The sequence below is a fragment of the Vibrio kasasachensis genome, from assembly GCF_050337565.1.
GTDB classification, from domain to species: domain Bacteria; phylum Pseudomonadota; class Gammaproteobacteria; order Enterobacterales; family Vibrionaceae; genus Vibrio; species Vibrio kasasachensis.
Map to the genome: position 1 here is coordinate 57,672 of NZ_JAKJTB010000013.1, position 115,343 is coordinate 173,014.

Consider the following 115,343-nt stretch of genomic DNA (forward strand, 5'->3'; position numbering starts at 1 on the left):
CCTTAATTCAATTGGCAATATCATGGGACCGGCGATGATTAGCCAGCTTTTGCCTCCGCTATCTTCTATGTTAGCCACCAAACTATTAGCCGGTTATGGTACCACTGCGGTTGCTGCATGGGCATTGGGTTCTCGCTATGAGTTCTTCGCCATTGTCTCTGTGTTAGCGTTAACCATGTCAATGCCACCAATGGTGGGCAGATTACTCGGCGCGAACAAACTTGATGACATTCGTCAGTTAGTAGTGATCGCTTGTAAATATATACTGGCATCCCAGTTAGCCATCGCTCTAATCACATGGTTGAGTAGTGATTTACTCGCTCAATTGATGACAAGCGAAGTCCAAGTCGAACAAATCTTAACGTGGCATTTGATGATTGTACCTTTTAGCTTAGGTCCACTCGGTATTTGCATGCTGATGGTGTCTATCAATAACGCCCTAGGCAAATCCTATATTGCGTTAACCATCTCCGCATTGCGCTTGTTTGCCTTTTTTCTTCCTTGCTTGTGGATCGGCTCAATGATTGGGGGGATTGAGGGGATCTTTTGGGGAGCGATGCTCGGTAACATCGCAGCGGGAATCTGCGCTTGGCTTATGTACCAAAACGCCATACGCCAGTTAACGCAACGAATTGAACTCAAATAGGTTGCATTAAATTTAACCAACCGTTAACCTGAAATTTCACTGATACGGAATTCAAATTATGCATTCAATGTTTACTTACCTTTGGCTTCTTCTCCTTAATACCTGTAGCCGGTAGGTAAACTTACGCCTGGCTACGAGTATGTAGCCAGTTTGCATTAACTCGTAGCCCTAAAAAACAAGGAACGAGTTAATGAATCAACCATCGCAAGCTATACCCTCTTCGCGCTTTTCGTCGCAACACCAACTAGGTTTGCTGTACGCATTTATCGGTTGTTTACTGTTCTCTCTCAAGCCTGTTTTAGTTAAGCTCGCGTACCAAGCAGGGGGAGATGCCACTTCCATCATGGCGCTACGCGCATTGAGCTCACTTCCTCTGTATCTCATTACCTTGCTGTATCTATGTAGATATTCAGAAACACGCCGAAAAATACAACAGTTTGGTTTACCTGCTGCCAGTATTGGCGTTATGGGCTATTACCTTGCTAGTTTTCTCGATATTTCCGCACTTGCGTTTATTTCAGCACAACTAGAGCGATTGCTTATTTTCTTATTTCCATCGTTTGTGGTTTTGATCAGTTGGATAGTACACAAACAGCCACCAAGCAAACGCGTCATCCTAGCAACCTTTGTTGGTTATGCTGGTACCGCACTGATTTTGGTGCACGACTTTCAAACCCTAGGCAACTCTGTCACCCTCGGAGCAATTTTGGCTATTGCGTCAGCATTCGTCTTCGCCATTTATTTGGTGGCTAGCAAACCTCTCATTGGCAAACTAGGTAGCTCTTTATTTACCAGTATCGGCATGGGAAGTGCTGGCGGCGCGATTTTGATCCATCTGTTTTTTAGTGGTGCCAATATTCAACAATGGTCAACTGAACTGATCACGATAGGCGTAACTCTTGGCATTGTTTGTACCGTATTGCCATCTTATTTTGTCGCCGCAGGTATGGCGAGACTTTCGCCAACTCAACTTAGCCTAACCAACAATGTTGGACCTGCTATCACCGCAGTATTTGCCGTACTAATATTAGGGGAATTATTCACAATTTGGCATGCTATCGGCATGATTTTAGTTATATTTTCCGTTGTACTAATAAATCGTTCAAAAAACTAAGGTAACGTAAGCCATTAAGTCGTATGATCCAAAAACACTTAATAAATTTCAGTTTTTATGAGCAATAATCATCACCCAATTCAAGGCGCAAGCTGGATGCTAACCGCTGGCTTGGCCTTCGCTATCGTAAATAGCTTGGCGCAAGTAGCCAGTATTAACTTCGGACTGTCCTCTACTACCGTCGCTCTGGTTCAATATGCCATTGCTCTTGTTGTTATCTTGCCGTATTTAAAGACACTTGGGATTCGTCAATCACTAAGAACAGAAAAACTTGGCTGGCACGTATTTCGAGTTTTCTTATCTGTCATAGGCATACAAATGTGGCTGTGGGCGCTCGCTTACCCAGTGCCTATTTGGCAAGGCATTGCGCTATTAATGACATCACCACTTTTTGCCACCATTGGCTCAGGCTTATTTTTAAAAGAAAAAGTGGGGATGGCACGCTGGGGAGCAACCTTAACTGGCTTTGTCGGCGCAATGATTATTTTAGAGCCCTGGGGTGATACTTTTAATTGGGCTACTTTGTTACCAGTTGGTGCCGCTTTTTTTTGGGCGTGCTACTCGCTCATGGTAAAAAAACTTTCTTCAGATGATTCACCATCAACCATGGTGGTTTATCTACTAGTTCTCATTACACCGTTTAATATCTTATTGGCATTACCTGAATGGGAAATGCCAACAGGAATGTCAGTTTGGTTGATATTGATCGCAGCAGGCGCAGCTACAGCTCTTGCACAATGGGCGATAGTAAAAGCCTACTCAGTGGCAGATGCTTCATTTGTACAACCTTTCGACCACGCCAAGCTACCACTTAACGTTCTCGCCGGTTGGTTGGTATTTGGTTGGATTCCACCGGGTCGTTTATGGCTTGGTGCTGCCTTCATCATTGCGTCCGTCGCCTTCATTACTAAGTGGGAATCAAGAAAAGCACGCATTACTCCCTAAGTTTTTGAAAGAAAACCTGAACAAGTACGTTCTTATTACATAACATCTCATTTGGATTAGACAGCGATTTGGAATAAAAAAAACACTGTACTAAATCCAACAGATGCGCTGTTTATAGAAAATCGATTTTGCTAAGGCGCTACTATTGCAAAGCAACATTCACCTAGCCAATTTGCTTTCAGGGGAAACAACCATGACACAACCAATCAAAATAACACTTTATCGCTGGGCAGGTAGTTGGGGACCGTTTAAGGTCAACATCCCGTGTGGCGAATGCACGCTCACTAGAGATATTCTACAAGATACTTTTGACAATGAGCTTGCTGGCATTCCTATTGAGCTTGAAGTGAAGGATTGGTTATCACGTTGGTGGGAACCACTAAAACTTGGCTCTTGGCATGCTCCAATCTTGGTTGTAGAAGGAAAAGTGGTTAGCCAAGGTGAAGCATTGAACCGTGGTGTTCTCGTACAATCAGTCATTCAGCAATGGACCACGCGTGATACTTTGAAAGGCAATATAGTGTATGGCAAAGCCACCTGCCCTTACTGTGTGAAAACGAAAAAGATGCTTGATGATGCAGGCATTGAATACCAATATCACGATGTCGTGAAAGACAGCGCTGCGCTATACCGAATGATCCCTGAAGTTAAAGCCATCATCGGCATGAAAACGCCCGTTACCGTCCCGCAGATTTGGCTTGATGGTCACTACATTGGTGGTGCCGACAACCTAGCAGCTTGGATTGAAAAAAAGGGGCTTAATATAGTGCCTGACAATGTTATCAATCTAGAAGCAAACCAAGGCTAATCAACACAAACAATAAAGCCCCAGCGCTAAGCGTGGGGCTTTGTCTATGTCATTAACGATACTACTCGCTACGTTTTGGTTGTTGGTAGGTTTTGCCCGCTGCCTGATAGGTATCTTTGCGTTTCACATCAAACATTACATCAAAGAACCAAGCAACAAAACGAATAACATCATCGCCTTCGTTCATCACATGCTCGACAAACTCTTGCTCTTCACCGTGCTCGTCAACTTGAACAGTTACATGGTAAATACGCTTCTCACCTTCTGCTTCAGCTAACGCAAATTGCCCCACTAGAGACTCAGCTGTTTCTGCGACTTCTTGATCTTCGCTCGCTTTTAAAATCGCCAAAGCTTGTGGCAAGTTCTCTTGTAGGCAAGCTTCTTTCACCAACTCTTCAAATTCTTTATGTTCCATACTATCACCCAAATGGCATTGTTCTTTTTGATGGCGAGCATTGTATACCGAAGCTTTTGGTTTTACGACGTTAAGCTTGTTGCTCTATATAAACTGCTGGCTTTGAAGAGAACAATATTGATGCCATGACCACTGCAATAACCTAGTAAATGCTGGCAAATAAATAGCCCCCTACTTGACCAATTGTAATAATCAGCATAACCATCAGTAGAGGAGTTTTATTGAACGAATAGTTTTGCTTGCTTTTCATGCGGTTGAGTCTAAATTAAATACTAAAAAATGATAATAGGCTCAAATGGAAATTAATTGATTCTTTTTGAGAAGCAATAAGGGAACAAAATGGATTGGTTGCAAAGTGTAAAAAGCTACATCTTGGTTGTGGATGAAGGCAGCTTTAATGGTGCAGCAAGACGAATGAACACCACCAGTTCTGCAATCAGTAAACGTATTCACTGGCTTGAAGAGCGAATTGGTGTACAGCTATTAAAACGCACTACTCGTTCCGTTACCCAAACAGAGGCTGGCGCACTTTTTTATCAACGAGCAAAAGTTCAGCTTGAGGGCTGGCAATCCATCGTAGATGAGACCCGCTCAATTGATCAGTCACCTGCAGGATTATTAAAAATTGGCGCGACACTCGCCGTCGGTTCCAAATTTCTGGTTCAGTATCTGGATGACTTTCTCGCGCTCTATCCTGATATCTGCGTGCAGTTAACCACTACAACACCAGGGCAACTTCCTGCACTCAGCTTAGATTTGTTTATTAGCCGAGAAATTGAACAACTTAACTCATTAAGTTTCAAAGCAACGAGGTTGTTCGAGCACAAAGCTGGCTTTTATGCCTCACCACGCTATTTAGAGAAGCACGGAGAACCGACTGCCGTGTCAGACCTTGAATCACATAATATGCTCAACTGGGGGGAGAGCCCACAAAGAGAAGTTAAGTTATCCAAAGGTCAGCGTGTTTTACTTTGCGGTAACTTTGCCACCACCAACCCAGAAGCATTGTTCTACGCAGCTAAAGCCGGTATGGGTATCCTACTCACCAACGATGTAATGATTAAAGAAGAACTGAAGATCGGCACTCTAAAACGGGTACTCCCCGACATTAGCGCCGACGAAGCAACGGTATACGCATATCATCCTAAACTTGATTATCAGAACACTAGAACTCAACTGTTTCTAAACTATCTTAAGAGCCGATTAGGGTAATATTTCGACTTAGTTTGAAAAAATATGACACCTGTACCATATTTAATGCAAGCAACACACAGACGAAAGTGACAAAGATCACGTATACCAAGGAGATTTCAGGTGGCAGAAAACAATATATCCTCAATCTCGATCGATGTAGAAACGATCAATCGAATCGTGGCACTTGATGGTCATGAGCTTTTGCATCAAGCTACGCTGCTGCTACACAATACATTTGGTAGCCAATGTACTTGTATTGTCGAGCTCGATAAACTGAATTTTTTTGCCCAAACACTTTCTTATGCTTGTGAAAAAGAAATTCAAACGCCATTTTGCTATTCAATGGTTGGCTCGCCTTGTCATGAAGTCAGCAAGTCCAGTCAGCAGTTTTGTCTATTTAGCGAAAACGTCGCTAGAGACTTTCCGCAAGACGTCTTTCTCGCCGAAAATGACATTGATGCGTATCTAGGAGTACCTCTTAGAACCCAAAATGGCGACAACCTTGGAATATTAGTTTCCACCTTCACTTTTCCCATAAGCCAAATGGATGATAAACAAAAAAGTGAACTTATTTATTATCACACTTTTGTCGCTAATATCGTTGTGCACAGCCTACGCGTTAAATGGCTGTCAGCTCGTTCCCAAAGCTTAGTTAGCCAATTGAGCCATGAGATCAGTCATGATGCTCTTACTGGACTGCTCAATCGTAGTCACCTTTCAAACATGCTCGAACGCTATTCTGGCAACGAATCCCTGACTTTGGTGTATATCGATATTGATAACTTTAAGTCAGTCAACAGCCTTTATGGCAACTACATCGGTGACCAAGTCATAAAGTTTGTCGCTATGGCGATTGAAGATCAGCTACCTGAGCAGAATCAAACCTTTCGTATTTCGGGCGATGAATTTGCATTTATCACCTTCTCTAGTGACCCTCTATCAATTTGCCAAAATATCATTACAAAGCTTCACCAAGGCTATTATGATTCCTCTTATAAAATAAAGATTAGCGCCAGCATTGGGCTCGCTTGTCGAACAGATATAAACTTATCTGCTGATCAGCTCATGCTCAATACCTCACTCGCTTTAAAAGATTGTAAGCAATCAAGAAATATCAAAATTCAAAGTTACGATACACACCTAAGTACTCAGTATTACCGTAGAACTAAGGTAATCGATGCCTTAAGAAACGAGTTAGACCAGTCAAGTAGTGAAGACAGTGAAATATATGTCGTTCTTCAACCAATTGTTTCAATCGATCATGATACTTGGGACTATTTTGAAACACTTGCACGCTGGAACTGCAAATCGCTTGGCGCTATATCACCTATGGAGTTCATTGAGGCGGCAGAACAATCTGGGTTAATTGTTGATCTAGGTGAACGAATTGTCGAATTGGCCTGTGCAGCCAAGCAAACGCTCGAAGCCGGTTTAGGGCACAAAGTAAAGCTAAGTTTAAATTGCTCTGCCCATGAGCTTTCTGATTCGGTGCGTTATATGCGCCATTTAAATTCAACTATTCAAAAGCACACATTTAGCCCCGACGAGTTTACTATCGAGTTAACTGAAACCGTGTTACTGTCGCAAACCAACGAAGTTCGCTACATATTAGATAAGCTACGTGAACTGGGATATACCATCGCTCTGGACGACTTTGGTACTGGTTATTCAAGCTTGAACTACATCCACAGTTACCCTATCGACACCATTAAAATCGACGCCACTTTTGTCAGAAACATACTGTTCAATGAAACATCCGAGAGAGTAGTAAACTTGATCATTCAATTGGCTAAACAACTCAAAGTGAATCTTATCGCGGAAGGGGTCGAGCAGGAAAGTGAGCTTAACAAGCTAAAACAAATGGGGTGCACTCAGATTCAGGGCTATTATTTCTCTCGCCCTGAAAAACCCGAGACGCTGATAGAGAATTACATCCAATCACAACAAAGCCAAAATGTTGCTATTAAGAGCGAGTAATTGATACAAAGGGTGCCGTTAAAACGGCACCTCAATCTGCATCATTACGTTGTCTTGTTTTTCATCATGCCACAAATAGTCGAACCTTAACCTAGGTTCACCGACTTTTTTCTCCCCGAAACCGACACTGAACTGTAAGCCATGATTCATCAACCATTCTTGAGTTGAAAGCTCCTCTTCATCTTCTTCAAGTGCATTTGGATCCCAAACACCAATTCCGAAATAGCCGCTTGAGTAATGTTGGCTCAAAAACGGATTAGATTGTGTTTTTAGCACCCAATCAGACCAATAAGTTGAATAGTCAAGCTTAGCAGGTTTGATCATACCAATAGAATTAGGACTGCTAATTAACGGATACTCTACTGATCCCTTATTGGACTCACAATCGCGAAATTTCATATAGGTTTCGGGAATCTCAACCGAAGAGTCAATCGAGTAATTGTTTTTTTCGCAAGCACCGGCATTAGCCGAAAGCAGACCAAAAACAAGCGCAAGGCTCATCTTCGTCATATTTACCTCAATTCAAATATTGAGCTCATTCGCCCAGTTTTTAGTTATATTATTATTTGAAGCCGCAGCATCATCGGCTGCAATCTAACTTATACCCAAGTATAGTTAGTAGTAGTTTTTTTTAGTCAAAATCGCGCAAACTTTTGCCGTAGTTAAGTTTTCTATTGTTCCATTGTTCTGTAGTGCCAATCTGATATCCGTACTGCGTACGAGTACTTTCTCCGGACAAGCCATCACTGTCCAGCGTTTTGCAATCTCTTCAGCATTATAGAATTTGCTAAAGTTGAACAAATTATCCGGTCCTATTACAAAGGTTAACTCCGCTTGTGGGTACTTTTCTTGTAAGGCTAAAAGAACGGCATAAGTCGTTACTGACTGTTGCGTTTGCTTATACAGCTCTTCTTCAATGACACAACGCTCTACATTACTTAACGCGACATCTTCGATAAACGCATCGACTAACTTTGTTCTTAGCGAGTAATCGAGCATCTCTTTACCCCATGCATGGGCAACACTTGGTAGAAGCAACACGCGATCAAAATGACCAAGTGACTCAATAACACTTAAGTGTCCTAGGCTTGGCGGGTTAAAAGCGCTTCCAAATACAGCGATCTTCATCATTTTTTACCCTTGTATGGCACGAAACCCGTGATCTCGGTTTTCTATTCAGTGGTTTTAGGTATGATACTCATTATACCTAAGGAACCTCAAGATATGAGCTTACTTGTACGCAAAGATTTATATAACAATGCAGCAGGAAGAAACTAATGGAACAGTTGATTCGCGATGAAATGCGCGTTCTACCATCGATTGACCCTCATTTTGAAATCACTCGCCGTGTTGATTTCATTAAACGCAAACTCACCGAGTCCGGCTGTAAAGTGCTTGTTCTTGGTATCAGCGGTGGTGTTGACTCAACCACATGTGGTCGCTTGGCACAAGTCGCTGTAGACCAGTTGAATGAAGCCAATGGCAATGGTTACCAATTTGTGGCCGTTCGCCTACCCTATGGCGAGCAAAAAGATGAAGACGAAGCACAGCTGGCTCTACAATTTATCCAACCAACGTACTCTGTTTCCGTCAACATCAAAGCAGGTGTTGATGGCCTGCACGCAGCTTCCCATATTGCGTTGGAAAATACAGGGCTTATTCCTCAAGACAAAGCAAAAATCGACTTTATCAAAGGAAATGTAAAAGCTCGCGCACGCATGACTGCTCAATATGAAATTGCGGGTTACGTGGGTGGTCTCGTTCTTGGTACTGACCATTCAGCAGAAAACATTACTGGCTTCTACACCAAGTTCGGTGATGGCGCATGCGATATGGCGCCACTATTTGGTTTAAGCAAACGTCAGGTTCGCGAGGTAGCTGCGACGCTTGGTGCACCAGAATCATTGGTGAAGAAGGTTCCAACGGCCGATTTAGAAGAATTGGCACCACAGAAAGCTGATGAAGACGCTTTAAATCTAACTTACGAACAAATAGATGATTTTTTGGAAGGTAAGCCCGTCTCTAACGAGGTTTCTGAGCGTTTAGTTAGAATTTACAAAATGACACAACACAAGCGCCAACCGATACCAACAATTTACGACTAATTGTCGAGTAAGGAGAGAAATATCGCTATATTCCTTCTTTACATATCTAAATTGCTGGGCGGAATTCGTTTCTGCCCAGTTATGATAACACTGACTAATAAAACTAAGGTAACCGAATACCTAGTAGCAAATACCCATATTTAAAAACAAACTCAACTGACCTAGTTGCTATCTTCTTTCACTTCCAAGAACATCGCTGTTAGGAAACCCGTTATAATCTATAGTTCGAAGAGTCATTTTCGTGTCTTTTATTCCAAATATAAATTGGCGACATACACGCACAATCGTTACAGATAACGTGCAGTTCGCTGTACTTAGAATCCCAAGAACTATCTCTCATCTCGATCGACAAGTGATAACTCCCACAAAAAGGGCACTGTTCTAACTTCATTAAACACCTCAGACTAAAAATAAAATCTACAGAAAAAAGGCTAGTAACGCTGACAGCACATTAGGCTTCAACATCACAACCCCAATAAGCAATAAATTGAATATCGAATATCTTGACAACATTGAATTGGTAATAAGTACATGTGGGAGTGTTGTTCCTACCGTTTGTTGTCTTGGATATCGATAAATCTTAAGTTGCGCAGTGTTCTCTATTTTTACTGTTTTACAAGTTTTTGCTTCATCAACATCCAGCTCCACAACTGGCGCTATAAGCTCGTAACCCAGCTTGGGGACCGTCTTAATAAAAACCGGAACTCGCGTAGAGTCGTTCATTGCCTTACGTAACGTCGAAACAGATTGAGTGAGGCTCGAATCATCAACAAAAATGTCGCGGTCATTCCAAAGAACAGATATGAGTTCCTTGCGCGAAACCGTTCGACCATTGTTTTCGATCAAAAATAAAAGTAGACGACTCTCATTGGAACCGAGTATCACCACGCCACTTTGTCCACTGTCATCTATTAGCAGGCCAGCTTTGGGAGAGAATGTTAGTTTTCCGCCGATCTTGTACTTTCTATCCATTTCTAATTGCCCTTCACACATACCCAATAGTTATCAAATGTGTATCGCCTTCCTTCCCAAAACTGATTTCATGCATTCCCTGCTAACTCACTAGTAAAGTGACTCATCCAAGCTTTTGGGGACTAAAACGCTTGTTACCAGTTGTACTGGTAACATCATTCGAATGACATTCGAACTTTATTCGAATTTTATTCACTTCTCATCGCATGTCAATTAAATGAAAGCAATTCGCAGTAAAAACAATGGACGAAATGGCATTTATTCTTTCAAAACAATCAGATATCAATGATAAATAAAAATTAAATTCATTATTTGACTATTTAGAAAAACTCGTAACAAAGTAGTGATAAAAATTGACTCCGGAATGCTGATTCACTAGCATAAGTGCGAAGATATATAGAGAGATAGTATATGCCCGCCCCAAAGTACTCCTTCGCTGATGAAGAGCAGTTGATACTCAATGCCACAGCAAATAGCATTTTTGAAACTTCACTAATTGATTTCAAAATGTCCTCTATTGCAAAAAATGCTGGTATCTCTATGGGGTCTGTATACAAGCACATTCAATCAAAAGAAGACGTTCTCGTTGCACTGGCTGTCCAGATAACACAGCAATCTCTCAACGTAATCACAGATGTGCTTAAGCTTCCTTACCCTCTCTCTTCAAAAATCGTGGCATTAAATTTGGTGTCTCACGAGTCCATGTATATTTATCCTTTTGGTTACCAGTTATTTACTATGCTTAATTCATTGAACTTACTGAATAAAGCTTCGCAAACATGGATAGATAAACTCGCCAAAGTATCCGCACAAATTCATGATTGCTTTGAACAGGTACTGTCACATGCGATTGAACAAGGCGAACTCAATTGTGATGAAGGGGAGAGAGACTCTCTCATTGAAGAGTTTATGCTGACTCACTGGATACTCAACGTCGGATTTCCTCTCGTCGCTAGACATTCATGTAACCCAAACATGCTCAAAGCAACATGTAATTTGGATCATCAGATTTCACTTGAGCACCCATTCATCAAAGCAACACTTAGAGTGACTAATAGTTATCCATGGTCAAACCCAGCATCGCGACAAGACTTGAATGAGATTGAGAAAATTCTAATATCGCGTGGGATTCGCTGACACGAGATCGTAAAAAGGGAGCATATTGGCTCCCTTTCCTATTTGTACCTTAGATTTAACGCTTAAACGCGTTCTTCTAAACCAATATTATTGTTAGCCCAAAGCAAGGCTTGTAAGCGGTTTTTAGCATTTATTTTCTTGAAGATATTATGCAGATGAGTTTTCACCGTATTTTCACTAACAAACAGTTCATCTGCAATTTGTAGATTTGATGCCCCGTGACCAAGTAAACGCATGATCTCTTTTTCTCGCTTAGTTAGGTTCGCATACGCTTGAGAAGTCGTCACTGTGTTTGAACAGCGGAAATGTTCTATGTAATCTTGAGCAACTTTACGTGACAACCACATCTCATCTTGCATGATCTTTTTCATGCCTTTCAACAATAAATCAATCTCATCGTCTACATAAAATACACCAACTAAATTGCGCCACTTAAACAATTGTGAAGAGACTACATCTTTAGGACAGTTGATGACTATTTCCTTGGCACCAATATTAGAGGCAAGGCGAACTTGGTTATAAAGTTCAAAATTCTTATCATCAAAATAGTTGTAATCGATCAGGACATAATCGCCAAGAATAGAGTCTTCACTATCGACTACTCGAGCAAGATCTTCTAGCGACGTCAAATGGACATCTAACTCAATTCCTCTTTCTAACGAGTCCTTAAACAGCTTAGACTGCATACTAACATCAGATAGTAAGGTAATTTTATAGTTAGGGTCGGTGGTCATGTTAATTTCTCCAGCTTGACGTGGTTGCTAAATTTAAAACTATCGTTTAGTTTCAAATAGTCAACACATCCCAGATCACACTTCTAAACAAATTGACGTACATTCCTTATAGTTCAATAGGTTAGTTACCATTTCTTAATTTTGAGAACAAAGATGATTACTATTCAAGCAATCATGAGATCGTCGAAAGATCCCGAGATAATGTCGCTTCATAAACAAAAGTCTTACATTTGAGCAGAGTGTTTCAAGTTCGAATTTACATACCTGATGGTGTAATTATAGCGCAGTAAAACGAATGGGTTTCGCTTTGATAAACGAAAAAACCCTTCGTATAGCTACTATCTTAGTATTTAACGAAGGGCTAACTTAGGATTACAAACGTCGATTGGTTCTAATGCCTGATGACGCTAACCACGATGGTACCTTTGTGGTACAAACGGCATTTTTTCAACTGTCATCGCCAGCTTTTTACCGCGAACCTCGGCAAACACCTGCGAACCTATCGCTGAAAGCTCAGTGACAATATAGCCCATTGATACAGGCTTACCCGCATTAGGTCCTGCCGTGCCACTGGTTACAACTCCGATATGGTTGCCGTCGGCATCATACAATTCACAGCCTTCACGCACGGGGGCTTTAGTTTCACCCACTAAACCAACACGTTTACGTGTAACTTGCTTGGTTTCAATTTGTTCAAGAATAATATCAGCGCCAGGGAAGCCGCCTTCGCGTTCACCACCTCTGCGGCGTATTTTCTGAATTCCCCAGAGAAGACTCGCTTCAACCGGTGTTGTCGTCTCATCTAGATCATGACCATATAGACACAATCCACACTCAAGACGAAGGGAATCGCGCGCGCCTAAGCCAATCCATTCAACTTCTTCTTCGGCAATTAAATGTGCGGCAAGCTCGCCTGCTTTCTCATTAGGTACCGAGATTTCATAGCCATCTTCACCAGTGTAGCCACTACGTGACACAACACATTCTACGCCGAGCAACTCAAGCTTAGCTACATCCATGAAAACCATGTCTGCAACCTTTGGTTGAAGACGTGATAGGACCGCTACAGCTTTCGGACCCTGTAAAGCGAGTAGTGCCCGATCATCAATAACCTCTATTTCAACACCTTGAGGTAAGTGTGCTGTTAAGTGATCAATGTCTTGTTTTTTACAGGCAGCATTAACGACTACAAATAGATGATCACCCAAATTGGCAACCATCAAATCATCCATAATCCCACCTTCAGGGTTGGTAAAGAATGCGTAGCGCTGGTTACCTTTTGGCAAATCAACAATATCGACCGGCACCAAGGTTTCCAAGAACTGAGCGGCATCCTTTCCTGTTAAGCGCAGTTGCCCCATATGAGAAACATCAAACAAACCCGCTTGTTCGCGTGTATGCAAATGCTCTTTCTTTACGCCTAGCTTGTATTGCACTGGCATATCATAGCCCGCAAATGGCACCATTTTTGCGCCAGCTTCAATGTGCAAGGCATGAAGTGGTGTACTCAGTAGCGCTTCATTCATGTGATGTCTCCAAATATCCGTTTTGTGTTCTGCTCTAGAAAACGTGTTTCCGATAATAAACACGATAGCGCGAAGTTTGCACGGTTAAAGTTTCAGCAGGCACTGAATTTGTGACATTTAACATTTTAAGAACATCAACGAATGCCAGATAAAGGGAATAAGAGCGAGAGCTAACCTAAGCTAGCTCTTACAATATAATGAGTAGATGGTCTTTTCCAATCGGAAACAGAGCGCTTACTTAGCCGTTACCCACAGAATCAGGGCATCTTCTTCACTGACTGACGTTAGCATGTGCCCCATATTGGCATCATAATAGACGCTATCACCTTCATTCATTTCAACCGGCTCATAGAATTCAGAAAAAAACGTCACCGCTCCTGATATAATCAATAAAAATTCTTCGCCATCGTGCCTAACCCAATCACTATATTCAGCAAAACTGCGCGCTCTCACTCTGCTTTTAAACGGCATCATCTTCTTGTTTAGCATTTGAGTAGCAAGCAGTTCATGCTCATAAGTTTGCGTTGGGTGTGGTTTTCCTTGCCCTGCTAAAGTCATATCCCACCGCCCTGTTGCGACTTTTTTCTTAGGCGGTTCAAAGAGTTGAGGCATGTCAATTTGTAAACCATTGGCTAGTTTCTGCATCGCCTGAAAGGTTGGTGAGATTTGTTCATTTTCTATTTTACTCAGCGTAGAACGAGCCAGCCCTGTGCGTTGACTTGCCTCTTCAAGAGTAATTCCTAATCGACCACGAATAGCTTTTATGCGCTCGCCTAACTTAAGCGGTGCGATGGATTGATCTTGGCTCTCTCTCGCCAAAGTCAAAGATGGGTATTCATCATAAATCTCTTCTGACATGCATCCACCATGTGGTTATCACTTCCTGTATGGCATTCAATTGTGCAACAAGACTCAAGAATAAAAAAGGATAAAAGTTAGCCAATTCGTGTTGCTGTTAACAAAAATTGAAACTAAGTTTCCTATAGGAAATTTTTGGTTGATTGTTTTTACGCCAGCCGCTATGTTACCAACTTGTTAGCTAGCGAGATGCTGTGCCATTGATTCAAGAGTCACATAACCGACCAGTTGATATGGATACCACTTTGGAATGAAATTGGGCGCACTGCCTAGTTGCAGTTGTAAAGTCATTTACAGAAGCAAGGAAAACCTTGCCGACCATTAAGGAAGGTCACTGAATATGAACAACCGTTATCAAAATCATCATCTAGAGAACTTCTTCTCCACTCAGCTTTCCGCAACAGACGACGCCGTATTTGCTGGAATACAAGCGGAGTATGCTCGCCAAAATGAACAGATTGAATTGATCGCTTCAGAGAATATTGTTTCAAAAGCGGTCATGCAGGCACAGGGAACCTGCTTGACCAACAAATACGCAGAAGGCTATCCGGGACGCCGTTACTATGGTGGCTGCGAACATGTTGATACAGTAGAAGCAATCGCCATTGAGCGTGCAAAGAAGCTGTTTGACTGTGGATTTGTTAACGTTCAGCCTCATTCGGGCGCGCAAGCCAACGGCGCTGTAAAACTAGCGCTTTTGCATCCGGGCGATACCATACTTGGCATGTCGCTTGATGCGGGTGGACACCTCACTCATGGTGCTAAACCCGCACTATCGGGAAAATGGTTCAATGCAGTGCAATATGGCGTTGATCGCAATTCACTCGAAATTGACTATGACGCAGTACGTGAACTCGCCATCGAACATAAACCTAAAATGATTATCGCTGGTGGTAGTGCCATCCCACGCACCATCGATTTTGCTAAGTTCCGCAGTATTGCAGATGAAGTGGATGCCATCTTAATGGTTGATATGGCGCATATCGCAGGATTAATCGCCACAGGCGCGCACCCTAGCCCGCTGCCTCATGCACATGTCGTGACGACAACCACACACAAAACCCTTCGCGGTCCCCGCGGCGGAATGATCCTCACCAACGACGAAGCGATCATCAAAAAAATTAACTCAGCGGTATTCCCCGGTTTGCAAGGCGGCCCACTCATGCATGTGATTGCTTCCAAAGCTGTCGCGTTTGGTGAAGCATTGGGGCCTGAGTTTAAGACTTATATTGAATCGGTGATCGATAACGCAAAAGTTCTCGCTGAAGTATTGCAAACTCGCGGTTGCGACATTGTAACTGGCGGTACCGATACACATTTAATGCTGGTTGATCTTCGCCCTAAAGGCTTGAAAGGCAACCAAGCAGAGCAAGCCTTAGAGCGTGCAGGTATCACATGTAATAAAAATGGCATCCCATTTGATACAGAGAAGCCTATGATTACATCGGGGATTCGTTTAGGTACCCCAGCCGGAACAAGCCGAGGCTTTGGCGTAGAAGAATTTAGACTGATCGGTAATTGGATCGGTGATGTGCTAGACGGGTTAGTTGAGAACCCTGAAGGCAATGCAGAGGTGGAACAGCGTGTCCGCAAGCAAGTAAAAGAACTCTGCGCTCACTACCCTATTTACCAATAACAAATTAAATTTGGAGATTTAGCAATGGACAAAACCCTTAAGTTTACTGATAGCCACGAATGGGTCCGTGACAACGGTGACGGCACTGTCACTATCGGTATTTCTGAACATGCACAGCAAATGTTAGGCGACGTGGTTTTCGTTGACCTACCAGAAGTCGAGAACTCTCTTGAAGCGGGTGATAGCTTTTCACTGGTTGAGTCAGTGAAAGCGGCATCTGATATCTACGCACCCGTATCAGGTGAAATCGTAGAAGTGAATGAAGAGTTGGAAGACAGTCCAGAACTGATCAACGAAGAACCCTATGAAGGTGGTTGGATCGCCAAAGTGAAACTCTCAGACCCAACCGAGTTAGAGAATCTAAAAGACGCCGAAGAATACTTAAACTCTATTGAAGAAGAGTAATCAAGGAAACTGCAGAAGCTGCCTATGAAGATGGGTGGCTTTTTTTGAAGGTTCAACTCTGTACTTGATGCTATCCACCAGCCAAAGACAGATACCAACCTTTTTAGAAGGTAAAGCAAATGACAACACTACTTCAAAGCCTCAGCACTCAACATGAGTTTGTTGCTCGCCACAACGGACCAAATAAAGCAGATCAGCAATCAATGCTCGCTGCTATCCATGCCAATAGTTTGGATGACTTAATTACCCAAACCGTTCCGGCGCAAATTCGCCTCGAGCAACCACTAACACTTGCCGAAGCGCAAAGCGAAGCGGATATGCTAACTTCAATGAAGCAGTTCGCGCAGCAAAACCAAATTAAGCGCACGTTTATTGGGCAAGGGTACTACAACACCTTCACGCCAAATGTCATTCTGCGCAACGTGATGGAAAACCCTGGCTGGTATACGGCTTACACACCATACCAACCGGAAATTTCTCAAGGTCGTCTAGAAGCACTGTTGAACTTCCAACAGATGGTGATGGACTTAACCGGAATGGAAATCGCCAACGCATCTCTACTTGATGAAGCGACCGCAGCAGCCGAAGCGATGACGCTATGTAAGCGGGCTGGTAAGAGTAAAAGCAACACCTTCTTTGTTGCATCTGACGTTCACCCTCAAACCATTGAAGTGGTGAAAACACGCGCCAAGTTTATTGGCTTTGAGGTTGTTGTCGATGAAGCCGATTCACTACCAAATCACGATGTATTTGGCGCACTGGTGCAATACCCAACCACAACAGGTGAAGTGCACGACATCAGCGATTTAATTGCAAAAGCACAAGCGAATAAAACCCTTGTGGCTGTGGCTACCGACCTACTCGCCAGCACGCTGATTAAGCCAGCCGGTGAAATGGGCGCAGACGTCGTCATTGGCTCTGCACAACGTTTTGGTGTACCGATGGGCTACGGTGGTCCGCACGCTGCATTTATGGCAACCAAAGATAAACATAAGCGCACTATGCCCGGGCGTGTAATTGGTGTTTCAATTGATACCAATGGCAACCAAGCGCTGCGCATGGCAATGCAAACCCGCGAGCAACACATTCGCCGCGAGAAAGCGACATCGAACATTTGTACCGCGCAGGCATTGCTTGCCAACATGGCCGCATTCTACGCTGTATTCCATGGCGCTGAAGGCTTACGCACCATTGCGCGCCGCACCCATCATATGACGGCAATTTTAGCCGCAGGTGTAACCAAATCAGGCTTTGAGTTAGCGAACAATAGCTTCTTTGACACCATCACAATTAACAGTGGTGCCGCGACTGACGCGCTCTATCAAAAAGCACAAGCCGCAGGCATCAACCTCCGTCTATTTAAAGCAAGCCAACAACTTGGTGTTAGCTTAGATGAAACGACGACGACTGCTGATATTGGCGCGCTGTTTGCGATTTTTGATGTACAAGAAAACGTAGCAAGCCTATCTGCGGATATCGAGAAAAATGAGTTTGCTGCTATTCCTGAATCTTGCCGTCGTAGCACTGAGTTCTTAACTCACCCCGTATTTAATACGCATCACAGCGAAACTCAGATGATGCGTTACCTAAAACAACTAGAAAACAAAGATTTCTCGCTCACTCATGGCATGATCCCTCTGGGCAGTTGTACCATGAAGCTTAACGCTGCCGCAGAGATGATCCCCGTAACTTGGCCAGAGTTTGGCTCATTGCACCCGTTCGTACCCGTTGAACAAGCTGCCGGTTATACTGCGTTAGCAAATGATCTCAAGCAAAAACTTTGCGAGATCACCGGTTATGATGAATTCTCGCTACAGCCTAACTCGGGAGCATCAGGCGAGTACGCAGGTCTTATCGCGATTCAGCGCTACCACGAAAGCCGTGGCGACGCCCATCGTAACGTCTGTTTAATTCCAAGCTCAGCACACGGCACTAACCCAGCGACAGCCTCAATGGTTTCAATGAAAGTTGTGGTAGTGAAGTGTGACAACGAAGGCAACATCGATCTTGTTGACCTCGCGGATAAGATTGAAAAACACCGCGATAACCTTTCAAGCATCATGATCACTTACCCTTCAACACACGGTGTGTACGAAGAACAAGTCATGCAAGTGTGTGAGATGGTACACGAGGCTGGCGGCCAAGTTTACCTTGATGGTGCCAACATGAACGCCCAAGTAGGTTTGACAACGCCGGGGTTAATTGGCTCAGACGTTTCTCACTTAAATTTACACAAAACCTTCTGTATTCCCCATGGCGGTGGTGGCCCAGGTATGGGACCAATTGGTGTGAAATCACACCTTGCGCCATTCCTACCCGGTCATATCGAAAGCGGTGTTGAGGGCGAAGATTTTGCCGTATCAGCGGCGGATATGGGTAGCGCGTCAATTCTACCGATCTCATGGGCATACATCGCCATGATGGGTGAAGTAGGCATAACGGAAGCCACCAAAGTAGCGATACTAAACGCTAACTATGTGATGGAGCGCTTACGCCCGCACTACCCTGTTCTTTACCGTGGCACCAATGGCAGAATTGCGCATGAGTGCATTATTGATATTCGTCCACTGAAAGAAGAGATTGGCATTAGCGAAGAAGATATTGCTAAGCGCCTAATGGACTACGGTTTCCATGCGCCAACCATGTCGTTCCCTGTTGCTGGCACTTTAATGGTTGAACCAACTGAATCAGAAGATTTGGAAGAGTTGAATCGTTTCTGTGAAGCGATGATCGCGATTCGCCATGAGATGGAAAAAGTGAAAAATGGCGAATGGCCATTAGACAATAACCCGCTAGTAAAAGCGCCTCACACTCAAGTTGACCTAGCAGGTGACGAGTGGGACCGCCCATACTCTCGTGAGGTTGGTTGCTTCCCATCACCATCAACAAAGATTTGGAAATACTGGCCAACAGTAAACCGAGTAGATAATGTCTACGGTGACCGTAACCTGATCTGTTCTTGCCCAAGTATTGATAACTATCAGGATTAAGAAAAGTTATTGATCACAGATAACCAAGTTGGGAACCAACTTGAATAACAAAAGGCGAACCGTTTGGTTCGCCTTTTTTCATTCGTAGCAAGAGAGTTGTGTAACTATCGTCATGCCTACCAACTAACTCAAAAATGCGCTTTAACCTAATTGTTCTTTGGCGAACGGTGGCAGCAAAATCACCGTACTTGTCTTCACGGCTTGCGGCTGAAGAGCTCCGTAGAACCGCAAACTGAGACACTTTTTATATATTCAATTGAGAAATAATAACTCCGCACAAATAAAGCGGAGCTATTATTTTGTTTTCAAATTCTGAATTTACTGTCAGGTCAATCCTGAAACAATACAAAAACAAGGTAGGTATTACCTGGCTTCTGGTCGTAGTAGAAAATGTATTTATGGTACTGCTTCCTTTATTCATTGGCTTCGCTATTGATGATCTTCTAACTGGTGAGTTCACCGCTCTCTATTGGCTGGCTATTTTGTTCACCCTGCTTATCTTGGTATCTGTCGTCCGTCGCTTTTATGACACTCGAGTATATGGTGATATCCGTGTTGAGGTAGGTGAAGCAGTAGACAATCAGATGCGTTATCACAGCACATTTGCTGATAATGTGTCAGTACGAAATGCTCGGCTTGATATGTCGCGCGAGTTGGTCGACTTTCTTGAAAATGATGTTCCACCTTTAATGACGGCGATTATTCAACTAGTCGCCTCTGTCATTATCCTTAGCGCTTTCCATATACATCTAGGCATCAGCGCTATCATTGCCGGTATCACAATCCTGCTTATCTATACTCAGTTTCATGGTTACTTTGTTCACCTTAATGGCCTTTTAAATAGTCGCATGGAGCAGCAGGTATCGATTATCTCACAGGTACCATTTAATGGGATTCGGCGTCACCTGGCGCGCATTAAGCGTCGTGAAATATTGATTTCTGATGCTGAGGCCATAGTGTATGGGCTGATTTTTCTGGTTTTGTTTGGATTCGTTGTTGTGAATCTCTGGCTTTCAGGATTCGTCCCTGATCCTACGGCAGGGCAGATTTTTTCTATCGTGACTTATTCACTGGAGTTTATAGAAACAGCCATCCTATTGCCTATTACGCTACAGACTCTATCTCGTCTTACTGAAATCAGTCAGCGCCTAAACAATCAAATCGTTCCAGTAAAGCCTAATCCGGAGAACAACGCATGAAAATGAATAAAATTCTACCCATAGTGTTTAGCCTTGGACTAATGGTATGCGCAGGTGCGCTCGTGATTATTCTCCAGCCTGAACCCGCTAAATCAAAACCCCATCCCGAGTTAAAGCAGCCTGTAACCGTCACCTTAGTTAAGCCACAGTTGTATCGACCCGTTATAAAATTATTAGGCACCACTTACGCCCGATGGCCTGTTGAAATCAAGGCAACCAGCAGCGCTAAATTACACTGGTTAAATGAAAAATTGGAGCCGGGTATGTTGGTCAAACGGGGGGCTATTCTTGCGAAAATTGATACTACACATCTTAAATCGCAGTTGGCTCAGGCGTATAGCGTAATGGAGCAGGCAGAACTCAACCTTCAGCGTGAACAACATGAACGCACAGTCGCACTGAAGATGCTGTCGAAAAAAAATAGCTCTGCCTACGCGCGAAGAGAGCCACAAATAGCGACGGCAAAAGCTGAATTGCACCAAGCAAAAACAGCCTATATCAGCGCACAGCAACACCTTAAAGACGCCACTATTGTCGCCCCATTTGATGCAGTAATTCTGAAACGTATCGTTAGCCCGGGGCAACAGGTTGAAGCAGGAGAGCTCCTGATTAAGCTGGCTTCAAGTTCGAGTTTGGATGTTTATGTCCCTGTTCCGGAGCAACAATGGAACGCCATTACTGAGATACTGGAGCAGCCTCAAATTCAGGTCATCGACAGACAAGAACAGAAACGTACCGCATCTGTACGCTATGTAGCTCCGCAAGTTGATAGTACCAGCCGCCAACGACAGATTGTACTGAAGGTTGAAGCACCTTACCAAGCATTGCCAAAATTACTTCCAAATCAGCAGTTGACCGTTGAAGTAACGCTAACTCAGCGCAGCTCAGTAATGCAAATACCCTTGAGCGCCCTCACCAGAGATGGTCAGGTATGGACGGTTGATAATGACGATAAGCTGCGTTTAGAAAGTATCAGCGTATTAAAAGAAATGCCTCTTTCTGCTTTTGTGGTTTTTAATAACATCCCAGATCAGCAAAGACGAGTCGTGACTTACCCATTGCTCTCTATGATTTCAGGAACTCATATAGCGCCTAATCTCGCAACTGCTAATGATGCGAATATGGAGAATACTCAATGAGCTGGCTAACCAAGTGGTTTATCAACAATCCCGTCGGTGCCAATTTATTAATGTTCGCCATCATTGTCAGTGGTGTGTTGGCTTTTGATCAGTTGCGTGTTGAGTCCTTCCCTCAGATAGCACCATCTAGTTTAGTCATTAAAGTCGCTTATCCTGGAGGAAGTGCACAGCAAATTGATGAAAGCATTACTCAACGGATAGAAGAGTCTATTAGTGGTATCGCGGGAATCAAGCAAATCACCAGCCAGTCTGTAGCTGGGTTAGCAACAGTGCGAGTACGAAAGACGACAGACGCAAAGCTGGATAAATTGCTTGATGATGTAAGGAATCAGGTCAATGCCATTAGTGGTTTCCCGGCGCAGGTCGAACGTCCACAGGTTACCCGTGATGAGTTTACCAATCTGGCTGCGTTTGTGATTGTTTCTGCCCCAAGAATAGACAATCAGTTGCAGCCAATAGCAAGACAAGTCGAATTAGCTCTAAAGAAACACCCTAAGATATCCAATGTAACCAACTGGGGTAGCCGTAAGCCTCTAGTGTTGATAGAGCCTAATATTAATAGTCTTCGCAATGTCGGTCTGAATCTAGAAGAACTTGCACAAGAAATTGAACAATCATCGTTGGAAGCAAGAACCGGAGAGCTGAAAAGTATTAAAGGGCGCATGGTCGTGCGTGGCGATGGGTATGCAGATGACTTGCAAAAGCTCAATGCGCTGGAAATCCTTTCAACTCCAGCAGGAACAGTTCGGCTTGGCGAGTTAGCCAAACTGAGCAGAGACTATCAGGATAGTGGTGCGATTGTTCGTAACAATGGTGAAAACGCAATTGCACTCTTGGTTAGCACCAGACAAACCGACAACCTTATTCATATTAGTCAGGCGATAAAAGAGACGCTAGAAAAAGAGCGCATGCACTTACCTGATGATGTTTCTCTTTCCACTATGGCCGATATGGCGCCCTATATCGAGGACCAGCTTTTCCGCCTAGGTGAAAATGCGTGGCAAGGGTTGCTTATCGTCGTTATTTTGCTCGGGTTGTTCCTTGAGCTTAAGCTAGCTTTCTGGGTAGCGGCAGGTATTCCAATCGCACTGTGCGGTACTCTCAGCGCAATGAACATTATGAACTACAGCATCAACGATATTACCCTGTTTGGTTTTATTCTGGTGCTCGGAATTCTGGTTGATGATGCAGTCGTTGTCGGTGAGGCGATTCACTCAGAGAGAGACAAAACAACAGATAGTAAAGAGGCTGCATGGAAAGGTGTTCACTCAGTATCTGTCGCGACTGTATTTGGTGTTCTGACCACCATAGCGGCTTTTTCTCCAATGCTTTGGATAAACAATGATTTCGCCAAGATACTTGCTGGCTTTTCAGCCGTCGTAATCTTTGCTTTATTTTTCTCGCTAATCGAAAGTAAATTTATTCTGCCATCTCACCTTGCCGAGATGAAAACCAACCACAGTAAAACCGGAATCGTTGCTCGTATTCAATCGACAGCACAAGGCGGATTAGAGACGATTAATCAAAAGCTTTACCGTCCATTACTTAAATACTCTTTGCGTAATAAGATTGCCGCACTGCTTGGGTTTAGTGCTTTTATTATTTTAGCTTATGGAATGTGGTCAAGCGGAAGCATCCGCAGCGCCATATTCCCTGAAATACCGGGACGCTACGTGGCAGCAAAAATAACACTAGAAGATGGTGCGCCCCTTCCACTGCAGACTAAGGCTTTGAATAGGCTTGAGGTAACAGCTCTGCAATTGAACCACTCTTTACAGCAGGATTATCAGCTTAGCGATAAACCATTGCTCAACCTGTTAGCTTGGTCAGATGGATATGGCGTTATCGAGGTGACTGCCGAGCTCAGCAATGAGGCGCTTTCGACTCTGCCTGGCAACCAATTGACCAAGGAATGGCGAAAACTCGCTGGTTCATTTGAAGGAGCCTATTCGGTTCAATTTACCGCTGCTGACGCGCCTGCCGGGGGCACCTTTATTTCTGTCTCGGCATCTAACCGGGATCTTGCCAAACAGGCTGCTAAAGAGCTGGCTGAAGATTTAAAGCAATTGCCGGGAGTCACTGATGTATATGACGATGGAAAAGGAGGGCAGGAGCAAATTCATATCACTCTTAATGTTTTTGGTCGTCAGTTGGGACTAACACAAGACAAGATCGCACAATTGGCGGGAGATGCTTTTGGTCAAAGAGAAATTCACCGTCTGCTTGAGCAGGGGCAGGAAACGAAAGTCATTATTCGTTATCCGGTCAGTGAGAGAATGACTCAATCACAACTGCTTCATACACCAATCATGCTGCCAAATGGGCAAGTGATTCCTCTCGGTGAAGTTGCAACACTAAAAACCGCTCGAGAGCCTGAGATTTTGTATCGCCGCAACAGGGAGCAGGTGATCAATGTACGCTGGAATCAAAATCGTTCGGTTCAATCTCCAGAAACAACGATGGAACAGTTACGCGTATCCATCGACACTCTACAAAAACGCTATCCTAACGTGAGCATTAACGCAGGTGGAGAGTTCGAAGAAATGGGGGAAGTACAGCAAGGGTTTAAATCAGCAATGATTCTTACCGTTCTTCTGGTCTACATTCTGTTAGCTGTTCCACTTAAATCCTACTGGCAACCACTCATTATTATGGCCGTTATTCCATACGGTTTTGCAGGCGCTATCTTTGGACACTACCTGATGGATTTACCCATTAGTATTTTGTCGATGTTTGGCATGATGGCGATGACAGGTATTGTGGTCAACGACTCTCTGGTTCTGATCACCCGCTTTAATACTCATTATCGCAAGGGGATGCCTTTAGATCAGGCTTTAGTGCTGGCGGGCACAAGCCGTATGAGAGCGATTTTTCTGACAACGGTCACCACGGTCTGCGGGCTTCTTCCCCTTCTGAGTGAAAGCGCGGAACAAGCTCAGTATTTGAAGCCAGCAGTGGTTTCTCTGGTATTTGGTGAGCTATTTGCCACAACGATTACCCTGATACTGATCCCAGTGCTTTTAGGGATCAGTAATAAGCACTCTATCAAGCAAGATAGCCACCGGAAAGAAACATTTAATGCCGCAAAATCAGAAGTTGTTGCATGATAAACAGTTGGCAAGTTGCATTTGGCAGAACTAGTCGCCATAGTAGAAGTTATCAACATATACTGACCTCTATAATGACGGACTCCGCAGAAAACCCATACGCACTGGTTCCCGAAGTAGCCTTGCTCGAACCATTGCCACCCCACCATAGAAAGCGGTTTGAGACGGCGTTGTACATGATGCATGACTCATTGACTGAGAGCTTGTCGTGGGAACAAATTGCGGAGAAAAGTGCTATTTCGCCTTATCACTTTCATCGCCAATTTAGCCAATTGTTTGGTGAGACGCCCGGACAGTATTTAAGTCGAGTTCGTTTGCAGTATGCCGTTTTTTTACTTCACATTAATAAAGAAACCAAAGTGACCGATATCGCTCATCAGTGCGGCTACTCCTCATCTCAGGCGATGGCAAAAGTATTAAAGCGAGAGCTTGGTATGACGGCTAAAAGTCTGCGTGAATTTTTTACGACAGGTACTCCTTGCATAACATCTCATCTGTTAGAAAAACTTTCCCACCCTGGAGAGAATGGCTCAATAGAAAAAGAGCTGGCTCAATCTATGCCTACTGAGCTGGTTTGGTATCCAGCACGGGGAATGAAAATAACCCCAATCCCCGATTTTGATTGGGACGTGATTTTCGAGACTCATGGTAAGAGAAGCAAACAACTATTGAGCGCGACCCCTATATCAGAATTAGACCGTTCATGGAACGATATCTCATATACTATCGGTGAATGGCAAGTATCGGATGATCAATATGACTTCTTTATTCCTGAAGGATACTACCTTTGCTGCGAAGTATATCTAGTGACAGATATGGCCTTTATTACAGCGATAGACAGCCTATTTCTGCAAGCGGAAAAACAGGGATATCAAATTGATGATAATGGCTATTTAATCGAGATGGTTCGAGATATCGAGCTCAATCTAGCTCGTGGCGCTACATTCGCTTTTCAGATCCCCATTATCGTGTGATTTGATTTCATTAGTCGAGGAACAGAAAAGTCATCGAAAGATTAAAAGGACATATATGTCCTTGCAGTCGTAGCTCAGGCCTAATCAATCACCAATTCTGAGTTGCTGATAGACTGACTGCAATGTCTTCCCAGTCTGCTTTGGATGATGCTCTTGAATATAGTTAATGTGTGGTAAAGAGTATTTCCTATAATCAGCCTTTTGAATGATCGACTCTTTAAATAACGGGTAGGCCATATCATAACCGCCAGTATACAGATAAGCTTTGCCCAGATAATAAAGATTCCATGCTCCAACACCAGAATAACGAGCATGATTAGTGAACGCTTGCTTTGACTCCTGCCATTTTTCTAATTTCTGAGAACAATAACCAAGCATTCCTTGGGCATATGAATGGGGATCTTCTGTGACAGCTAACGTTGCGTGCCTGTAGCACTTTTCCCACTGCCCCATATCGCGATAGATTCGAGCGAGGTCTCTTTGAATCAAGCTTGAGTGTACCGATTTATAAGGTTCAAGCTCTCTCAATGCTAATTTGAATCTCTTTTTCTTAATATGTTTTTTAATTCTGTGATGCAAGCCAATACCGACTAATTTTTCATAATCGCCTGGGTTATTATCAAAATGAGGTTTTAACTCTGATATGGTTTGTTCCATTTTTTCATAGCTTCCCCCCCATATTGGCAACTGCGAATACAGAACATTGACCGCAAGCGCATAATTGTCAGGTTTTACACTTAACCCCTGCTCAAAAACAGAAGCTATATACTTTTCAACGCCAACATCCGAGCTAGTCTTGGCCATTCTCACCAAATTTTGGTACGCTGAAATAAGCGTTGGATCTTGCTCTAGCGCCTGAGTCAGGTACTCGTTCGCAATAGAAAAACTTTCATACATCTTCTTTTGCTGATAATTACTGACGGTGCTTATCCACCCTGAACCACGAATATTAAAACCTTTAGAGGTATAATAAATACCAAGATTAAGCAGTCGATAAGGCGAATCTGAATGAGACTGCTCCAAACGGTTAATTGAGCTAACCAGCCAATCTTGGTCAAAATCTCTATCAAAGAAAGTGTAATCAAATGCTTGATAATACTCGGTCCAACTAATGTCTCCTCGAACATAAGCATCATTAATCTGTTTTTGTTGCTTCTCGAGTTCGGAGAATTCTTGATGTTTTAGCAGAGTTCGAAAGTGCCCAATCTCTACGCTGGCGTATGAACTTAAGCTAAATAAAACACTTGATAAGGCAATCAGTATTATTTTTAGTGTCATTAATTTTTCAAACTCCATTCTCGATGCCGGTGGCAATTCTTATTACTATCAATTTTTTCTGACGCTAAACCTACTCTTGTAAAGCCTAGGAGCCACATCGACAGAAAATGATATTGAAGCTCCAACGATCGGAACAACCAAACTATTAAGAGACTGAGTATCGCTATATACGTACCATAAAAATGTAGAATTCAACCCACCGATTAACAGTGCTGACCAACCAACGACAAATAAGATTTGAAGCATAGCCGGCTTGGTCAAAAAACCATTAGTCCAACCAGCCTTGTTCCATTTCTCCTTAGGCTCACTAAGTTTATGCTGAACACCTAACAACCCCAAAATCAGAAATGTAATAGACAAAAAATAAAGGATACACTCTCTAGATGTAAACACCGGGAAGTAGAAATACTCATAGTAGTAAATACTTACTAATGAGAATACAACAAGATAAAAAACCAAACATGAGTTAACTAAAATCCATTTCATACCTTCGCCAAAGAAACTAAGATGTCTATACAGAAAGCATCGAAATAATATCAACAATACTTATTCTCACTGAAGTCCATATTTTATCTACCACTTGGCAAAGTCAAATTCATTGAAAACAAATCTGACTCAGCTCATTAAGAGCATGATTTCAATGTAAAATGTACCTATGATGCTACAAAAGCGCAGTGTCTTTATCTGATATCAAAGAATTTAGAACCTTATACAGTATGAAAAACACACCATAGAAGAAATAATCAGTCACGATATTTAAAATATTTTGTCGCGTGTGTCCTTGCAATTTTTGAAAACAATCTGCGCACGCTACTTTCACTAAGAAATAAGTGCTTGGCAAGGTGGCTCAGTGATATTTTTTCATAAAAATAAACCAGCAAATACGCCTCGGTTTTTTCAATATTTTCATTAGCCCGACTTTGTCCTGGGCTAGTTGCCATTGCCGTTGAATTAATCAGCCGCAATTTTCGATATGGATGGATTACGGATCGACTCTGAGCCTTTCTGAAAAGAAGCCGAAAAAGAGAGGTTTTCATCTATCGGCGTCAAAGGGCTTTGATATCGCTCTATAATGCGTTTACTGGCTCGTTGTAGTTTGTTAGGAGTATTCTATAGTTAGCACAACTTTTTTTATTTGATCAAAACGTTCAATCCGACACTCCACTCTTGGCATTTTTTCTTCGTAAAAGTGCATGCCAAATTCGTGTAGTTTAGATCAGCGTTAGTTTTCAACGGAGATATCGTGCAAATAATTTTCTATGTGTCATTTTTCTTATTTGTTATCCCATGGGCTGGAAAACAATACTACCCTGAGGTGTTTGGGGTTTGGTTTGTACAATTACCATCAATTATTCTATCTATGTTGTTGTTAGGATTGGGGTTTGCAAAAAGCATCTGCCTTCTGCCCTCACTTAAAGGTACAATGTTAAGTCGGCTTATAGTCCCAGCAAAATTCTTAATTGTTTTTGCTTTTTTTCTTGGAGTTAGTTCTTCTGGTTTAGGTCTTTTGGGATACGCGGGGGTTACGTTATGGGAATTAGACCCATATTCTGAGAGTGATGCTAAGAAGCTAATAACGGCTTTATACTCAGATAAATTTGAGGGTAAAGAATATGTAGCTAGGGCAATTTATACTCAATACGGAGCCGTGGTAAGTTACGATAGTGCTGATGGTCCAATCATTTTTAATCCATCTAAAGACGATGAAATACTCTACAAAGAATCGCAAAGTACAATAGAGAAAATTGCGTATACAAAGTCGAAATTAAAAAGGAGTATTGTTGAAACTACTTTCGCGGTTATTGGTGGCTTACTCTCGTTTGTAATGGGGTTCTTTCTGGCACTTTGTCGAGAACTGAAACTAACGAATAAGGATTAAGTGTTTCGCCTTGAGCCTTTTCTCAAGCCAAGTTGAGTGTGATAGGGTTATAATGCTCACCTTATCAATGTATTACATCATCCGCTCACCTCTGTGTTGGTTGTTCCCTCTATAAATGGCGACCATTCTCCTTATTCTATTCGCCTTTCGGCTAGATCGGTCGTGATATGCCCACGCACACAATTTCATGCTGGCAGCACGAACAGGCTCGAATTACTCACTGAAAAATACGTTGAAATCAAATTGAGCGATAAAGGCGAACCAAGTGATTCGCCTTCTGTTTATAGTGTCATTCAGCTAAGTGCCTTCATTAACCCAAACAAATCTTTCGGATTGTCCATTCTAGGCACTAACTCGATGGTTTCCCCTATATTGAGTTCCGTCGCCAGATCGTAGACATAACGAAGAACGGCTAGATCTTCCAAAGCAAAACCAACTGAATCAAATATAGTGATCTGATCTTTGCTGTCACGCCCCTTCGCTTTCCCTGCGACGACTTCCCATAAAGCATTCACCTTATGTTCGGCTGGCAGTTGCTGGATATCACCTTCAACTCTGGTTTGTGGCTCATGCTCAACGAAGATTTTTCCCGCACGCAGTACATCAATATGCAGCTCAGTTTTACCTGGGCAATCTCCACCAACACCATTGATGTGCATACCCGTCCCCACCATATCTGGCGTGAGAATCGTTGCGTAGGCTTTATCTGCTGTCACGGTTGTAATGATATCAACCCCTTTTACACACTCTTTGGCTGAAGAAGCCGCTATCACTTTAAGCTCAGGATACGCTAATAGGTGATTGGCAAGTTTATCCATTGCCGCAGAATCAATATCAAAAATACGCAGCTCTTTTATACCAAAGATTTTATGGAAAGCGATTGCCTGAAATTCACTCTGTGCGCCACAGCCAATTAACCCCATTGATGAAGACTCAGGGTTAGCTAATGCTTTAGCCGCCATTACTGAGGTTACAGCGGTGCGAAGAGCGGTAGAAAATGTGAGTTCACACAAAAGACGTGGATACCCTGTCGCCACATCAGCAAGCGCCCCAAAAGCCATCACGGTAGAAAGCCCTTGTGAAGGGTTTGATGGGTGCCCATTCACATACTTGAAGCCGTAGTTAGTGTGGTCAGCGATAGGCATCAGTTCAATAACACCAACTTCACTATGAGCGGCTGTTCTTGCTGACTTATCAAACTCCTCCCAACGAGAGAAATCCTCTTCCATATAATCCAATAAGCCATGCATAAATGACTCACAGCCGCGTGTTTTCACAAGCAAAGACAGGGCGTTTACATCAAGAAATAACGTCATCTTAAACCTTCTATTCTGCTAATTATTTTGTTTTCTATAGCTTGAGATTCTAAAGCGCAATCGAGCCAACAAAAAGACAGATAAATGCACAAAACTTCTATCAAAACCGACATAATGCAAAGTATTATTAGCATTATGTGTAAATTCGTTGTTGGTTTAAGGAAATTTATGAAAAGCACTATGGACGACATAGATAAACAGCTTCTTGCCCTGTTAAGACAAAATGCCCGAACGTCAGTCGTCGATCTCGCAAAAACATTAAAGGTCTCACGGGCTACAGTGCAGAATCGAATTAATAAGCTGGAGAAAGAAGGCATCATTCTAGGCTATACGGTTAAGCTCAAACACGAAGCAGAAGTGGAATCTAATGCGGTTAAAATAGTGATGAGTATATCGGCAGAGGCTAAAGATGAAGCTCAGGTACTAAAAGAGCTACAGTCTTTCCACGAGGTGATCTCGGTATACCACACCAATGGGCATTGGGATCTTATTGCAGAAGTACGCGCAGAAAATTTATCGTTATTGGGGGGGTTACTAGTACGGATACGCGCCATAAAAGGGATTATTCAAACAGAAACCAATCTGTTATTAGATCAAATCTTTTAATACTACTCAGATATGCGCGAGTGTAACGTAAGGAACCCTAGCCACACCCGGCAATCACAACACCACTATTTGAGTGGCAGTACTGTACTGAATTTAAGTGACTCCATTGCAAACGTAGAGGTCACGTTGGTTAATCCTTCAACTTGGTTAACCAGTCGCTTGTAGAAACAGTCAAAAGCATTCATGTCTTCGACTTGTACTCGCATCATATAATCATATTCACCAGCCATGCGATAAAAGTCCATCACCTCCGGCATGTCAAACACCGCAAGAACAAATCTCTCATACCAAGCATGAGAGTGATCACAGGTTTTTACTTGTACAAAAGCGGTAAAGTTTACCCCAATTTTAGCCGGATCTAATAACGCGACTCGTTTGGTTATGACACCCTCTTCTTCCAAACGCTTTAATCGCTTCCAACAGGGTGTGGTAGTCAGATTGACGGTTTTAGCCAGCTCGTTCAAAGGCAGCGTAGCGTCTTCTTGTAGCGCAGCTAACAGCAAGCGATCTACTTTATCTAATTTTACTCTCTCTCCCACAGGATCCTCACACGACTCATCAAGCGTACTGCTTAGGAAAATTTGCTACTCAAACGCATAAAACAAGAAATAACTTTGTGACAAAGATCACTAATATTAATCCTGTAACAGCATGTTCATTGGTAGTAATAGTTATTTTATTATCCTTATTTTACCAAATCATTAATAGAAAATTTTTCTCTTTATAGGGTAAATAGTAGAATATTTGATAAAAAATTTCTTCAAGTATTGTTTTACAATAGAAAAATAATCGAGGTCCTATCTATAGACCCAAAGCTATAACTATTACTTGAAGCGAGCTTATCCATGAAACAACACCTATGGTCATTATTTATTGATGTTATCAATCGCGAGGTAGTACCTGCCCTTGGCTGTACTGAACCTGTTTCTGTTGCATTAGCAACAGCGATCGCTATCGACAAGCTAGGCGTAAAGAATGACGCATGTTCAGTGAACATCGAAGCCAGCGTTTCACCAAACCTGATGAAAAATGGCATGGGTGTTGGAATACCGGGCACGGGTATGATTGGTCTGCCGATGGCAGCAACGATTGGCGCTGTAGCTGGTGACCACACTGCAAACCTTGAAGTTCTAAAAAACGTTACCGCTGATGATGTTGCTGTAGCAAAACAAATGCTAGACAACAAACAAGTAACTGTCGGTGTTGCTGATGTTGCAAACGTCTTATACGCGAAAGTGACTGTTTTTTACCAACAACGCAGTGTTTCAGTGACAATCGCTGATGGTCACACTAATGTTGTGGCAATCGAAGAAGATGGCATTACCGTTTTCAAAGCTGAGCAACAAGCTCAACAAGATTCGGATACAAGTAGTAATCCATTTGAGCAAGCGACTGCACAAGATGTTTACGACTTTGCTATGAATGCCGATCTTGAAGACATTCGTTTTATTGAACAAGCGAAGGTACTAAACACAGAGCTATCTGAAGAAGGTCTAACTGGCAACTACGGGCTGAAAATCGGTGCGACTTTCCGTAAGAACGAAGAGCGAGGCTTACTGTCTGGTGGCTTGTTAACTGAAGTATTGGTACGTACGTCTGCAGCTTCAGACGCTCGTATGGATGGTGCGATGAAACCAGCGATGAGCAACTCTGGTTCTGGTAACCAAGGTATTGCAGCGACTATGCCAGTCGTAGCAACTGCTGAGTTCTTGAAAGCAAACGAAGAACAAACCATTCGCGCTTTAATGCTTTCGCACCTAATGGCTATCTACATCAAGAGCCACCAAAACAAACTGTCTGCTCTATGTGGCGCAACGACGGCTTCTATGGGCTCTGCCGCTGGTATCACTTATCTTCTTGGGGGTGACTTTGAACAAATCAGCGCATCTATCTGTAGCATGATCGGAGACATCGCTGGCATTATCTGTGATGGTGCTAAAACATCTTGTGCGATGAAAGTATCATCTTCTGCTGGTTCAGCGGTTAAATCGGCATTAATGGCGATTGATGGCATTCGTGTTACTGGTAATGAAGGTATCGTTGCTAATAGTGTTGATCAAACGATCATCAATCTATCTGCGTTAGCCAACGGCTCTATGACGCAGACCGATATCCAGATCCTAGATATCATGGTTAGCAAATAACAAAACTATTATGCCTTAGTTTATAAGCGCCTTAGTTGATAAATGTTTTAATCAATAAATGCGTTCGTTGACAAGTGCCTTATGCTAGCCTATCCCAAGCCAAGCTTTTATGACTTTTTAGTTCAAATAGCTTGGCTTTTTGTTCAACACTAAACTGCAATTGTCACTCACTGCTCTCTTCTTACTACCTTAATCCTCTCAGCCAGATCACCACTACTCAACGCCTTTATACCTGCCAAACGACTAGCGCTCATTGCTAGCCAAGTAACCTACGATCATCACAATGATATAAACCTCAGCAAGGTCTGTACTTCAACTCCATACGGCTCGACAATGTAACCCAAAATGATTTCCTCACTCTTCTAATCAAGTTTGCAGTGCTGTGTGGTTGTCCCGCTTAGCATCCCATCTTGTATACTTCAACAACTTGATGAGTTCATCCCTTTCTATCTCCTTTAATCCACTACCAAACTGGTGACAATCTATACCCAAGAGACTTGAAGATGCAGGTAGGCGGCAAGTGAGAAAGTCCCCTGAGCATAGGTGAACTATGTGATTGGTGCGCACGAATACAGCAACACCGCTGCAACTTCAAGTATGACGGGTATATATGGATCTCTTTCAACTGCGGCGCTATCGCATCAATATATTGTTCGCGATCTTCAAATTAAAATTGAGGTCAATTGATTACTCCGATTATATTTTCCATAAATTTAACTAGCAGATAACGCACTTTCTGAGAACAAATATCATTGCGCAGTTAAAACGAGATTCTTGCTTTGTACGCATTTCATTAAATAACAAAAGTGTGAACAAGCTCTCGTGTGTCAGACAAAGAAACCTTACAAAAAAAAGTGGTATAAAGTGAAGCAGATCAAGCTTTTGACCGCTTCAAGCTTATCTACAATTGATCTGAATCATAGTGAAAAATTAACCACACTTATAATGTGTATTCGTAGTATATTTTCCTATATTGAGTCATTTTGGCGATATTTTTAATAAACTATTTCTATAAATCCTGGCGTATGCTCCATGTCAAATCAAAGCAAACAAGTTAAAACGTTTGCAGATAATAATAAATAAACCTCTAACTTTTTAACGGCAATCGCCATTTAAAATGGAAAATAATTATGAGTGAAACAATTCAAGGCACCTCTACTTGCGCCACGGATACACGTCCTGTCCATGAACGCGCTAATATGAGTAAATCCGAATGGAAACAAGCCATCAAATTTGACAGTGTAGACATTGGTTGGATAGTGATGAGTATCGGTATGGCAATCGGTGCTGGCATCGTATTCCTGCCTGTGCAAGTTGGCGTAATGGGTCTATGGGTATTCCTCCTTTCTTCTATCATCGGTTATCCGGCGATGTACCTTTTCCAGAAACTCTTTATCAATACTCTCGCTGAATCGAAAAAATGTACTGACTACCCAGGTGTTATTGAAGGTTATTTAGGTAAAAACTGGGGTATTGGATTAGGTGTTCTTTACTTCCTAATGCTGGTTATTTGGGTACTTGTTTACTCACTAGCGGTGACTAACGATAGTGCTTCATACCTACACTCTTTTGGTATCACTGAAGGGCACCTTAACGATAACTCATTCTACGGTCTGGGGCTTATCTGTATACTTGCCTTCATCGGTTCTAAAGGCGAAAAGCTGCTGTTCAAACTGTCTGGTTTTATGGCGGTAACAGTACTGTCTCTTGTTGCGGTAATGGCTGTACTTCTAATTGCGCGCTGGGATATGGCTAACATCCCTGCTATTAGTGATTTCGGTTCAATGCTGAAAAATGCCATCATCACACTGCCATTCACTCTAACGTCTATTCTGTTCATTCAGTCGTTGAGCCCAATGGTTATCTCTTACCGCTCTCACGAACGCTCTATCGAGGTTGCACGCTATAAAGCAGAACGTGCAATGAAAATCGCCTTCTCTATTTTGTTCGTAATCGTATTCTTCTTTGCTGTATCGTTCACTTTTGCTATCAGCCAAGAGCAAGCAACTGAAGCGATGAACAAGAATATTTCGGCACTAGCTATCATTGCACACTACTTCCCTGGTAGCTGGGCAACGGTTGCAGGTATTGTTATCAACATCTTTGCTGTTGTGACTTCATTCTTCGGCGTTTTCCTTGCATTCCAAGAAGCGTGTCGTGGTTTGGCAATGAACATCCTACTTCGTTCTCGCAAAGAATCTGACATTAACAAGAACCTCGTAAACCGACTTGTTACTGTTTTCATCATTCTACTAGCATGGTCAGCGATTGCGTTAAATGCACCAATCCTTTCGTTTACGTCGATTTGTAGCCCAATCTTCGGAATGGTTGGCTGTTTGATCCCTGCATACCTAGTGTACCAAGTGCCTCACCTACATAAGTACAAAGGTGCTGCGACGAACTTAATCATCGTAACTGGCATCCTACTTTGTATCTCACCACTATTGGCTTTCATGTAATTGAATTCACCAATGTAAAATAACAGACAAGCGGCTCAATTTGAGCCGTTTTTTTATACCTCCTAACATAAATACCCCTCCTCTTGGCTCAGCATAGAAATGCTGCAAGCTATCTTCGAACGCCTAAGTATTGATTATTATTTAACCAACCCCAATATCAATTCTATAAATGGATTGTATTAGGGAAAAACAAGATGGATTACTTGTTTGCCATCGCTTTATTTGCGGTGTCAGCATCAGTTACACCAGGGCCAAATAATATAATGGTGATGACGTCTGGGGTGAATTTTGGCGTTAAAAAAAGCTTACCCCTGTTAACTGGGATTTGTGTCGGCTTTGCCGCCATGCTGCTACTGGTTGGTCTCGGTTTTTCTCAATTATTCGACATTTTCCCTAGCCTGCACTTTATTATCAAATGCGTTGGGGTAGCTTATTTACTCTACCTTGCTTTTCTGATTGCTAAATCAGCAGGTACAGTCAGTGCCAAAAGCCAAGATAAACCACTCACTTTTATGAACGGGGCTCTATTTCAGTGGGTTAATGCCAAAGCATGGGTAGTCGCGACAGGGGCAATCGCAGCGTTTACCACTGTTGGGGGTAACTTCTACAGCCAAAATATGCTCATTGCAGCGACGTTCTTTGTGGTGTCAATTCCCTGCGTTGGGCTGTGGCTCTCATTTGGTTCATTGCTAAAGAACATCCTGAACAGCGATAAGAGTCGAAAATGGTTTAACTTCTCAATGGCAGGGCTGCTTGCTTTATCTGTTGTACCTGTAATGCAAGAAATCGTGATTCAACTTACATAATTACCCGTTGGGGAAAAACTGTAAACGAACTTAATGATAGTCAAATGGAGTAAAAGAATTTCTCTTTTAATAACAGTGAATTTCGCTCAAAAGACGAGAACTTACTGCGTAATATAGTGGATTCTTTACACTGAAAATATGTCCGGAGTAAGTTCCACTGAATGGCATAATCCTGGAATATCTACCAAAGTCAGGCTATTGCCTGATTCCAACACGTACCCTTCATTTTTAAGTTTTTTAATTGAACGGGATAACGTCTCAGGAGTCATCCCTAGCTGTGTCGCTAGCAATTTTTTTGTCACCGAAAGGTGAATTTTTCCCTCTTGAGGGATTTGCCCCCGATATAATTCTGCTAGTTTCATAACTAGACGCTGATTTGCACTAACTTGAGTCAGAATATTTAATGTATTCATTAAATTACAAATTTTGTTGCTCATATAACTCATGGTCTTCATCGACAATTCTGGTGAACTTACTACCAGATTGATTACGTCCTTATGATTAAATACTACGAAAACAGAATCTTGCTCTACCCGTGCGTTCATAGGGTACTTTCTCGGGTCCATAAACATAGCCATCTCCGCAATCAGTTCACCAGCTAAAAACACCTTGAACAACTTTTCATCACCATTTGGCATCAATCGAAAAAGCGAGACCTTTCCTTTCTCAACCAGAAACATCTGGTTCGCCTCTTCCCCTTGCTCAAACAAGACATCACCAGTTGTGTATTGAATCTTACGCTTCAATGAGAACAGCCTTTTTTTCTGATCTTGGTCCATCAGAGAAATAATCGAGCTAGTCACCTGTATTCCCCTCACCTTGATTATTATCAAGAGGCAAATTGGAGCCAATTAGATAGAGTGTTAATGATAATCATTATTGTTAAATCTGCAAGATTGATGGAGTATTATTATGCAAGGAATCAGCCCATGCTTTAGATTGATTAGTTTAATTGCCATATCGGTAATTTTTATTCCGCTCATTCTATTGGCTTAGGAGGATATATGTCCGAAAAACTAGCCATGCCAGATGAAAACCGCAAGGCATCAAAAACCCCCGGGCATTGGGTTCTGGCTCAACTAGGAAAAAAAGTTCTCCGTCCCGGTGGAAAAGATCTCACGTTAAAAATGCTACGCGGTCTTAATATAACTCCTTATGACAAAGTAGTTGAGTTCGCACCAGGTATGGGATTCACCGCTCGTTTGTGCCTAGAGCAGAATCCAGAGCAATACACCGCGATTGAACAAAACGAACACGCCGCAAAAATTGTTCGTTCATACTTAAATGGAAACGAGCAAACATGTAAAGTCGGCAACGCTCAGAATACTGGTCTAGAAAGCTCCTTTGCCACTGTTGTATACGGCGAAGCGATGTTAACCATGCAGTCAGACGCGCGCAAAAGCGAAATCATTGCAGAAGCGGCACGCATTTTGGAATCAGGCGGACGTTACGGTATTCATGAACTCTGTATTTCTCCCAACGACATTGAACAAGATAAAAAACGACAAATTCAGAAAGAAGTGTCCGAAACAATTCAACACCCAGCAAAACCTTTGACGCCTTCAGAGTGGAAGCAACTAATGCTGAAATGCGGATTTGAAATCGAATTTGAAGCCGTGGCACCAATGCATCTTCTTGAACCCAAACGAATGATCGATGATGAAGGATTAATCGGTTTCCTGATGATAGCGAAGAACATATTAACTAATCCTGAGGCAAGGAAACGTGTTCTGGGTATGCGCAAAATCTTCAGGAAACATCGGGACAATCTAGCCGCTATTACAATTGTTGCTAAGAAGAAGCAGCTATAAAGCATGTAGATAAACATTGATGATCACGATTTGAGATCTTCAATCGCATTGATCAACGCATCTAGACCGCGTTCAACTTTATTGCGACTGCAGCCTAAATTAAGACGAATATGGTATTTTCCTAACTCGCCATAATTTTTACCCTGCATGATCGCCACTTTATAATGCGTCACTAACCGCTGATTGAGTGCGTCCATATCAAGCTGTAATGGACCAAGATCAATCCATGCGAGGTAGGTTGAATCTGGAATATCGTAACGAATTTCAGGAAATCTATCGCGCAAAGTTTGCTGAACGTATCGGTGGTTGTCGAGAAGATAAGCTTTTAATTCGTCTAACCATGCTGATCCTTCTTGGTAGGCAGCCACTAGCCCTATGATTCCAAGAACCGCAGGGGAAGAAAGCCCATCAACTTGCTTAAGGTTAACCAAATAACGTTCTCTTGCTTGTTGGTTGGCAATAAATGCGTAAGCACCACCAAGCGCTGGGATATTAAATGATTTTGACGCTGAGCTAACCAACGCCCATCGGTCATAGCTTGAAAAACCTTGCCATGGTGTATGTGGTTTGAAACCGATATCCATGTGGATTTCATCACTGATCACCGCAACCTGGTATTTCTCGCAGAGCAGAGCGATGCGTTGTAACTCTTCAAGGCTCCATATTTTTCCAGTTGGGTTATGCGGACTACAAAGCAATAAAACCGTATTGTTCTCATCGGCTAATTGTTGCTCAAAACTACTCCAGTCAAAATTGTAATCCTTACCTGATTTATGCAGTTCACAAGTTACCACTTGGCGGTTTAATCCGGTGATCATGCAATCAAATGCGTCATAGGCTGGCGTATGAATAATGACGCCTTGCTTCTCGCTACTCCACTGACGAATCAACTGCGATACGATGTAGATAACAGAAGGGCCATAAACCAGAGTTTCACTGGAGAAGTTCGCGTTAAAACGCGTCGAAAACCAGTGGGTTATTGCATCTTTATAATCTGAGTGATTCCAGCGGCTATAACCCCAAACTGGGTGTTTAAACCTATGTTCAATCGCGGTAAGTACACAGTCAGGCGCTGCAAAATCCATATCGGAAATAGTAAATGGTAGCAAGTCGGCTTCACCAAATCGGTCTTGCACATAATCCCATTGCGTACAATATGTACCACGTCGATCTATTTCTTTATCAAACATGCCAATTTCCTAGCAAAAGAGCCATATTTCTATGGCTCTTGCGGTTATGTTTATACAATCAATTTATTCATCGCATTTTTAAGCATATGGACCTGAGGACCAATCACCACTTGGATAGCTTGACTGTCGAGCTTAATCACACCCAGTGCTCCGAGCTTTTTCAGTTCACTATCCGACACTTTACTCATATCATTTACCGTCATACGTAAACGAGTAATACAGTTGTCTAAAGAGGCAATATTCTCTTTGCCACCTAGCGCGGTAATAAATTGAGTCGCTTTTAATTCGCCCGCAGCCTTGGTTGTTGATACCGTTTCCATTTGGCTACAATCTTCATCTTCAGCACGCCCTGGTGTCATGATATCCCACTTCTCTATCGCCCATTTGAACGTAAAGAAATAGAGCGAGAAGAATAGCGGACCAACCCAAAACAGATTTAACCAACCGGTATGCGTGCCCTGCAATATACCAAAGGTAAATAGGTCAATGACGTTACCGTCAGTATTACCAATAGTATGGTTAAGTAGATTCATCACTAAAAAGCCTAAGCCATAGAAACACGCGTGAGCTACGTATAGCGCAGGGGCGATGAAAAGGAACATGAATAGGATTGGTTCTGTAATGCCACCAACAGCACAAGCGATAATGCCGGAAATAACTAAGCCTTTAATTGCTGGTCTGTTTTTCAGTTTAGCTGCCGTATAAATAGCACATGCAGCGCCTGGTAAACCAAAGATCATCGCTGGCATTTTACCACCCGATAGGAACGCGGTGGCGGAAGAGGAAATAGGTACATTAGCACCTAGCTGGGCGTAAAAGATATTCAGCGCACCGTTTACACTTTCACCATTAATGACCTGCGTACCGCCAATTTCAGTAAAGCGAACCATCGAAGAAACAATGTGATGAAGACCAAACGGTAGTAATAGCATTTCGCTCATTCCGTAAAGGAACGGACCAAATGGACCAGCAACAGCAATCAGTTGACCAATAGAGTTAATTCCCGCCTGCACTGGTGGCCAAATAAACGGAATCATTAGACCAACGAGCGCCATCACGATGGTAGTAATAATCGGCACAAAACGTGCGCCACTCCAGAATGCAAATGCGTCATGGAATTGAACTTCACGGAACCTTTCGTGCAACTTGTAGACAATAATACCGGTAATTACGCCACCCAACACACCAGTATCAATCGTCTCGATACCCAGTATATTTCTGACAGTAGCGCCTTCAATACCACCAGATACGGTTAAATAAGTATTCACCGCCAGGTTCATCACCGAGTAGCCGACAAAGCCAGACATTGCAGCCACACCTTTGTCTTCTTTAACGAGACCAATCGGTATCGCCATGGCGAACAAAATAGGCAGAAAGATAAACGTCGCCAAACCTATTTTCACCATAAAGGTAAAGATGGCTTGTAACCATGGAGCACTTAAGAATGGCAGAGCTTCTTGAACAGCAGAGCCTCCGAATCCTGCGCCAACACCAAGTAAAATACCGGAAAAAGCCAGCAGAGCGATTGGGAGCATGAACGTTTTACCGAGAGATTGAAAAAATCCCCATATTGAATGATTCATATACTGGTTCCTTGTTCTTTCTAAATTATCAAAATTAGCTTCTAACAAACGCTTTTATTGTTGCAATCTCTTGACCTTCGCTTTGACCATACGGCTCAATACGGTATTCACCGACACTGGCTGGCACAATAAAGGTTTCAGCATAATGCACAACGAAAGGTTGGAATTTCTCAGTTGGACTTGTGACAATCGCCTCACGTCCTTCAATTAGGTTCAACACGTTAACTTTGCCATCAGTATGATGAGAGACTGGCTTACTAAACCAGTGACGACGGGTTTCAATAAATTCACGCTGATGCAATCCGGTGCGTTCCTCTTTCCAGCCATCACCCTCAGCAACAGGCGAAATAGCATTAATGAGGTTTTCTTCTACCCACTGAGTGTCTCGATCCCACTGAATCACTTTTTTGCCGTGGTCTAAGTGCACCGGTCTTGGTAACCCATCCAAACCAAGGCGACCCCAATCCCACAATTTGAACGTAAATATGTAAGGTGTGGCGCTGATTTCAAGCACCATAGTATTGATACCAGAACAGTGAATGGTGCCGGCAGGGATCAAAAAGTGATCGTGTTTTTTGGCTGGGTACTGGTTAATGAACTTTTGATCATCAAATGCTTTTTCACCACGTTGCGCGGCGTACAGATCAGCCATCATTTCATCGGGATCGATTCCGGTTTTGGTACCTAGGTAAACCGTCGAGTTCTCCCCTGCATCCAGCATGTAATAGCTTTCATCTTGGGTATAGTGCATGCCAAATTCTTGCTGAATATATTCAGTTAATGGGTGCACTTGCAGGCTAAGGTTTTGTCCTTGCATGGTATCAAGGAAGTCAAAACGAATTGGGAACTCAGCGCCAAATCGGGCATGCACTTCTTCGCCGAGTAACGCTTGTGGCTCAAGAAGAACTAAGTTTTGTGAAGGGATCTCAATTAAGGTGTCGGCGTACTTTAATACCAAACTGTTTTCTTCAGGTACACAGTCAAAGCACCAAGCATAGTTTGGTTTGTCTTCATCAAGTTCACAGACCTCCTTCATCCACTGCCCTCCCCAAACGCCAGGGTCAAAGAAAGGGACAACTCGAAATGGTTGTTGAGAGGTTTGTTTCAGCCCAGCCATAAGAGCCTGACCGGTAATCAGCTTGATACTCTCTTGAGTATTGGTATCAAGTAGGAAATCTACATGACGTAAGACTTGCGCCTTATGTCGATCAAAAACACGCCACTCAATAAAGAAAGCTCGTTTATAGCGGCGTAGAATATCTTCTGATTGATTATTCACCCCCCAATTACCAAGCTTACCTTGACGAAAACGCTGTTGAATTTCCCATCGCGCTAAGTCGGCATATATGTGTGTATCTGGCTGAGCAAAGAGAGACGCGCCATGACCATACACAATCACCAACCCTTTTTTTACCTTGGCAATTTGCTCTTGTAGTTGGGCACTTTTTTGCGGATGAAAAAACTCATTCAGTTTATGCGGGGCAATAACACCAAACACACGGTCATCAGTGATATGGCGCTCTAGCTTATTGAATATTTCTTCTTCGCTAAGCTTAGCTTCATCAGTAAAAAAGACCTGCTCTGAGTCTAGCTTTGAAATGAGTTGGTCCAATAACGCTTGGTGATCAACACCATGATAAGTATCAATAATGAGGACATGTCGCTCGGTCTGAACACGAGATTGAATCTGCTCAATCACGTTTGACCAGCCTTGCCATGCTTGATCATCGAACCCCGAAACCTCGACATGTGGAAACTTGTTGTAGTTTGGTCTGTGCGGTAGATACATCTAAAATCATCCAGTTATTGTTTCTATCCTGATAATAAGCAAGGTTGGTAAATGACAACAAACTGGTTAACGTGGTTAACCTGTCAAATCGTGGCTATTCGCCTTCAATAACGTAGCATTTGTTACTATGGTCACAGCATAAAAGCGGATAAATGAGGTAAAAATAGGTTAAACGTTTAACCTGTGATTTTCTTATGTCTAAAGCCACCATTTCAGATGTTGCTAAGTACTGCCAAGTCTCGACTGCGACGGTATCCATGGTATTGACCAATAAAGGTCGAATCTCCGCAAAAACACGTGAACGAGTATTAGTGGCTATCGATGAGTTGGGCTACATATACAATCAGTCCGCGGCCAATTTACGACACAAACGCAGCAACTTGGTTGGCTTACTGATCCCCGATATTACTAACCCATTCTATGCAGAATTGATTGCAGGCCTTAGCCACTACCTCGAAGCACATGACTCACTGTTGTTTTTGGCGCATACCGAAGACAATGTTGCCAAACAGAATAAATTAATTGAGTCGTTAATCAGCCAAAATGCCGGAGGCTTAGTGCTTTGCCCGTCAAAAGAAACCGATATTAGTTTTCTAGAAACCGTCAAAAAGAGAGGCATTCCGATTGTTTTAGCAGTAAGACCTATGGTCGATGAGTCTTTTGACTATGTTGGGACCAACAGTTTCATGGGTGTTCAAATGGCAACGGAGCATCTAATTAAGCTTGGACATCGCCATATTGCATTTATCGGTGGCGCGGTGAATTCGCAAACTCGCTCTCATCGTTTAGGCGGGTTCATATCAAAACTACTCGAGTTTGGCATCTATCCTAGTGAAAACTACATGGTTAGTTGTGGAGCTAGTCGGGCTGAAGGGGCTGCTGCCACCTACAAATTGTTACAACAACATCCTGAAATTACTGCCGTAATTGCCTATCAAGATATTGTCGCTTTTGGCGTTATGCGTGCAGCAAAAGATATGGGGCTTGTCGTCGGTAAAGAGATTGCCGTAGTAGGCTTTGATGATGTGCCGGATGCCGCTGACACTTCCCCAAGTTTAACAACAGTCTCGGTTTCCGCGCAGCAAATTGGTTTGGCTGCAGGTGAGCTACTACTATCGAAAATGGCAGGCAATAGTGATGGGACTAAAAGCTTAGTCTTCCCGCCTAAACTGATTGTGCGTCAGTCTTGCGGAACACCAAATACAAGTCAGTAACCAAGAGAAATACCATTAAAAAAATCAATTACTAGACCACACATAAAACACGCATCACAGCAACATGCACAATAGTAGACGGAATGACGCCTCTGGAAGTATCACTCTTACTTCCATTATGAAATTAAGAGTGATATTTCCATTGTGAGGACCAGTGTCTTTTCGCTCTATAATCAGTGATGCATCTTGGTTGCAAGCGCAAAACGATTCCACGCATTGATCATGATGATTTGCATCATTACTTCTGCTGTTTGCTGCTCGCCAAATTGTGCGATACATGCATGGTAAGTCGGCTCCGATACACCTGCTTGATGAATCAAAGTCATTTCATCAACTAACTGCAATAAAGCTTGTTCTTGTTGATCAAAACGTGGTGACTCCTTCCATGCTGATAACGCAAAAATCTTTTGTTGATCAATACCAATCTTCAATGCTTGTTTGCTGTGCATTTCAATACAATATGCGCATTGATTGATCATTGACGCTCGAAGCTTAATCAGCTCCTTTTGTTGCTCTGACAAATCCGTAGTAGAAAGGTAATTTTCTATACCCAGCATAGTGTTAAGTGCTTCAGGTTGGATTTTTGCGATATCAATACGGTTATTCATAATGTTGCCCTTTGTAGTTAATACGTCTTATCGACAAGGCAAATTATGCGTTAGAATAAGGAAAGCAAGAATGCCTCTTAAAACGAAATAAGTTTTGCGTAAATTGCAAAGGTGAATAATGTTAAATCAGATCAAAATCTTAGTACAAGTTGTCGAGTCTGGTAGTTTTTCAAAAGCCGGACAGGTACTTAACATGGCACCATCGTCAATCTCTAGAGCGATAGACAATTTAGAGCATACGCTGCAATCAACCTTGTTTAGGCGCAGCACTCGCAGTGTCTCTTTAACGGAAAAAGGCGAATACTTTTATCAGCAATCGACAAAAATACTCTCTGATGCAAATAAGCTCATTGCCGAAATGAAAGGCGACCGCGCCGAACCGCAAGGGGTGCTGCGGATTTCTGTCTTCGAGAGCTTTGGTAATCTCGTCTTAGCCCCGCTCCTACCCCGCTTTTTGGCGCAGTATCCGAAAGTCACGGTTGAGATTGACCTCGACAACAACCTAGTCGATTTGCACAGTGAGAATATTGATGTCGCCATTCGTATTGGCACTCCACAAGACAGTAACTTAAAAGCTCGTCGATTAATGCCAAACCAAACCTCTTTAGTGGCAACGCCCGAATACCTAGCTTCTCACGCAGCGATCGAGCAACCAGAGGATATTCAAAGCCATAATTGCTTGCTAATAAGCCATGGGCGAAAGCATCATTATTTCTACTGCTCTAATGGCAAAGAAACGCGACGAGTACCTGTCAGTGGTAATTTAGTCTCTAAAGGCGGCTCCCCACTGTTAAGTGCTGCACTAAGCAACTCAGGCGTATTGTTGTTATCAGAATGGATGATTAAGCCCTATTTGCAATCACAGCAACTGGTCGAGGTTCTGCCTGATTGGGTTACTAGCTCTTCAGAACATGGCAGCGGAGAAATATTTGCCATCTATAAAGGGATGGAATATCCAAAGCCCCATATTAGAGCCTGGTTGGATTTTCTGGTGACGGAACTGAGCAACATACGACAACCACAATAAATGGCTAAGTCATAACTTTTAGGGTAAGTCATATGACCTACCCCAAATAAAGACTGATAACCCCACACGTGAGCATAAATGGTAAACTGATGGCGAAAGAATCCACTTTACTAAAACACGCTATCAGAAAGTGCCCCCCCATCGTTACATGTCGTCTAGTTCAAAAAGTTATCGCTTGTTTTTTTCTCAACAAAGCTTTCAATATTTTCCAACGTTGTTTCAGCAATGTTGTGTAGAGCATCAACGGTTAAAAAAGCTTGGTGCCCAGTGAAGATAACGTTGTGGCAAGCAGAAAGACGACGGAATACATCATCAACGATAACGTCGTTAGATTTATCTTGGAAAAATAACGCCTTCTCACTCTCATAAACATCTAAACCTAATGCGCCAATACGCCCTTGTTTAAGAGCTTCTATCGCCGCCGCCGAATCCAGCAACTCACCTCGACTGGTATTAATGATCATCACGCCATTCTTCATTTTATTGAATGCCGCCTCATTGAGTAGATGATAATTCTCTTTCGTCATTGGGCAGTGTAGAGATATCACATCTGACTGGCGAATAAGCTCATCAAGCGTGCAATAATTCGCACCCAATTCGGTGGCAAAGTCATTCGGATACGGATCATAACAAAGTACATCCATACCCAATCCTTTTAAAATACGAATCGTTGCGAGCCCGATTTTTCCTGTGCCAATAACCCCTGCTGTACGCCCATAAAAATTAAACCCGACCAGCCCTTCAAGGGAAAAATTAGCGTCTCTTGTTCGCTGGTATGCTTTATGGAAGCGGCGGTTGAGCGTCATCATTAAGCCTACAGCATGTTCTGCTACCGCTTCAGGTGAATAAGCCGGAACCCTTGCAACCGCAATACCTAACTCTTTCGCGGCAATTAAATCTAGGTTATCGAAACCAGCACAACGTAAAGCGATCATCTTTACACCACGATAAGACAACTGCTCAAGAACAGGTCGAGAGAGGTCATCATTAACGAAGGCGCAAACCACTTCACATCCCTTCGCCATCTTGGCGGTTTTCTGATTCAGAAGAAAATCGTAAAAATGGTATTTCACTTTATGTTGAACTTTTGCATTTTCAAACGAAGTTTCATCATAAGATTTGGAACTAAAGAAGGCGATATTAATCATAAGGTTGTCCTCATATCATATATTTACGGTTCTCACTCAACCTAACCAGCTCAAAAAGCATATCAGAATATAATTGTATTGATTGTTTGCTGACATAGTATACCCAAGTAACCTCAAGATGCTTAGTTCAGCGAGAGTTGTTAGGTTTGCAGGCAAGGCGTCGATTTGAAAATATAGTTGCTCTAAATTAAGAATCGATAACGTAGTCTGCGAACCTAACAAACTCGCCCTGTGGGAGCCTGTCACTGGAGCCATTTCTGTGTCAAACAACTAGGAAATAGATGACTATTCCACGTCATTGTTTTCCTTGAACTGGAACCAGTGACAAGACTCTGAATCCTGCATCTTGAAGTCACTTGGGTATACCAAATGGTCACCATCTATCACCTCCTGATTGCGCTCATCTCTAAGATCATAGTGATCAACTTGGCAAAACGAGACAGCGTTACTCATTGGTGCCCCTTTGGTGAAAAGCAGGATATACTCTGCAGGAAACTCTGACTAATAGGCTATTTATGAGCGATTCATCTTCTGTAACTGTTCCGCGTGACCCAATGGCACGCTTTGATGCATTTTTTAAAACCATCGCTGAAAACAAAAAGATTTGGTTATTAATTGATGAGCACGGCAGTGTTCTACTCAATACCGACGATGAAGAGTGCGTGCCTGTATGGCCAAGTGAAGAACACGCACTTCAATGGGCGACTGAAGAATGGGAAGGCTTCACTGCTGAGCCTATCTCTCTAGCAAAATGGAAGAGCCGCTGGACTATGGGTCTTGAACAAGACGATCTATTAATTGTGGTATTCCCTGACGAAGCAGGCGAAGGTGTCATTCTCGACCCTGAAGAATTTGAATTTGAAATGGTTAAACGCGAACGCCGTTAAAAAATAGCTGCAATTTTAATCAGCCAACATTCTATATTTCGACAAAGCGACATCATCATTGGTGTCGCTTTTTAGTTGCCTTCCTGCTGGCGATCGAGAGATCGATGAGTTGGACGCCCCTACTTTACCCAGCTTTATATTATTCACCTTGTCACCCTAAAATAATTGGCGCAAAGGTTACTGCTTTTGTATCTGAGCTCCCTTTGCTAAAATGCCGCCCTTTCGCACGCAAGCAGTTTGCACAGCCAGTTCAGAGACATGAAATGAAAGACACCCTCGCAATAATCGGATTGATCAACCCTAAAAGCCCTGAAAATGTTGGTGCGGTAATGCGGGCTGTCGGTTGCTACCAAGCTGACGAAGTATTATATACCGGTCAACGATATGCTCGCGCAGCCAAATTCAGCACCGATACAAAAAGCGTGAGACGAAGCATTCCCCTAAAAGGGGTTGATTCAATGATTGAGGCGATTCCGTCTGATATTAAAATTGTTTGTGTCGAGCTGGCTTTGGGCGCTACGCCACTGCCTCATTTTGAACACCCTGACAAAGCCATCTACATCTTTGGTCCTGAAGACGGTTCTATCCCACAAGAGATTGCCGATAAGGCTGATCATGTCGTTTATGTACCAACAGTAGGTTGTATGAATCTCGCCGCCTCGGTAAACGTTCTGCTGTACGATCGCTTAGCCAAATCTGACAATGTAGTCGAAGGGGATGAACTGATTAGAAGCAGCCGTGATAACCGCAATCATCTGCAGGTAAAAAGCCAGATTGAAGACATGGCTTGAACCGATTTTGAATTGAATAAAATAGTAATGGGCACTTACTGAACTTGCCAGTAAGTGCCCTTTTTTTATTTTAAATAACTAGCCTAAAAACGCTGGTAGCATCCCCAACATAGCCATGATGTGGAAGATAGCAGTGAATACACCAAAGGCAATGACCAAGCCAATCATCGTGTTGCCGCCCGGCGCTTTAAAGCCTTCATTACCGCCTTCACGAGTACGTGATTTATAAGCAAGCATCGCTGGGATAATACAAGCCCAAACTGTCGCTGCTGCACCTGCATAACCAATCGCAATAACAAAGCCGAATGGGAACAACAAAGACATAATCAAAGGTGGCAAGAAAGTTACTGCCCAAGATTTAGTACGACCTTGTTTGGTATCTTCAAATTTGAACAAGTCTGCAATGAAGTCGAATACACCCAAACCAACACCGATGAATGAAGATAGCAATGCCGCCATTGAGAAGCTGTTAATTGCATTTGTTACTTTATCTGAAGCAACCACAGAACCTAGAGCTGAAAGCAATACATCAACGTTACCACCTTGCTCAATAACAGGACCAAATTGGTTGCGAGGTAAGTTACCGTAAATAGATAGTAGCCATAGTAGGTATAGAACCAGCGCAATCACTGTACCACCAAGAATCGCTTGCTTAGCGCGGTTCTCTTCACCGTAATAAGCACGCATAGACGATACAGAGTGGTGATAACCAAAAGAGGTCAAAGCCACTGGCAGCATTGCCATCGCATAAGGAGCATAACTATTTTCTTTTGCAATGGTGTCAAACAATACCGATGCATCAATATTTACTGCTAAGCCAGAAACACCAAACACAAAGGTTAAAACCATAAAGGCGATTAAAACAACTGAGATGCGGTCAACCGCGCGCGTGGAGTGCCAAACAAAAGTAGAAAAGATAAGAACGAAGAGAATAGAGGTGATCTTACTACTAATTCCTAGCATACCCTCTAGAACTAGACCTGATGAAGTGATGTATGCGTAGAGCAAAATACCACCAACAAAATATACCGCTACGTTATTAATGTTGTTGATCTTTGAACCGAGCATATCTTTAGTTACGGTGTTAAACGAAACTCTAAGATCATAATGCTTAAATGCTTCAAGTAGCATCCAGCCTGAAACGGTCATGACAACCATGGTAAGTGAAATCGCAATTATCGACCATGTAGTCCATGCACCAGCACCTGCGCTGGGTAATCCTAACATGCCCGCGCCCACACAAACACTGGCTATAATACAGGAGCCACCTAATAATGAAGGGGAAGCTTTCATAGATAATCTCTTTGTTATGTTCACGTTATTGGATAAAAAATCTCTTAAACTAAAGTTTTATTATTTTGGCGCTTAAGAAAAAGCGCGCCCCAAGGGGCACGCTTATTACACTATGCTTCTGCTACAGCTTCTTTTTTCTGAGCAGCAGTTGCTGGTTCAACTTCGACTAGACGAGCAGTAAAGTGACGTAGCACTGCAGGCTCGTAAGTGAAATCTAACCCTTTCACGTTCTTCGCATTTTCTTTTACTTTTTGGAATGCTTCGATAACGTAATCCATGTGTGTTTGAGTGTAAGTCGCACGTGGAATAGTCAAGCGTAGCAATTCAGCAGGACATGGGTGTTGCTCGCCCGTTGCCGGATCACGACCTAGAAGTAAAGAACCAATTTCAACAGCGCGGATACCCGCTACTTTAAACAACTCACAAGCCAATGCGTGCGCTGGGAATTGACCCGCTGGGATATGAGGAAGCAGTTTACCTGCATCAACGAATGCCGCGTGACCACCCGCTTGTTGACATACAACACCAATCGCTTCCAAGCCATTTACTACGTATTCAACTTGGTTGATACGGTAAGCTAGCCACTCTTGACGCATACCATCACGAAGACCAACTGCAAGACGTTCCATTGCACCGCCTTCCAAGCCACCGTAAGTTGGGAAGCCTTCTTGAACCACACAAAGAGTACGACAATCAGTGTACACATCCATGAATGATTCATCTTTGAAACAAAGTAGACCACCCATTTGTACCATTGCGTCTTTCTTAGCAGACATTGCTAGACCATCAGCATACTTGTATGTTTCGTATGTGATTTCTTCAATTGTCCAATCTTTGAAGGCTTCTTCACGTTGTTGGATGAAGTATGCATTCTCTGCAAAACGCGCTGAGTCCATGATTACTGGAATACCGTGTTTTTGCGCAAGTTCATATACCGCTTTCAAGTTAGCGATAGAAACAGGCTGACCACCAGCAGAGTTACAAGTAATTGTGCTCACAATGTAAGGAACGTTGTTAGGACCCGCTTCTAGAATCGCTTCTTCTAGCTTCACTAGGTCAAAGTTACCTTTAAAGTCTGCGTTAACTGAAGTATCAAACGCTTCATCTGTGTACACGTTTTTAGCAACACAGCAGTTTACTTGTGTGTGACCTTGTGTGGTGTCAAAGAAGTAGTTAGATAGTGCAACCATCTTAGTGCGGTCTAGACCACGCTCTTTCTCTGCCTTTTTGATCAGTACAGGAATGTAGATTTGCTCTGCGCCACGACCTTGGTGAGTTGGAATAGTTAAATCATAACCGAAGATTTCTTTTACAGCATTTGATAGAGCGTAGTAACTACGGCTACCACTGTATGCTTCATCACCACGTAGCATTGCTGCTTGCATTTCTTGAGTGATAGAACCTGTACCACTGTCTGTTAATAGATCAATGAATACATCTTCACTATCTAGCAAGAATGGGTTCATACCCGCTTTCATAATCGCTTCTTCACGGTACTCTCGAGTAGTACGTTTTACTGGCTCAACAACGCGAATACGGAATGGTTCTGGTAAGTGTTTGAAGTTTTCCATGATAATACCTTTATATGTATATAGTGCGCATGCACTTTAAATTTAAATTCAATTATTTACCGTCTTAATTTATTTCAAGACGTAAAGACTCGCACCAAATTAAATAAATAGCTAAATAAATAATAATTTGGGCTTATTCATATATATTTTTTATAAACAACTAAAACAAAATACAATAGTAGACTCAACGCAATAAACTGGAGGAAATTGCATTTACGTAACGATTAAATTTTTGAATAGATGTTTGCATTGAGCCGACTGCAGCTCAACGAGGCAAGGGGTGCCTTAGATGAAGTCTGAAGAAGGTAGTGTAGCTAAAGTGTGGTCACGTGTGTACCAGGCTATTGATGATAGCCATATGTTTGATTGCATTTTGAGGTACATTGTCATCTTATGTTCCTTCTTCATAAAGCAATTGGTGAGTCGATGGATTGAGTATTATACAAGCCTAATAATTAATATAGCCAAATAAACTGCAAATGTGATCTGCATAAAAATTACGTCCAATCATGAATTAAAGATGTCGTAAGTATCACAGTTAACCCTATTTTAGTGATATTGAGCACTGTTATTCAAAAGTGTAATAGTTAACTAGTAAATCATCACCTTCAAAGAATAAATATATATAACCTAATCCACTATTTATTATAGTAATTCTAATAACATTCTTATTAACAGCTTAAGATTTAGTAATAACAACTTGTTCAATAGACCTAATTTATAGATCTTAATTTAAAGTATAGTTCGAGAACCGTACACAGCGCTCTCAAAAATTTTCTAACAGATCGTACGTAGCCTTAGCCCCATGCCGTTGCTCTGTATGGTTTGAATGGTTTGAATGTGTTGTTTGAAGTGGTCAATGGTCATGGTGTTCTCCCAAAAAGGGAGCGTATGGTCACAGCTCAATATGATCGTCAAATCAATCGTGAATTGGGCAAAAAATGTTCACACTACAAAAACGGCTCATATTCCCACCAAAATGTACTTATCTCAAATACATGGGAAACAAAAAGCAACAAAGAAAAACAGGCTATAAGTGCCGTTAATGGCGGTTTTTCCCCATTAGTATTTGGTTTCTACCAAGCGGCCGTTACAACTATATATTGCATGTATATTTTTAATGATTATGGCTGGAATATTTGGGCTCATGTTATTGGTGGACTTGTAGGTTTATGGCTTTGCTGGTGTGCTATTGGGGCGATTCTAAGAGTAGTTGGTGCTTTAGGAAGGTTCTCTCTTATAACTGGTTTCATCTTGGATTTGGTGCTGGTTTCAGGTGTTACTGCAATGATATCTTCAATCATAATGTTTTTTTGGCACCATAATTAGTTACACATACGCCCCCTTATTCCAAAAAGCTTTTATGGTTTTGCTCTCTTACTCAGGAAAGCTAATTCATCAACCAATGACCTGATCGGTTAAGTTTGTCTACGTGTGCTGGTTGCTGTGGTTAAACCGTCACCCCCCTGCTCAACTCCCTAAGTTATTGATAATAAACGGAAGTTCGCAACGGGGAAAGTCCACCTCCTCTTAGTAATCAATACTGCGTTGGTTCATTTGGTGTTGAATTTATTAATGAACCCAGCTATATTAATGAGCCATTACATCATATGACCCATTAAAATATTGAGGTACGCCGATGACACATTATCTCTACACACGCTTTTCTCCCAGGAACCAAGCCTATCAAGAACATGTGGATTCTATGCTTGCCCAAGAGCCTGACGCCAAGCATGTTGAAGATAAAGTACGTGGATTCATTCCACCACTAGAGCGAGCAGCATTTAGCCAGATGTATCAAACACTACAGGCTGGTGATACCGTGATTGTTTGGTGGTTAACCGCGTTTGGCAAAGATTTTAGCCAAGTGAACAGCACTGTAAATCAGCTACTCGATAAAGGCGTCACACTGCAATTAATGTGTGAACCGCTATGCTTCACTCCGCATTCAGAACAAAGCCAAACACTGCTTAACTTACTGACTGGCTATGAAAAAGTGCAAACGATGCACCGTCTTTTTGCTGCTGAGCAAGGTCGCCGAGCAATGAAAGATGACCCTTCACTATGGCAACAAAAGTTCAGAGGTCGCCCTGCTAATCGAGCTAAACACAAGCAAATCGCGACTCTATTACTTGAAGGCAATACCTTACAAAGTGTCGCCGAGCAATGCGATGTGAGTCTCTCCACAGTTAAACGCATCAAAGCCAAGCTCACTAATCTTGACGACGAAGGCGGATTGCGCCGCAGAGGTCACATGCATCAACGAGGCGGTGACGAGTCGTGAGTAAGCCATTCGAGTTTAAAACTATTTTACTGGCTTGCCTGATCATTAGTGTCGGGCAACTCAGTATGGGGTTGGTTTTTCCTTCGTTACCATGGATAGCGAAAGACTTCACTATCTCTCTCGACCAAGCCCAACTACTGGTCAGTATTTACCTTCTGGGTTTTGGTCCTTCGCAATTTTTATACGGTCCAATCTCAGATGCTCTTGGGCGTAAAGTTGTTCTACTCAGTGGCTTATTGGTTGCCATGCTTGGGCTTATGATGATCATTTTCATGAGTGATTCATTCACTGGTATGGTTGCCGGTCGATTTTTGCAAGGTTTAGGAACTGGCTGCTGTGCTGTACTCGCTCGTGCATCAACCCGAGATCGCTTCAATGGTCCTGACCTACCCATTGCAATGTCTTACATTGCAATGGCTGCATCATTTACGCCGTTAGTTGCCCCTGTCATTGGTGGTTTTATTAACTTCCACTTTGGCTGGGGAATGGTTTTTATCTCCCTACTTGGTTATGTCTCTTTAGCTTGGGTGGTGATTGCTCTGAGGTTTAAGGAGACTCTTGCACAGCGCTCGCCAGTACCATCACCAGCAAAGATATTGCAGCAATACCGTGATTTAATCACTTCACGTTATTTTATGAGCTTTGCCAGTATCGGCTGGCTAAATTTTACTTTGATGATCACCACAGTGTCAGTGATGCCGTTTATCATGCAAAACCAAATTGGAATGACTTCCGACGAGTATGCCATGTGGGCGGTTATTCCTGCTTTGGGGATGCTTGGTGGTACCAGCCTTTGTAATCGAGTTCGCCCAATTATTGGCACAAAGAAAATGCTACTGTGGACACCAGTATTACATGTGAGCGCAGCTGTTTGGCTGTTCTTCTGCCCGGTTGAACCTCTGTTTTTAATGATCGGCCAGCTGTTGATGATTTTTGGCAATGGCATCGCAATACCCACGGCGCAAGCGATGGTGATGCAACCTTATCGCAAACATGCAGGAGCCGCTGCCGCCATGTCAGGCGGAGGACAAATGGTTGTCTCATCAATTGTTAGTATGATTTTAGTACAACTGGGGTTGAGCCAAGCTTGGCATCTATCTTTAGTGATTCTACTATTCGCAGCTATCACCTACTCCAATATTCTGCGCGGCTTCAACAGCCCAGAACCACAACAAGCGTAAGTCATCACTTACCTTTCAACCTCGTCATCATCGAGCTGCTCGTTTTTGCGATTACGTGGCAGTTATACCCAAGAAACTTGAAGATGCAGGTAGGCGGCAAGTAAGAAACTCCCCTTAGCATAGGTGAACTATGTGATTCGGGCGCACGAACACAGCCAACAACACTGCAACTTCAAGTATGACGGGTATAGATGGTGAGTGATTCATAGCGTTCTCTTAAACCGGAGCAGAGGCTAGAACTCATTGATAGATCAAACAGGACATTTGTCCCAAGCTGACGATATTTTTGCAAAACCTGAATTGAATCACGTTACTAAACAATTTGGTCATTAAACCAACACCTTAGCGAGTTGATGCTTTTCCCTAGAAATCAGACAGTTAATTATGCCCACGAATTAGAGACCGTAATCACAGAGTTATGCTCCGATTTTGAATCGTATCGCAGGATTTGCAATCATCACTTGTTAATTCAAGGATACCATTATGATTTCTGTTTCTCTTATTGATGACCACATCATGGTCCGCTCAGGTTTTGCGCAATTATTGTCTTGTGAGCCTGATATCCAGATTCATAGTGAGTTTGATAATGCTCGTGAAGCCTACCGAGTCTTATCGGTATCAAATATCGACGTCGCGGTTATAGATATTTCCATGCCTGATGAGAGTGGCTTGGTGCTATTGGAAAAGCTGCGCAAAAAACAGCCTAACTTAAAAGCCATCATGCTCAGTATTTATGATTCCGCTTCTTTTGTAAGTAAAGCAATTGAAGTTGGGGCTTATGGTTACTTGTCTAAGCGATGCGGTCCAGGCGAACTGGTAACGGCTATTCGTAAAGTTGCCGCTGGTGATCACTATCTTTGTACCGATGCGTTAGTCAACTTAAGCAATGCTTCGTTATCACCTTCAGTACTTGAAACACTAACGAAGCGTGAGCGCGAAGTGTTTGATCACCTAATTCAAGGTAAAGATGTAAAGGAAATTGGTACTCAATTCTCCATCAGCCATAAAACAATTCACGTCCATCGCGCCAATATCCTCAGCAAACTGAATCTTTCAAATAACGTCGATCTTATCCGTTTCGCCCTACAACATAAGCTGCTTAGTGAAGAAATCGTATGAGCGAACTTGCGCGGCGGAGGCATATTCCAAAGCTAATTCTCACCCACGGATTTAGTTACACCTTTGCTATTGTCGGCTATGTTCTTTGCTGGTTTTGTCTATGGAACATTAGCCTCTACCTCGCAGCCGATATGTTGCTCGCTGGGCTATTGCTGCCAACGGGCTTTAAACTTGCTATCTACACGCTGACCTCTCGAAAATTGTGGCCATGGTTTACCATTGCCGAAATATTGCTAATTTGGGGGCTAATTCAGCTCACCTCAGAACCTGCTTATAACTACTTATTAGTGCTTTTTGCCTGCTTCAATCACGCCATCGCCGCTGCCTTTCAACGCTTATGGCGACCGTTACGAATATACTGGAAAAGGCTATTGGCGCTTTCTGGATTAGCGGTTACCTATGCGGCTATTTGTGGGTTAGCTCTGCTATTGTTGACAAAGCCGATTGGTTTGAGCGCGCTGTATGCTCTTCAAGGGGGAATGGCAGCACTCACGGGTGGTATATTGTTGGCGCCATTTTTTTATCTAGTCTACGACTACTTACTCCGCCAAGTATGGCGACCGCTGACTCCAACATTGATCCACCAAGAAGTCTCACTGCGCAGTTCGGCATTAGTCTGGTGTTTGCTGTTCTTCTCTATTGGTTTGATCACCGAGCTGACCTTGCTCGATCAAATGAAACCTCTGGCTCTTTTAATTTTTCTATTGCCTAATATTTTCATGGCGTATCGCTATGGATGGCAAGGTGGCGTACTCGCTAGTGTGATGAACAGTATTTTGTTAGCAACCGCGCGCCAAGTGACTGGATCGTTTGATAGCGACTTAGAACTGCAAACCTTCATTTCCACTCAAGCATTTATTGGTCTTGGCTTAGGTATTGCTATCAGTCGGCAATATTTCCTTGCTCAACAACTGCACCAAGCCAATCTCGATTTGGAAAGAGAACTGGCAAACAAGCAACAATTAGCAAGACAGCTAGTGCATGTAGAAGAAGAGATCCGCAAATCGGTTGCCCGAGAACTGCATGATGAGATTGGACAGAACATTACCGCAATTCAAATCCAAGCCATGTTGACGAAACGTTTAGCGAAAGATGAACAGCAGATTAGTATTGCCAATACCACCAATGAACTTGCGCTGCGCATTCATACCTCAACTAAGCAGCTGCTAAAACAACTACGTCCTCACGCGCTCGATGAACTAGGGCTTGAAAGTGCGATAAGGCAATTGGTCGCAGAGATGAAGTTTTCCGAACGAGATATTGATTTCCGGTTCAACTTTGGCATTTTTGCTGATCGCCTTGATGATATTACCGCCGTCACTTTGTATCGCATCGTACAAGAACTGCTGAACAACACTTGTAAACACTCACAAGCGACGCAAGTTCAGCTTTCTCTCGTACCGGGGGATCGCTTCAGCTTAGAGTTGCGTGACAACGGCATTGGCTTACCTCAAAACTGGCGCTTATGTGGTCAAGGTTTGAAAGGTATTGAAGAGCGAATTAGTGCGCTCGGCGGTACTATAACCATCCACTCCAGCCATCAGGGTAGCCGCATAGTTGTTAACTTACCCACAAAACAAAAATCTTCCCTGCCAAACTAGGAAAATTTCCTAGTGATATATAAAACCGTCCAATTCATTCCATCTATGGGTTGGTTACCATTCTTTCGTGCCAAGGAGAGGAGCTAGTGTTAACAGCACATAAAAACCCAAATCAAATTGATGATATCTACCGTTATTGGCGGCTTCACTTGATGATGGTTATGTATTTCGGCTATGGCGTTTTTTACTTCACGCGTAAAAGCCTAAATTTCGCCATGCCAAGTATGATCAGTGATTTAGGGTTAGAGACTTCTGATATCGGTATATTGGGAACGCTATTTTACATTACTTATGGCGTATCTAAGTTTCTTTCCGGCATGGTAAGTGACCAAACCAAACCCGCTTACTTTATGGGGCTTGGGCTGATTTTTACCGGCATTATCAACATCGCTTTTGGTTTGAGTTCTTCTTTAATCGCATTTGCATCACTGTGGACTCTAAATGCGTTTTTTCAAGGATGGGGATGGCCGCCATGTGCCAAGCTGCTGACCAGCTGGTACTCACGCTCAGAACGCGGTTTTTGGTGGTCAATTTGGAACACCTGCCACAACTTAAGTGGCGCACTGATCCCGATCAGTATTGGCTTTGCGGCTATTACTTGGGGCTGGCGTTTTGGTTTCATTTTACCCGGAATATTGGCGATTGTAGTTGGTATCGTGCTGTGTTTTCGCCTAAGAGATAAGCCCAGCTCAATGGGGTTACCTACTGTAGGTGAATGGCGAAACGATCAGCTAGAAAAAGTGCATGAAGCCGAAGGGCAAGGCTTACCGTTTTGGCAAATTGTCAAAACCTATGTACTCGGTAACAAATACATTTGGTTACTTTGCAGCTCATATTTGTTGGTTTACGTGGTACGCATCGCGATTAATGATTGGGGAAATTTGTACCTCATACAGCGTCACGAATACCAATTATTGAGCGCAAACGGCGCGGTTGCCATGTTCGAGGTGGGTGGGTTTCTCGGTTCACTGTTTGGTGGATGGGGTTCTGATAAGTTTTTCCACGGTAACCGTGCACCAATGATTTTATTGTTCGCTTTGGGGATTTTTCTTTCAGTCGCGGCATTGTGGCTAACCCCATTAGATAACGTCATCATTTTGTCGGGCTGTTTTTTTGCCATTGGATTCTTCGTCTTTGGCCCACAAATGATGATAGGCATGGCCGCTGCAGAATGTTCTCACAAAGACGCAGCAGGCACAGCGACCGGGTTTGTTGGCTTGTTTGCTTACATCGGTGCAGCGCTGGCGGGATACCCTCTCGCACTTATTATCGACCAGTTTAACTGGGAAGGATTTTTCAGTGTCATCACGCTTTCTGCAGCGTTGATCGGATTGTTAATCCTGCCCTTTGTTAAAGCTCAACAACGGGCAGGGATAGCCATAACCTAACTTAATAAATTCCCTCTCGTTGTTTATACCGCAAGGACTTACCAACCCTACAGTTGGATACAACAAGAGGAAATACCATGAAAGTTACAACAAAACGCAGCCTGCTCTCAGCCTGCATCTTGGGAGCTGCAACAATGGCAGCACCTCAAGCAATGGCTGATGGTCGTTTAGTGGTTTACTGTAGTGCGACGAATGCTATGTGTGAAGCCGCTACTAAAGCATTCTCAGAAAAATACGATGTGAAAACATCATTTGTTCGTAACGGTTCAGGCAGTACGTTGGCGAAAATCGACGCTGAGAAAAAGAACCCACGCGCTGACGTTTGGTATGGCGGTACATTAGATCCACAATCCCAAGGTGGTGAGATGGATCTGCTACAGGCTTACCAATCTCCTCAACTTGATTTCATCATGGACGACTTCAAAGATCCGGCAAAACGCAAAGGCAACTACTCTTCTGCGGTTTACATGGGTATCTTAGGTTTTGGTGTTAACAAAGATCGCCTTGCAGAAAAAGGGCTTGAGATTCCTCGCTGCTGGAATGACCTAACTAAACCAGAATACGCGGGTGAAATTCAAATCTCAGATCCACAAAGCTCAGGTACTGCATACACTGCACTAGCAACCTTTATTCAACTTTGGGACGAAGACAAAGCGTTCAACTACTTCAAAGCATTAGATAAAAACGTATCTCAATACACTAAATCTGGTGTGACCCCATCTCGTAACGCAGCTCGTGGCGAAATCGCTATCGGTATTGGCTTCTTGCATGATTACTCTCTAGAGCAATCGAAAGGTGCACCGCTTGAGCTTATCTCTCCTTGTGAAGGTACTGGCTATGAAATCGGTGGCGTGAGTATCATCAAAGGTGCTCGTAACCTAGAAAATGCGCAAAAATTCCTAGATTTCGTATTGTCGAAAGATGGCCAAGAAACGGCATGGAAAAAAGGTAAGTCATTCCAAATCTTAACCAACGTCACTGCAGAACAATCTCCAAATGCTCTTGATCCTAAAACATTAGAGCTAATCAACTATGACATGGATAAATACGGTTCTTCTGACGAACGTAAACGCTTGATCAACAAGTGGGTTAACGTCGTCAAGATGGGTCAATAATCCAACTGTGTGGGTGGTGGCTTACGCCATCACCTCTCCCTCGCTCATGAATCTAGGTATTTATTATGAACGAACTCACCGCGCACGCTAGCCCAGAATCTACTAAGCGCGATCCAGTGTTTTACTGGATAGTGAGCTTAGTAGTCGCTTTCATCCTTCTTCCTGTTTTTGCTCTCGATTATGGCGTGCTTGACTCAACATCTGATGAGTTTCGAGCAGCTATGGGCTGGAGTAGTTTTAATATTTCGTGGTTATGGTTCGTCCTACCTGCTGTTTTATTGCTGCGCCCTATAAAAGCGCAAAACAAGTATGCTAAAAAACGCCACCAATTCGATGTTGGCTACGCAGCATTTTGTATGCTGTTTGTGGTTATCTCATCTTGGTACACCGAACAAGGCATGGGCTATGCGACAATCGCCCTTTTCATCGCCTTAGGTGCTGTGATGACACTAGCCTTTTCACGCCTAGAATTTCTAGGTGGCGATGTGTTTGTGATCGGTTCTCTGATCAGTATCATCATGCTCATTGGCGTCTTTATTATCTATCCTAGCTTCGCCATTTTTGTCCCAATGTTCCAAGATGAGATGGGCAATTTTGTTGCTTGGCAGTTCGTTGATATTCTCAGTCACGCTCATATCATTAGGATCATCCTTAACTCAGTCGGTTTAGGCGTTGCGGTAGGTATTGGTGCGACATTCTTCGGTTTGATTTTTGCTATTTACACCACTCGTATTGCCGAGCGTAGTGCCTTTATCGCACGTATATTTTCGATCTTACCCATAGTAACGCCACCATTTGTTGTCGGCTTAGGTGTGACCTTGATGCTTGGTCGCTCTGGCTATATGACGGAATTGATGGTGGATTGGTTCGGGCTACAACAAACCAACTGGTTGTATGGCTTTACCGGTATATGGCTAGCTCAAGTTCTTGCTTTTGCACCTATGTCTTTCATGATCCTAGATGGTGCAATGAAATCTCTGCATCCATCGTTAGAAGAAGCCTCTTACACATTGCGTGCAAATCGCTATCAAACCTTCTTCAAAATCGTGATGCCATTGCTAAAACCTGCACTAGCTAACAGCTTCTTGATCATTTTTGTTCAATCACTTGCAGACTTTAGTAACCCATTGGTACTTGGCGGTAGCTTTGACGTGCTTGCAACGCAAATTTACTTCTACATTGCTGGTGCACAACTAGATTACGCTTCAGCGAGTACGCTTGGTGCCGTTCTGCTGTTGTTCTCACTCGCGATCTTCGTCGTGCAGTATTTATGGATTGGTAAACGCTCGTATGTAACTATTTCAGGTAAATCTTACCGCGGTGATGTTCAGCCTCTTCCACCTTCATTAAAACATGGTGTCTCTGGCATATTGTACTTCTGGATGGCGTTTAACGTCCTACTGTACGGCAGCATCTTCTACGGTAGCTTTACCGTTAACTGGGGTGTCGATTACAGCCTTACATTCGCCAACTATCTCAACCTATTTGGTAATGGATTTGGCGAAGGTGCTTGGCCATCACTGATCACCACTATGATTTACGCGGGTATTGCAGCTCCACTCACTGCATTCTTAGGTTTGCTGATAGCTTATATCGTTGTACGCCAGCAGTTCCACGGTAAGAAAGTGATCGAATTTGCCACCATGCTCTGTTTTGCCGTTCCCGGTACAGTGGCGGGTGTGTCATACATACTGGCATTTAACGATGCGCCTATTTACCTCACAGGTACCGCAGCTATCGTGGTTATCTCAATGGTAATGCGAAACGTGCCGGTGGGTATTCGCTCTGGTATCGCAGGATTAGGTCAACTTGATAAAGCCTTAGATGAAGCCTCGCTGAGCTTAAGAGCTAACTCACTCAAAACCATTACTCACATTCTGCTGCCGCTACTACGTCCGGCGATTTTGTCGACACTGGTATTCAGCTTTGTGCGAGCAATGACAACCGTAAGTGCGATCATCTTCTTGGTCACACCTGAAACTCGCGTAGCAACATCATACATTCTAAACCGTGTTGAAGATGGTGAATACGGTGTTGCTATCGCTTATGGTTCCATCCTCATTGTAGTGATGTTAGCCATTATTTTAATATTTGATTTTTTTGTCGGTGAAGCGCGCGTATCGCGTTCCAAAGCCAATAACCAAGAGTAGTCATTGGAGAAATAACTCATGGAAAAAGAAAACTTTGTAGTCCTTAAAAATGTCTGCAAGCGCTTTGGTGATAAGACCGTTATCGGCAATCTAGACCTTGAGATAAAAAAAGGCTCATTAGTCACACTATTAGGCCCTTCTGGCTGTGGTAAAACAACGGTTTTACGCTTAGTAGCAGGCTTAGAAAAACCGAGCAGTGGTCAGATATTTATTGATGGTGAGGACGTCACAAATACCTCTATCCAGCAGCGTGATATTTGTATGGTATTCCAGTCATACGCACTATTCCCGCACATGTCTTTAGAGGGCAATGTCGGTTACGGTTTAAAAATGCTCGGAATGGCGAAGTCCGAAATTAAACAGCGTGTGAACGACGCACTAAAACTGGTTGATTTGGAAGGATTTGGTGAGCGCTATGTTGACCAAATTTCTGGTGGACAGCAGCAACGTGTTGCGTTAGCGCGTGCGCTTGTACTCAAACCAAAAGTTTTGCTGTTCGATGAACCACTAAGTAACTTAGATGCTAACTTACGCCGTAACATGCGTGAAACCATCCGTGAATTACAGCAACGCTTCAACATCACTTCGTTGTACGTAACGCACGATCAAGCGGAAGCTTTCGCGGTGTCGGATACCGTCATCGTTATGAAGGATGGCGAGATCATGCAGCAAGGCAGCCCAACCGAGTTATACAAGCACCCAGCGTCGATGTTCATGGCAAACTTTATGGGTGAGGCCAATATGTTTAACGGTCACTTCGATGGGGAAACTATCGATATTCATGGCTATCGACTCAAAGCAACGCAAGATAACGTGGCGGGTATTGACGCAGGCGACTATGAAATTGGCGTTCGACCAGAAGCTATCTTACTTGCAGAAGAAGGCGAAGCTTGCCAGCAGTGCCAAGTAATCAGCATTGCCTACATGGGATCAATGCAGGAAGTTGTCGTGCAATGGCAAGGACACGAGTTGTTGCTTCAACTTAACTCATCACAATTTAATGATAGTTACGCTGACCACGCTTACTTGACCATTAACCCAAATGGGGTGTTCTTGCTACCAAAGCATACCTAAAGCATTTGAATAAAAACGCTTTTTAACCTTGCCATTGGTATAGCCGCTTACTTGAATAACCCTCGGTAAGCGGTTTTTTTTATTTCCAACACAGGCTCATCTGAGAAGAAAATTCCGCTCTAAATATTCAACCAGTTTTCTTATTTAATACTCAACAACCATGACTGAATCAAACTTCAAAACCGTCAAAGATAAAATCTTACTTTTCCCGGACAATTGTTTGTTGTCTTTCTCCCCAAACAGGATTAAATTTCGCTTCTCTTGTTATTTATTGAACATACTGACCGTGTTGCGTTTTCGCCCTCAATTAGATTTTCCATTACTCGCTGCGATCTGCTTTTTGATCATGGCTGGCAGTATTAGTGTTTGGAGCGCGAGTGGTTTTAGTGAGCCCATTCTAGAACGCCACCTTGCTCGTGCAGTCATCGCGATTAGTGCAATGATTGTGCTCTCAGCAGTACCTGCAAAAAAACTACGTGAAATAGCCCCTCCACTCTTTGGGCTTGCTGTATTTCTGTTACTCGCCGTAGTGATCGCAGGGGACGCGACTAATGGTTCAAAACGCTGGCTAGCATTAGGCCCCATTCGATTTCAACCTTCAGAACTAGTCAAAATTGCGGTGCCAATGATGACAGCATGGTTGATCGCTAAAGACCCCGGCGTGCCTTCATTTCGCAAAATCTTACTGTGTCTTGCTTTGACTGCAATTCCTGCTGGTCTAATTGCAATACAACCCGATCTTGATGGGGCAATTTTTGCCGTGATCTATTCATTGTTCGTGTTGTTCTTAGGTGGCATGAGTTGGAAGATCATCGCGTCGGTGATAGGCATAGTCGCTACCGCTGTACCTATCTTGTGGTTCTTCTTCATGGAAACATACCAAAAAATGCGTGTTACTCAGTTCTTGAACCCGGAATCCGATCCGCTTGGTTCGGGATATCAAATCATTCAATCTTTGGTAGCAATTGGTTCTGGCGGCATGCGCGGAAAAGGTTACATGAATGCAACGCAAGGTCAACTCGGCTTTATTCCTGAAAGCCATACCGACTTTATTTTTTCAACGTTTGCTGAAGAATGGGGCTACATAGGTGGAGTTGCACTCATTGCGACTTACCTATTTATTGCCGCGCGAACGCTATGGTTAGCAAGCCAAAGTGACTCAGCCTACTCACGCCTAGTGATTGGCGCTTTATCTCTTAGCTTCATTCTTTATGCCTTTATCAATATGGGTATGGTAAGTGGTTTATTACCCGTCATGGGCAGCCCACTTCCGTTTATTAGCTACGGTGGTACGGCAATGATCACTCAAGGAGCTTGTTTCGGTATTATCATGGCTCTAGCACCGAAAAAACGTAAGGCTGGCACACCGTTTTCAGCAATGGGGCATGCGAGCTAGAAAAACACACCAGTGAAATAAAACATCAAAGCCGTATTTGATTAATCAGGTGCGGCTTTTTGTTGCCTCTCATTATCTATGTTTAGCTCCCTTTCCCGCACACAAACCCCACGCTATAACAAAAAATTATTAAATTAATAATAATCGATAATTTCAATCTTTGGTTAGGACCCTTTAGGGTGGAATCAGATTTAGTTTTTTGTTTCACATTTTGCTCTGCTAAACGCAGCGTTGTGAACCAGTGATTAAGAGGTTTAGTGATGAAAGAGAAGATATTCCAAACAATTCAACTTGGTGACTTAACACTGGCAAACCGTATTGTCATGCCGCCAATGACTCGTTCGCGCGCGAGCCAACCAAGCAACGCAGCAAATGAAACGATGGCAACCTATTACACACAACGTGCCAGTGCTGGTTTGATTGTGGCAGAGGGTACTCAAATCTCACCAATGGGACAGGGCTATGCTTGGACACCAGGCATTTACAGCCAAGCACAAATTGCGGGTTGGAAACTGGTGACAGATGCGGTACATGAAAAAGGTGGGGCTATCTTTGCACAGCTCTGGCATGTAGGACGTGTCACTCACCCAGACAATATTGGTGGTGAGCAACCTATTTCGTCTTCTGCGCTAAAAGCTGAAAACGTGAAAGTATTTATCGATAACGGCACTGACGAACCGGGCTTTGTTGATGTGGTAGAACCTCGCGAAATGACAAAAGACGATATTCAACAGGTGATTGCCCAGTACCGCCAAGCGGCGCTAAACGCCATTGAAGCTGGCTTTGATGGGATTGAACTGCACGCAGCCAATGGGTATCTAATCAACCAGTTCATTGATTCTGAAGCGAACAACCGCAATGATGAGTACGGTGGTAGCATCGAAAATCGTTTGCGCTTTTTAGGCGAAGTGGTCGAAGCGATGACAAATGCGATTGGCGAAAACCGCGTTGGTGTGCGCCTTGCCCCATTCACGTCACTGAACGGTACGGTCGATAAAACCCCCGTAGAAACCTACACAGCAGCAGCGGTGTTATTGAACAAGCTAAATGTAGTGTACATGCACATTGCGGAAGTGGATTGGGATGACGCGCCCGATACACCTACCGAGTTTAAACAAGCCGTGCGAGATGCCTACCAAGGCGTAATCATCTATGCCGGTCGTTACAACACCGAAAAAGCCGCGCAAGCGCTACAATGCGGTTTCGCTGACATGGTGGGTTTTGGTCGCCCATTTATCGCTAACCCAGATTTGCCAAGCCGCATCAAACACAGCTATCCACTCGCTGCACACGACCCTGCCACCCTATTTGGTGGCAATGAAAAAGGCTTAGTGGATTACCCAGAATATCAAATGAGTTACGGCGAAACGCCCAAACCACAAATCTAGAAATTGGTCATTTTTGTTTTGGCGATCGTGACACAATAATGCAAAAGGCTAGTATTCCCCCAGTACTAGCCTTTTGTTTTCATAAACAAAACAAAACAAACACAAAAACTCACAACACGCAAAATATGTGTATTTTTGAGTTTTTCCGTAATAACATTTAGTGACAATTGTTTCTATCATTGATCCCATAGACAAACAAAAGGAAAACATGATGAAACGCACTTTGGTCATCCCAGTATTACTTTTAACTTCTTTTGCTAGCTCAGCCATGACACTTACCAGCAAAGATATTCAGGAAGGTTCTCGCATGGCAGATACCTTTGCATTCAATAGTTTTGGTTGCACTGGCGAAAACAAATCACCACAGCTAAGTTGGTCAGATGTTCCTCAAGGAACTAAGAGCTTTGCGATTACAGCGTACGACCCAGACGCACCAACAGGCAGCGGCTGGTGGCACTGGGTAGCGGTTGATATTCCAACATCAGTTACATCTATTGAGCAAGACGCATCAGCTAAAGGGCTAACTGCCAATCAAATGAAGAACGATTATGGTTTAAGTGGGTTTGGTGGTGTTTGCCCGCCTAAAAACCATGGTATGCACCGTTATCAGTTCACAGTTTGGGCGTTGCCTGCTGATAAGCTCGATATTCCGCAGGGTGCATCTAATGCCTTAATTGGCTACATGCTGAACGCAACATCACTTAATAAAGCGACACTTACCGCCACATACGTAAGCGAATAGCATCGGTCATGGGGGAAAACATGAATAAGCAATTGGTCAATACGGTTCATTACAAAGGTAAACACAATCAACCCTTAACCAATGTGTTTATTCATGCCCCTACCATTATTTGGGTAAAGCAAGGGAGCAAGCAACTTTGGTGGCACGAAAAAAGCTATGAATTTAATCATTCAAATTGGCTATTAGTGCCTGCAGGGCAGTACCTGACATTTGTGAATATACCTGAGCAACAACAGTTTTATTCACGCGTATTAACCCTTCATCAACGTCCACCAATTGATTGGCTAAGCAGCGAAGTGGGCACACGACTCTCTAGCCCACAAATGAATACTACGCCATCACTTGAGTACTGTTTTGAAATCATCTTTGATATGGCAGAAAAAGGGCTCTCACCAGAGACTCAGCAGCAATTCTTATACGGTTTTTACTCAGAGCTCAACCAAGTAGGAGCACTCACAAAACTCTTCCCTACGGATCAACAACAACTTCGCGATAAACTGGCCAATTACCTAAGCTCAGCCCCCGGAGATGATCACAAAATTGACGTAGCCGCAAGCCACCTTGCCATGAGCCGCGCCACGCTCACTCGTAAACTTGCCGCCGAAGGTTCGAGCTTTCGTTCGGTATTAACAGAAATTCGTATGACACACGCATTAAGTTTGCTGCAAAATCAATTTAGCCAAATTGATGCTGCGTTAGCTTGTGGCTACCAATCAGAGGCGCGCTTCTCTCAGCGGTTTAAACAACAATTTGGCTTAACACCACATCAATACCGGATGACTCTGTAGCCTACAGCAATGACGATTGGCTTTAGCAACTTGTTTGCTCGCGGTTACGCTAAAACGTACCCGCTGACAATGCGGTTAAACTGCACGATATCGAAAGAGCCTTTAATTTCAAAGCGCACGCGCCCTATTTCACTCAAGTACAACTCTATTTCACAATCAAGATCGAACGTACCAGATGTTTCTACTGAGAAGGCATTAACCTTACTATAAGGTAAAGATGTGTAATCCACCTTAGAGCCGGTAATACCCTGTACATTTGCCGCAATCACTCGCTTGTTAGTGAAGATAACTTGGTCACGAACACTTTTGAATGCAGCTAATATCTCCTCACCATCAATAAGAAATTTGTGGAAATCATCCCTCGATTTAGATACTTCAATCGGCTTTAACTTAAATACTGATGAGTTTTTGAAATCAATCATTGTGTTACCTGTACAGTGAAGAGTGGAATTAAATAATTGGAATAGTGTTATTCTGGCAGAAACGAGCCAACAAAGCTGTGATGCAAAAGCACCTTATGTTTTATGTCTCCAAACAATCGATGTTTACTTTTCTTGTTATTGTATCGTTATCTTAGATCAATCTAGCAAAGCAAATTTACTCTGTTTTGTTTAAACTAAACCTCTCACCGCTGCCAGTAAGGTCTAATCCTTGATAACAGACAAAGCACTCACCTTTGCAACTGCCAACTTATTTAACTTCATTGAACCGCCTAGCGCTTTTTATGACTTTGAGAATATTTATGAAAGCGATGCTTGGCGAGAAAAGTGCCTATGGACGCAACATAACATTCAGATACTAAATGCCGATATTGTCGGTATCCAAGAAGTCTTTAGCATTGATGCCGCACGAGACCTATTTGAACAGATGGGTTATCCCTACTTTGCTAGCGTTGACCTGCCTCATGTAGAAAGCGACTATATCTATACCCAACCAGTGGTCGCCTTAGCCTCAAAGTACCCGATAACTCGTATAGAAGCCGTATTTCCCTTAGATTTTATAGCAGATAATTACCAAGCTTCACTTCCTGAATTCAGCCGCAAACCTCTTTATTCTGTGGTTGATGTACCTGATATTGGTGAGGTTGCGGTTTACGTTTGTCACTTAAAATCACAAAGAGCAACAGAAAGTCACAACCCAGAACAGGCTCACCCTCTGATTGGGCGATGGTTATCAAGCCAACAAAGAGCATGGGAAGCAGTAATGTTGCGGGTGTTTATGGAAGAACAATACGCGCGTCACCCTATTCCAACCGTACTAATGGGTGACATGAACCAACCTTTGAGTAGCGATATAACTGGGTTACTCACCAGTGAATCGAATCATGATTCTACTCGGCTAAAATTAGCAGATAGTTGGGACATCTTTAGTGAAAAGCAGCCGGAATTAGAGCGCACTCCAACTCATTACCATTTCGCCAAAGGCAATGTTTTAGACTACATTTTGCTCTCACAGGAATTCCAACCAGACTCCCAATACTCTTTAGCAGATGTGTCGGCTTATCAGGTTGTAGACAAGCACCTAATCAACCCAATTTACGCTACAGATAAGCAAGCCAGTGACCACGCCTTCGTCGCAGCCACTGTGCGTTTTGTTCTCTAAAAGGGTTTGATTCGGTGAAGAGCAAGCAATTCAAATACTAGGCGTTAACTTTGAGAGAACAAAAGTGCCTTCAAAGTTTTTTCTTTCTGCAAATGCTCAGGATACGTTAGGTATTGAGGACTTTCGCTCGAATTCGCATTCACTAGCCTCTGTTTTTCGGCGACTCTCCGGTCCACCTTTTAAGTGCTCGGCTAAACGCACTTGAGTCAGAAAAACCCATTTCATGCGCAACATGCGTAACACTGATATTTTGTTGATTAAGCATCTTTAGGCTCTGCTCTAAACGGTATTTGTCATAAAGGCGACGAAAACTGACACCTTCTTGCTGCAGTTTTCGGTTCAAGGTTCTTGCGCTCATATTAAGCGCTAACGCCACACTATCTAAGGTAATATCGATAACTTCCTTGTTTCTGAACACGTCATTAACTTTGAAAATAACGCTACGTTCTAAAACATTAGTTGTCTGTTTCTCAGCCAGCACCTTAAGACCCTCATGTAGCTCAGGGTTATACTTACGATGCACCTTCTCGACTATTTCTTTACTGAATAGGAAGTATCTCGCTGGATAACCTTGCTTAAGTTCAATATTGAAAACACGTTCGAACACCGACGTAACTTCACCACCAACAGTAATTTTATTAATGTATACAGGCAGGCGTAGATTAGGGGCTTTTAAATAGCTGCGAATAAGCTTCAAAATAACACTAAGATAAAGACCTAAGCTCAAGTGACTCATCAAGGTCACTTCATCAACGAACTCATGAGTGACCGTCCAGAGCTCTATCTCACCTTTTTCTGTCTCACGGCTAATTATTTTCAACAGCGGATGGATATGAACTGAATAACGACACAGCAAATCACAAAACGAACTCAAGGTAGGTGCTGTAAGGATTGTCAATATTGGCGCACCCACATCTAACTCATCAAAAAAATCGGAAGATTGATTAAACACATTGATGAGTTCTGAGCCATAGAGATCATAGAACTCAACAACTGCATGTTCTATTTGATAAGCCGAGACCGAATCCGCAGAACATAATTCGGCATATTGCGAATTGCCCCCCCATATTTCTGCGCTACTTTCCATTCTATCTCGTATAGCAGCATCAAGGATGCTAAACCAAAAAATGGGAAGTTGGGTACTAAAGTCCGTTGCCATAATTACTCGCTAGCTAATGCATCCATTCTTATATTTCTATGCGTGGCTGCATAGATAGCGAGAAATAATATCAGAGGACGGGATAAAAGAGGTTTTCTTCTCAATTATTGGTGAGGTGATCGCAATGATAGCGCTCAAAGTAGTCAGGATTTTAGTGTTTCGACGATGGTACTAACTTATCATTGTACATTGGCAACGATAAGTTAGCCGTCAGAGGCTAGAACTTATAATCTAAACCAATAGAAACGATGTACTGTTCTGACGTGTAATAATCAATGTTAGATTGGATGGTTTTGGCACCTACCAATGAAACGAGAGCCCAGTTTTCATAGCCCATGACATCGGCATATTCATACGCAAAAAAAACACCGAATTCTTTGTCTTCACGCGTTTGCTGGTAAATCGGGTTCTGGGCATCATAATCTCGCTTTGCTGCGCTAGCGGTCAATACAAAACCGTGTTTATTAATTTTACGCGCATAGCTAATTTCCCCCCCATAACTGAAAAATGAGAGAGCTTCACCTTTTGAGTCTGAGCTGAAAACATTCAATGAAGGCATCACAAGCCCTTGATGATCTTCTAAGACGTAGCGATAACCTGTTTTGAGGTAATAGTATTTTCGCCCACGCTTTAATAGCGCCTGGTCTTCAATAGAAAGACCCAAACCCTTGGTGCCTGACTTTTCATTATCTACGTCTGATTCGCCAGCAGCCATGTCGATATCAAAGTGAGAACCTGCAATTTGGGAAAGCTGCATACGAATTACGTTACCAGTTAAATCACTCTCTTCTCTTGCTTGATCAACAGCGTACGGATCATCCCATACATCACCTGAAATGAGCGTTGGTAGCACTGACACATCAACCACCATGCCACTTGCAAGTTGTTGGCGATAGCCGATTTCAAACGCGAGTGAACCAGTAACAATATCCTCTCGTGAAGTTCCCATGAAAAACTGTTTGTTTAGTGTGTCACCAAATGTGTACTGAACCGCCCCCAACAAACCGGCAGAAATATTTGTTTCCCCGCTCCCTGAAGCGTATAAATCAGGCTCACTTTGCGTTCTGTCTTGCTCAACATCCAAGTTGCTTGAGTTCGATGTAATACCGGTTAATACGGTGACATTTCCACTGAACCCCTGCTCAGGAGCCAATGCGGCAAAGACAGGAGCGGTGAGCACGGTTGATAACACTAAAGCAGGAAAGATATATTTCATAGCATGTGGCTCTTAAATTTTTAATAAATAATGAGTTAGAGAACCTGAGATTTCATACCGTCTAAGGTAGGTTGAACCTAACATAGCTTGTAACCATCGGTATTGCACTGGTCATTTCAACAGGTGTAACTTCAGTAATGCATTCGCTGTTGTCACACAAAGATTGGCGCTTTTTTATCAGCCCATGGGCGCGCAACTTCAAGCTGATAAGCAAGCTCAAACAACAATCGGTCATTGCCACGCGCGGCTGAAAAGTGACTACCAACCGGCATCTTCTCTTTAGTCCAATAAAGCGGCACTGACATCGCAGGGTTGCCCGCTACATTCTCAACTGGTGTATATGACATTAGCTCTTCTGAACGTTTCCAGATCTCTTCTCCGGAGTGCTGCTTTTGATCAAAGTAGCTAATATCTTTAGGCGAATGATGTGCACAAGGGGTTAACCAAACATCGATAGCATTGAAGAACTCACGGTTATGTTTCAATGCGAACGCATGACATCCCCCCTGCGATTCTTGATACAAGTTAGGGTTTTGTAGCACCCGTTGCTGCATAGTTCGAGCTAAGTAAGTAACGTTATCGCTTACCTTGTCCGCCATTGATTCTAACGGGGTTCCTAACACATCAAATTGCGCGGCCAAGCTAGCCATTTTTGAGCCAAACACCCCCATATAGTTAAGCATAAACTGCTCGCCATCTTTAACAGGTTGCTCGATTTCAACCATAATGTGTCCGAGCTGCTCTAATAGCTTAACGGTAGATTTAATTGCCGCTTGTGTATCTTCATCTGGCAATCTTCCATATATATCTCGCATTGTAACACCCACTCGAATTTGACGATTCAAAGGGGTATGTACCATACCGATAGGCGTTCGAGGAAATCCCGTTGCAAAGCTATCTTTTACGTGGTTTTCTGTCACGGAAATAGCCAGAGCCGTATCTCGCACAGTGCGAGACATGAAAGACTGATGAGTAAAGTCTTCCATTGTTGAACCATTGGGAAGCCCAGTAATTAATTGCTCGCGACTTGGTTTATAGCCAAATATCCCCGTCGCTGATGCTGGCATTCTTGATGAGCCGCCACCATCCGTTGAATGGATTATTGGGGTATAACCGGCCGCGACCGCAGCCGCTCCTCCGCCCGTCGAGGAATGTACACCTTTACGAAGATCCCAAGGGTTACGAGTCGCCCCATAGAGAGGATTTTGCGTACAACCTAACGTCATCATCTCTGGAATGTTAGACATTCCTATCGTATTTAGGCCAGCATTATGCGCCGCTTGAATAAACCAAGACGTTGACTCTGGTCTTCTACCTTTGTTCAATATAGAACCCAGCGTGCTGTCTAAACCTTCTACATCCACACAATCTTTGGCTAAAAATGGAACACCCGCAAATGGAGAGTAAGGGTTAATTGAATCCGCTCGTTCTAGCGCTAAATCATAGCATTCAGCAACAACTGCGTTTACCTGATGGTTGGTTTGCTTGATCTTGTAGATCGCTTCTTGTATCAATTCTTTTGGTGTTATTTTTTTACTTCGAACCAATTCTGCCATCGCCGTTGCATCAAGTGGTGCCTGAGGGCTTTGGAAGTCAGCAGGGACATTCTGATTAGCAGATACAGACACAGTAACAGGCAAAGTCAGAGCAGCCGCAGTTACAGCCCCTTTACCCATCACTTTAAAAAAATCTCGACGCTTCAGGTCATTTAAATTCATCATTTCTAGCCTTATAATAAGGTGAGCCTACAATCCGTATGTCATAGCCTAGGCATCTCAGGCTATTCGTCTAACGTCCTTTCCGTAAGCTGATGCATATAGATTACTTAAAACATTGCCCTCCGACTCGACAAATAGCGACAGCTTATGTGCCAATTACGCCAAACTGGCTGTTATTTAGCTCATTTAAACACTGAACTTTCCAACGTAGGGTAAAATAAACAAGCCAATGACCATGCTTTTGTCAGGATAACTGTTCGCTTTGTTTTTTAGCCTATACCCAAGAAACTTGAAGATGCAGGTAGGCGGCAAGTAAGAAAGTCCCCTGAGCATAGGTGAACTATGTGATTGGGACGCACGAACACAGCCAACACCGCTGCAACTTCAAGTATGACGGGTATATATTGAAATTATTGAGTGATTGCATTTCATAACCCATGGGAATAGAGCAGTATTGGCAAACCAAAGTAGAACTACCACTTAGTTAGCATAGATTTCACTATTTGCGTCAGATATCATCAATAATCTGGAGCAAAGACAACCATGATGAGGAACCGACAATGGCATCAATTCAAGAGTTTATGACTCAGCACCATAAGACATGTGACAACCTTCTAGTGGAAGCTGAAGCGATGTTAGCCAACAAAGACTGGGCTGCCTTTGCCGAACTTTGGGGGAAGTTTGAAAAAGAAACTCTCCATCATTTCGATCTTGAAGAGCAGATCCTATTCCCAGCCTTTGAAGAACAAACCGGCATGACTGCAGGACCAACTATGGTTATGCGCCACGAACATGCTCAAATTAAGGCAATGTTCGAGCAAATGGGATTAGCCATTGAAAAACAAGACATTGAGCGAGCAATGGGTAGCAGTGAAAGCATTATGATCTTCATTCAACAACACAACATGAAAGAAGAGCAGATTCTATACCCAATGACTGACAACCATCTTAGCAATAGTGCCGAAATTGTTGAGCAGATGAGTTCTCACTAAGCACTCTGAATCAATCAATAAAACTCAATGAGGACGGAATGGATTTAAGCCAAGTAACGCAGTTAGATGTGTGTGAGCTAGAGCCACCACAACCAATGCACGTGATCACCGCTGCTTTGCAAAGATTGGCTATGGGTGAAGTATTAGCGGTAAAACATAGACGCAAACCCGTTCCACTATTTGAAATGCTCACCGGGCGCTTTGAATATCTTTGTGAGGAGATCACTCCGTCCCATTTCCAGCTCTATTTTTGGCACCTAGAGGATGACAAAGCCAAAACATTAGCGGAGCAACTAAGTCGTGAGAATAATCCGCTATGAGAATGACAGGGCTTAACTTTGAAGCCATCCCGCCCATCTCATCGCCTATTCGCTTTTATCTTACGGCAACTGGTTTTGCACTATTGGGCGCCATAATGATTGCGCTGCATGGTGAAACCCTTTGGCTTAGCCGTTGGATGCCCGTCACCCTTGCAATAACTCATTTAATCGCACTGGGTGTAATGGCGATGATCATGATCGGCTCACTGTTTCAGGTAATGCCTGTGTTATGTGGTGCCGCCATTCCAATCACGGGCTGGCGCTTACACCTACTTCACGCCACATTGGTCACTGGTGTTTTAACATTAGCTGCCGCTTTTCTTGGCTGGTTAAGCTTTCTGTTTCCATTTATTTTGCTAGGTTTAAGCCTTGGCTACTTTAGCCTAGCACTAGCTTGGTTGTTGGTAACAAAAGCAAAAGGCGAACAAACTCGTTTACCTATTCTATTTTCCATCTTGGCACTTTCAGTCTTACTTCTTATTGGGCTAGTTTTACTCAGTGGTTATTTATGGGGCTATATGCCAGCTACTGGAAAAATTCTGACTAATCTACATGCTGGTATTGGCAGCTTTGGCTGGATTATGTTGCTGGTGATGGCTGTAAGCTTTCAGGTTATTCCGATGTTTCATGTCACGCCTCCTTATAACCCAAAATGGCAGCATGCTTTAATTATTTTGTTGGTCATAGGGTTAACTTTAGCCAGTGCAGAAATATTTGGTTTTACTCTTGCTTCGGGCTGGGCTTGGGGATGGCTACTATGCATTTTTGCTACCCTACTCTATTGCGTGATCAGCTTAGAACGTTTAACCAAACGTAAGCGTAAGCTACCCGATGTAGTGATCAATTATTGGCAGATGGGTTTGGTTAACCTGATGCTAGCGTGCTCACTATTGCTATGGTTAATTCTACCGTTTGCCAAACCAGCATGGGCGATATTATGGCAAACCAAGCTTGAGGTGTTATTAGGCTTCTTATTTGGCTTTGGTTTTGTTTTGGCGATAGTTCAAGGCATGCTACTTAAAATAGTACCCTTTCTGATTTCACTGCACTTACAACGCATCATGATGCAAAATCCAATGGCAATGATCCCATTGCCTGATCACTATCAGCTGATCAGCAGAGTTCGTATGAAGCGGCAGTTTTTCACTTATCTTGCACTGCTTGTTACGCTGTGGTTGGCTTTTTTACTACCGGCAACGACCCCGCTGATGGCTATTATATTTGCGATTAACTGGCTAGTTATTGCGTATAATATGCATGGCGCAATCAGGTTATATCGCGAGTATAGGGGCAAGCTGCTTAGTGCGCCTAAGATATCAATTTAATGGCTCTTCATATCAATGAGATCAAACTCTGAGAAGTCGGCAACGGGATACTCGTTGCCAAGTTCTATGCAAGCCGACAATTAACCAGAGAGCGACAACATCACTAGATACATTGACAAATTTACCGAGTAAACTGCGTCAATCAAAATAAATTCAAAAACACCATGCCAACTCAATTTCATACATCAATAGACATTCCCTTTAATCTTCGCCATATCTGCTGGTTTTGTGGGGAGCCGTCATCGACGGCCCTACATTTCCCACCTAACGCTGAGTCATGCATCTACCTTGAGCACGCCGCAATGTCGATACCAGCATGTAGTGAATGCCAGTCTTTCACCTACCCAAATAACTTAAACTCGATTTGGGCGCTACGTGCCAGCATCAAGCAAGCGCTTATCTCCAAATACACCAAGCACTTAGCTATTGGTGAGAACTGGACAGAGCAAGAACTAGTCGACAGTGATTTTTCCGGCGCCATCTTGGGCGGTTTTGGCAAAAGTGCTTGGCAAATGTATGAAATAGCCAAACAGCGAGTGGCGTTTCAGGGTTGGGCTGTCAGTATGGATGACATTCCATTAGATAGTTTTGATGATACGAGTGGATTCGAGTTTAACGGTACCAACTATTTGTCATTAAATACCTGTATCGATTTCTTTGTGGATGCTATTGATGTGGATAGAGAACTGCTCACTCAGCTTATTGCTATTGTGACGCCGAGCCGATTTGATCATGCATTGAAAATAGCAAAATTGAACAAGCGCATTTCTAACGCTCGCCGCGCGCAAATAATTGATGAAATTAGCGTTCAAGAAACGGAAAAACAACAAGCGGCGTTTGATCTGATCTCTAGCGGTGCGGTTGATCATTCCATTACCGAGGTCTTAATTTCTGGCACTATCGCCCCAACATTTGCCATCAAATGGGCGATGGATAAAGAGGCGCATACTCTCGCAGAGCTGTGCCACTTAGAAGACGATTACTTCGATGAATTCGAACATCTTGGTGGACCCGCTGCATTCGCATCGTATAACGGCTTGCAACTGTACTTAAAAGCCAGAGAAGAACAAGCTTGGATAGAAAGCAGCGATCCAAACAAAGATTTATGGCGGTAAATTAACAGAAAACCCAGTGGGCGGGTCTAATGAAGTGGTCTGCCTCACTTCCAAGCGTAAAGGTCTGATGAACAGTGCTCGTTACCACTCAGTACTTACTCGGAATGTTTATTAAAGAAAAATAGATAACATAAGAATGGATCTTATGTAGATGAGGTGCATTTATAACAGCACCATCTCGGATAAAGCGCTCGATTCGAGCAGAATAGAATTCTGACAGTTCTTCATCCTCCTCGTCATGACAATCAATACAGATCTCTTTCGGATCAAACTCTTCATGGGGCATATGGCATTCTACGCACTCCATCTGTTCGCTCTCTTGGTGCTTGATATTGTGCTGGCTTCCCTCAAGGTTAGCGAGGGAGTCATGACACTCGATACAGCTTTGATATTCAAACACCAAATCATCCGACACTTCTTCGCCTTCATGACATTGCCCTGAACAAGTTTCATCTAATAGATGGAAGTTTGCCAAAGTGTCATCTTCTGGGTTTGGTAACTCATCAGCGTACGCAAACTGCCCGGCAAACACCAAAAATAGACTCACTAACAACAAAGTAGACAACAAGTCACAAGATAAACTAGGGAAACATTTCATAAAACTGACTCCTGATAATATCTACGCCACCCTTACTATTCATTTCATTTATTGGGCTTCGGCTTAGTACTGTTTTCATCATGATTTTTCCCGCGAACCAGACTTTCATGACACATGATACATAGCCCAATTCGGACCTTACGACTGATCCCAATAATCGGGTCAGAATCAGTATGCATGCTATGACAAGTAGCACATGTCATCTTGTTTGCATGGACATCATGAGTCCACTCAACCTCTCTTAAAACCGCTGGCGAGTGGCAAGCAATACATGTTTGATTCTGCGAAAAGACATCGATATCAGCGTGGTCATCAAAAGGCACAACCGTATCAAGCATGCCATCCTTGGGATGCATTCCTTTTACCCCGTGGCATGCTGTGCAGTTATTAAAAAACTCAGTACTAGAATGTTTGCCAGAAGAGGTGATAGCCGCAATGTTTTTGATTAAGCGCGTCTTTCTATGGCAGCGAATGCAGCGTTGGTTTTCCTTCACCAATTGTGCCATTTCAATTTCATTACTGACTTGAGAATCAAACCCTTTCGCTGATTGATTGGGTTGCAGTGTTGATGCCATTAGAAATTGTGAGCAGCTTAGGCACAGAAAAACAAACACATATCTAAAAATTACGAAGGTCATAATGGCAGTCATTCGATTAGCAATCATTTGAAACAGCTTGTCGGAAAATAAGGTTAATCAACGCAACCTTATTCCCCCTAATAAAAGTAATTACTTAAACTCAAGATTGATCACGCCACGATGATAAATATGATTAATTTGAGAGTTATCAAAAACGGCTACACCAAATGGATAAGGCTGACTCAAGTCCTTGAATTGGACATCTTGCGTCTCCGCATTTTCGCCGCTAGTAACTAATTTGCGTTTCATCTCTAACGTCCACACACCATCAGCCCAGACAGCAGCTACTTCCACATCACCCCGTGACCCCATAAATGGCGCTCCGGTTAAACCCGGTATACGCTCTGTCTTATCATAGTCAGCAGTAAATGGTTTTTTCTCTGACTCCAAAATCAATAGGGTTTCGTTGGTTAGATCGTCAGCAACGTAAGTGGGTTGCCCATCTTTAATATTATTAACGTAACCACCTCCAGTTTTACTGTCACCTTTACGACCCCATCCTTTGTTTTGCTTAGGGTCGGTATTACTGTCAACGTATTGGTCATCAAGTTGATTATGGGCTGCGGTTCGAACCCCTTTCCAGTGCCACATATCGATAAATTCATCTTCACTTAAAGTATATTTTCTTGCAGGATTAGCATCTTTTCTTCCGGCATTCATGCCATCTTTCGCTCGATGGCAAGCAGCGTTACACCCTTTTTCGGCAAAACCATCAGCATTGATGTTCCAATACATTGCAAATTTGTCTTCATAGTAAGTATTGTCATGCCCTGTACTGTCTTTATTCATCAGTTGTTTCCAGCTTCCATCTTCCTGCCTTACCCAAGGAAATCGCTCAAAACTTTTTGTAGGGTCATCATAGGTAACAAGGAAATATATATATTCACCATCATAGACTGACTTAAGCTCTACATTGGTTCTCTTCATTCCTTCATAACCATTGTTCGGTTTATACGGCAGCTTATTTACCCTTACATTTAATGGCGTCGCGTTATCCCAAGCTGCATCCACTTCACCATCAATAACAAGCGTTGACGTTGCCTTACCGCTCTCCAATACCATCTCTTTTGCCAAAATACTGTTAATGGGAGCCAATACTACAACCGTTAAGATACTAGTCGTTACCATGCTATATCTCACAACTCACTCCTAAGTTCACTCTTAACTTTGTTAAAATAAGCTTAGAAAGTGTATGGTTATTTTTCAATCAAACAGGCACGAATTGCTTCATTTGATATTGATACACCGTCATATTCAGTCGAAATAAACTCGCCACTTATCTGAAGAGTTTTTAACTATCTTTGGAAGGGAGGAGAGACTAATTGGGTTTGGTTGTTACATCCGATGAGCTGATGACAATAAACCGCCCTAATACATGGGCGGTTTTTAATTAGGCGTATCCGTATACTGGTAAATTAACGCAACTGGCTGTCTTTACTCGCTCTTCGATTGAAGCTATTAATTGCCTTGGCACGAACATCTTCTTTCTCCTGGCACTCTATACATAACTCAACACCCGGTATGATTTGTCTGCGTGCGTATGGGATCAGATCGCCACACTCTAAACAATATTCAGTGTCGTTGTATTCTTTATGGAGGTGCGCGCGAGCGCGGTTAATTGCATCAATAACAGTGGCATCGATTTGTTCTTGAACGCCACCATCTCTGGTAAATCCATTAGCCATAATGGTCTCCAAACGTAATGAATGACTAGGAAATCATTATCTATTATCAAGCACGCTTTGATAATCGCCGGAATTATTAATCACTATTACTTAGAAGTAATAATACAAATATTATCGTGATTTGCCTTCATCCATCAAAGATGATGCGTTAGCAATATCTTGCGCTGCTGATTTTAACAACTCTTCTTCATGTTGCTGTTTTTCATGCATCGCTTGAATGAGCAGGCGATCTAACTTAGCAAAGAATAGATCTTCTTCAGCTTTACCGCGTAAACGGATTTTGTCTGTAAAGTCCATATGTAGCCACCTTATCTTCTGACCACCTGTATTAAGTATAGATAACCACCAGCAGAATGAGATGCGCTTTGACTCAGGTGACTTTGTGATTTATTGCGAGGAAGCAGATTGGAGCAGCCTTATTCACATGAAATGAGCTAGAGGGTTGGCTCTAGCTCAAGCATGATAAATGACATCTTTGGTGTAAACGTTGGTGCCGAAGTTAGCTGATGATTAGAACTGGAAATCCAGCTTTGCCCATAGCGTTCGCCCGGGTTCATTTACTTTCATTGTTCTATCTTCGATTGGTAGTGCGTCGTTACCGCTGCCTGCTTTGCTAATGTGCTCGGCGTATTCTTTATCAAATAAGTTGTCGATGCCAAAGCTAAGTTGCAATTGGTCATCATATTGATACGCGCCATTAAGCGAAAAGATACCAAATCCTGCATTTTCACCTAAGTCTTGCCCGACAATATTGCCTTGACCAATAGCAACACGATCTTGTTTAGCTACGATGCGCCACAAGCTGCCAAACGACCAATTATTGTATTCGTAGTTCAGCATTAACCGCCCTTCTAATGGTGAAACCTGCCCTAGTGGTACGTTGTCTGTATCATTATCACCGTGGCTGTAAGCAACGGTAGCTGTAGTGGACAACCGTTGACTCAAAGCATACTCAAGAGAGGCTTCACCGCCATATAACGTCGCATCGATATTGCGTGCATTGGGCATAGATTGCGTATCAATAAGGATGTAGTCACTCAGCTTGGCATAAAATAGAGAAACAGAGAGTGTTGCAAAGCTTGAGTAACTCCAACCGATGTCTAATTGATCGGTTTTTTCCGAATCCAATGTCAACATTCTGCCTGCTTTCATTGTTTCCCAGTAATCAGGGATACGTTCAGAGTGACCAACACCAGCATAAAGCTGATGGGCATCAATTTGGTGCTCATAGCGAACAAATCCACTGAAGAAATCGTCATCACGTTGATTCTCTTTGCTACTGCTCGCCCAGCTTCCCATTAACTCTGTTTGCCAGTTATCATAACGTAGCCCGCTATACAGTGTGCCTTGAGCGAAAGCGTTCTCTAGTTCGACAAAAAGCCCCCAATTTTGCTGGCTAAAGATATCTTGGTAGCTTGCCGCTAACAGTTGATCTAAGCTGGTTCCCCCTCTGATATCTTGCACTTGGTTGATATGGTCAATACCGACTAGCGCAGTTGAGTCGTTAGAGAGATCTAATTCAGCCCAAATATAACCACCCAAAGTAGTACGGCGAGGGTTAGCACCAAACGGTAAAGGTGCACTGATATCAATCGAGCGGTCAAACTGATCCATGATGTGATCATTTTCATTCCAATAACCTTGGAATTTCAACTCACGCAACACTTGGTAATCAAACTCTTTTTCCGCGATCAGAGACCAATTTTCATTATCAATCGTGCGCGCTTTATTGAGTCGATCGGCATATTCAGCCTCTCCGCTTGAAGTTCCATAACTCACTTCAATTAGGCTGTCAGAGCTTGGAGTAAAACCGATGGCAGTATTAATATTCTGGCGATCATAACGTGATTGGATTTCTTGCCCGCCACCATCTTCGAAGTTATCGCTTTTAGAACCATTAATGTCTAGGCTCCAATAATAATGCTCATTACCTGCTTTAAGTTCAGAGAGATAATCTTGTCGCCCAAAACTGCCTGCAGTGATACTGGCTCGCCCCTCAACACTGGGCTCGGTAAAGCCAACGTGCTCGCGTTCAAATAAAATCGTTCCCGCAGAACCCATAGGACCGTATCGAACCGTTTGTGGTCCTTTAATAACGGTAACTTGGTCATAGGTTTCAGGGCTAATGTAGTTGGTGGGTGGGTCCATTCGACCGCCACACGTGCCCGCTAGCTGCTGACCATCGTTAATGATGCTGATTCGAGAACCAGCCATTCCGCGAAGGCTTATGTCACCGCCCGCGCCTCCCTTTCTTGTCACACTAAAACCGGGGATCGTTTTTAGATAACCGGAACCGTCAAATGAAGGCAGTGGCTGCCGTGGTAATTTAGGATCAGTGATGGTGATCAACCCATCCTCAGCAAGATCTGCCATCACTATCATCTGCTCATTGCATTTTTCGCCTGCGCATTCAGATGCCATGGTCGAAGGTATCCAAATCAGAGCGGGTAAAAAGAGGGCTGAAGTAATTTTGTTTTTATTCATATTTAACATCTCGAATGTCAATTATTGTTTCGATAATGTTACTTCCCCGTTGCTAATTACCAATAGCGAAAGATAAAGGTGTGACAATTGGTCGCAGCAAGCCGTGATCTCAAGCACGCGCTTTAGGGTGAAACCATGGGTAACTGATTGTTTTCCTATGCAAATAATAATGTGACTGTTAAGTTAATAACTATATTTTTACATGTTAAACGATAGGTATTGTGAATAAAGTTATCACCACTCTTAGCGACCAAATAACACCATTACGCATTTTATTGCTTTGTCGAACCTTGTGGTTGATAGCAATTTTTAGTTTTGTACGTTTTGAACTGGTTAGTGTTAGCTTTGCCGTATTAATTGCTGCGAGTTTGATTCACCTAATAAGCATTGCGCTTATAGCGAAAATGAAACGCCCTTCTCCAAGAGTGCTGGCACTGCAAATTGCGGTCGATTTACTGACGATGACTTTACTGCTCGCCTTTAATGGCGGTGCGACCAACGCGTTCGTGACCGCGCTATTAATCCCTGTTGTCTTTTCCAGTATTGGGCTAAGTTGGATGTACTGCACTGGTTTTACCCTAGCCGCAATTTGTGCATACAGTCTATTAATGCTGAATATGTCCAGTGACATGGCACACCACATGGATATGGCGAGCCACTATCATGGTATGTGGATTAACTTTATTTTATCGACCTCGGTTATCGCCTTGGTGGTGAGTTCAATGGCAAAAATGGTGACCCGACGCGAGCAATTTATTGCCGCCCAACGGGAACAACAACTGAGGCAAGAGCAAATACTGGCTATTAGTATTGCCTCGGCGCAGGTAACACATAACATCGCCACCCCACTCGCTACCATTCAATTGTTATACGAAGAGCTGCAAGAAGATTACCCTGACAACCGTTTGATCAAAAATGGGCAAGCGTCATTAAAAGCTTGTACCCAACACCTCGATGATTTTCGCAAACAAATTAGCCTTATTCGCGAAGGTCATGTCGATTGGGTCGCCACCAAAGAGTTAGTCGCAAAACTACAAGACTCTGCCCTGTTGTATTTCCCTGACCAACAATTAAAAATCAATTGCAATACTTGCGATGGGAATATTTGGTCTGATGAAATGCTGATACCTGCCTTGGTCAACCTATTACAAAATGCGGTTAACTCCAACCATCAGAACGGCAAGAATATGCTGGAGTTAAATTGCTTTATCAACAATGAACAATGGGTCATGGAATTACGAGACTATGGCAAAGGGTTAAACGACGATGACTTTGCTGATCTTGGCTATGAACTGATTGATAGTGACAAAGGATTAGGCATTGCCGCCCTACTCTCCAACATGACTATAGAAAGATTGGAAGGCACTCTACAAGTACAAAACCACCCTGACACCGGCTGTATCACCAGAGTGGCTTTAAAATTCAAAAATGACAGGTGACTCAACCATGAAGCTGCTAATTATTGAAGACGATTCAGCTTATGCCGATATCATCGCTTGCAGAATGAGGCGACAAGGGTTTAGTTGTGAAACCATTAACCATGCCGACCTTGCCTTACATAAAGCAATGCTGTGGCAGCCGACACATATCTTGTTAGACCTAAAGCTCGCTAACGAGAGCGGTTTAGATTTAATCGTGCCGCTGCGCGCTTCTTTGCCCATGGCAAAAATCATTTTGCTGACGGGCTTTGCTAGCATAGCGTCAGCGGTTGAAGCAATGCGACGAGGTGCCGATGATTACCTAGCCAAGCCTGTTGATTCAAACACCCTACTTAAAGCCTTAATGGGTGAAATCAATTTGGAAGCATTAACACTCAAAACCATGAGCCCAGACCAACTAGCTTGGGAGCACATCAACCAAGTGTTGTCGAATAACGACGGTAATATTTCAGCCACCGCGCGCCAACTCGGAATACACCGCCGAACCTTACAAAGAAAGCTGCAAAAGAAGAACTTGGAAGTGTAGCCACTATTCTTATTCGATGTAGGTTCTTCTCATCAACCAATCGATACGGGAAAAATAACGCATTTGTGGACAAAAATCATTTTCGTAAAATCGAACATTAGCATTTTATGAATAACTACAGGTATAGAAAAGTCGCTTAGCTTGGTGTCCAGTACTGATGGTGCAGATCAGTTAAGACTTGGTCAACTACCCTACTCATTTGAATTGCTGTCGATATAGCGAAGGCGATATGCCTTTGTATTTTTTGAACAGACGGTTAAAGTTCGAACGATTGCTATAACCAACTCTTTCTGCAATTAAGCTTATGGGTTGTGACGTCGTTGTAAGCAATTGAGATGCATGATTCAATCTTAACTTAGTCAAATAAGTGATATAACTTTCGTTAAAATGTTGAATAAACCAACGATGAACAGTGTTTTCACTCACATGCATGTAGTCCGCGAGCTTCTTTAACGTGATATCGGATGAATAATGGCTGTCGATGTACTTACAGACTTGAGCAATTTTGCTGAAATCGCTACTGGTCTTTTCCCTTTCTCCTTGTGAAGCATAGGAGAGTAACGTGATGTGTGATTGATCAGCACACAGTTCCCCCAGAATCTGAATTAATACCGCAAGCTGCCCAATAGGGGAAAGGTCATTAAAATCATTTAGATGTTGGCAAACCTTCTCTGCGGTTTGTGTCGAGAACCTTATACCTTTGTTCGCATTTTGTATCACAGGAGCTAACTGCCGAAGCTCGGCGCAGCTGTACATGAGTTGAGCGATCCACTCCTCTCGAAACCAGATTACATGAGTTTCACATGGATTTTGTTCGTCGGAATTTAGCGATTCAAAGCTATGCGCAAGACCTGGACCAATCAATAGCAGTTCGTTGTGTTCTATCTGCCCTTCAAAATGTGCAACTCTTGATTTCCCCTGAAAGTTTCTATGTAAAACCAGCTCAAGCTCTTGATGAACGTGCCAATTTTCTGGTTTGACGACTTCTTCGAACATCTTATAGCGCCATGACCAGCCAAGCCTTTGTGGCACTTTTTGTATCGTTGCTTTCATCCAATGTCATTCAGAATAATTCATCATAAGGTGCATGATGACACACATTGATCATTAATCAATAAAAGTATCACTAGTCGATAGAATAGTATCACTAACCAAAGATAGAACTGATAAGGTGAATCAATCGGCACACAGTATAGGAGAACCAAACAATGTCCGAATATCTTAATTGCTTAATGCCAAAGCTCACCTCTCTTGTGGAAGCAAACCAAAAGGCGTTATCTCTGGCAACAGAGTTGTTCGCTCAAGCCATTGTTAAAGACAACATGATACAAGTCTTAGGAACAGGTCATTCGCACATGATTGGTTTAGAAGGGTTTATTCGTGCCGGTGGTCTTGGCAACATCAATGCTATTTTAGACTCAGTACTGCTCACCAATGATGGCGCATTAAGAGGCTCTGCAATGGAAAAGCTGCCAGGGTTGGCTGAAGTGATTTGGAATGACCAGAACATTTTACCCAATGATGTGGTTATGGTTATTTCCAATTCTGGGAGAAATGCGCTTCCAATCGAATTTGCACAAATTGCAAAAGCTAAGGGACATCCGGTTATCGCGATAACTTCAGTAGAACAGTCATCTAAATACCCAAGCCGCCATAGCTCTGGTCTGAAATTGATGGATATTGCAGATATCGTCATCGACAATCAGGTTCCCCCGGGTGATGGCTTGTGTAATGTGAATGGTAAAGTGACAGGGGCATTTTCCAGCATAGCAGGCATGATGATCATGAATATGCTGGTGGTAGAATCTCAGAAAGAAGCATTAAAACAAGGCGTCACTCCGCTTATCTTCTCTAGCCAGAATATAGATGATTTCGATAATGACTATGTGTATCAGCACTTTGGCTCTCGATTAAAATCCATGTAGATGATTGACGTGTGAATTTAGCTCCGAAGTAAGAAAAAACGAGTCAGCGTAAATTATGATGTGTGTCCTTTACCGAAGTACTCTTTACCGAAGTAGATAGTAGATGACTCATATGTACTATATTTTATGGCTGATAGGGCTGCCCAAATGCATTACACCAGCGTAAATATGGATCTGAAAATTTAATCTTATGAGCCTTAAACTCACTTGAATTATATGGCCAATAGCTTTTTACATGGTTTTTCAACCATTCTACCGTATCTGCATATTCCCCATGATTTTCATCTGACAGCACTTCTAACAAATTGTGATAACCATACAGCCCTCCACAATCTTCGGGAGGGCATGTCATTTGACCATCTAAACATTTAGGATATACAGCATCATAATGCGCCAAAAACATACCGATTAACGTTATCTCATGGTGCCAACCATCGCCAAAATCATAAACATAATCAATTGTATTACCTAACGATGTGAAATATTTTTTCACCGAAAATTCCCAACCTGCAACTATGCTTTCGTCGCACTCTGACTCGGGAAGACCAATGCTCTTTCCTTTTGTTGGACCTGATTTTCTTGGTGAAAACTCATGCAAATGGTAGTCAAGCCAGCCCATCGCATCTTGGATAGCGACGTGAAGTTCCCAAAAGTTATAATGATCGGGAACATCAATCTCTCGCCATATTTCCGGCTCGCTTCCCAATAGTGAAACTCTGAATCGAAGAATTTTTTGATGCATCATGGATAACCTTATAAACTTCAAGAAAAGATAGCGCGACTTAGAAAGCTAACAGTCGCGTCTAATGTTCACATGATGCAGTCTTTCATTTCTTACCTCAATTTATAATCAATAGGTTAATGACTATATTGTGAGCCTAGACTGCTCAGTAACGTTTAATTTCTTGCTATTCCGAGTTCGGGTAACTTTTAGTATGGAAAAATCACATTAACGAGATATGAATGAGTATTAACTCTGCCTAATGTTGGGCCGAAGTGAGGCAGCGCAGATCTCGCAGTATCGAAGATGAACAAAAGCAAAGTATTTACTGAAGAAGCTTAGCCTTATCTATTGATATGTGTGCCCTTGTATTTGTTGGCTGAAGTTAGCAAATACCGTGATCTACTGGTCTCATTCCAGTGATGTCTATTGGCGTCTCTTGCTGGTTTATTATTGCTGTCAGCAATGATGCCGAGCCTAGAGCCAGTGTCCAACCAAGCGTTCCATGACCAATGTTAAAAAAGAGATTATCCACACCCGCTTTACCTATGATAGGAACACTACTAGGCGTAACAGGGCGAATACCTGCCCAAGTATGTTTTATATCGCTGTAGATTCCCGCTTTGGGAAAATTATTCTTACAAACATTCAGCAAATGCTCAATACGGCTTTCATCTATATTGCTATTGTAGCCAACGATGTCGGCACAGCCAGCTATCCGCAGTTTGTCGCCAACGCGACTAACAACGACTTTGTTATCAACGTCGGTGACGCAAACTTCAGGGGCAAACTCAGTTGCCGGAACGGTAATGCTGTAGCCTTTAATGGGATAGATGGGAAGTTTAAGCCCAATATCTCTTACAAGGTTTCGGCTTTCTGGTCCTGTCGCTAACACATAAGCATCGGCATGGATAGGACCATTGGAAGTTTCGAGATGCTGAATAGACTGACCAGTTTTTACCAATCGATTTACACGGCAGTTAAAGTGAGCTTCAAAATCCTTATCATGTTTCATTGTCTTAAGAAGTTCGCTAGCTAAATGGTGAGGATTCCCTACTTCATCAATAGATGAATATATTCCACCTGCTATCGGTTGCGACAATTGCAGCAAACTTGGCTCTAGTTCTATACATTGCTTCTCACTAAGAATCTCTAGTTTACACCCCCATTCATCCTTTTGTCTGACTCGTACAGCAGCTTTCCGCAGCTCCTCTTGGTTTGTGTAAATGAGTAATTTCCCCGACCCCCTATGTTCAAACTCAAAGCCTGACTCTGATAATACTGAATGAAGTACATCTCTTGAATGAAGGGAAAGCCTCAAAAGGGTTCGCGTATTGAATTCTTCCTTATGAGCCTGACCATTGATTAAAAACTTGCTACCCCATTTAACTAGACTTGGGTCTGGTGAAAGCTTGATGCGAAAGGCTGGATCCATTCCCGCCATTATCTTCGGAATTTTCTTTATGAGACTTGGTGATGACATAGCGTCAACATACGAGTAACTCAGTTGGCATCCGTTAGCAAAACTCGTCTTTAGCGCTGGTCCGTCTTCGGCATCTACTAAGATTACGCGATAACCTGCTTTTTTTAGTAAGTAGGCTGTCGTTATTCCTATAATTCCAGCCCCAACGATAGCAATTGTTTTCTCTGCCATTTTCCTAACCTTATCAAATCCCTTGAATGAAAGTCAGAGCCCTTCAAATTAAAACAAATCAGAAGGATACACACCATAACAATAACCATAAAGTAGGCTATTTTGAAACCCTACTTTATGGTTATTGAGCGATGACTCCCGAGCAAATCTAGTCTCTGCGTCTTCAATATGACCTGCATCTATACCCGTCATACTTGAAGTTGCAGCGGTGTTGGCTGTATTCGTGCGCCCCAATCACATAGTCCACCTATGCTCAGGGGGCTTTCTTACTTGCCGCCTACCTGCACCTTCAAGTTTCTTGGGTATATTCATTTCTATTTGGTCATTTTTAGAACCAATCATTTTCATTTAGTCTATTTATTAATCAATAACAAACGTGTAACATTTATCACTATTACAACCGCTTAATTTTATTAATCTTGTGTTGTTGCAAATTCTTACCTCTATAACTAATACAACAATAAAGAGACCTCTTTGGCATGTGAGTGCCAAACCGAGCAAACAGGACTTAAGTTATGATTATCTCAGCCTCTACCGATTACCGTGCCGCTGCAAAAGCCAAACTGCCTCCGTTTTTGTTTCACTACATCGATGGGGGCTCTTATAACGAACACACTCTAAAGCGCAACACCGATGACCTTTCCGACATCGCGTTACGTCAACGCGTACTAAAGAACATGGAAGATCTGAGTTTAGAAACGGAACTGTTCGGTGAAAAGCTGGCCATGCCTATCGCGTTAGCGCCTGTAGGTCTTACTGGTATGTATGCTCGACGTGGTGAAGTACAAGCAGCAAAAGCCGCTGATAACAAAGGTATTCCTTTTACTATGTCGACTGTTTCTGTCTGCCCGATTGAAGAAGTTGCCCCCGCAATAGAACGCCCAATGTGGTTCCAACTTTATGTTCTGAAAGATCGGGGGTTTATGCGCAATGTGCTTGAGCGCGCTAAAGCGGCTGGCGTCACCACTTTAGTCTTCACTGTGGATATGCCAGTGCCGGGGGCACGCTATCGTGATATGCGCTCAGGTATGAGTGGTCCAAATGCAGCAATGCGCCGTGTAATCCAATCTATGTTGCATCCGAGCTGGGCATTAGATGTAGGCGTATTGGGTAAACCTCATGACCTAGGTAATATTTCGACTTATCGAGGTGAACCAACTAAATTGGAAGACTATATTGGCTGGTTAGGTAACAACTTTGATCCTTCTATAAGCTGGAAAGATCTCGAATGGATTCGTGATTTTTGGGATGGTCCTATGGTCATCAAAGGCATCCTAGATACCGAAGACGCCAAAGACGCAGTACGTTTTGGGGCTGATGGTATTGTCGTCTCTAACCACGGCGGGCGTCAGCTTGATGGCGTACTTTCAACCGCTAAAGCACTGCCAAATATTGCGGATGCGGTAAAAGGCGATTTAAAAATATTGGTTGATTCAGGTGTTCGTACTGGTCTTGATGTGGTGCGAATGCTGGCACTGGGTGCCGACTGTACCTTGCTTGGTCGTTCGTTTGTTTATGCATTGGCCGCACAAGGGCAAGCCGGCGTTGAGAACCTGCTCGATCTATACGATAAAGAAATGCGCGTGGCTATGACGCTGACTGGCGCAAAAACCATTGCTGACCTAACTCGCGAGTCTTTGGTTTAGATGGCTTAAACACTGCTTTAACGACAAAGTGGACGCGAAAAGGAAAGGCGAGCTAATGCTCGCCTCTGTTGTTTCAACTGTATTTTAACTTGAAGTATCGGTACTTGGTTGCTGAGCTAACTTCAACTCTTGCTGATGAAGCTTCTTATCCAATTCGTCGCGTCTTGCTTTGAAACTAGCCATCTCTTTCTTAGACACTGAATTAGCCATAGGAATATTTGCTTTCATTGCGTTGACTGCTCTGCCACGTACAATCAATTCATAGTGAATATGCGGGCCGGTTACACGACCAGACTTACCAGAGAGACCAATACGCTGACCGCGGTTTACCTTTTGCCCCTTGCGCACTAAAATTTTGCTCAAGTGCAAGTAGCGAGTTTTGTAGGTGCTGCCATGTTGCACCACCACATAGTTGCCAGCATAAGGGTGTTTACGCGTCATGATGACCACGCCATCACCGGTAGATACAATTGGGGTACCCGTCGGAGTTGCCCAGTCGGTACCGTTGTGAGGTGATACACGCCCTGTTACCGGATGTTTACGATGCGCATTAAAATTTGAACTTAAACGGTAATTACCATTAACTGGCTTACGCTGGAATGCACGCTGTAAGCTCTCACCTTTTTTATCGTAATATTGACCATCCGAGTGAAGATAAGCGGTAAATTCGCCACCACGATTGAAGATTTTTATTGCTTGAATTTCTCGGTTTCCGGTAAGTTGCTCATCAACATATTGGCGAGACTGCACCACTTCAAACCTATCGCCCGCGCGTAAATCACGTGAGAAGTTAATCTTATCTTTTAATAAACTGACGATTTGCTCAACTTCGGAGATCCCCAAGCCTAATCGGTTCACAGATTGGGAAAAGCTACCGTTGATTTTCCCAACCATCGCAAACTCTTTCCAAACACCGGGGATCTTAACATCCGTGAATTCGAAACCATCATCTGCGGTGCGAGTATAAACTGCACGCTCTACTAAACTAAATTCCAATTCCATTTTATTTAGAGAATTGGTTTCTTCATCACGCCAAAAACGAAGGGTATTGCCTGGTTTGAGAGTATCCAACGCCAAGTAGTTCAAGTCAGTTTCCATAATTTTCATTAGGTCACTGTAGCCAAAACCAAGCTGTTCAAAGATAGAGCTTAAGTTATCACCCGCGCGAATTTGGTATTCGTAATCTGGTATATCCGCTCTTTCAGTCGTTTCGTTAAGGAAAGAGTTGACGAGTATTGATTCTGGAATAGTGATATCAATAGTGCGGATAGTAGATGGCTGGTTGCCAATAGAAGCCATGACAATAATCGCCATGAGAGGCAAACTCAATAACATCATTTTTTTACGTTTCGACAATTCGAAAACGCGTGCTTTTATTGTTCTTACTTGCACAATTTGACCTTATAGCAATTTGGATTGTTATCTATGTTTAGTGTGAAAGACTGCATTTCCACATTCAAAAAATGGCTATAAGATTACGTATTTATTACTGATTTGTCACCCCATCAGAACCACTTTGCGATCAAAAAAGGCGCTATACGCGCCCTCTTCCTAACAACTCACACAGTAAGTGAATACCAACTAGCTGAATTTATTATTAATATGTATGGACTAAGCCGTTATCTTCACCAAAGCCATTCGGCTTATATTGATCGGCGCTAGGATCATTGACCCATCGTTCGTTGTCTATTAAGTAACGAAATTCAAATTGCTGGTCTTTAGGCAGACGAGTTTTGAATTTGAATGACTTACTTTTCGCCACTTTCTTCATTAGCATTGGCTGCCAATCAAGAAAATCCGCAACTAACGCCACACTGTTATTTGCGTGCTCTTGGGATAACTCAAAAGTTACTTCAACTTCATCCTTAGTTTTAAAAAATCGCTTATTAATCATTTATTACTCCGTCAACAACAAGAAAAATAATGCTATTCAATATAGGTAATCTATGTAGCCTGAACAACTGTTTATTTATTGTGCAGCAAAAACTTCAAATCTCTGTTAACGGTAACTTCCATCTGTTTATTGTCACTCGGCACTTCTGCAAGAGGCTGATTTCCCCTATGTTGGCGATAGTTCAACGTAAGTTGTGAGTCTTGAATTTTTAGTTGGTCAATCTGAATGCGGTCACCAATCAACAGCTCATTGACCAATACCATTCGTTTACGTTGAGAGTCGTAGCGAAACGCTGCTAAATAATTGAATAATCCGCTGCCTTGGTTTGAGACGGTCATCACTGACACATATTGGTTAGTATCGATGAAGGTTAGCCATTTGGTGCTCACTGTTACTTGTCCACGTTCAGCACCTGTATCATATGAGCCTAGAACTCTTTGCGATTGTTCGTTAAAGGTATCGATGAAGGCAAAAGCTTGCGCTTCTGGAACTTGAATGGTCCAAGGGTTAGGAGATTGAATATCAAATACCTGTTTGACTATCGGATCATAAACTTGGCTTTGACGGTTAAATTTGGCAAGAATCACTTCATCGTCAATACTAAAACGATAGACACCGGCAATCACAACAGCGATCAAAAGAACGATTGGAATCAATAAGATTAGTGGTATAGGTAACAAGCGTTTTTTCATAGTTGGCTTATGCTGTATATTCTTTTAGTTGAGGATTAACATATCAGCGCCTTAGCGTTATCTCAAGGAATGATAATGAAGCAAGCTCATAAAGTTCGCATGGCTGAATGCAGCTGTGGTCAAGTCAGTATAATCTGTCGAGGCGAACCAATTCGAACCGCCATATGCCATTGTTTTGCGTGTCAAAGAAGAACTGGCAGTGTGTTTGGAGTGCAAGCTCGATTCACCCGCGAGCAAGTTTCATACAGCGGGGAGCTTACTGAATACACTCGCATCAGTGATACTGGTAATCAAGTTCATTACTCTTTTTGCCCTAGCTGCGGCACAACTGTGATACTGACATTATCTCTATACCCTGAGTTTACCATTATCCCTGTTGGTATTTTCACCAGCCAAGATCTTCCTCAACCCAGTTTTTCCGTTTATGAACAACACAAACACAGTTGGGTGAAGTTTGACTGTCAGGTTGAACAAATTCCTTAGCCATTTTTGAGCTATTCCCCTTTCGACTTGCTGCTCTCAGCGCTATAATCACGTCCTAATTTTGGGGGAGTAATTCAGTGGTTTCTCGACTACCTCGTTGGGTGGAATACGGAGCATTCCTTCTTGCCCTACTCGCAGGAATAGTAAATGCAATCGGTCTACTTGGTTTTCAACACCAAGCGGTTTCGCATATCTCCGGCACTGTAACCCTGCTAGGTACGAGTATTGAATCTCTTGATGGTATGACAAGCCACCTGCTAATGATTCTGGTGAGCTTCTTAATTGGCGCTATGTTGGCAGGCGCTTTCTTCGAGAGTGCCGCTTTAAAATTTGGTCGCCGCTATGGCGTTGCTCTGTGTATTGAGGCGGGTTTACTGTTCATCGCTTACCTATTTTTAGAGCAAAACATTACCATGGGGCAATATTTTGCTTCTGCTGCTTGCGGCTTGCAAAACGCGATGATCACCACATTCAGTGGAGCGGTGGTTCGAACAACACATATGACAGGGATCGTGACCGACCTCGGTATTATGATTGGCGCGCGTTTACGTGGAGAGCAATTCGACTATCGCAAAGCAAAGTTGTTTGTATTCATCTTTAGTGGCTTTTTGCTCGGCGGCATTATTGGTGCAAAACTCTATGGTATCTACGCCATTGCTTCATTAATGGCACCTATCTCACTAGCCCTTATTTTGGCGCTTGCTTACTGGCTTTATCTGTACCTTTCGCGCAAGAAAAAATAGCCTGACTCTTCTGTACAAAAACCTCAGTTAGCGAACATCCTAACAACACAAACACATTTGCCTATAATTCATACAGGTTACGGCAGTTTATGATGAATAATTAGCGATATTTATTGAATAGTATTGCGTAAGTCGCAAAAAAGCAGTAGTCTGCGCCAAACTGACTAAATACGGATGTATAGTGAATAAGTATGCCAAGGAGATTGGCTATTATTGACTAGTTGCAACACGAGATTCGCAATGACAAATAAAACTCAAACAACCGGAAAGCACAAATCAAAATCAAACTTCTGGATCTTTTTGATTCCTTCTTTGATCGGTTTGTTCTTGTTTATGGCACCTGTTACCTATAACGGTGACATTACCATTCCTATTGCGATACTGGCCAAATCTATCCAAGCATTGCTGGGGGATTATCTTGTTGGCATCGTGACTGCAATCGTGGCATTTATGGCGACAGCTTCTGCGCTTTTTCGCGTTAAGAACCCAACTTTTATTGCTAACAGCACATTTTTAAATGGGTTATTCAACCCATCACCTCTTTGGTTGGCAGTACGTGTCATTGGTGGCATTGCGGTAGTAATGACTTACTTTCAAATTGGACCAAAAGCCATTTGGGAAGGCAACACTGGTGGTTTAGTGCTCGAAGGCTTGTTACCAACGCTATTCTCTGTGTTTATTTTTGCTGGTCTACTACTCCCACTACTACTTAACTTCGGCTTGTTAGAGTTGTTTGGTACATTGCTGTCAAAAGTAATGCGTCCAATATTCAACCTTCCTGGTCGTAGCGCGATTGACTGTATGGCTTCTTGGTTGGGTGATGGCAGTGTTGGTATCTTGCTTACCAGTAAACAATACGAAAACAAGTTTTATACCGAGCGTGAAGCTGCCGTTGTTGGTACAACCTTCTCTGCCGTATCGATTACGTTTAGTTTGGTGGTAATAGCGCAAGTTGAGCTTGAACATATGTTCCTGCCATTTTACGCAGCGATCTGTTTAGCTGGTTTCGTTGCTGCAGTGATCATCCCTCGCCTACCACCACTAAGCTACAAGAAAGACACCTTTATTGATGGTACGTCTCCTGCACACGATGCTGATGCCATTCCTATGGGGCACTCTAGCTTTACTTGGGGTTTGGAGCTTGCTTTAGAAAAAGCAGGAAGAGTGAAATCAATTAAGACGATTCTGACTGAAGGCGTTCATAATGCAGTAGATATGGTTTTTGGTGTGCTGCCTGTCGTGATGGGTCTTGGTACTGTGGCATTGGTTATCGCGGAATACACGTCAGTATTTACATTCCTAGGGCAGCCTTTTATTCCATACCTAGAGCTATTAGGCGTACCGGAAGCGACTGAAGCATCAAAAACGATTGTGGTTGGTTTTGCCGATATGTTCATCCCGTCTATTCTTGCTGCGTCGATTGAAAGTGAGATGACTCGTTTTGTTATTGCGGCTATGTCTGTTACTCAACTGATTTACATGTCAGAAGTGGGAGCGCTGCTACTTGGTAGCCGTATTCCAGTAAACATTTTTGAGCTGTTTGCTATCTTTGTTCTACGTACACTGATCACCCTACCTGTGATTGCTGGTGTGGCGCACTTAATCTTCTAAGTGGCACCTTGTTAAACAACAAATATACAAAAGGCTGCCAGTGGTGAATTGGCAGCCTTTTTAGTATCTAACGATCATCCCATCTTGAAATAGATTTAACCGATTACTTACGCGGTTTAATTGATCGGTAAGCCACGTCAGTTAGATAGTCATTCAAGCGATGTGAAGCTGCCACAGCCTCTTCTGCATCGGTATGGCTAACCGCTCTTAGTACTGCGGCATGTAAAGACGATGCTTCAACTAAGTCTGAGTCCATATTCTTAAATGCAAACCAAAAACGACGTGATAGACCCTGCAATGGAGCCATGGCTAATTGCAGGTACTCATTGCTCGCCGCTTTTACTAATACATTATGGATGTCTTTTAATAGTGAAGCATAGAGTTGATCATCACCGTTCTCGGCACATACTTCTAATTGTTCAGCTAAAGAAAGCATCTGTTGTTTCTCATCAACACTGGCACGCGAAGCTGCGTAGTTAACACACAGCGCTTCGATATCTCGACGAACTTCTAAAATTTTCAGTTGGCTTTCTACCGAAATTATCGGGATCTGAATACCTCTCCGAGGGTGAATTTCCACCATACATTCATAAGCAAGTCTTTGCAGAGCCTCACGTACTGGTGTTCGCCCTAGCTCCAACTCTTCAGATAACTGTTTTTCACTCACCATACTCCCTGGTTCTAATTCACGGAAGATGATCATTTTCTCAAGCTTGCTGTATGCAACCTCAGTCTTATTGATAGCGATAGCGCTCATGTACGTCCTTTTCCTTTTTCCAATCTTTTAGTGAGCAAGGTCACGTTAAGAACTAATGCTATTGTACCAGAAAATAATTTGGGAATATATTAAAAGCATACAACTGATATATCAGATGAACATCAGTTATCTATTAGTGAGGTAAGAATGAAATCTTGGAACATTATCCGTCGTTATGAAAGCACACCCGATCTACCTGTATTAGCAGAAGTAGAAGTGCTAGTCATCGGTGGTGGTCCTGCTGGTGTTGCAGCAGCGGAAAGCGCTGGACGCCTTGGTAAAGACACTTGGCTAATTGAAAAGTACGGCTTTTGTGGTGGTGCTGCGGTAGCAGGACTATCAGGCACTATCTGTGGCATGTATATGGCGACAGAGAAAGAAAACCCACAACCTGAACAAGTGGTATACGGCTTCACCGAGCGTTTTCGTCAAGCACTAGAAAGTAAAGGTGGCGTTACCGCTCCACAACTTTATGGTAAAACGTTCACCGTAACGCACGACCCTCTAGTATGGCGTGAAGTTGCGGATGACTTCCTTGAAGAAGCTGGCGTAAAAACTCTATTCCATACCGCTGTTACTGGCGTAATCATGGATGGTGATGCATTCAAAGGCGTGATCGTTGAATCTAACGCAGGTCAAAGCATCATCTTGAGTAAAATGATCATCGACGCATCTGGTGATGCAGCCGTGATTGCTCGCGCTGGCATGGATTACTACTTCGGCGATAACGGTCGTATTCAAAACCCAACTATGTTCTTCCGTTTCGGCGGTGTAGACATGGATAAGTACCTTGAGTACTACGGTGAAGACACGATTTGCCCGCCAAAAGTAACCGAGAACATTCTGGCTGCGAACAAAGCAGGTAATTACGATTTACCTCGCCACAAAATTTGGATATTCCCTACGACTCGCGCTAACGAGTTGATGGTGAACGCGACACGTTTGGCCGGTCAAGATGGCCGTATTCTGAACGTGATTGATCCTGAAGATTTCACTGAAGCTGAAGTGTTTGGTCGTCGCCAAGTACGTGAGTATGCGCGCTTCCTAAATGAATTCGTTCCGGGCTGTGAAGATGCTTTCGTGGTTGATACAGGTGTTGAAGTCGGTATCCGTCAAACACGCTCAATCGTTGGTGTTGAAACACTGACAAACGAAGACGTAGTGAACTGCCGTAAGCGCGAAGACGGCATTTGCCGCACACCATGGCCTATCGAGCTTCACTCAGGTGACAAGCCAAAACTGCACTGGCTATTAGACGATTATTACGACATTCCATTCCACACTTTAGTACCTGTAATTGGCGAAAACATTATCGTCGCGGGTCGTTGCTTGAGCGCAGAACACGAAGCTTTGGCTTCTGCTCGTGTAACAGCACAGTGTTTTGAATTAGGTCACGCTGCCGGTGTTGCAGCAGTACAAGCAATAGATAAAAATTCGGCGATTCGCGACCTAAACGTTGCACAAATTCGCGCCACCATGATTGAAAATGGCTCACGCCTGTAAGGATTAAGAATATGAATGATGTAAAAATTAAACGCGTCGAACTTTATGCGGTAGCTGACCGCGAAGCGGCACCTGTGCCATGGGCAGATAACCAAGAACCTCTGCTATACACGAACAACATCGTACGTATTATCTGTGATGATGGTACTGAAGGTGCGGGCGCGACTATCAGTTACACTGAGAACGATTTCGACCGTTGTATCATTGAATCACTTCGTACTGTTGTTCCTGGTCTTATTGGTAAAAACCCTCTAGCAACACAAGAGCTATACAACTGGCTACAATCTCGTTGTACTTGGGGCGGTCTTCCTGCGAAATCTCCTATCGACATCGCAGCGTGGGATATCAAAGCGAAAAAAGCAGGCATGCCTTTGTACATGCTATTGGGTGGCGCGCGTGAAAAAATGCTGTCTTACGCATCAACGCCAATGTTCGACACTGTAGAAGAGTACTTCCCGTACCTAGACGACTGTATCGAACACGGCTTTACAGCCATCAAACTTCATTGCTACTGCGTATACGCAAAAGACGTCGCGTTAGTTGATGCTGTACAAGCTCGTTACGGTAAAACAGGCATTCGTTTCATGCTTGATACTGCAACCTTCTACACGCCTGAGCAAGCAATGGCGATGGCAAAACGTCTAGAAAGTTACAACTGGGAATGGTTCGAAGCTCCAGTCTCTGACTACGACTACAACACTTACAAGCGTCTAGTTGATCACACAAATCTTGAGATTTCAAGCCACGGTAACTGCTTGCTTACATTGCAAGAAGTAACGTACGCGCTTTCACAAAACATGTGGTCTGACGTTCGCCAAGACGCAACAGTTTGTGGTGGTATTACGCCATTGAACAAATGTTTCCACATTGCAGAAGGTTTCTCAAAGAACCTTGAAATCCAATCAATGGGTTACACACTAACGCAAGCAGCAAACCTACATGTAGCACTTGCGCACAACAACTGTAAGTTCTTCGAACAGTTCTACCCATACGATGATTTCGAACTAGCGTCGAAAACAGTCATTCGTACAGACAAAGAAGGCTTTGTTCACGCTCCTAAAGGCAACGGACTAGGTGTCGAGATGGATTGGGACAAAGTGAAAGAAATGTCTGTGGCATCTTACGTTTTTGAATAATCGTATGCCAAGAAACAAAAATAATTAAGTACAGAGACAGCAAAGTCTGACACCTCTTCCTACATTGCTCTTCCCTTCACGCTCTTACCAATTAAAGAGTGGAAGGGAAGACAAAAAATGATGTCAGTAGTCACTAAAACGCCGTCCGAGTATTCGCAAAATTAGACAATATTGGAAAGTCACAAAATGAAATTGAATACTTCAGAAATCGACTGGAAACTCACCTTTGGCAGCTTTGGATTCGTTCTGCTTCTAGGTGTAGTTGCCGTGCTATTCCCAGAGACTGTGAAAAGCACAATGAGTGCCATGCTAGACTTTACCGTGATTAACTTCGGTTCAGGTTTCCTTTGGTACACCATGTTTGCTACAGGCGCACTTTTATACATCGCATTCTCGAAATACGGTGATATCCGTATGGGCGATAGCAAGCCAAAATTCACTAAATTCCAGCTATTTGCAATGGCACTGTCTGCTGGTATGGGCGCAAGTACTATGTACTGGGGCTTTATTGAAGCGGTTTACTACTTCATGGACCCACAATTTGGCATCACTGATAAAGCAATGGCTATGGAATACGCGTCAGCGTACAACATGTTCCATTGGGGTGCTGCTGGCTGGTTTATCTACCTAATCGTTGCTATTCCATTTGCAGTTGTATTCTATCTAAAAGGTAGCCGTCGCATGAGCTTAAGTGGTGTTATCAACGCACTATTTAACGACCGCCTGCCAGGTTGGGCACAAAAGTTCATCGACCTACTATTCATCATCACGACTCTAGCAGCAACGGCACTAACGCTAGGTCTTGGTATTCCAATGATTTCATCAAATCTAGCAAGCTTAACTGGTATTCCTGATAACCTAATGCTCGGTATAGGCGTTATCCTTGGTCTATCGGTTATTTTCTCTATGAGTTCATACATCGGTATCGAAAAAGGTATGGCTCGTCTATCAAGCGCAACAATCTACATCTGTGCGGCGTTTGTAGGCATCATCTTCATCATCGGTCCTTCTGCACTGATCATGAACAACCTAACCAACGGTGTTGGTGTGATGTTATCGGAATACATCCGTATGAGCACCAACACTGACCCGTTTGGTACCACACTATTCCCACAATATTGGACTGTGTTCTTCCTAGCAAACTGGATCTCTTACTCTCCTGGTGTAGGTGTATTCATCACTAAGATCATCCAAGGTCAAAAACTACGTGACGTTATCCTAATCCTAGTTATCGGCGGCACAATGGGTTCTGCGGTTATCTTTGGTGTGTGTGGTACGTTCTCTATGGATCTGATCAACACTGGCGTTATCGATGGCGTTAAACTGATTGGTGAAGGTCAACCGACTGAACTTGTAAAACAGATCTTTAACTCAACATCTATCCCAATGGTGCTAACTGCGATTTACTTAGTGACTATGATTCTGTTCACGGTAACAACTCTAGATGGTACGTCTTACTCTCTAGCGGGTATCGCGACTAAGCAACTTGATGATGAAGCGAACGTAAACCCTATGTTCCGTCTGTTCTGGTGTCTACTACTGACTGCTCTGCCAATCATCTTCTTGCTGATCAATGCCGACCTGAACATTCTGAAAGCGTTCCCAGTACTAATTATCGTATTGATTGTTCCTGTGTTCTTTGTTGCAGCGGTGAAAACTCTGCAATACCTAAAACTGAACTACAACTCAATCATGGCTCATCAACTTGAGCAAGATAAGCTGCTAGGTCTTGATACTGAAGAAGTTCAAGCTGAAACAGCAACGCAAAAACCAGCTATCCAAGCATAAGTTTGAAGTAGTTGGGTAATAGAAATAAGTCATAAGTACAAGGCACCGCAATGCGGTGCCTTTTTTTGTTTCGTCATCAGGTAACATCATAAAAATCGGCAAGTTAGTGCCATAAAAAAAGGTCACCTCTTGGTGACCTTTCTCATTTAATCAATTTTTACTCGTCGTCTACCTTTGGCGCGACTTTCTTCTTCGGAATAAAGACAGCATCACCAACTGCGACATGTTGGTAGAAGCTCTTATCGCGCTTAACCGGTTTCTTCGCCACTTTCTTCGCTGGTTGCTTATCTTTATTGCGGTAATCTGTCTTACCTTTTTGCACAGCAGGCTTAGGCGGTTTAATACCCTTAAACTTACCTTTTAGACCTTCCAAAGTTGAGAACGTCAGATCTTGCTGCAAGTAGGTTTCAACACGTTTAAAGCTATCCCAGTCTTTCGGACCAACCAGTGATACTGCATCGCCTTTGTTACCAGCACGGCCAGTACGACCAACTCGGTGTACATATTCTTCAGTATGCTTTGGCATATCAAAGTTGACCACGTGCGTTACGTTGGCAATATCCAAACCACGGGAGGCAATATCGGTCGTCACTAGGATCTTAAATACTGCGCGCTCAAACTGGCTCATAATGGTGTTGCGTTGTGTTTGAGTTAAGCCACCACTTAGTGCGACAGCTTTGAGTTTTTGCTCATTCAACTTCACCGTTAGGCGCTCGGTATCAGCACGAGTCGCGGTAAAGATAATCAGCTGACGATAGTTCGCTTCTTCTAAGATACGATCTAGAATTGCTTCTTTGTGATCAAGGTGGTCACAAAGGTAGAATTTCTGCGTGATGTCTTGGTGCTCTTGGTTACCAACACCAATCGCGATGCGTTTTGGTGAGTCTTGCATCTCTGCGGCAATCTCATTCATTTCTGCGTGATCAAGCGTTGCTGAGAACATCAACGTTTGACGACGACGGTGTTTAGCCGCCTTATGAATACGACGAAGCTCAGGTGCAAAACCAAGATCAAGCATACGGTCCGCTTCATCCAAGATCAGAGTTTCTAAGCCATCAAGGAAAAGAGATTTGTGCTCAAGATGATCCGCTAGACGTCCTGGTGTTGCCACAATGAATTTAGGGTAACGGCGTAGCGCTTTTTGTTGATCGTTAAAGTTTTCACCACCAACAACCAAGGTCGCGTCGTAGCTCAAGCCACCTAACATAGCGCGTAGTTCGCCATACACTTGCTTAGCCAACTCACGCGTTGGTGCCAAAATCAAACCGCGAGGATCTTTTGCTGAGAACGCTTTACTCTTAAGCGACTTGTGAAGCATAGGCAACACAAACGCCAAGGTTTTACCTGAACCAGTTTTAGATGAAGCAAGCAAATCTTTTCCCGCAATAGCTACTGGAATAGCTTGTCGCTGGATGTCTGTCGGCTTCTTAAATGCATAGTGGTTCACGGTTTTTAGTAAGCGATTATCTAAGCCTAAATCTTTAAACTGCAAAGTCTTCTCCAAGGTCAGTTTTGGCACGATGCCATCAATAATAATTAAACACGACATAATAACTCGAAAGAGAGCAAAATGGATAGAGATCACAGAAAATATTCGTACTGTTCCTTGACGAAATCGTGAACAGTAACTCGTAATTTTAGTACGTATTCGAATCAGACGTACAAATATAGGCTAAATTCTTGGATTATTATGACTTTCTCATACTGTGTAAATTGTATATTCCGAGCTACACTATGTTTGTTACTATACATTTATAGGTATAGGACATTAATGATACTTACAAATGCAAGGAGTTCATCCATGAACAAAATGTTTATCGCAGCTGCAGCGACTTCAGTTCTTCTATTAGCTGGTTGTGCATCTGGTCCAGACGAAGCAACAACTGCACAACTTGACGAACTAAGCAATCAAGTAAGTCAACTAAGCCAAGATGTAAACGCTCTAAAATCTGACGTACAAAAATCGGGTAGCGCAGCAATGGCTGCACAAGAAGAAGCAGCACGCGCTAACGAACGTATCGACAACATCGCTCAGTCTTACACTAAGTAAGCGTAGCCTTGCTGTTCAGTTGCGTTCAAGTTGCGATGGCTACTGGATTGCATTGGACTCATTAATGAGCTCAACATTAAATCCGATATCGAGTGATATCGGATTTTTTATACCAAAAACTACAGAAATAAGTCTACCCTGACAGGCAATGTTGGTAACCGCTCTACCAAATAGAAATGTCTTGTTCAACTAGTGAAACTCAACACTATCTATCTTCGCGTAGTTTTTACTAAACCGAACGGCACTATACCTCTCCCCATCGTTATATCTCATCACGTAATAAAGTGGGTCTGATAACAACTGGAATGACATTTTCTGATAGTTAAAGCCGTTCATTTCGAGAGGAATAAAACGATAATCTGGATAAGAGATCAAATAAACTTTGCTCTTATCCGAAATGGCATAGCCGTAAAACTTCTTATGACGATTCTCAGAAACCTGAATATAAACAACGCGACCTATCTCTTGAGGTAGCGGAACCGAATTCAAATGAACGATATTGTCAGCGCGATTCAAGTTAAATAGTTGACCACTATCGTCTTGAATAAAATAACCCCAGTCGAATGGCTTCATACTGGTTGTCTTTCCCCAGACCTCTCGCACCGGAAACACCATCCCTTCTTTCTGGAGCAGTTTATTGACTTCTTCTGCCAATGGTTTATTCGGTTTGCTCGTTTCTGCTGCGTAAACTTCCATACGATTGGACTTCAGTGACAAAGCATTTTCAGGGAAAGGAATCGAGCCTTTGTGGCTGATTGGGTTAAAAAACGGATAGAGAGTGACCTCTGGGTGCTTTAGACGGGAGGGATCATATTGAAGGCTCATTCTTGAGCGACGAATTTGTCCTTTATCATAGATTTCTCCTGCCACAGTAACTGGCAGTTTTCCTTGCATCGCCAAGTTTTTCCAGTAAACAAATGGAAGAGATTCCTCAAACTGAGTCTTGTCTAGTTTTTTCTCTGATGTGCCATAAAAAAAAGTATGGTTAGCCCCATTTTTCTGATACACAAAATCGTTCAAGATCGCCGAGTAAAACACATAAAACTTTGTATGAGAAACGGCGTACTCGCCGTAAAGTCGCGCGCCAGATACGCCAGCAAGTAAAAGTGCAACCAATGGGATACTGGCAATAAAAGCTTTGCTTTCTATTCTTCTGGTTTTTACGCTTAGGAAACTGTCCATTACAGGGAAAAGAAGCCACACGAGAATGAGTAACCAGCCAAGGTCCACTATTTGGTACTGTTCTTGTAACAGCACAAACGTTGCCAGTGCAGCGACGACAAACTTAATACTTTTACGACGCCAATCATTTTCGACAATCACGGCGGCTAAACCGAGGTAAAGGCTCAGCGCTGGAAGCTGCCCAAACAACATGTCCTTTAGGCTGACTTGTACAATATCGCTCGGATAAAACTGGCTGAAGATCAATACGACTGAAGCACCGAGCAACGCGTTGACGACCAGAATGACTGCGCTGCCCGCGAGAATGTGAGCCAGCACAATTTTGCCCAGCGATACTGGCAGATGGGTGAGTATTCGAACTTTATTGCCCATCACTTCCGGAACGAACTGACACGTAGCAACAATCGCCCCTATTAGGACAAAGCAGTAAAGCAGCCAGCTGTAAGGCTTGTCTCCAAGATGTGTGAATCTGTACCACATCATCGATTCAGGTTCGATATTGGCGTACTGCCCCGCTAGATCTAACCAGAAGTATCCCCCCAAAATCAGCGCGAATACTACCAGCGCGAATACATATCTCTTTAGCTTGAACCACTCTTTCCGATAAATGGCATTTACGCTCATCAGTACTTACCTACATAACCTAAAAAACGTTCTTCAAACGTCATAGGAATCTCTTTAAGTGCGAAACCCAGCCTTTGTTCAACCTCACTTCGCTGATTGAATGAGTACAGCAGCTGTTTTCCCCGGCGTTCTTCTTTACGGTGAACGAGCGATGAGTCGATTACTTTTGTCAGTTCTTCAGTGGAGTAGCAGCGAAAGGTTTCATTAAAATGGTTCATGCTGCTTTGGTACACTGTTGTTGCTCGGTCTACAATCGCAATCTGATCAACTAGGCTTTCCAAATCATTCATCACATGCGTCGTGATCAGAACTGTTTTTTCTGTGCCGTCGAGATAATCTCTCAAATAGTCAACAAACAGCCTGCGGTAGCCAGCGTCTAACCCCATTGAGTAGTCATCAAGAATAAGTAAATCGGCATCTTGAGCCAGCAGTAGACCAAGAATAACCTGAGACTTTTGACCAAATGATAGTGAAGAAAGCGGCTGGTGCATGCTGATGTCCATAAGATCAATCAAGTCTTGAAAGAACCTCTTCTGCCACTTGGGATAAAACGATGAGAAAAATGTTTCAACCTGCTCGATACTCATGGTGTCATAACAGATAAAACCTTCATAAAGCAGTGCGATTCGAGCGCGGGTTGCTGGGGTTAGATGATTAGCGTGTTCACCAAAAATCAAACACTCCCCTTTTTGTGGTTTGAGGTACCCCATAAGTAAGTTGATTAAAGTTGATTTACCTACCCCATTTTTACCCAGCAAACCAAATATTGTCCCCGGTTCAATCTCTAGATTTAAGCCTTGGTAAATCTGTTTTGAACCGTAACGATGATGCAAATTGGATATAGTGATCACCGCGTTACTATTCACTGCGTTCATACTTACTCCGATATGTCTTTCCCATCAATATGGACGACATGCCCTTCGCCACCATTAAGTACGACAGTAAATCGACTGGCTGGTTTCTCGAAATAAACCTCACCGAATTCATCCAGTTTTGCTCGCATGACAACGCTACCATTCTGCTCAATACGGAATTCTATTCCCTCGGCACTGGCACCATCACTAAAGCCCCCTTCGCAGGTTACATAGCCATTGCCTTCATCGTAACAGGACATGAGTGCAGTATGAGCCAGAGCATGACCAGACAAAATGGCAACTAGTGCACCAAAAATTAAGCCTCGCTTTTTCACAAATTTCCCCTTAAAAAAATAAAAAGTAATTCTGTTAAACAAACAAAGCTGGCAAAAGCCAGCTTTGTTTCGATTACTACTGAATTAATTCAGACCAGTAATTCAGACCAGTTAAAGGTCTTGAACTTCAATCCAAAGTACCGCATCTTGAGAAAGCTCTTTACCCTTGAATTCAGTATCAGGACCAGAACCTAAACAAGCGAAGCCCCACTTGCCTGCAGTAGGAACACCAAAAGTGAACATACCGTTATCATCTGTCACTGCAACTAGAGCTGAAGCTGGTGTTTCACGGTGTTTATCTTTACCAAATGAATTTGCTTTCGTATCAATATCCGTGTTTATAAACTCAATTTCACATTCAACACCTGATTTTGGCTTGCCTTCAGATAGCAATTGACCAGTGAATGTGCTGCCTTTCAGGATCTGATATGGCTTGTTCTTTGGTACAATCTCAGTTTTTAGACCAACTGGTGCATCCCAACCCGTTGGTAAACCACCTTTGTTGATATAACGCTTAGTGATTTGCTGGATGTAAATATCTTCACCACCTTCATAGTAAGGAGCTGGTACAAGACCAAAGATATAGTCACCGTTACGGCGCGCTTTGTATTCAACTTGGTAAGCGTCTGCTTTGTTATCGTGACCACTCCACGTGATCTTCTTCAGGTCTTTAAGAAGATCTGTCTTCTTATCTTTAAACATAACAAAGAATTTTTCTGGCTGACCCATGTCCATAACATGACCATTGTCCATTGGGTGACCAAAAACCAGTTTCATATCCAAAGTGGTTGGATTTTCTAACTGAGACGTTGGCGTATACATCAGTTGGAAGTGGGCTTGAGAAGCTGCGGAAAGAGTAAGGGCTACCGCACCTGCTACTAATGTTGCTTTTTTCATTATATATTCCCTGAAAGTATCAAATTTCTAATTATTCAACGATGTCCTTGCCTTCAACCTCGATTGAATGACCTGGTCCAGCGTTAAACATAACTTTGTAGTCAACCGATGGTTTTTGGAACTCAAGTTCACCATCGTCGTTCATTTCACTCTTAATCAGTTCCTTTCCTGTTGCATCAAGCACCAGAACTTCAACACCCGCAGCAGATGAACCGTCTGAGAAGCCACCTTCACACAAGATGGTATTGTCACCGAAGTCATAGCATGAAAATAACGGAGTATGTGCCATCGCAATACCCGGTAGCAGTGCGCTTAGCACCAAAATCAGCGTTACTTTTTTCATTGTTTTACCCTATTAGATTTATCTAATACTCAATTCATCCCGCCTAAACTGGCAGATGAGTTTGGAAAATAGCCTAAGCTATCAACAGCTTAATTTAAAGTGATAGTTATTATCATTTGTATTTATATTGATCTAAGTCAGGTTAATGCTAATCATTGCGATTACGACTTTTTCTACCACTTTATAGGTAGTAGTATATCTGGCTAATATCCACGCAATTGGTCTTCCAAAGATGAGAATCTCTCTTAGCAACTTAATTCCCGGAAACAAAGCTGTGATCGTTTCTCACCAATCACAGGGGGCAATCAGACAACGTTTGTTGGATTTAGGGCTGATACCAGAAATGGAAGTGGAATTTGTCCGTTACGCTCCAATGGGTGATCCCATCGAGATCAGAGTTGGCTTAACCAATATCGTCATCCGTAAAACAGAAGCGGACACCGTAACGGTTGAAGTCGCACAATAAAAAATAAAAAAATAGTCGAGTACTTCAGGAACGCAATGATGCAACGTAAGAAAATCCTGCTAGCCGGACAACAGAATGCTGGCAAATCAACCATATTCAATATGCTCACCGGTGCAAGGCAGCACGTCGCTAACTACCCTGGTGTTACCGTTGACAAAAAAACCGGCTACTTTTCCGACAAAACTGGTTCTTACCAGCTCATTGATCTGCCAGGGACTTATAGCCTTACCAGTTTTTCTCTTGAAGAGCGCGTCGCGCGCAAGGCATTGAGAGAAGAAAGTGCTGACGTTGTTTTAAATGTAATGGATGCCGCAAACATTAACCGCTCCCTACACCTGACTCTACAATTGCTCGAGCTCGAACTTCCGGTTGCTATCGCTCTTAACATGATGGATGTTGCCAAAAAAGAAGGTATACAGATTGATGCGGATAAACTCTCCAGTGCACTCGGTGTTCCGGCGGTTGAATGTATTGGTCGCTTAGGCAAAGGTATCGAAGGTATATCTCAAGCTATTCTTTCAGCAGCTCCAAGCCATTTCACTATCTCCTACCCTAAGCTTGAAGATGCAATCTCAGTGCTAAGCGAGCAGTTTGCTGACTTACACCTAGAAAATATGCCTGCTTCTCGATGGATGGCATTACGACTGTTAGAAAATGATCAAGAAACGCTAGAGTGGCTAAAATCAAACGTGTCAGCTCAAACAATGAATGACATCCGCGCATTCATTACAGATCAGCAAAATAGAGCCAGACAAGATCTCAACACCGATATTAACGACTACATCGTGGCTCAGCGTCAATTAGCTGTTTCTCTCCTATTGAATCAATGCGTTGTTTTTGAACAAAAAAATCCAGAACACAAAACATTTACTCAGAAAATAGATCGCTTAGTCCTCAATAAATTCGGTGCACCGTTTTTTCTCATTGCGACCGTCTTTGTCATCTACCAAAGCTCTATCGTCTATGGTTACGAGCTGACTAACTACTGGTGGCCTTATCTCGCGTCTTTTAGGGAAGTTGTCGCAGGCTTGTTACCCGATGCGGGCTTCTTATATGATCCTTACGTCCGCTCGCTCGGGCTTTGGGTGATCGATTCAGCAAACACATTGCTCAACTACATCCCCATTTTCCTGATTCTATTTGCCTTAATCGCGATCTTGGAAGACTCCGGTTATATGGCGCGCATTGCCTTTATCTCAGATAAAGTGCTGCATAAGTTTGGTTTACATGGACAAAGTACGCTTCCGATGATCCTCGCTGGTGTGTTTGCCGGTGGATGTGCCGTGCCCGGAGTAATGGCCACTAAAGGTATCCCCGACAACCGAGCGAGACTTGCGACAATATTAACCGTTCCATACATGAACTGTTTAGCTAAGATCCCTCTATATACCTTGCTTCTGAGTATCTTTTTTGTCGAAGATAAGTCTCTGATGACCTTTTACATCTCGACGATTAGTATTATATCTGCCCTTCTGGTTGCCAAATTATTAACCAAAACAGTATTACGAAAAACAGAAACAGCGCCATTTGTTATGGAGTTACCTCGCTACAATATTCCCACTATTCGCAGTGTCATCACGCGTTCGTTAGAGCGAACTTGGATGTATGTTCGCAAAGTCGGTACCATTGTTATTGCAGTTTCAACTGTCATTTTCGTGTTACTTCAATTTCCTGGCGTTCCTGAAGATCAACAAATTGTCTTTCAAAAAAATGCAGAGCAAGCCGTCACTAAATTCGAAAAATCCATCAGCAAAACAAGTTATGCTGGAACATTTGATGAAAGCTCATTGCCTGCCTTAGTCAACTTCTACACTGACTTTAAACGCGCAAAACTAAATGCTAAGGGCGCAGCCGCATCTAAGAAAGTTGGAGAGAAATTCAAAGAACGCAATAGCGAGTTCTATACTGTGATTGCCCCACCGAAAGGTAATAAAGATGCAAAAACAGTCAGCCGCGCGCTTCGAAAACTCTCTTCTGCACGGAAGAAGATCCGCCGAGAAATGAAAGAAACTCGCCTAGAAGCCTCTTTATTGGGTAGCTTCGGTCGTTCGCTTGAACCCGTCACTCAATATGCTGGGTTTGACTGGAAGATCAACGTGGCGCTTTTCTCTTCGTTTGCCGCTCGTGAAAGTAGCGTTGCAACACTTGGGGTATTGTTCCAGCAAGATGAAGACAGCAACCAAAAACTCGAAGATCGTATGAGTGATTCTGCAGAGCTCGCTGGGCATGGCGAGATCGCAGCCGTTGCTTTAATTCTGTTCTTTATTCTTTACCCACCATGTCTTGCTACTGTGATGATAATCAAAGTTCAGACAGGGGAGTACAAATGGATGCTGCTTTCAATCTTCCTACCAACTCTGATTGGTTTTACCGCAGCGACAATCGTTTACTCTGTGGGTACTCACTTTAACTTAGCTGGTATAACCGTGATGTCATTTGCGTACTTTGGTGCCCTCGCGTTGCTTCTGCTTCTCGGCTTCAAAGATTGGATAAAGCGCAAGATGCTGCCAGACGAAATTCCGATTAAAAACATTAGGTAATGGTATGTACGAACAGACATTTAATTTCTGGGATATTGCCATCGTCACGCTAATCGTGAGTGGCACGGCGTATTTTCTCTATCGTAAGCTGTTTAAGAAGAAAGGAGCTTGTGGTTCAGGTTGCGGCTCCTGCTCCAGTTCAATAAAAAAGAAGTAAACAAATAGCTTGTTCCAAGGTTTACTCGGTTTGTGGGTAAACCTTGGGAAGATAAACCCCAGCAAGAAGATGGGGCTTCGATAGTTTGAACAGTAAAAGCGGAAGGTTCTAACCTTTAAGGGATTTGATCAGCACAGATGTATCCATTCGCCCTAAGCCTTGCTGCTGAAGTTGTTGGTACTGCTGGTCAACATTCTTAGTTAAAGGCAGATCTAAACCGACGCGATCCGCTTCTTCTAAACAAAATCCTAAATCTTTTCGCATCCAATCAATCGCAAAACCAAAATCAAACTTGTCTTGTGCCATTGTCACTGCGCGGTTTTCCATTTGCCACGAACCGGCAGCACCATGTTTGAGTGTTTCAACAACTTGCTCAATATCCAAACCTGATTTTTGCGCCAGAAGAATCGCCTCACTCAAGCCTTGAAGGACACCCGCAATACATACTTGATTGACCATTTTGCAGCGCTGACCTTGACCATTCGCTCCCAGCAAGGTGATTTGTTTGGCATACACATCCATCACTGACGAGACTTTATCAAAGGTTGCTTGCTCGCCACCACACATGATTGTGAGCACGCCATTTTCTGCCCCAGCTTGGCCACCAGAGACAGGGGCATCAATAAAGGAGTTGCCCTGATTTTCGACTGCCTCAGCAAGTTCAACCGCTAAATTGGCGGATGTTGTGGTGTGATCAACAAGAATCGCGTCCGACGTTAAGCCTGCCAGCACGCCCTCCTCATCATAGATGACATTGCGGACATCATTGTCATTACCAACACAAACGAAAACTATATCAGCCCCTTCAACTGCCTGTTTTGGTGTTTGGCAAGCAACACCTTGATACTCCGCTTGCCACTGCTCTGCTTTAGAGAACGTGCGGTTATAAACTCGTGTAATGTAGCCGGCTTTGCTCAAGTAGCCCGCCATTGGGTAACCCATTACCCCTAAGCCAATAAAAGCGACTGTTTTACTTTCCATGTTCCACTCCATTTATTGTTGTCAATTTTAGTGTACCAAACTGAGAATTTTCACTTACGATTTTTTCAATATTTCATTCAGTTAGTCAGTACTTTTATGTCAGAATGAATCACAACTCTATTCCTTGTTTATACCCTAATGAACTTTAAAGCCGCAATATTTGATATGGATGGTTTGCTACTTGATACCGAGCGTTTGTGCATGCGTATTTTCAAGCAAGCCTGCGAAACATTAAACCTGCCCTTTCACAAGGACACCTATTTATCTATCATTGGTCGCAATGCTGCAGGTATAGAAACTATTCTGCACAATGCTTATGGCGATGACTTACCGAAACTGCATCAAGAGTGGCAGCTAAACTATAATGCCATCACCCACTATCAAGCCATCGCGCTAAAAGATGGCGTTGTAGAGCTACTACAGTGGCTAAAAGCCAACAACATCCCTATTTCTGTTGCCACCTCTACGCACAAAGATCTCGCTAAGATAAAACTCAAACTGGCTGGTATTGATGGCTACTTTGATAACCTTACTTGTGGGTGTGAAGTGTCTAACGGTAAACCGGATCCGGAAATTTACCTGCTTGCAGCAAGCCGATTAGGCATTGAGCCTCGTGATTGTCTCGCTTTTGAAGATTCTAACAATGGTGTTATTGCTGCGGTTTCTGCAAGTATGCAGACATTTCAGATTCCTGACTTGGTTACACCGAGCGATGAAATTATAGCGCTCGGTCATGACATCCAACCTTCACTCCACCATGTGCTTCAAAGTCTTAAATCTCAGTAATATTATTTGAGCCTCTATACTACTTGAGGCTCAACTCTTCTATCGCTATCACGTCTAATTATCCATACAAGCTTAAGGGTTGTCATTACCCTCACATTAATTGATAATAATTATCATTACGAACTGTATTGCCTATCAATGAGATGCTTATGGAACCATTGCAACCTGTTTACAACGCATACTTTAAGTCCCAAGACCGCTTTGTTAACCATCGCGCTCCCGATGGTTTCGAACCAGACATTATCTACGAGTATATCCATTGGTCGATGACGCTTGCTTCCTACTACGAAGAGGGCGCTGAAAATGAAAGCATCTTACTGTACGAGTTGTTCCTTCGCCGACTCTATTTTCACTTGCTTGACGCCATGCAAAACCCATCGCATAGCCGAATATTCCGCCGAGTTTGCCTTGATTCCATTCACGCCCCCCTGCTTTGTCTTAAACGTTACTATTATCAGTGGGATGATGGCGACATTAAATTTCTTGCTTTACAACAACAATTGAGGCACCTCCAGGCGCCACATGACGAGTAAAAGGACCTTCTATGACTCAACAATTTAGAATTGAAACGGACAGCATGGGTGAAGTTAAAGTGCCGACAATTGCTTTGTATCAAGCCCAAACTCAACGCGCGAACGACAACTTTCACTTCAGCCAGCACAAAATGCCTATCGCATTTATCCAAGCGCTTGCCTACATAAAACAGACTGCAGCGATAACAAACGCTCAGCTAGGTTTACTTGAGGGTGACATTGCTGCCGCCATTAGCGATGCAGCGCAAAGCATTATTGATGGCCATCATTTAGATCATTTTCCTATCGATGTCTTTCAGACTGGATCCGGAACGAGTTCAAACATGAACGCCAATGAGGTCATCGCCACGCTCGCCAGCACCCAACTAGGCACAATTGTAAATCCTAATGATCACGTCAATATGGGGCAAAGTAGCAATGACGTCATCCCTACCGCTATTCAAGTGAGCTCTGCCCTCTCAATTCAACATAACTTGCTGCCCGCTCTCGAACACTTAATCAAAAGTCTAGAAAACAAACGTCAGCAAGTTGGACAACAAGTGAAAACTGGTAGAACTCACCTTATGGATGCGATGCCTATCACCTTTGATCAAGAACTAGGTGGGTGGCAATATCAAATTGAACATGCTAAGCAAGCAATTGAACACAGTGTTAAGGCTGTTCAAGCGCTCGCTCAAGGTGGCACGGCTGTCGGTACTGGCATCAACGCTGATCCTCGTTTTGCGAGCGCATTTGCTGATAACCTTGCCCAAGTAACTCGGAGTGATTTTTCTGTTAGTGACAATTTCTTTTTCAGCTTAAGCAGCCAAGATGCCATTGTTGCTTTGTCTGGTGCCTTAAAAACCAACGCAGTCGCGATTATGAAGATCGCCAACGACTTACGTTGGATGAACTCAGGTCCACTCGCAGGGATCGGTGAGATAGAATTACAAGGGCTTCAACCCGGCTCATCAATTATGCCGGGGAAAGTAAACCCCGTAATTCCCGAAGCTGCCGCCATGGCAGCAGCTCAAGTTATGGGAAATGACACGACCATTACCATTGCCGGTCAATCAGGTAATTTTCAACTCAATGTCATGTTGCCTGTCGTGGCTCATAACATTCTTGAGAGCATCGAATTGCTCAGTAACAGCGCCACAGCACTCGCAGATCAAGCGATTGATAGCTTTAAGGTTCGTGAAGATAATTTAAAGCAAGTCCTCGATAAAAACCCAATCCTTGTTACTGCACTAAACCCTGTCATTGGTTACCTTAAAGCCGCAAACATCGCCAAGAAAGCGTACGCAGAGGGAAGAGCCATTATTGACATTGCAGAACAAGAAACTGACTTGGATCGAGAAGTATTGGAGCGCTTACTTAACCCAGCCAAATTGACCCAAGGTGGACTCGCAGAGTAACGCCTAGTTTTGATTCTAAAACTCACATTCGAGCCTGCCTTTCCCCACATATTCATCAATTGATGAATATGTGGGGAATTATGTTTCTTTTCTTATAGTTAATAAAAATACTACTCTATACCCAAGTTAGTTACCTGATCACACCATTCGCTTACGCTTTCAACTAAGCTGCGAATAAACGCACTCGCTATGAGATCCAGTGTATGAAAAGAATTCTATTTGGCACCCTATTAATTACAATGGTTACAGCGTGTTCTCCTATAGAGAAACAAAAGGCCTTGGGCACTTTAGAGCGAGACCGTGTCACTTTCTCAGCGACCGCAAATGAGATCATTCGAGCTCTGCCAATTAGAGAAGGCAGCATGGTTCAACAAGGTGATATTTTAGTCTTTTTAGACAACAAGAATCAGCAAGCACGCCTTGCCCATGCCATCGCAGAACAGGCAAAAGCCAGCGCCTATCTACTCAAACTGACCAATGGTGAGAGACCTGAAGACATCGCCGCAGCCCAAGCTCGCGTGGTACTTACTCAAGCGCAACTAACCGAAGCACAAAAAAACTACCAACGAAAAGCCGAACTAGTCACCAAAAAACTGATTAGCCAATCTGAAAAAGATACTGCGCTTGCCGCTCGTGACTCTGCTCGCGCTGAACTTGATTCAGCTAATGAAGAATTTAGTAAGCTCACTGCAGGCTCGCGATTAGAAGACATTGAACAAGCCCGAGCTTCTCTCGCGGCAACCCAAGCGGATGTCGCACTTGAACAACAAAAGCTGGATGAGCTGACCATCATTTCCACCCGCGACGGCGTGTTAGACAACTTGCCTTATAACTTAGGGGAACGAGTACCCGTTAATGGAATCGTCGCCGTGGTACAAGCAAGCCAAGTACCTTATGCGCGCGTCTATGTTCCTGCCAATTATCGCGTCAACTTTATCCCAGGAAAACAAGTCGAAGTCTTTGTCGATGGCGTTGAACAATCTTTTAGCGGAACCGTTCGCTGGGTCGCGAATGAGCCATCGTTCACTCCTTACTACGCGCTGACCGAAGAGGAACGCTCAAGGTTAATGTACCTCGCGGAAGTGGATCTAGATGAAGCTGCGAGCGATCTACCTTCAGGCTTATCAGCACAAATCGCACTTGGCGAGGAATGAGCATGTCTGAATTTGCTATCCAAGCCAATAATGTAGTGAAGAAGTTTGGCGATTTTACCGCTATCGAAGGCATTAATTTAAATGTACCCAAAGGCAGCATTTACGGATTTCTAGGTCCTAATGGCTGCGGTAAGTCAACCACAATACGCGTGCTCACTGGTTTACTA

The 115,343-nt window shown here is 43.1% G+C and carries 106 protein-coding genes (2 of these 106 cut by a window edge); 62 read left to right on the top strand and 44 right to left on the bottom strand.

Annotated elements, in window-relative coordinates; all coding sequences use genetic code 11:
- From L4C38_RS11000 to L4C38_RS11015, 4 genes are all read left to right on the top strand, one after another.
- Positions 1-646 carry the 3' end of an MATE family efflux transporter gene (locus L4C38_RS11000; protein WP_428797605.1) on the top strand. The gene continues 683 nt to the left of window position 1, outside the view, so only the last 646 of its 1,329 coding nucleotides appear in the window; its start codon lies off the left edge, out of view; it ends in the stop codon at positions 644-646.
- A 190-nt stretch (positions 647-836) separates the two neighbouring features.
- Entirely contained in the window at positions 837-1,760 is a 924-nt protein-coding gene (locus tag L4C38_RS11005) for a DMT family transporter (protein WP_428797606.1), read from the top strand.
- 57 nt (positions 1,761-1,817) lie between these two features.
- Positions 1,818-2,705 (top strand): DMT family transporter, encoded by an 888-nt coding sequence (locus L4C38_RS11010; RefSeq protein ID WP_428797607.1) that lies wholly within the window; start codon positions 1,818-1,820, stop codon positions 2,703-2,705.
- 193 nt (positions 2,706-2,898) lie between these two features.
- Positions 2,899-3,513 carry a glutaredoxin domain-containing protein gene (locus L4C38_RS11015; RefSeq protein ID WP_428797608.1) on the top strand — a complete coding sequence of 205 codons (615 nt, stop codon included), beginning with the start codon at positions 2,899-2,901 and terminating at the stop codon, positions 3,511-3,513.
- Between the two features lie 61 nt (positions 3,514-3,574).
- On the opposite strand, the gene L4C38_RS11020 is transcribed toward L4C38_RS11015, so the two are convergent.
- Complete coding sequence (locus tag L4C38_RS11020; RefSeq protein WP_428797609.1) at positions 3,575-3,928, bottom strand: hypothetical protein; 354 nt, start codon at positions 3,926-3,928, stop codon at positions 3,575-3,577.
- Positions 3,929-4,267: 339 nt separating this feature from the next.
- Between L4C38_RS11020 and L4C38_RS11025 the strand changes: the two genes are divergently transcribed.
- The gene (locus tag L4C38_RS11025) at positions 4,268-5,140 is read left to right on the top strand and encodes a LysR family transcriptional regulator (RefSeq protein ID WP_428797610.1); all 873 of its coding nucleotides are present in this window, start codon (positions 4,268-4,270) and stop codon (positions 5,138-5,140) included.
- A gap of 102 nt (positions 5,141-5,242) precedes the next feature.
- Positions 5,243-7,099, top strand: a complete 1,857-nt coding sequence (locus L4C38_RS11030) for a putative bifunctional diguanylate cyclase/phosphodiesterase (RefSeq protein WP_428797611.1) — start codon at positions 5,243-5,245, stop codon at positions 7,097-7,099.
- 18 nt (positions 7,100-7,117) lie between these two features.
- Here the strand turns inward: L4C38_RS11030 and L4C38_RS11035 are convergent, their stop codons facing one another.
- The gene (locus L4C38_RS11035; RefSeq protein ID WP_428797612.1) at positions 7,118-7,609 is read right to left on the bottom strand and encodes a hypothetical protein; all 492 of its coding nucleotides are present in this window, start codon (positions 7,607-7,609) and stop codon (positions 7,118-7,120) included.
- A 105-nt stretch (positions 7,610-7,714) separates the two neighbouring features.
- Positions 7,715-8,230, bottom strand: a complete 516-nt coding sequence (locus L4C38_RS11040) for a nicotinate-nicotinamide nucleotide adenylyltransferase (RefSeq protein ID WP_428797613.1) — start codon at positions 8,228-8,230, stop codon at positions 7,715-7,717.
- A gap of 146 nt (positions 8,231-8,376) precedes the next feature.
- On the opposite strand from L4C38_RS11040, the gene nadE reads away from it, so the two are divergent.
- Positions 8,377-9,204 (top strand): NAD(+) synthase, encoded by an 828-nt coding sequence (gene nadE / locus L4C38_RS11045; protein ID WP_428797614.1) that lies wholly within the window; start codon positions 8,377-8,379, stop codon positions 9,202-9,204.
- A gap of 417 nt (positions 9,205-9,621) precedes the next feature.
- Here nadE and L4C38_RS11050 read toward each other — a convergent pair whose 3' ends face one another.
- Positions 9,622-10,176: a winged helix-turn-helix domain-containing protein gene (locus L4C38_RS11050; RefSeq protein WP_428797615.1), complete on the bottom strand. Its 555-nt coding sequence runs from the start codon at positions 10,174-10,176 to the stop codon at positions 9,622-9,624.
- Positions 10,177-10,587: 411 nt separating this feature from the next.
- Between L4C38_RS11050 and L4C38_RS11055 the strand changes: the two genes are divergently transcribed.
- Positions 10,588-11,313 (top strand): TetR/AcrR family transcriptional regulator, encoded by a 726-nt coding sequence (locus L4C38_RS11055; RefSeq protein WP_428797616.1) that lies wholly within the window; start codon positions 10,588-10,590, stop codon positions 11,311-11,313.
- A 62-nt stretch (positions 11,314-11,375) separates the two neighbouring features.
- Here the strand turns inward: L4C38_RS11055 and L4C38_RS11060 are convergent, their stop codons facing one another.
- The 3 genes from L4C38_RS11060 to L4C38_RS11070 all read right to left on the bottom strand — a co-directional run bounded on the left by L4C38_RS11060 (position 11,376) and on the right by L4C38_RS11070 (position 14,431).
- Positions 11,376-12,047, bottom strand: a complete 672-nt coding sequence (locus L4C38_RS11060) for a LuxR C-terminal-related transcriptional regulator (RefSeq protein WP_428797617.1) — start codon at positions 12,045-12,047, stop codon at positions 11,376-11,378.
- 407 nt (positions 12,048-12,454) lie between these two features.
- Complete coding sequence (gene gcvT / locus L4C38_RS11065) at positions 12,455-13,573, bottom strand: glycine cleavage system aminomethyltransferase GcvT (RefSeq protein WP_428797618.1); 1,119 nt, start codon at positions 13,571-13,573, stop codon at positions 12,455-12,457.
- Positions 13,574-13,807: 234 nt separating this feature from the next.
- Positions 13,808-14,431 carry a helix-turn-helix domain-containing protein gene (locus L4C38_RS11070; protein WP_428797619.1) on the bottom strand — a complete coding sequence of 208 codons (624 nt, stop codon included), beginning with the start codon at positions 14,429-14,431 and terminating at the stop codon, positions 13,808-13,810.
- Between the two features lie 340 nt (positions 14,432-14,771).
- On the opposite strand from L4C38_RS11070, the gene L4C38_RS11075 reads away from it, so the two are divergent.
- The 7 genes from L4C38_RS11075 (at position 14,772) to L4C38_RS11105 (ending at position 25,881) form a co-directional block, all read left to right on the top strand.
- Positions 14,772-16,067, top strand: coding sequence for a serine hydroxymethyltransferase (locus tag L4C38_RS11075; RefSeq protein WP_428797620.1), 1,296 nt, complete (start codon positions 14,772-14,774; stop codon positions 16,065-16,067).
- Positions 16,068-16,091: 24 nt separating this feature from the next.
- Positions 16,092-16,472, top strand: a complete 381-nt coding sequence (gcvH, locus tag L4C38_RS11080; protein WP_428797621.1) for a glycine cleavage system protein GcvH — start codon at positions 16,092-16,094, stop codon at positions 16,470-16,472.
- Between the two features lie 119 nt (positions 16,473-16,591).
- Positions 16,592-19,462, top strand: coding sequence for an aminomethyl-transferring glycine dehydrogenase (gene gcvP, locus L4C38_RS11085; protein WP_428797622.1), 2,871 nt, complete (start codon positions 16,592-16,594; stop codon positions 19,460-19,462).
- A 299-nt stretch (positions 19,463-19,761) separates the two neighbouring features.
- Positions 19,762-20,661: an ABC transporter six-transmembrane domain-containing protein gene (locus tag L4C38_RS11090; RefSeq protein ID WP_428797623.1), complete on the top strand. Its 900-nt coding sequence runs from the start codon at positions 19,762-19,764 to the stop codon at positions 20,659-20,661.
- The gene (locus tag L4C38_RS11095) at positions 20,658-21,800 is read left to right on the top strand and encodes an efflux RND transporter periplasmic adaptor subunit (protein WP_428797624.1); all 1,143 of its coding nucleotides are present in this window, start codon (positions 20,658-20,660) and stop codon (positions 21,798-21,800) included. Before L4C38_RS11090 ends, L4C38_RS11095 begins: the two co-directional genes overlap by 4 nt.
- A complete protein-coding gene (locus L4C38_RS11100; RefSeq protein WP_428797625.1) occupies positions 21,797-24,907 on the top strand; it encodes an efflux RND transporter permease subunit in 3,111 nt (1,036 codons plus the stop codon). The genes L4C38_RS11095 and L4C38_RS11100 overlap by 4 nt, the downstream gene beginning before the upstream one ends.
- Before the next feature lie 74 nt (positions 24,908-24,981).
- Positions 24,982-25,881, top strand: coding sequence for a helix-turn-helix transcriptional regulator (locus tag L4C38_RS11105; protein ID WP_428797626.1), 900 nt, complete (start codon positions 24,982-24,984; stop codon positions 25,879-25,881).
- Positions 25,882-25,965: 84 nt separating this feature from the next.
- Here the strand turns inward: L4C38_RS11105 and L4C38_RS11110 are convergent, their stop codons facing one another.
- Both L4C38_RS11110 and L4C38_RS11115 read right to left on the bottom strand, forming a co-directional pair.
- Entirely contained in the window at positions 25,966-27,159 is a 1,194-nt protein-coding gene (locus L4C38_RS11110) for a tetratricopeptide repeat protein (protein WP_428797627.1), read from the bottom strand.
- A 48-nt stretch (positions 27,160-27,207) separates the two neighbouring features.
- Positions 27,208-27,645: a hypothetical protein gene (locus tag L4C38_RS11115; RefSeq protein ID WP_428797628.1), complete on the bottom strand. Its 438-nt coding sequence runs from the start codon at positions 27,643-27,645 to the stop codon at positions 27,208-27,210.
- A gap of 757 nt (positions 27,646-28,402) precedes the next feature.
- Between L4C38_RS11115 and L4C38_RS11120 the strand changes: the two genes are divergently transcribed.
- Positions 28,403-29,038, top strand: coding sequence for a hypothetical protein (locus tag L4C38_RS11120; protein ID WP_428797629.1), 636 nt, complete (start codon positions 28,403-28,405; stop codon positions 29,036-29,038).
- Positions 29,039-29,331: 293 nt separating this feature from the next.
- On the opposite strand, the gene ocd is transcribed toward L4C38_RS11120, so the two are convergent.
- On the bottom strand, positions 29,332-30,354 hold the full coding sequence (ocd, locus tag L4C38_RS11125) for an ornithine cyclodeaminase (protein ID WP_428797630.1): 1,023 nt from the start codon (positions 30,352-30,354) through the stop codon (positions 29,332-29,334).
- Between the two features lie 168 nt (positions 30,355-30,522).
- On the opposite strand from ocd, the gene L4C38_RS11130 reads away from it, so the two are divergent.
- Positions 30,523-30,960: an Lrp/AsnC family transcriptional regulator gene (locus tag L4C38_RS11130; protein ID WP_428797631.1), complete on the top strand. Its 438-nt coding sequence runs from the start codon at positions 30,523-30,525 to the stop codon at positions 30,958-30,960.
- A gap of 65 nt (positions 30,961-31,025) precedes the next feature.
- Here L4C38_RS11130 and L4C38_RS11135 read toward each other — a convergent pair whose 3' ends face one another.
- Complete coding sequence (locus tag L4C38_RS11135) at positions 31,026-31,499, bottom strand: Lrp/AsnC family transcriptional regulator (protein WP_428797632.1); 474 nt, start codon at positions 31,497-31,499, stop codon at positions 31,026-31,028.
- A gap of 306 nt (positions 31,500-31,805) precedes the next feature.
- Between L4C38_RS11135 and L4C38_RS11140 the strand changes: the two genes are divergently transcribed.
- From L4C38_RS11140 to L4C38_RS11150, 3 genes are all read left to right on the top strand, one after another.
- On the top strand, positions 31,806-33,104 hold the full coding sequence (locus L4C38_RS11140; RefSeq protein ID WP_428797633.1) for an L-cysteine desulfidase family protein: 1,299 nt from the start codon (positions 31,806-31,808) through the stop codon (positions 33,102-33,104).
- A gap of 1,130 nt (positions 33,105-34,234) precedes the next feature.
- Positions 34,235-35,563, top strand: coding sequence for an SLC5/6 family protein (locus L4C38_RS11145; RefSeq protein WP_428797634.1), 1,329 nt, complete (start codon positions 34,235-34,237; stop codon positions 35,561-35,563).
- A gap of 194 nt (positions 35,564-35,757) precedes the next feature.
- Positions 35,758-36,369, top strand: a complete 612-nt coding sequence (locus tag L4C38_RS11150; protein ID WP_428797635.1) for a LysE family translocator — start codon at positions 35,758-35,760, stop codon at positions 36,367-36,369.
- A 125-nt stretch (positions 36,370-36,494) separates the two neighbouring features.
- Here the strand turns inward: L4C38_RS11150 and L4C38_RS11155 are convergent, their stop codons facing one another.
- Positions 36,495-37,172: a Crp/Fnr family transcriptional regulator gene (locus tag L4C38_RS11155; protein ID WP_428797636.1), complete on the bottom strand. Its 678-nt coding sequence runs from the start codon at positions 37,170-37,172 to the stop codon at positions 36,495-36,497.
- Positions 37,173-37,373: 201 nt separating this feature from the next.
- Between L4C38_RS11155 and L4C38_RS11160 the strand changes: the two genes are divergently transcribed.
- Positions 37,374-38,180 carry a class I SAM-dependent methyltransferase gene (locus L4C38_RS11160; RefSeq protein ID WP_428797637.1) on the top strand — a complete coding sequence of 269 codons (807 nt, stop codon included), beginning with the start codon at positions 37,374-37,376 and terminating at the stop codon, positions 38,178-38,180.
- A gap of 23 nt (positions 38,181-38,203) precedes the next feature.
- Here the strand turns inward: L4C38_RS11160 and L4C38_RS11165 are convergent, their stop codons facing one another.
- Genes L4C38_RS11165 through L4C38_RS11175 form a run of 3 tightly spaced genes read right to left on the bottom strand, consistent with a single transcriptional unit; the run spans position 38,204 to position 42,742 of the window.
- Entirely contained in the window at positions 38,204-39,370 is a 1,167-nt protein-coding gene (locus tag L4C38_RS11165; protein ID WP_428797638.1) for a MalY/PatB family protein, read from the bottom strand.
- A 50-nt stretch (positions 39,371-39,420) separates the two neighbouring features.
- Complete coding sequence (gene malX / locus L4C38_RS11170) at positions 39,421-40,953, bottom strand: maltose/glucose-specific PTS transporter subunit IIBC (RefSeq protein WP_428797639.1); 1,533 nt, start codon at positions 40,951-40,953, stop codon at positions 39,421-39,423.
- A 34-nt stretch (positions 40,954-40,987) separates the two neighbouring features.
- Positions 40,988-42,742: a class I mannose-6-phosphate isomerase gene (locus tag L4C38_RS11175; protein WP_428797640.1), complete on the bottom strand. Its 1,755-nt coding sequence runs from the start codon at positions 42,740-42,742 to the stop codon at positions 40,988-40,990.
- 194 nt (positions 42,743-42,936) lie between these two features.
- Here L4C38_RS11175 and L4C38_RS11180 point away from each other — a divergent pair, with 194 nt between their 5' ends.
- Positions 42,937-43,956: a LacI family DNA-binding transcriptional regulator gene (locus L4C38_RS11180; RefSeq protein ID WP_428797641.1), complete on the top strand. Its 1,020-nt coding sequence runs from the start codon at positions 42,937-42,939 to the stop codon at positions 43,954-43,956.
- 173 nt (positions 43,957-44,129) lie between these two features.
- Here L4C38_RS11180 and L4C38_RS11185 read toward each other — a convergent pair whose 3' ends face one another.
- Entirely contained in the window at positions 44,130-44,564 is a 435-nt protein-coding gene (locus L4C38_RS11185; RefSeq protein ID WP_428797642.1) for a carboxymuconolactone decarboxylase family protein, read from the bottom strand.
- Between the two features lie 118 nt (positions 44,565-44,682).
- On the opposite strand from L4C38_RS11185, the gene L4C38_RS11190 reads away from it, so the two are divergent.
- The gene (locus L4C38_RS11190; protein WP_428797643.1) at positions 44,683-45,591 is read left to right on the top strand and encodes a LysR family transcriptional regulator; all 909 of its coding nucleotides are present in this window, start codon (positions 44,683-44,685) and stop codon (positions 45,589-45,591) included.
- 155 nt (positions 45,592-45,746) lie between these two features.
- On the opposite strand, the gene L4C38_RS11195 is transcribed toward L4C38_RS11190, so the two are convergent.
- Both L4C38_RS11195 and L4C38_RS11200 read right to left on the bottom strand, forming a co-directional pair.
- Positions 45,747-46,739: a 2-hydroxyacid dehydrogenase gene (locus L4C38_RS11195; protein WP_428797644.1), complete on the bottom strand. Its 993-nt coding sequence runs from the start codon at positions 46,737-46,739 to the stop codon at positions 45,747-45,749.
- A 285-nt stretch (positions 46,740-47,024) separates the two neighbouring features.
- Positions 47,025-47,192: a hypothetical protein gene (locus L4C38_RS11200; protein WP_428797645.1), complete on the bottom strand. Its 168-nt coding sequence runs from the start codon at positions 47,190-47,192 to the stop codon at positions 47,025-47,027.
- 62 nt (positions 47,193-47,254) lie between these two features.
- Between L4C38_RS11200 and L4C38_RS11205 the strand changes: the two genes are divergently transcribed.
- Together L4C38_RS11205 and L4C38_RS11210 are read left to right on the top strand one after the other, a co-directional pair.
- Positions 47,255-47,626 (top strand): DUF2750 domain-containing protein, encoded by a 372-nt coding sequence (locus tag L4C38_RS11205; RefSeq protein WP_428797646.1) that lies wholly within the window; start codon positions 47,255-47,257, stop codon positions 47,624-47,626.
- A gap of 263 nt (positions 47,627-47,889) precedes the next feature.
- Positions 47,890-48,417 (top strand): RNA methyltransferase, encoded by a 528-nt coding sequence (locus tag L4C38_RS11210; protein WP_428797647.1) that lies wholly within the window; start codon positions 47,890-47,892, stop codon positions 48,415-48,417.
- 78 nt (positions 48,418-48,495) lie between these two features.
- Here the strand turns inward: L4C38_RS11210 and L4C38_RS11215 are convergent, their stop codons facing one another.
- Together L4C38_RS11215 and tnaA are read right to left on the bottom strand one after the other, a co-directional pair.
- Positions 48,496-49,710 (bottom strand): aromatic amino acid transporter, encoded by a 1,215-nt coding sequence (locus tag L4C38_RS11215; RefSeq protein ID WP_428797648.1) that lies wholly within the window; start codon positions 49,708-49,710, stop codon positions 48,496-48,498.
- Positions 49,711-49,820: 110 nt separating this feature from the next.
- On the bottom strand, positions 49,821-51,281 hold the full coding sequence (tnaA, locus tag L4C38_RS11220) for a tryptophanase (protein ID WP_428797649.1): 1,461 nt from the start codon (positions 51,279-51,281) through the stop codon (positions 49,821-49,823).
- Between the two features lie 891 nt (positions 51,282-52,172).
- On the opposite strand from tnaA, the gene L4C38_RS11225 reads away from it, so the two are divergent.
- From L4C38_RS11225 to L4C38_RS11285, 13 genes are all read left to right on the top strand, one after another.
- Positions 52,173-52,610: a hypothetical protein gene (locus tag L4C38_RS11225; RefSeq protein WP_428797650.1), complete on the top strand. Its 438-nt coding sequence runs from the start codon at positions 52,173-52,175 to the stop codon at positions 52,608-52,610.
- Between the two features lie 310 nt (positions 52,611-52,920).
- Positions 52,921-53,565 carry a recombinase family protein gene (locus L4C38_RS11230; protein WP_428797651.1) on the top strand — a complete coding sequence of 215 codons (645 nt, stop codon included), beginning with the start codon at positions 52,921-52,923 and terminating at the stop codon, positions 53,563-53,565.
- On the top strand, positions 53,562-54,746 hold the full coding sequence (locus tag L4C38_RS11235) for a multidrug effflux MFS transporter (protein WP_428797652.1): 1,185 nt from the start codon (positions 53,562-53,564) through the stop codon (positions 54,744-54,746). The genes L4C38_RS11230 and L4C38_RS11235 overlap by 4 nt, the downstream gene beginning before the upstream one ends.
- Positions 54,747-55,229: 483 nt before the next feature.
- On the top strand, positions 55,230-55,865 hold the full coding sequence (locus tag L4C38_RS11240) for a response regulator (protein WP_428797653.1): 636 nt from the start codon (positions 55,230-55,232) through the stop codon (positions 55,863-55,865).
- On the top strand, positions 55,862-57,466 hold the full coding sequence (gene uhpB, locus L4C38_RS11245; RefSeq protein ID WP_428797654.1) for a signal transduction histidine-protein kinase/phosphatase UhpB: 1,605 nt from the start codon (positions 55,862-55,864) through the stop codon (positions 57,464-57,466). The genes L4C38_RS11240 and uhpB overlap by 4 nt, the downstream gene beginning before the upstream one ends.
- 86 nt (positions 57,467-57,552) lie before the next feature.
- Positions 57,553-58,854, top strand: coding sequence for an MFS transporter family glucose-6-phosphate receptor UhpC (uhpC, locus tag L4C38_RS11250; protein WP_428797655.1), 1,302 nt, complete (start codon positions 57,553-57,555; stop codon positions 58,852-58,854).
- 77 nt (positions 58,855-58,931) lie between these two features.
- Positions 58,932-59,969, top strand: a complete 1,038-nt coding sequence (locus L4C38_RS11255) for an ABC transporter substrate-binding protein (RefSeq protein WP_428797656.1) — start codon at positions 58,932-58,934, stop codon at positions 59,967-59,969.
- Positions 59,970-60,034: 65 nt separating this feature from the next.
- Positions 60,035-62,119, top strand: a complete 2,085-nt coding sequence (locus tag L4C38_RS11260) for an ABC transporter permease (protein ID WP_428797657.1) — start codon at positions 60,035-60,037, stop codon at positions 62,117-62,119.
- 18 nt (positions 62,120-62,137) lie between these two features.
- Positions 62,138-63,193 carry a ferric ABC transporter ATP-binding protein gene (gene fbpC, locus L4C38_RS11265; protein WP_428797658.1) on the top strand — a complete coding sequence of 352 codons (1,056 nt, stop codon included), beginning with the start codon at positions 62,138-62,140 and terminating at the stop codon, positions 63,191-63,193.
- Between the two features lie 286 nt (positions 63,194-63,479).
- Complete coding sequence (gene rodA, locus L4C38_RS11270; protein ID WP_428797760.1) at positions 63,480-64,589, top strand: rod shape-determining protein RodA; 1,110 nt, start codon at positions 63,480-63,482, stop codon at positions 64,587-64,589.
- A gap of 260 nt (positions 64,590-64,849) precedes the next feature.
- Positions 64,850-65,977, top strand: a complete 1,128-nt coding sequence (locus tag L4C38_RS11275; RefSeq protein ID WP_428797659.1) for an alkene reductase — start codon at positions 64,850-64,852, stop codon at positions 65,975-65,977.
- A gap of 211 nt (positions 65,978-66,188) precedes the next feature.
- Positions 66,189-66,719 carry a YbhB/YbcL family Raf kinase inhibitor-like protein gene (locus L4C38_RS11280; RefSeq protein WP_428797761.1) on the top strand — a complete coding sequence of 177 codons (531 nt, stop codon included), beginning with the start codon at positions 66,189-66,191 and terminating at the stop codon, positions 66,717-66,719.
- Between the two features lie 20 nt (positions 66,720-66,739).
- Positions 66,740-67,507 carry a helix-turn-helix transcriptional regulator gene (locus L4C38_RS11285; RefSeq protein WP_428797660.1) on the top strand — a complete coding sequence of 256 codons (768 nt, stop codon included), beginning with the start codon at positions 66,740-66,742 and terminating at the stop codon, positions 67,505-67,507.
- Between the two features lie 44 nt (positions 67,508-67,551).
- Here L4C38_RS11285 and L4C38_RS11290 read toward each other — a convergent pair whose 3' ends face one another.
- On the bottom strand, positions 67,552-67,929 hold the full coding sequence (locus tag L4C38_RS11290; protein WP_428797661.1) for a PH domain-containing protein: 378 nt from the start codon (positions 67,927-67,929) through the stop codon (positions 67,552-67,554).
- Positions 67,930-68,158: 229 nt separating this feature from the next.
- Between L4C38_RS11290 and L4C38_RS11295 the strand changes: the two genes are divergently transcribed.
- On the top strand, positions 68,159-69,109 hold the full coding sequence (locus L4C38_RS11295; protein ID WP_428797662.1) for an endonuclease/exonuclease/phosphatase family protein: 951 nt from the start codon (positions 68,159-68,161) through the stop codon (positions 69,107-69,109).
- A gap of 142 nt (positions 69,110-69,251) precedes the next feature.
- On the opposite strand, the gene L4C38_RS11300 is transcribed toward L4C38_RS11295, so the two are convergent.
- The 3 genes from L4C38_RS11300 to L4C38_RS11310 form a co-directional block, all read right to left on the bottom strand.
- Entirely contained in the window at positions 69,252-70,268 is a 1,017-nt protein-coding gene (locus L4C38_RS11300; RefSeq protein ID WP_428797663.1) for a helix-turn-helix transcriptional regulator, read from the bottom strand.
- Positions 70,269-70,485: 217 nt separating this feature from the next.
- The gene (locus tag L4C38_RS11305) at positions 70,486-71,484 is read right to left on the bottom strand and encodes a DUF2860 family protein (RefSeq protein ID WP_428797664.1); all 999 of its coding nucleotides are present in this window, start codon (positions 71,482-71,484) and stop codon (positions 70,486-70,488) included.
- A 152-nt stretch (positions 71,485-71,636) separates the two neighbouring features.
- A complete protein-coding gene (locus L4C38_RS11310) occupies positions 71,637-73,202 on the bottom strand; it encodes an amidase (protein WP_428797762.1) in 1,566 nt (521 codons plus the stop codon).
- A 560-nt stretch (positions 73,203-73,762) separates the two neighbouring features.
- On the opposite strand from L4C38_RS11310, the gene L4C38_RS11315 reads away from it, so the two are divergent.
- From L4C38_RS11315 to L4C38_RS11330, 4 genes are all read left to right on the top strand, one after another.
- Entirely contained in the window at positions 73,763-74,194 is a 432-nt protein-coding gene (locus tag L4C38_RS11315) for a hemerythrin domain-containing protein (RefSeq protein ID WP_428797665.1), read from the top strand.
- A gap of 38 nt (positions 74,195-74,232) precedes the next feature.
- Positions 74,233-74,514, top strand: a complete 282-nt coding sequence (locus L4C38_RS11320) for a DUF2249 domain-containing protein (RefSeq protein ID WP_428797666.1) — start codon at positions 74,233-74,235, stop codon at positions 74,512-74,514.
- Positions 74,511-75,839 (top strand): hypothetical protein, encoded by a 1,329-nt coding sequence (locus tag L4C38_RS11325; RefSeq protein WP_428797667.1) that lies wholly within the window; start codon positions 74,511-74,513, stop codon positions 75,837-75,839. The genes L4C38_RS11320 and L4C38_RS11325 overlap by 4 nt, the downstream gene beginning before the upstream one ends.
- A 164-nt stretch (positions 75,840-76,003) precedes the next feature.
- On the top strand, positions 76,004-76,954 hold the full coding sequence (locus L4C38_RS11330) for a hypothetical protein (protein WP_428797668.1): 951 nt from the start codon (positions 76,004-76,006) through the stop codon (positions 76,952-76,954).
- An 88-nt stretch (positions 76,955-77,042) separates the two neighbouring features.
- Here L4C38_RS11330 and L4C38_RS11335 read toward each other — a convergent pair whose 3' ends face one another.
- The 6 genes from L4C38_RS11335 to L4C38_RS11360 all read right to left on the bottom strand — a co-directional run bounded on the left by L4C38_RS11335 (position 77,043) and on the right by L4C38_RS11360 (position 82,359).
- Positions 77,043-77,552, bottom strand: a complete 510-nt coding sequence (locus L4C38_RS11335; RefSeq protein WP_428797669.1) for a cytochrome c3 family protein — start codon at positions 77,550-77,552, stop codon at positions 77,043-77,045.
- 44 nt (positions 77,553-77,596) lie between these two features.
- Positions 77,597-78,127, bottom strand: coding sequence for a multiheme c-type cytochrome (locus L4C38_RS11340; RefSeq protein ID WP_428797670.1), 531 nt, complete (start codon positions 78,125-78,127; stop codon positions 77,597-77,599).
- Between the two features lie 153 nt (positions 78,128-78,280).
- Entirely contained in the window at positions 78,281-79,330 is a 1,050-nt protein-coding gene (locus tag L4C38_RS11345; protein WP_428797671.1) for an ethylbenzene dehydrogenase-related protein, read from the bottom strand.
- A 275-nt stretch (positions 79,331-79,605) separates the two neighbouring features.
- The gene (locus tag L4C38_RS11350; protein ID WP_428797672.1) at positions 79,606-79,875 is read right to left on the bottom strand and encodes a DksA/TraR family C4-type zinc finger protein; all 270 of its coding nucleotides are present in this window, start codon (positions 79,873-79,875) and stop codon (positions 79,606-79,608) included.
- A 111-nt stretch (positions 79,876-79,986) separates the two neighbouring features.
- Positions 79,987-80,172 carry a hypothetical protein gene (locus tag L4C38_RS11355; protein ID WP_428797673.1) on the bottom strand — a complete coding sequence of 62 codons (186 nt, stop codon included), beginning with the start codon at positions 80,170-80,172 and terminating at the stop codon, positions 79,987-79,989.
- A gap of 213 nt (positions 80,173-80,385) precedes the next feature.
- Complete coding sequence (locus L4C38_RS11360; RefSeq protein ID WP_428797674.1) at positions 80,386-82,359, bottom strand: TonB-dependent copper receptor; 1,974 nt, start codon at positions 82,357-82,359, stop codon at positions 80,386-80,388.
- Positions 82,360-82,580: 221 nt separating this feature from the next.
- On the opposite strand from L4C38_RS11360, the gene L4C38_RS11365 reads away from it, so the two are divergent.
- Together L4C38_RS11365 and L4C38_RS11370 are read left to right on the top strand one after the other, a co-directional pair.
- Positions 82,581-83,798, top strand: coding sequence for an ATP-binding protein (locus L4C38_RS11365; protein WP_428797675.1), 1,218 nt, complete (start codon positions 82,581-82,583; stop codon positions 83,796-83,798).
- 7 nt (positions 83,799-83,805) lie between these two features.
- On the top strand, positions 83,806-84,324 hold the full coding sequence (locus L4C38_RS11370) for a response regulator transcription factor (RefSeq protein ID WP_428797676.1): 519 nt from the start codon (positions 83,806-83,808) through the stop codon (positions 84,322-84,324).
- Between the two features lie 195 nt (positions 84,325-84,519).
- Here L4C38_RS11370 and L4C38_RS11375 read toward each other — a convergent pair whose 3' ends face one another.
- Entirely contained in the window at positions 84,520-85,377 is an 858-nt protein-coding gene (locus tag L4C38_RS11375; RefSeq protein WP_428797677.1) for an AraC family transcriptional regulator, read from the bottom strand.
- 155 nt (positions 85,378-85,532) lie between these two features.
- Here L4C38_RS11375 and L4C38_RS11380 point away from each other — a divergent pair, with 155 nt between their 5' ends.
- Entirely contained in the window at positions 85,533-86,249 is a 717-nt protein-coding gene (locus tag L4C38_RS11380; RefSeq protein ID WP_428797678.1) for a sugar isomerase domain-containing protein, read from the top strand.
- A gap of 124 nt (positions 86,250-86,373) precedes the next feature.
- Here the strand turns inward: L4C38_RS11380 and L4C38_RS11385 are convergent, their stop codons facing one another.
- Together L4C38_RS11385 and L4C38_RS11390 are read right to left on the bottom strand one after the other, a co-directional pair.
- Positions 86,374-86,994 carry a plasmid pRiA4b ORF-3 family protein gene (locus L4C38_RS11385; RefSeq protein ID WP_428797679.1) on the bottom strand — a complete coding sequence of 207 codons (621 nt, stop codon included), beginning with the start codon at positions 86,992-86,994 and terminating at the stop codon, positions 86,374-86,376.
- A 361-nt stretch (positions 86,995-87,355) separates the two neighbouring features.
- Positions 87,356-88,624, bottom strand: coding sequence for a D-amino acid dehydrogenase (locus L4C38_RS11390; protein WP_428797680.1), 1,269 nt, complete (start codon positions 88,622-88,624; stop codon positions 87,356-87,358).
- 515 nt (positions 88,625-89,139) lie between these two features.
- Between L4C38_RS11390 and lldD the strand changes: the two genes are divergently transcribed.
- Positions 89,140-90,270 (top strand): FMN-dependent L-lactate dehydrogenase LldD, encoded by a 1,131-nt coding sequence (gene lldD, locus L4C38_RS11395; RefSeq protein WP_428797681.1) that lies wholly within the window; start codon positions 89,140-89,142, stop codon positions 90,268-90,270.
- An 84-nt stretch (positions 90,271-90,354) separates the two neighbouring features.
- On the opposite strand, the gene shyA is transcribed toward lldD, so the two are convergent.
- The 3 genes from shyA to L4C38_RS11410 all read right to left on the bottom strand — a co-directional run bounded on the left by shyA (position 90,355) and on the right by L4C38_RS11410 (position 92,856).
- The gene (shyA, locus tag L4C38_RS11400) at positions 90,355-91,662 is read right to left on the bottom strand and encodes a peptidoglycan DD-endopeptidase ShyA (RefSeq protein WP_489686411.1); all 1,308 of its coding nucleotides are present in this window, start codon (positions 91,660-91,662) and stop codon (positions 90,355-90,357) included.
- Between the two features lie 205 nt (positions 91,663-91,867).
- Positions 91,868-92,164 (bottom strand): isoamylase early set domain-containing protein, encoded by a 297-nt coding sequence (locus tag L4C38_RS11405; protein WP_428797682.1) that lies wholly within the window; start codon positions 92,162-92,164, stop codon positions 91,868-91,870.
- Between the two features lie 71 nt (positions 92,165-92,235).
- Positions 92,236-92,856: a hypothetical protein gene (locus L4C38_RS11410; RefSeq protein WP_428797683.1), complete on the bottom strand. Its 621-nt coding sequence runs from the start codon at positions 92,854-92,856 to the stop codon at positions 92,236-92,238.
- 75 nt (positions 92,857-92,931) lie between these two features.
- Between L4C38_RS11410 and L4C38_RS11415 the strand changes: the two genes are divergently transcribed.
- The 3 genes from L4C38_RS11415 (at position 92,932) to L4C38_RS11425 (ending at position 95,693) form a co-directional block, all read left to right on the top strand.
- Positions 92,932-93,339: a GFA family protein gene (locus L4C38_RS11415; RefSeq protein ID WP_428797684.1), complete on the top strand. Its 408-nt coding sequence runs from the start codon at positions 92,932-92,934 to the stop codon at positions 93,337-93,339.
- Between the two features lie 77 nt (positions 93,340-93,416).
- Positions 93,417-94,082: a YoaK family protein gene (locus tag L4C38_RS11420; RefSeq protein ID WP_428797685.1), complete on the top strand. Its 666-nt coding sequence runs from the start codon at positions 93,417-93,419 to the stop codon at positions 94,080-94,082.
- A 240-nt stretch (positions 94,083-94,322) separates the two neighbouring features.
- Entirely contained in the window at positions 94,323-95,693 is a 1,371-nt protein-coding gene (locus L4C38_RS11425) for a YjiH family protein (RefSeq protein ID WP_428797686.1), read from the top strand.
- Between the two features lie 103 nt (positions 95,694-95,796).
- Here L4C38_RS11425 and L4C38_RS11430 read toward each other — a convergent pair whose 3' ends face one another.
- Complete coding sequence (locus L4C38_RS11430) at positions 95,797-96,450, bottom strand: GntR family transcriptional regulator (RefSeq protein ID WP_428797687.1); 654 nt, start codon at positions 96,448-96,450, stop codon at positions 95,797-95,799.
- A gap of 147 nt (positions 96,451-96,597) precedes the next feature.
- On the opposite strand from L4C38_RS11430, the gene L4C38_RS11435 reads away from it, so the two are divergent.
- From L4C38_RS11435 to L4C38_RS11445, 3 genes are all read left to right on the top strand, one after another.
- Entirely contained in the window at positions 96,598-97,953 is a 1,356-nt protein-coding gene (locus L4C38_RS11435; RefSeq protein WP_428797688.1) for an FAD-dependent oxidoreductase, read from the top strand.
- Between the two features lie 11 nt (positions 97,954-97,964).
- Positions 97,965-99,089 (top strand): mandelate racemase/muconate lactonizing enzyme family protein, encoded by a 1,125-nt coding sequence (locus L4C38_RS11440; RefSeq protein WP_428797689.1) that lies wholly within the window; start codon positions 97,965-97,967, stop codon positions 99,087-99,089.
- Positions 99,090-99,275: 186 nt separating this feature from the next.
- Positions 99,276-100,877, top strand: a complete 1,602-nt coding sequence (locus L4C38_RS11445) for a BCCT family transporter (RefSeq protein ID WP_428797690.1) — start codon at positions 99,276-99,278, stop codon at positions 100,875-100,877.
- A gap of 157 nt (positions 100,878-101,034) precedes the next feature.
- Here L4C38_RS11445 and L4C38_RS11450 read toward each other — a convergent pair whose 3' ends face one another.
- The gene (locus tag L4C38_RS11450) at positions 101,035-102,369 is read right to left on the bottom strand and encodes a DEAD/DEAH box helicase (RefSeq protein ID WP_428797764.1); all 1,335 of its coding nucleotides are present in this window, start codon (positions 102,367-102,369) and stop codon (positions 101,035-101,037) included.
- A gap of 309 nt (positions 102,370-102,678) precedes the next feature.
- Here L4C38_RS11450 and L4C38_RS11455 point away from each other — a divergent pair, with 309 nt between their 5' ends.
- Positions 102,679-102,927, top strand: a complete 249-nt coding sequence (locus tag L4C38_RS11455) for an Lpp/OprI family alanine-zipper lipoprotein (protein WP_428797691.1) — start codon at positions 102,679-102,681, stop codon at positions 102,925-102,927.
- Positions 102,928-103,116: 189 nt separating this feature from the next.
- Here the strand turns inward: L4C38_RS11455 and L4C38_RS11460 are convergent, their stop codons facing one another.
- The 5 genes from L4C38_RS11460 to L4C38_RS11480 form a co-directional block, all read right to left on the bottom strand.
- Positions 103,117-104,733: a DUF4857 domain-containing protein gene (locus tag L4C38_RS11460; RefSeq protein ID WP_428797692.1), complete on the bottom strand. Its 1,617-nt coding sequence runs from the start codon at positions 104,731-104,733 to the stop codon at positions 103,117-103,119.
- Positions 104,733-105,608 carry an ABC transporter ATP-binding protein gene (locus tag L4C38_RS11465; RefSeq protein WP_428797693.1) on the bottom strand — a complete coding sequence of 292 codons (876 nt, stop codon included), beginning with the start codon at positions 105,606-105,608 and terminating at the stop codon, positions 104,733-104,735. Before L4C38_RS11465 ends, L4C38_RS11460 begins: the two co-directional genes overlap by 1 nt.
- 2 nt (positions 105,609-105,610) lie before the next feature.
- Entirely contained in the window at positions 105,611-105,922 is a 312-nt protein-coding gene (locus tag L4C38_RS11470) for a hypothetical protein (protein ID WP_428797694.1), read from the bottom strand.
- A 111-nt stretch (positions 105,923-106,033) separates the two neighbouring features.
- Positions 106,034-106,819 (bottom strand): DUF4198 domain-containing protein, encoded by a 786-nt coding sequence (locus L4C38_RS11475; protein WP_428797695.1) that lies wholly within the window; start codon positions 106,817-106,819, stop codon positions 106,034-106,036.
- Between the two features lie 31 nt (positions 106,820-106,850).
- Complete coding sequence (locus tag L4C38_RS11480) at positions 106,851-107,162, bottom strand: hypothetical protein (RefSeq protein WP_428797696.1); 312 nt, start codon at positions 107,160-107,162, stop codon at positions 106,851-106,853.
- Between the two features lie 232 nt (positions 107,163-107,394).
- On the opposite strand from L4C38_RS11480, the gene L4C38_RS11485 reads away from it, so the two are divergent.
- Genes L4C38_RS11485 through L4C38_RS11495 form a run of 3 tightly spaced genes read left to right on the top strand, consistent with a single transcriptional unit; the run spans position 107,395 to position 110,325 of the window.
- A complete protein-coding gene (locus L4C38_RS11485; protein ID WP_428797697.1) occupies positions 107,395-107,628 on the top strand; it encodes a FeoA family protein in 234 nt (77 codons plus the stop codon).
- 35 nt (positions 107,629-107,663) lie between these two features.
- On the top strand, positions 107,664-110,168 hold the full coding sequence (gene feoB / locus L4C38_RS11490) for a ferrous iron transport protein B (RefSeq protein WP_428797698.1): 2,505 nt from the start codon (positions 107,664-107,666) through the stop codon (positions 110,166-110,168).
- A 4-nt stretch (positions 110,169-110,172) separates the two neighbouring features.
- Entirely contained in the window at positions 110,173-110,325 is a 153-nt protein-coding gene (locus L4C38_RS11495) for a FeoB-associated Cys-rich membrane protein (protein WP_428797699.1), read from the top strand.
- A gap of 108 nt (positions 110,326-110,433) precedes the next feature.
- Here the strand turns inward: L4C38_RS11495 and L4C38_RS11500 are convergent, their stop codons facing one another.
- Positions 110,434-111,306 carry an NAD(P)-dependent oxidoreductase gene (locus tag L4C38_RS11500; RefSeq protein WP_428797700.1) on the bottom strand — a complete coding sequence of 291 codons (873 nt, stop codon included), beginning with the start codon at positions 111,304-111,306 and terminating at the stop codon, positions 110,434-110,436.
- Between the two features lie 138 nt (positions 111,307-111,444).
- On the opposite strand from L4C38_RS11500, the gene L4C38_RS11505 reads away from it, so the two are divergent.
- The 5 genes from L4C38_RS11505 to L4C38_RS11525 form a co-directional block, all read left to right on the top strand.
- Positions 111,445-112,092 (top strand): HAD family hydrolase, encoded by a 648-nt coding sequence (locus tag L4C38_RS11505; RefSeq protein WP_428797701.1) that lies wholly within the window; start codon positions 111,445-111,447, stop codon positions 112,090-112,092.
- A 149-nt stretch (positions 112,093-112,241) separates the two neighbouring features.
- Positions 112,242-112,625, top strand: a complete 384-nt coding sequence (locus tag L4C38_RS11510; protein ID WP_428797702.1) for a hypothetical protein — start codon at positions 112,242-112,244, stop codon at positions 112,623-112,625.
- An 11-nt stretch (positions 112,626-112,636) separates the two neighbouring features.
- Positions 112,637-114,022, top strand: coding sequence for a class II fumarate hydratase (locus tag L4C38_RS11515; RefSeq protein WP_428797703.1), 1,386 nt, complete (start codon positions 112,637-112,639; stop codon positions 114,020-114,022).
- Positions 114,023-114,225: 203 nt separating this feature from the next.
- On the top strand, positions 114,226-115,176 hold the full coding sequence (locus tag L4C38_RS11520) for an HlyD family secretion protein (protein WP_428797704.1): 951 nt from the start codon (positions 114,226-114,228) through the stop codon (positions 115,174-115,176).
- 2 nt (positions 115,177-115,178) lie between these two features.
- A protein-coding gene (locus tag L4C38_RS11525) for an ABC transporter ATP-binding protein (RefSeq protein WP_428797705.1) crosses the window boundary here: on the top strand, positions 115,179-115,343 show its 5' portion. It continues 762 nt past the right edge of the window; only the first 165 of its 927 coding nucleotides appear in the window; it begins with the start codon at positions 115,179-115,181; its stop codon lies beyond the right edge, outside the window.

Coding starts and splice junctions, on each gene's coding strand:
- L4C38_RS11005 (WP_428797606.1), top strand. CDS start 837: ATGAATCAACCATCGCAAGCTATACCCTCTTCGCGCTTTTCGTCGCAA.
- L4C38_RS11010 (WP_428797607.1), top strand. CDS start 1,818: ATGAGCAATAATCATCACCCAATTCAAGGCGCAAGCTGGATGCTAACC.
- L4C38_RS11015 (WP_428797608.1), top strand. CDS start 2,899: ATGACACAACCAATCAAAATAACACTTTATCGCTGGGCAGGTAGTTGG.
- L4C38_RS11020 (WP_428797609.1), bottom strand. CDS start 3,928: ATGGAACATAAAGAATTTGAAGAGTTGGTGAAAGAAGCTTGCCTACAA.
- L4C38_RS11025 (WP_428797610.1), top strand. CDS start 4,268: ATGGATTGGTTGCAAAGTGTAAAAAGCTACATCTTGGTTGTGGATGAA.
- L4C38_RS11035 (WP_428797612.1), bottom strand. CDS start 7,609: ATGACGAAGATGAGCCTTGCGCTTGTTTTTGGTCTGCTTTCGGCTAAT.
- L4C38_RS11040 (WP_428797613.1), bottom strand. CDS start 8,230: ATGATGAAGATCGCTGTATTTGGAAGCGCTTTTAACCCGCCAAGCCTA.
- nadE (WP_428797614.1), top strand. CDS start 8,377: ATGGAACAGTTGATTCGCGATGAAATGCGCGTTCTACCATCGATTGAC.
- L4C38_RS11050 (WP_428797615.1), bottom strand. CDS start 10,176: ATGGATAGAAAGTACAAGATCGGCGGAAAACTAACATTCTCTCCCAAA.
- L4C38_RS11055 (WP_428797616.1), top strand. CDS start 10,588: ATGCCCGCCCCAAAGTACTCCTTCGCTGATGAAGAGCAGTTGATACTC.
- L4C38_RS11060 (WP_428797617.1), bottom strand. CDS start 12,047: ATGACCACCGACCCTAACTATAAAATTACCTTACTATCTGATGTTAGT.
- gcvT (WP_428797618.1), bottom strand. CDS start 13,573: ATGAATGAAGCGCTACTGAGTACACCACTTCATGCCTTGCACATTGAA.
- L4C38_RS11070 (WP_428797619.1), bottom strand. CDS start 14,431: ATGTCAGAAGAGATTTATGATGAATACCCATCTTTGACTTTGGCGAGA.
- L4C38_RS11075 (WP_428797620.1), top strand. CDS start 14,772: ATGAACAACCGTTATCAAAATCATCATCTAGAGAACTTCTTCTCCACT.
- gcvH (WP_428797621.1), top strand. CDS start 16,092: ATGGACAAAACCCTTAAGTTTACTGATAGCCACGAATGGGTCCGTGAC.
- gcvP (WP_428797622.1), top strand. CDS start 16,592: ATGACAACACTACTTCAAAGCCTCAGCACTCAACATGAGTTTGTTGCT.
- L4C38_RS11095 (WP_428797624.1), top strand. CDS start 20,658: ATGAAAATGAATAAAATTCTACCCATAGTGTTTAGCCTTGGACTAATG.
- L4C38_RS11100 (WP_428797625.1), top strand. CDS start 21,797: ATGAGCTGGCTAACCAAGTGGTTTATCAACAATCCCGTCGGTGCCAAT.
- L4C38_RS11105 (WP_428797626.1), top strand. CDS start 24,982: ATGACGGACTCCGCAGAAAACCCATACGCACTGGTTCCCGAAGTAGCC.
- L4C38_RS11110 (WP_428797627.1), bottom strand. CDS start 27,159: ATGACACTAAAAATAATACTGATTGCCTTATCAAGTGTTTTATTTAGC.
- L4C38_RS11115 (WP_428797628.1), bottom strand. CDS start 27,645: ATGAAATGGATTTTAGTTAACTCATGTTTGGTTTTTTATCTTGTTGTA.
- ocd (WP_428797630.1), bottom strand. CDS start 30,354: ATGACGTTATTTCTTGATGTAAACGCCCTGTCTTTGCTTGTGAAAACA.
- L4C38_RS11130 (WP_428797631.1), top strand. CDS start 30,523: ATGAAAAGCACTATGGACGACATAGATAAACAGCTTCTTGCCCTGTTA.
- L4C38_RS11140 (WP_428797633.1), top strand. CDS start 31,806: ATGAAACAACACCTATGGTCATTATTTATTGATGTTATCAATCGCGAG.
- L4C38_RS11145 (WP_428797634.1), top strand. CDS start 34,235: ATGAGTGAAACAATTCAAGGCACCTCTACTTGCGCCACGGATACACGT.
- L4C38_RS11150 (WP_428797635.1), top strand. CDS start 35,758: ATGGATTACTTGTTTGCCATCGCTTTATTTGCGGTGTCAGCATCAGTT.
- L4C38_RS11160 (WP_428797637.1), top strand. CDS start 37,374: ATGTCCGAAAAACTAGCCATGCCAGATGAAAACCGCAAGGCATCAAAA.
- L4C38_RS11165 (WP_428797638.1), bottom strand. CDS start 39,370: ATGTTTGATAAAGAAATAGATCGACGTGGTACATATTGTACGCAATGG.
- malX (WP_428797639.1), bottom strand. CDS start 40,953: ATGAATCATTCAATATGGGGATTTTTTCAATCTCTCGGTAAAACGTTC.
- L4C38_RS11175 (WP_428797640.1), bottom strand. CDS start 42,742: ATGTATCTACCGCACAGACCAAACTACAACAAGTTTCCACATGTCGAG.
- L4C38_RS11180 (WP_428797641.1), top strand. CDS start 42,937: ATGTCTAAAGCCACCATTTCAGATGTTGCTAAGTACTGCCAAGTCTCG.
- L4C38_RS11185 (WP_428797642.1), bottom strand. CDS start 44,564: ATGAATAACCGTATTGATATCGCAAAAATCCAACCTGAAGCACTTAAC.
- L4C38_RS11190 (WP_428797643.1), top strand. CDS start 44,683: ATGTTAAATCAGATCAAAATCTTAGTACAAGTTGTCGAGTCTGGTAGT.
- L4C38_RS11195 (WP_428797644.1), bottom strand. CDS start 46,739: ATGATTAATATCGCCTTCTTTAGTTCCAAATCTTATGATGAAACTTCG.
- L4C38_RS11200 (WP_428797645.1), bottom strand. CDS start 47,192: ATGAGTAACGCTGTCTCGTTTTGCCAAGTTGATCACTATGATCTTAGA.
- L4C38_RS11205 (WP_428797646.1), top strand. CDS start 47,255: ATGAGCGATTCATCTTCTGTAACTGTTCCGCGTGACCCAATGGCACGC.
- L4C38_RS11210 (WP_428797647.1), top strand. CDS start 47,890: ATGAAAGACACCCTCGCAATAATCGGATTGATCAACCCTAAAAGCCCT.
- L4C38_RS11215 (WP_428797648.1), bottom strand. CDS start 49,710: ATGAAAGCTTCCCCTTCATTATTAGGTGGCTCCTGTATTATAGCCAGT.
- tnaA (WP_428797649.1), bottom strand. CDS start 51,281: ATGGAAAACTTCAAACACTTACCAGAACCATTCCGTATTCGCGTTGTT.
- L4C38_RS11225 (WP_428797650.1), top strand. CDS start 52,173: ATGGTCACAGCTCAATATGATCGTCAAATCAATCGTGAATTGGGCAAA.
- L4C38_RS11230 (WP_428797651.1), top strand. CDS start 52,921: ATGACACATTATCTCTACACACGCTTTTCTCCCAGGAACCAAGCCTAT.
- L4C38_RS11240 (WP_428797653.1), top strand. CDS start 55,230: ATGATTTCTGTTTCTCTTATTGATGACCACATCATGGTCCGCTCAGGT.
- uhpB (WP_428797654.1), top strand. CDS start 55,862: ATGAGCGAACTTGCGCGGCGGAGGCATATTCCAAAGCTAATTCTCACC.
- L4C38_RS11255 (WP_428797656.1), top strand. CDS start 58,932: ATGAAAGTTACAACAAAACGCAGCCTGCTCTCAGCCTGCATCTTGGGA.
- L4C38_RS11260 (WP_428797657.1), top strand. CDS start 60,035: ATGAACGAACTCACCGCGCACGCTAGCCCAGAATCTACTAAGCGCGAT.
- fbpC (WP_428797658.1), top strand. CDS start 62,138: ATGGAAAAAGAAAACTTTGTAGTCCTTAAAAATGTCTGCAAGCGCTTT.
- L4C38_RS11275 (WP_428797659.1), top strand. CDS start 64,850: ATGAAAGAGAAGATATTCCAAACAATTCAACTTGGTGACTTAACACTG.
- L4C38_RS11280 (WP_428797761.1), top strand. CDS start 66,189: ATGAAACGCACTTTGGTCATCCCAGTATTACTTTTAACTTCTTTTGCT.
- L4C38_RS11285 (WP_428797660.1), top strand. CDS start 66,740: ATGAATAAGCAATTGGTCAATACGGTTCATTACAAAGGTAAACACAAT.
- L4C38_RS11290 (WP_428797661.1), bottom strand. CDS start 67,929: ATGATTGATTTCAAAAACTCATCAGTATTTAAGTTAAAGCCGATTGAA.
- L4C38_RS11300 (WP_428797663.1), bottom strand. CDS start 70,268: ATGGCAACGGACTTTAGTACCCAACTTCCCATTTTTTGGTTTAGCATC.
- L4C38_RS11305 (WP_428797664.1), bottom strand. CDS start 71,484: ATGAAATATATCTTTCCTGCTTTAGTGTTATCAACCGTGCTCACCGCT.
- L4C38_RS11310 (WP_428797762.1), bottom strand. CDS start 73,202: ATGAATTTAAATGACCTGAAGCGTCGAGATTTTTTTAAAGTGATGGGT.
- L4C38_RS11315 (WP_428797665.1), top strand. CDS start 73,763: ATGGCATCAATTCAAGAGTTTATGACTCAGCACCATAAGACATGTGAC.
- L4C38_RS11320 (WP_428797666.1), top strand. CDS start 74,233: ATGGATTTAAGCCAAGTAACGCAGTTAGATGTGTGTGAGCTAGAGCCA.
- L4C38_RS11325 (WP_428797667.1), top strand. CDS start 74,511: ATGAGAATGACAGGGCTTAACTTTGAAGCCATCCCGCCCATCTCATCG.
- L4C38_RS11330 (WP_428797668.1), top strand. CDS start 76,004: ATGCCAACTCAATTTCATACATCAATAGACATTCCCTTTAATCTTCGC.
- L4C38_RS11335 (WP_428797669.1), bottom strand. CDS start 77,552: ATGAAATGTTTCCCTAGTTTATCTTGTGACTTGTTGTCTACTTTGTTG.
- L4C38_RS11340 (WP_428797670.1), bottom strand. CDS start 78,127: ATGGCATCAACACTGCAACCCAATCAATCAGCGAAAGGGTTTGATTCT.
- L4C38_RS11350 (WP_428797672.1), bottom strand. CDS start 79,875: ATGGCTAATGGATTTACCAGAGATGGTGGCGTTCAAGAACAAATCGAT.
- L4C38_RS11355 (WP_428797673.1), bottom strand. CDS start 80,172: ATGGACTTTACAGACAAAATCCGTTTACGCGGTAAAGCTGAAGAAGAT.
- L4C38_RS11360 (WP_428797674.1), bottom strand. CDS start 82,359: ATGAATAAAAACAAAATTACTTCAGCCCTCTTTTTACCCGCTCTGATT.
- L4C38_RS11370 (WP_428797676.1), top strand. CDS start 83,806: ATGAAGCTGCTAATTATTGAAGACGATTCAGCTTATGCCGATATCATC.
- L4C38_RS11375 (WP_428797677.1), bottom strand. CDS start 85,377: ATGAAAGCAACGATACAAAAAGTGCCACAAAGGCTTGGCTGGTCATGG.
- L4C38_RS11380 (WP_428797678.1), top strand. CDS start 85,533: ATGTCCGAATATCTTAATTGCTTAATGCCAAAGCTCACCTCTCTTGTG.
- L4C38_RS11385 (WP_428797679.1), bottom strand. CDS start 86,994: ATGATGCATCAAAAAATTCTTCGATTCAGAGTTTCACTATTGGGAAGC.
- L4C38_RS11390 (WP_428797680.1), bottom strand. CDS start 88,624: ATGGCAGAGAAAACAATTGCTATCGTTGGGGCTGGAATTATAGGAATA.
- lldD (WP_428797681.1), top strand. CDS start 89,140: ATGATTATCTCAGCCTCTACCGATTACCGTGCCGCTGCAAAAGCCAAA.
- L4C38_RS11405 (WP_428797682.1), bottom strand. CDS start 92,164: ATGATTAATAAGCGATTTTTTAAAACTAAGGATGAAGTTGAAGTAACT.
- L4C38_RS11410 (WP_428797683.1), bottom strand. CDS start 92,856: ATGAAAAAACGCTTGTTACCTATACCACTAATCTTATTGATTCCAATC.
- L4C38_RS11415 (WP_428797684.1), top strand. CDS start 92,932: ATGAAGCAAGCTCATAAAGTTCGCATGGCTGAATGCAGCTGTGGTCAA.
- L4C38_RS11425 (WP_428797686.1), top strand. CDS start 94,323: ATGACAAATAAAACTCAAACAACCGGAAAGCACAAATCAAAATCAAAC.
- L4C38_RS11430 (WP_428797687.1), bottom strand. CDS start 96,450: ATGAGCGCTATCGCTATCAATAAGACTGAGGTTGCATACAGCAAGCTT.
- L4C38_RS11435 (WP_428797688.1), top strand. CDS start 96,598: ATGAAATCTTGGAACATTATCCGTCGTTATGAAAGCACACCCGATCTA.
- L4C38_RS11440 (WP_428797689.1), top strand. CDS start 97,965: ATGAATGATGTAAAAATTAAACGCGTCGAACTTTATGCGGTAGCTGAC.
- L4C38_RS11445 (WP_428797690.1), top strand. CDS start 99,276: ATGAAATTGAATACTTCAGAAATCGACTGGAAACTCACCTTTGGCAGC.
- L4C38_RS11455 (WP_428797691.1), top strand. CDS start 102,679: ATGAACAAAATGTTTATCGCAGCTGCAGCGACTTCAGTTCTTCTATTA.
- L4C38_RS11460 (WP_428797692.1), bottom strand. CDS start 104,733: ATGAGCGTAAATGCCATTTATCGGAAAGAGTGGTTCAAGCTAAAGAGA.
- L4C38_RS11465 (WP_428797693.1), bottom strand. CDS start 105,608: ATGAACGCAGTGAATAGTAACGCGGTGATCACTATATCCAATTTGCAT.
- L4C38_RS11475 (WP_428797695.1), bottom strand. CDS start 106,819: ATGAAAAAAGCAACATTAGTAGCAGGTGCGGTAGCCCTTACTCTTTCC.
- L4C38_RS11480 (WP_428797696.1), bottom strand. CDS start 107,162: ATGAAAAAAGTAACGCTGATTTTGGTGCTAAGCGCACTGCTACCGGGT.
- L4C38_RS11485 (WP_428797697.1), top strand. CDS start 107,395: ATGAGAATCTCTCTTAGCAACTTAATTCCCGGAAACAAAGCTGTGATC.
- feoB (WP_428797698.1), top strand. CDS start 107,664: ATGATGCAACGTAAGAAAATCCTGCTAGCCGGACAACAGAATGCTGGC.
- L4C38_RS11495 (WP_428797699.1), top strand. CDS start 110,173: ATGTACGAACAGACATTTAATTTCTGGGATATTGCCATCGTCACGCTA.
- L4C38_RS11500 (WP_428797700.1), bottom strand. CDS start 111,306: ATGGAAAGTAAAACAGTCGCTTTTATTGGCTTAGGGGTAATGGGTTAC.
- L4C38_RS11505 (WP_428797701.1), top strand. CDS start 111,445: ATGAACTTTAAAGCCGCAATATTTGATATGGATGGTTTGCTACTTGAT.
- L4C38_RS11510 (WP_428797702.1), top strand. CDS start 112,242: ATGGAACCATTGCAACCTGTTTACAACGCATACTTTAAGTCCCAAGAC.
- L4C38_RS11515 (WP_428797703.1), top strand. CDS start 112,637: ATGACTCAACAATTTAGAATTGAAACGGACAGCATGGGTGAAGTTAAA.
- L4C38_RS11520 (WP_428797704.1), top strand. CDS start 114,226: ATGAAAAGAATTCTATTTGGCACCCTATTAATTACAATGGTTACAGCG.